The sequence below is a fragment of the Aquipseudomonas alcaligenes genome (assembly GCF_003205495.1).
GTDB classification, from domain to species: domain Bacteria; phylum Pseudomonadota; class Gammaproteobacteria; order Pseudomonadales; family Pseudomonadaceae; genus Aquipseudomonas; species Aquipseudomonas alcaligenes_B.
In genome coordinates this window covers 168,132-278,635 of record NZ_QJRX01000002.1, presented here as the reverse complement: position 1 = coordinate 278,635, position 110,504 = coordinate 168,132, and the positions used below count along the sequence as shown (strand labels likewise).

General features: G+C 66.7%; 110 protein-coding genes and 1 tRNA gene (1 of these 111 only partly in view). 38 read left to right on the top strand and 73 right to left on the bottom strand.

Translation table 11 applies throughout. The annotated features are described in order from the left end of the window. A protein-coding gene (locus DMO17_RS04010) for an amino acid ABC transporter substrate-binding protein (protein WP_110681021.1) crosses the window boundary here: on the bottom strand, positions 1–203 show its beginning. The gene continues 826 nt to the left of window position 1, outside the view; only the first 203 of its 1,029 coding nucleotides appear in the window; its start codon is at positions 201–203; its stop codon lies beyond the left edge, outside the window. Between the two features lie 392 nt (positions 204–595). Here DMO17_RS04010 and DMO17_RS04005 point away from each other — a divergent pair, with 392 nt between their 5' ends. From DMO17_RS04005 to rhlB, 4 genes are all read left to right on the top strand, one after another. Then, entirely contained in the window at positions 596–1,255 is a 660-nt protein-coding gene (locus DMO17_RS04005; protein WP_110681020.1) for an alpha/beta hydrolase, read from the top strand. 242 nt (positions 1,256–1,497) lie between these two features. Continuing rightward, entirely contained in the window at positions 1,498–2,436 is a 939-nt protein-coding gene (locus DMO17_RS04000; protein ID WP_110681019.1) for a GGDEF domain-containing protein, read from the top strand. Positions 2,437–2,532: 96 nt separating this feature from the next. After that, the gene (locus DMO17_RS03995) at positions 2,533–3,693 is read left to right on the top strand and encodes a dipeptidase (protein ID WP_110681018.1); all 1,161 of its coding nucleotides are present in this window, start codon (positions 2,533–2,535) and stop codon (positions 3,691–3,693) included. 92 nt (positions 3,694–3,785) lie between these two features. Further along, positions 3,786–5,195: an ATP-dependent RNA helicase RhlB gene (gene rhlB / locus DMO17_RS03990; RefSeq protein WP_110681017.1), complete on the top strand. Its 1,410-nt coding sequence runs from the start codon at positions 3,786–3,788 to the stop codon at positions 5,193–5,195. A 53-nt stretch (positions 5,196–5,248) separates the two neighbouring features. Here the strand turns inward: rhlB and DMO17_RS03985 are convergent, their stop codons facing one another. The 12 genes from DMO17_RS03985 to ffh form a co-directional block, all read right to left on the bottom strand. Continuing rightward, positions 5,249–5,551, bottom strand: coding sequence for a ribbon-helix-helix domain-containing protein (locus DMO17_RS03985; RefSeq protein WP_110681016.1), 303 nt, complete (start codon positions 5,549–5,551; stop codon positions 5,249–5,251). Between the two features lie 17 nt (positions 5,552–5,568). Next, positions 5,569–6,135, bottom strand: a complete 567-nt coding sequence (locus DMO17_RS03980) for a DJ-1/PfpI family protein (RefSeq protein ID WP_110681015.1) — start codon at positions 6,133–6,135, stop codon at positions 5,569–5,571. A 138-nt stretch (positions 6,136–6,273) separates the two neighbouring features. Continuing rightward, positions 6,274–7,683, bottom strand: coding sequence for a threonine synthase (thrC, locus tag DMO17_RS03975; protein ID WP_110681014.1), 1,410 nt, complete (start codon positions 7,681–7,683; stop codon positions 6,274–6,276). A 12-nt stretch (positions 7,684–7,695) separates the two neighbouring features. Next, positions 7,696–9,000, bottom strand: coding sequence for a homoserine dehydrogenase (locus tag DMO17_RS03970; protein ID WP_110681013.1), 1,305 nt, complete (start codon positions 8,998–9,000; stop codon positions 7,696–7,698). Between the two features lie 112 nt (positions 9,001–9,112). Beyond that, on the bottom strand, positions 9,113–9,841 hold the full coding sequence (locus tag DMO17_RS03965) for a disulfide isomerase DsbC N-terminal domain-containing protein (protein WP_110681012.1): 729 nt from the start codon (positions 9,839–9,841) through the stop codon (positions 9,113–9,115). Between the two features lie 105 nt (positions 9,842–9,946). Beyond that, positions 9,947–10,843, bottom strand: a complete 897-nt coding sequence (gene xerD / locus DMO17_RS03960; protein ID WP_110681011.1) for a site-specific tyrosine recombinase XerD — start codon at positions 10,841–10,843, stop codon at positions 9,947–9,949. 70 nt (positions 10,844–10,913) lie between these two features. Beyond that, positions 10,914–11,324 (bottom strand): acyl-CoA thioesterase, encoded by a 411-nt coding sequence (locus DMO17_RS03955; protein ID WP_110681010.1) that lies wholly within the window; start codon positions 11,322–11,324, stop codon positions 10,914–10,916. A gap of 150 nt (positions 11,325–11,474) precedes the next feature. Further along, a complete protein-coding gene (gene rplS / locus DMO17_RS03950) occupies positions 11,475–11,825 on the bottom strand; it encodes a 50S ribosomal protein L19 (RefSeq protein WP_043308640.1) in 351 nt (116 codons plus the stop codon). A gap of 39 nt (positions 11,826–11,864) precedes the next feature. Beyond that, positions 11,865–12,608, bottom strand: coding sequence for a tRNA (guanosine(37)-N1)-methyltransferase TrmD (trmD, locus tag DMO17_RS03945; RefSeq protein WP_110681009.1), 744 nt, complete (start codon positions 12,606–12,608; stop codon positions 11,865–11,867). A 10-nt stretch (positions 12,609–12,618) separates the two neighbouring features. Further along, positions 12,619–13,155 carry a ribosome maturation factor RimM gene (gene rimM, locus DMO17_RS03940; RefSeq protein ID WP_110681008.1) on the bottom strand — a complete coding sequence of 179 codons (537 nt, stop codon included), beginning with the start codon at positions 13,153–13,155 and terminating at the stop codon, positions 12,619–12,621. 5 nt (positions 13,156–13,160) lie between these two features. After that, on the bottom strand, positions 13,161–13,412 hold the full coding sequence (gene rpsP, locus DMO17_RS03935; RefSeq protein ID WP_110681007.1) for a 30S ribosomal protein S16: 252 nt from the start codon (positions 13,410–13,412) through the stop codon (positions 13,161–13,163). Positions 13,413–13,545: 133 nt separating this feature from the next. Then, entirely contained in the window at positions 13,546–14,919 is a 1,374-nt protein-coding gene (ffh, locus tag DMO17_RS03930; protein ID WP_110681006.1) for a signal recognition particle protein, read from the bottom strand. A 142-nt stretch (positions 14,920–15,061) separates the two neighbouring features. Here ffh and DMO17_RS03925 point away from each other — a divergent pair, with 142 nt between their 5' ends. Beyond that, entirely contained in the window at positions 15,062–15,862 is an 801-nt protein-coding gene (locus DMO17_RS03925; protein WP_110681005.1) for a cytochrome C assembly family protein, read from the top strand. A 10-nt stretch (positions 15,863–15,872) separates the two neighbouring features. Continuing rightward, positions 15,873–17,147 (top strand): HlyC/CorC family transporter, encoded by a 1,275-nt coding sequence (locus DMO17_RS03920; protein WP_110681004.1) that lies wholly within the window; start codon positions 15,873–15,875, stop codon positions 17,145–17,147. On the opposite strand, the gene DMO17_RS03915 is transcribed toward DMO17_RS03920, so the two are convergent. The 5 genes from DMO17_RS03915 to DMO17_RS03895 are packed head-to-tail and all read right to left on the bottom strand — an operon-like array spanning position 17,128 to position 20,417. Continuing rightward, complete coding sequence (locus tag DMO17_RS03915) at positions 17,128–17,859, bottom strand: SGNH/GDSL hydrolase family protein (protein ID WP_110681003.1); 732 nt, start codon at positions 17,857–17,859, stop codon at positions 17,128–17,130. The genes DMO17_RS03920 and DMO17_RS03915 overlap by 20 nt on opposite strands. Beyond that, positions 17,856–19,037 carry a formate-dependent phosphoribosylglycinamide formyltransferase gene (gene purT, locus DMO17_RS03910; protein WP_110681002.1) on the bottom strand — a complete coding sequence of 394 codons (1,182 nt, stop codon included), beginning with the start codon at positions 19,035–19,037 and terminating at the stop codon, positions 17,856–17,858. The genes DMO17_RS03915 and purT overlap by 4 nt, the downstream gene beginning before the upstream one ends. 32 nt (positions 19,038–19,069) lie before the next feature. After that, entirely contained in the window at positions 19,070–19,276 is a 207-nt protein-coding gene (locus DMO17_RS03905) for a DUF1289 domain-containing protein (RefSeq protein ID WP_061905205.1), read from the bottom strand. Further along, entirely contained in the window at positions 19,273–19,797 is a 525-nt protein-coding gene (locus DMO17_RS03900; protein WP_110681001.1) for a gamma carbonic anhydrase family protein, read from the bottom strand. Before DMO17_RS03900 ends, DMO17_RS03905 begins: the two co-directional genes overlap by 4 nt. A gap of 11 nt (positions 19,798–19,808) precedes the next feature. Continuing rightward, positions 19,809–20,417 carry a CoA pyrophosphatase gene (locus DMO17_RS03895; protein ID WP_021700314.1) on the bottom strand — a complete coding sequence of 203 codons (609 nt, stop codon included), beginning with the start codon at positions 20,415–20,417 and terminating at the stop codon, positions 19,809–19,811. A 146-nt stretch (positions 20,418–20,563) separates the two neighbouring features. On the opposite strand from DMO17_RS03895, the gene DMO17_RS03890 reads away from it, so the two are divergent. Together DMO17_RS03890 and DMO17_RS03885 are read left to right on the top strand one after the other, a co-directional pair. Then, positions 20,564–21,112, top strand: coding sequence for an NUDIX hydrolase (locus DMO17_RS03890; protein WP_110681000.1), 549 nt, complete (start codon positions 20,564–20,566; stop codon positions 21,110–21,112). Between the two features lie 45 nt (positions 21,113–21,157). Beyond that, positions 21,158–21,388 (top strand): DUF2789 family protein, encoded by a 231-nt coding sequence (locus DMO17_RS03885; protein WP_110680999.1) that lies wholly within the window; start codon positions 21,158–21,160, stop codon positions 21,386–21,388. On the opposite strand, the gene DMO17_RS03880 is transcribed toward DMO17_RS03885, so the two are convergent. After that, positions 21,315–22,268 carry a DUF6929 family protein gene (locus DMO17_RS03880; protein ID WP_110680998.1) on the bottom strand — a complete coding sequence of 318 codons (954 nt, stop codon included), beginning with the start codon at positions 22,266–22,268 and terminating at the stop codon, positions 21,315–21,317. The two genes, DMO17_RS03885 and DMO17_RS03880, sit on opposite strands and share 74 nt — an antisense overlap. Before the next feature lie 146 nt (positions 22,269–22,414). Here DMO17_RS03880 and DMO17_RS03875 point away from each other — a divergent pair, with 146 nt between their 5' ends. The 4 genes from DMO17_RS03875 to DMO17_RS03860 all read left to right on the top strand — a co-directional run bounded on the left by DMO17_RS03875 (position 22,415) and on the right by DMO17_RS03860 (position 25,345). Then, the gene (locus DMO17_RS03875; protein WP_110680997.1) at positions 22,415–22,918 is read left to right on the top strand and encodes a L,D-transpeptidase family protein; all 504 of its coding nucleotides are present in this window, start codon (positions 22,415–22,417) and stop codon (positions 22,916–22,918) included. 285 nt (positions 22,919–23,203) lie between these two features. Next, the gene (locus DMO17_RS03870) at positions 23,204–23,653 is read left to right on the top strand and encodes a MarR family winged helix-turn-helix transcriptional regulator (RefSeq protein WP_110680996.1); all 450 of its coding nucleotides are present in this window, start codon (positions 23,204–23,206) and stop codon (positions 23,651–23,653) included. A 178-nt stretch (positions 23,654–23,831) separates the two neighbouring features. After that, entirely contained in the window at positions 23,832–24,260 is a 429-nt protein-coding gene (locus DMO17_RS03865) for an organic hydroperoxide resistance protein (protein WP_110680995.1), read from the top strand. 65 nt (positions 24,261–24,325) lie between these two features. Next, positions 24,326–25,345 carry an alpha/beta hydrolase gene (locus DMO17_RS03860; RefSeq protein ID WP_110680994.1) on the top strand — a complete coding sequence of 340 codons (1,020 nt, stop codon included), beginning with the start codon at positions 24,326–24,328 and terminating at the stop codon, positions 25,343–25,345. A gap of 57 nt (positions 25,346–25,402) precedes the next feature. Here the strand turns inward: DMO17_RS03860 and DMO17_RS03855 are convergent, their stop codons facing one another. The 3 genes from DMO17_RS03855 to purL form a co-directional block, all read right to left on the bottom strand. Further along, positions 25,403–25,720, bottom strand: coding sequence for a YqfO family protein (locus DMO17_RS03855; RefSeq protein ID WP_110680993.1), 318 nt, complete (start codon positions 25,718–25,720; stop codon positions 25,403–25,405). Between the two features lie 174 nt (positions 25,721–25,894). Continuing rightward, a complete protein-coding gene (locus DMO17_RS03850) occupies positions 25,895–26,164 on the bottom strand; it encodes a CDGSH iron-sulfur domain-containing protein (RefSeq protein ID WP_110680992.1) in 270 nt (89 codons plus the stop codon). Between the two features lie 60 nt (positions 26,165–26,224). Then, the gene (gene purL / locus DMO17_RS03845; RefSeq protein ID WP_110680991.1) at positions 26,225–30,121 is read right to left on the bottom strand and encodes a phosphoribosylformylglycinamidine synthase; all 3,897 of its coding nucleotides are present in this window, start codon (positions 30,119–30,121) and stop codon (positions 26,225–26,227) included. Between the two features lie 146 nt (positions 30,122–30,267). Between purL and mltF the strand changes: the two genes are divergently transcribed. Further along, the gene (gene mltF / locus DMO17_RS03840; protein WP_110680990.1) at positions 30,268–31,743 is read left to right on the top strand and encodes a membrane-bound lytic murein transglycosylase MltF; all 1,476 of its coding nucleotides are present in this window, start codon (positions 30,268–30,270) and stop codon (positions 31,741–31,743) included. 68 nt (positions 31,744–31,811) lie between these two features. Here mltF and tadA read toward each other — a convergent pair whose 3' ends face one another. The 7 genes from tadA to DMO17_RS03805 form a co-directional block, all read right to left on the bottom strand. After that, entirely contained in the window at positions 31,812–32,297 is a 486-nt protein-coding gene (gene tadA / locus DMO17_RS03835) for a tRNA adenosine(34) deaminase TadA (RefSeq protein WP_110680989.1), read from the bottom strand. After that, complete coding sequence (locus DMO17_RS03830) at positions 32,297–33,667, bottom strand: multicopper oxidase family protein (RefSeq protein WP_110680988.1); 1,371 nt, start codon at positions 33,665–33,667, stop codon at positions 32,297–32,299. Before DMO17_RS03830 ends, tadA begins: the two co-directional genes overlap by 1 nt. Positions 33,668–33,783: 116 nt before the next feature. Continuing rightward, complete coding sequence (locus DMO17_RS03825) at positions 33,784–34,536, bottom strand: DUF2182 domain-containing protein (protein ID WP_110680987.1); 753 nt, start codon at positions 34,534–34,536, stop codon at positions 33,784–33,786. Then, complete coding sequence (locus DMO17_RS03820) at positions 34,517–35,155, bottom strand: DUF1326 domain-containing protein (protein ID WP_110680986.1); 639 nt, start codon at positions 35,153–35,155, stop codon at positions 34,517–34,519. Before DMO17_RS03820 ends, DMO17_RS03825 begins: the two co-directional genes overlap by 20 nt. Before the next feature lie 159 nt (positions 35,156–35,314). Further along, a complete protein-coding gene (gene guaA / locus DMO17_RS03815; RefSeq protein ID WP_110680985.1) occupies positions 35,315–36,895 on the bottom strand; it encodes a glutamine-hydrolyzing GMP synthase in 1,581 nt (526 codons plus the stop codon). Between the two features lie 75 nt (positions 36,896–36,970). After that, on the bottom strand, positions 36,971–38,440 hold the full coding sequence (gene guaB / locus DMO17_RS03810; protein ID WP_110680984.1) for an IMP dehydrogenase: 1,470 nt from the start codon (positions 38,438–38,440) through the stop codon (positions 36,971–36,973). A gap of 80 nt (positions 38,441–38,520) precedes the next feature. After that, on the bottom strand, positions 38,521–39,069 hold the full coding sequence (locus tag DMO17_RS03805; protein WP_110680983.1) for a sugar ABC transporter ATPase: 549 nt from the start codon (positions 39,067–39,069) through the stop codon (positions 38,521–38,523). An 85-nt stretch (positions 39,070–39,154) separates the two neighbouring features. On the opposite strand from DMO17_RS03805, the gene xseA reads away from it, so the two are divergent. The 6 genes from xseA to DMO17_RS03775 all read left to right on the top strand — a co-directional run bounded on the left by xseA (position 39,155) and on the right by DMO17_RS03775 (position 47,180). Next, on the top strand, positions 39,155–40,534 hold the full coding sequence (gene xseA / locus DMO17_RS03800) for an exodeoxyribonuclease VII large subunit (protein ID WP_110681371.1): 1,380 nt from the start codon (positions 39,155–39,157) through the stop codon (positions 40,532–40,534). A gap of 49 nt (positions 40,535–40,583) precedes the next feature. Further along, entirely contained in the window at positions 40,584–41,405 is an 822-nt protein-coding gene (locus tag DMO17_RS03795) for a M23 family metallopeptidase (RefSeq protein WP_110680982.1), read from the top strand. Between the two features lie 114 nt (positions 41,406–41,519). After that, a complete protein-coding gene (locus tag DMO17_RS03790; protein ID WP_110680981.1) occupies positions 41,520–43,199 on the top strand; it encodes a flagellinolysin in 1,680 nt (559 codons plus the stop codon). Between the two features lie 277 nt (positions 43,200–43,476). Next, positions 43,477–45,153 (top strand): 2-isopropylmalate synthase, encoded by a 1,677-nt coding sequence (leuA, locus tag DMO17_RS03785; protein ID WP_110680980.1) that lies wholly within the window; start codon positions 43,477–43,479, stop codon positions 45,151–45,153. Positions 45,154–45,300: 147 nt separating this feature from the next. Next, positions 45,301–46,344, top strand: a complete 1,044-nt coding sequence (locus DMO17_RS03780; RefSeq protein ID WP_110680979.1) for an NAD(P)-dependent alcohol dehydrogenase — start codon at positions 45,301–45,303, stop codon at positions 46,342–46,344. Positions 46,345–46,430: 86 nt separating this feature from the next. Continuing rightward, positions 46,431–47,180: a substrate-binding periplasmic protein gene (locus tag DMO17_RS03775; RefSeq protein ID WP_220034063.1), complete on the top strand. Its 750-nt coding sequence runs from the start codon at positions 46,431–46,433 to the stop codon at positions 47,178–47,180. 1 nt (position 47,181) lies between these two features. Here the strand turns inward: DMO17_RS03775 and DMO17_RS03770 are convergent, their stop codons facing one another. The 21 genes from DMO17_RS03770 to trmJ all read right to left on the bottom strand — a co-directional run bounded on the left by DMO17_RS03770 (position 47,182) and on the right by trmJ (position 65,740). Beyond that, the gene (locus tag DMO17_RS03770; RefSeq protein WP_181418727.1) at positions 47,182–47,973 is read right to left on the bottom strand and encodes an amidohydrolase; all 792 of its coding nucleotides are present in this window, start codon (positions 47,971–47,973) and stop codon (positions 47,182–47,184) included. Beyond that, positions 47,961–49,109, bottom strand: coding sequence for a pyridoxal phosphate-dependent aminotransferase (locus DMO17_RS03765; RefSeq protein ID WP_110680978.1), 1,149 nt, complete (start codon positions 49,107–49,109; stop codon positions 47,961–47,963). The genes DMO17_RS03770 and DMO17_RS03765 overlap by 13 nt, the downstream gene beginning before the upstream one ends. A 121-nt stretch (positions 49,110–49,230) precedes the next feature. After that, entirely contained in the window at positions 49,231–50,721 is a 1,491-nt protein-coding gene (der, locus tag DMO17_RS03760) for a ribosome biogenesis GTPase Der (protein ID WP_110680977.1), read from the bottom strand. 68 nt (positions 50,722–50,789) lie between these two features. Beyond that, a complete protein-coding gene (gene bamB / locus DMO17_RS03755; protein WP_110680976.1) occupies positions 50,790–51,941 on the bottom strand; it encodes an outer membrane protein assembly factor BamB in 1,152 nt (383 codons plus the stop codon). Further along, on the bottom strand, positions 51,934–52,569 hold the full coding sequence (locus tag DMO17_RS03750) for a YfgM family protein (protein ID WP_110681365.1): 636 nt from the start codon (positions 52,567–52,569) through the stop codon (positions 51,934–51,936). Before DMO17_RS03750 ends, bamB begins: the two co-directional genes overlap by 8 nt. A gap of 33 nt (positions 52,570–52,602) precedes the next feature. Next, positions 52,603–53,889: a histidine--tRNA ligase gene (gene hisS, locus DMO17_RS03745; RefSeq protein ID WP_110680975.1), complete on the bottom strand. Its 1,287-nt coding sequence runs from the start codon at positions 53,887–53,889 to the stop codon at positions 52,603–52,605. 12 nt (positions 53,890–53,901) lie between these two features. Next, a complete protein-coding gene (ispG, locus tag DMO17_RS03740) occupies positions 53,902–55,014 on the bottom strand; it encodes a flavodoxin-dependent (E)-4-hydroxy-3-methylbut-2-enyl-diphosphate synthase (RefSeq protein WP_076580592.1) in 1,113 nt (370 codons plus the stop codon). An 8-nt stretch (positions 55,015–55,022) separates the two neighbouring features. Further along, entirely contained in the window at positions 55,023–56,069 is a 1,047-nt protein-coding gene (locus DMO17_RS03735) for a RodZ domain-containing protein (RefSeq protein WP_110680974.1), read from the bottom strand. Next, positions 56,069–56,830: a type IV pilus biogenesis/stability protein PilW gene (gene pilW / locus DMO17_RS03730; protein WP_110680973.1), complete on the bottom strand. Its 762-nt coding sequence runs from the start codon at positions 56,828–56,830 to the stop codon at positions 56,069–56,071. Before pilW ends, DMO17_RS03735 begins: the two co-directional genes overlap by 1 nt. Before the next feature lie 14 nt (positions 56,831–56,844). Continuing rightward, entirely contained in the window at positions 56,845–57,987 is a 1,143-nt protein-coding gene (gene rlmN, locus DMO17_RS03725) for a dual-specificity RNA methyltransferase RlmN (protein WP_110680972.1), read from the bottom strand. A gap of 24 nt (positions 57,988–58,011) precedes the next feature. Further along, complete coding sequence (ndk, locus tag DMO17_RS03720) at positions 58,012–58,443, bottom strand: nucleoside-diphosphate kinase (RefSeq protein ID WP_110680971.1); 432 nt, start codon at positions 58,441–58,443, stop codon at positions 58,012–58,014. A gap of 98 nt (positions 58,444–58,541) precedes the next feature. After that, positions 58,542–58,742 carry a Fe-S cluster assembly protein IscX gene (gene iscX, locus DMO17_RS03715; protein WP_110680970.1) on the bottom strand — a complete coding sequence of 67 codons (201 nt, stop codon included), beginning with the start codon at positions 58,740–58,742 and terminating at the stop codon, positions 58,542–58,544. A gap of 14 nt (positions 58,743–58,756) precedes the next feature. Continuing rightward, entirely contained in the window at positions 58,757–59,098 is a 342-nt protein-coding gene (fdx, locus tag DMO17_RS03710) for an ISC system 2Fe-2S type ferredoxin (protein WP_110680969.1), read from the bottom strand. Then, complete coding sequence (hscA, locus tag DMO17_RS03705; protein WP_110680968.1) at positions 59,098–60,966, bottom strand: Fe-S protein assembly chaperone HscA; 1,869 nt, start codon at positions 60,964–60,966, stop codon at positions 59,098–59,100. Before hscA ends, fdx begins: the two co-directional genes overlap by 1 nt. 42 nt (positions 60,967–61,008) lie before the next feature. Beyond that, positions 61,009–61,530, bottom strand: a complete 522-nt coding sequence (gene hscB / locus DMO17_RS03700) for a co-chaperone HscB (protein ID WP_110680967.1) — start codon at positions 61,528–61,530, stop codon at positions 61,009–61,011. 11 nt (positions 61,531–61,541) lie between these two features. After that, complete coding sequence (gene iscA / locus DMO17_RS03695; RefSeq protein ID WP_110680966.1) at positions 61,542–61,865, bottom strand: iron-sulfur cluster assembly protein IscA; 324 nt, start codon at positions 61,863–61,865, stop codon at positions 61,542–61,544. Positions 61,866–61,880: 15 nt separating this feature from the next. Beyond that, positions 61,881–62,267, bottom strand: a complete 387-nt coding sequence (iscU, locus tag DMO17_RS03690; RefSeq protein WP_021700354.1) for a Fe-S cluster assembly scaffold IscU — start codon at positions 62,265–62,267, stop codon at positions 61,881–61,883. A gap of 48 nt (positions 62,268–62,315) precedes the next feature. Beyond that, positions 62,316–63,530 (bottom strand): IscS subfamily cysteine desulfurase, encoded by a 1,215-nt coding sequence (locus DMO17_RS03685; RefSeq protein ID WP_110680965.1) that lies wholly within the window; start codon positions 63,528–63,530, stop codon positions 62,316–62,318. Positions 63,531–63,562: 32 nt separating this feature from the next. Further along, the gene (gene iscR, locus DMO17_RS03680; protein ID WP_110680964.1) at positions 63,563–64,054 is read right to left on the bottom strand and encodes a Fe-S cluster assembly transcriptional regulator IscR; all 492 of its coding nucleotides are present in this window, start codon (positions 64,052–64,054) and stop codon (positions 63,563–63,565) included. 134 nt (positions 64,055–64,188) lie between these two features. Beyond that, complete coding sequence (gene cysE / locus DMO17_RS03675; protein WP_110680963.1) at positions 64,189–64,968, bottom strand: serine O-acetyltransferase; 780 nt, start codon at positions 64,966–64,968, stop codon at positions 64,189–64,191. Continuing rightward, a complete protein-coding gene (gene trmJ, locus DMO17_RS03670; protein ID WP_181418726.1) occupies positions 64,961–65,740 on the bottom strand; it encodes a tRNA (cytosine(32)/uridine(32)-2'-O)-methyltransferase TrmJ in 780 nt (259 codons plus the stop codon). The genes cysE and trmJ overlap by 8 nt, the downstream gene beginning before the upstream one ends. A gap of 148 nt (positions 65,741–65,888) precedes the next feature. Between trmJ and suhB the strand changes: the two genes are divergently transcribed. Then, a complete protein-coding gene (suhB, locus tag DMO17_RS03665) occupies positions 65,889–66,704 on the top strand; it encodes a type III secretion system regulator SuhB (protein ID WP_110680961.1) in 816 nt (271 codons plus the stop codon). 54 nt (positions 66,705–66,758) lie between these two features. Here suhB and DMO17_RS03660 read toward each other — a convergent pair whose 3' ends face one another. The 7 genes from DMO17_RS03660 to DMO17_RS03630 all read right to left on the bottom strand — a co-directional run bounded on the left by DMO17_RS03660 (position 66,759) and on the right by DMO17_RS03630 (position 73,715). After that, on the bottom strand, positions 66,759–67,307 hold the full coding sequence (locus DMO17_RS03660; protein ID WP_110680960.1) for a glycine zipper 2TM domain-containing protein: 549 nt from the start codon (positions 67,305–67,307) through the stop codon (positions 66,759–66,761). A gap of 175 nt (positions 67,308–67,482) precedes the next feature. Next, positions 67,483–68,391: a protein translocase subunit SecF gene (gene secF / locus DMO17_RS03655; RefSeq protein ID WP_110680959.1), complete on the bottom strand. Its 909-nt coding sequence runs from the start codon at positions 68,389–68,391 to the stop codon at positions 67,483–67,485. 13 nt (positions 68,392–68,404) lie between these two features. Then, entirely contained in the window at positions 68,405–70,273 is a 1,869-nt protein-coding gene (secD, locus tag DMO17_RS03650; RefSeq protein ID WP_110680958.1) for a protein translocase subunit SecD, read from the bottom strand. 60 nt (positions 70,274–70,333) lie between these two features. After that, the gene (yajC, locus tag DMO17_RS03645) at positions 70,334–70,675 is read right to left on the bottom strand and encodes a preprotein translocase subunit YajC (protein WP_110680957.1); all 342 of its coding nucleotides are present in this window, start codon (positions 70,673–70,675) and stop codon (positions 70,334–70,336) included. Between the two features lie 119 nt (positions 70,676–70,794). Next, complete coding sequence (tgt, locus tag DMO17_RS03640) at positions 70,795–71,913, bottom strand: tRNA guanosine(34) transglycosylase Tgt (protein ID WP_110681363.1); 1,119 nt, start codon at positions 71,911–71,913, stop codon at positions 70,795–70,797. A 5-nt stretch (positions 71,914–71,918) separates the two neighbouring features. Then, entirely contained in the window at positions 71,919–72,974 is a 1,056-nt protein-coding gene (queA, locus tag DMO17_RS03635) for a tRNA preQ1(34) S-adenosylmethionine ribosyltransferase-isomerase QueA (protein ID WP_110680956.1), read from the bottom strand. A 72-nt stretch (positions 72,975–73,046) separates the two neighbouring features. Then, a complete protein-coding gene (locus DMO17_RS03630) occupies positions 73,047–73,715 on the bottom strand; it encodes a substrate-binding periplasmic protein (RefSeq protein ID WP_258371196.1) in 669 nt (222 codons plus the stop codon). 288 nt (positions 73,716–74,003) lie between these two features. Between DMO17_RS03630 and DMO17_RS03625 the strand changes: the two genes are divergently transcribed. The 3 genes from DMO17_RS03625 to DMO17_RS03615 all read left to right on the top strand — a co-directional run bounded on the left by DMO17_RS03625 (position 74,004) and on the right by DMO17_RS03615 (position 75,157). After that, positions 74,004–74,088: transfer RNA gene (locus DMO17_RS03625), tRNA-Leu, on the top strand. 253 nt (positions 74,089–74,341) lie between these two features. Then, entirely contained in the window at positions 74,342–74,554 is a 213-nt protein-coding gene (locus tag DMO17_RS03620; protein WP_021700367.1) for a cold-shock protein, read from the top strand. Between the two features lie 108 nt (positions 74,555–74,662). Beyond that, complete coding sequence (locus tag DMO17_RS03615) at positions 74,663–75,157, top strand: RDD family protein (protein ID WP_110680954.1); 495 nt, start codon at positions 74,663–74,665, stop codon at positions 75,155–75,157. A 6-nt stretch (positions 75,158–75,163) separates the two neighbouring features. On the opposite strand, the gene DMO17_RS03610 is transcribed toward DMO17_RS03615, so the two are convergent. Together DMO17_RS03610 and DMO17_RS03605 are read right to left on the bottom strand one after the other, a co-directional pair. Continuing rightward, positions 75,164–76,087 carry a GIDE domain-containing protein gene (locus DMO17_RS03610; RefSeq protein ID WP_110680953.1) on the bottom strand — a complete coding sequence of 308 codons (924 nt, stop codon included), beginning with the start codon at positions 76,085–76,087 and terminating at the stop codon, positions 75,164–75,166. A 1-nt stretch (position 76,088) separates the two neighbouring features. Further along, positions 76,089–76,661, bottom strand: coding sequence for a LemA family protein (locus DMO17_RS03605; protein WP_110680952.1), 573 nt, complete (start codon positions 76,659–76,661; stop codon positions 76,089–76,091). Positions 76,662–76,831: 170 nt separating this feature from the next. Here DMO17_RS03605 and DMO17_RS03600 point away from each other — a divergent pair, with 170 nt between their 5' ends. The 7 genes from DMO17_RS03600 (at position 76,832) to DMO17_RS03570 (ending at position 88,264) form a co-directional block, all read left to right on the top strand. After that, positions 76,832–78,160: an imelysin family protein gene (locus tag DMO17_RS03600; protein ID WP_110680951.1), complete on the top strand. Its 1,329-nt coding sequence runs from the start codon at positions 76,832–76,834 to the stop codon at positions 78,158–78,160. Positions 78,161–78,364: 204 nt separating this feature from the next. After that, positions 78,365–79,777 (top strand): di-heme oxidoreductase family protein, encoded by a 1,413-nt coding sequence (locus DMO17_RS03595; RefSeq protein ID WP_110680950.1) that lies wholly within the window; start codon positions 78,365–78,367, stop codon positions 79,775–79,777. Positions 79,778–79,787: 10 nt separating this feature from the next. Next, positions 79,788–80,849, top strand: coding sequence for an imelysin family protein (locus DMO17_RS03590; RefSeq protein ID WP_110680949.1), 1,062 nt, complete (start codon positions 79,788–79,790; stop codon positions 80,847–80,849). Next, positions 80,850–81,944 (top strand): DUF1513 domain-containing protein, encoded by a 1,095-nt coding sequence (locus DMO17_RS03585; protein WP_110680948.1) that lies wholly within the window; start codon positions 80,850–80,852, stop codon positions 81,942–81,944. A 186-nt stretch (positions 81,945–82,130) separates the two neighbouring features. After that, the gene (locus tag DMO17_RS03580) at positions 82,131–83,756 is read left to right on the top strand and encodes a methyl-accepting chemotaxis protein (protein ID WP_110680947.1); all 1,626 of its coding nucleotides are present in this window, start codon (positions 82,131–82,133) and stop codon (positions 83,754–83,756) included. 212 nt (positions 83,757–83,968) lie between these two features. Next, positions 83,969–85,120 carry an efflux RND transporter periplasmic adaptor subunit gene (locus DMO17_RS03575; protein WP_110680946.1) on the top strand — a complete coding sequence of 384 codons (1,152 nt, stop codon included), beginning with the start codon at positions 83,969–83,971 and terminating at the stop codon, positions 85,118–85,120. A 90-nt stretch (positions 85,121–85,210) separates the two neighbouring features. Beyond that, entirely contained in the window at positions 85,211–88,264 is a 3,054-nt protein-coding gene (locus DMO17_RS03570; protein WP_110680945.1) for a multidrug efflux RND transporter permease subunit, read from the top strand. A gap of 51 nt (positions 88,265–88,315) precedes the next feature. Here the strand turns inward: DMO17_RS03570 and DMO17_RS03565 are convergent, their stop codons facing one another. From DMO17_RS03565 to DMO17_RS03540, 6 genes are all read right to left on the bottom strand, one after another. Then, positions 88,316–88,552, bottom strand: coding sequence for a hypothetical protein (locus tag DMO17_RS03565; RefSeq protein ID WP_110680944.1), 237 nt, complete (start codon positions 88,550–88,552; stop codon positions 88,316–88,318). A 137-nt stretch (positions 88,553–88,689) separates the two neighbouring features. After that, positions 88,690–89,382, bottom strand: a complete 693-nt coding sequence (locus tag DMO17_RS03560; RefSeq protein WP_110680943.1) for a lipopolysaccharide kinase InaA family protein — start codon at positions 89,380–89,382, stop codon at positions 88,690–88,692. Positions 89,383–89,532: 150 nt separating this feature from the next. After that, positions 89,533–91,173, bottom strand: a complete 1,641-nt coding sequence (gene groL / locus DMO17_RS03555) for a chaperonin GroEL (protein WP_110680942.1) — start codon at positions 91,171–91,173, stop codon at positions 89,533–89,535. Between the two features lie 46 nt (positions 91,174–91,219). After that, on the bottom strand, positions 91,220–91,513 hold the full coding sequence (locus DMO17_RS03550) for a co-chaperone GroES (RefSeq protein WP_021700385.1): 294 nt from the start codon (positions 91,511–91,513) through the stop codon (positions 91,220–91,222). A gap of 231 nt (positions 91,514–91,744) precedes the next feature. Beyond that, positions 91,745–92,194 carry an FxsA family protein gene (locus tag DMO17_RS03545; protein ID WP_110680941.1) on the bottom strand — a complete coding sequence of 150 codons (450 nt, stop codon included), beginning with the start codon at positions 92,192–92,194 and terminating at the stop codon, positions 91,745–91,747. A 65-nt stretch (positions 92,195–92,259) separates the two neighbouring features. Next, the gene (locus DMO17_RS03540) at positions 92,260–92,991 is read right to left on the bottom strand and encodes a HugZ family pyridoxamine 5'-phosphate oxidase (RefSeq protein WP_110680940.1); all 732 of its coding nucleotides are present in this window, start codon (positions 92,989–92,991) and stop codon (positions 92,260–92,262) included. 108 nt (positions 92,992–93,099) lie between these two features. On the opposite strand from DMO17_RS03540, the gene DMO17_RS03535 reads away from it, so the two are divergent. Then, positions 93,100–93,858, top strand: coding sequence for an SDR family oxidoreductase (locus tag DMO17_RS03535; RefSeq protein ID WP_110680939.1), 759 nt, complete (start codon positions 93,100–93,102; stop codon positions 93,856–93,858). 215 nt (positions 93,859–94,073) lie between these two features. Here the strand turns inward: DMO17_RS03535 and DMO17_RS03530 are convergent, their stop codons facing one another. From DMO17_RS03530 to DMO17_RS03510, 5 genes are all read right to left on the bottom strand, one after another. Beyond that, positions 94,074–94,961 (bottom strand): ChaN family lipoprotein, encoded by an 888-nt coding sequence (locus tag DMO17_RS03530; protein ID WP_110680938.1) that lies wholly within the window; start codon positions 94,959–94,961, stop codon positions 94,074–94,076. A gap of 88 nt (positions 94,962–95,049) precedes the next feature. Beyond that, on the bottom strand, positions 95,050–95,817 hold the full coding sequence (locus tag DMO17_RS03525; protein WP_110680937.1) for a heme ABC transporter ATP-binding protein: 768 nt from the start codon (positions 95,815–95,817) through the stop codon (positions 95,050–95,052). Further along, the gene (locus tag DMO17_RS03520) at positions 95,817–96,854 is read right to left on the bottom strand and encodes a FecCD family ABC transporter permease (RefSeq protein WP_110680936.1); all 1,038 of its coding nucleotides are present in this window, start codon (positions 96,852–96,854) and stop codon (positions 95,817–95,819) included. The genes DMO17_RS03525 and DMO17_RS03520 overlap by 1 nt, the downstream gene beginning before the upstream one ends. Next, positions 96,851–97,738 carry a heme/hemin ABC transporter substrate-binding protein gene (locus DMO17_RS03515; RefSeq protein ID WP_110680935.1) on the bottom strand — a complete coding sequence of 296 codons (888 nt, stop codon included), beginning with the start codon at positions 97,736–97,738 and terminating at the stop codon, positions 96,851–96,853. Before DMO17_RS03515 ends, DMO17_RS03520 begins: the two co-directional genes overlap by 4 nt. Position 97,739: 1 nt before the next feature. Then, entirely contained in the window at positions 97,740–98,807 is a 1,068-nt protein-coding gene (locus DMO17_RS03510; RefSeq protein WP_110680934.1) for a hemin-degrading factor, read from the bottom strand. Positions 98,808–99,008: 201 nt separating this feature from the next. Between DMO17_RS03510 and DMO17_RS03505 the strand changes: the two genes are divergently transcribed. Together DMO17_RS03505 and DMO17_RS03500 are read left to right on the top strand one after the other, a co-directional pair. Continuing rightward, entirely contained in the window at positions 99,009–101,309 is a 2,301-nt protein-coding gene (locus tag DMO17_RS03505) for a TonB-dependent hemoglobin/transferrin/lactoferrin family receptor (protein WP_110680933.1), read from the top strand. Positions 101,310–101,381: 72 nt separating this feature from the next. Then, positions 101,382–101,699, top strand: a complete 318-nt coding sequence (locus tag DMO17_RS03500) for a Rieske (2Fe-2S) protein (RefSeq protein WP_110680932.1) — start codon at positions 101,382–101,384, stop codon at positions 101,697–101,699. On the opposite strand, the gene DMO17_RS03495 is transcribed toward DMO17_RS03500, so the two are convergent. From DMO17_RS03495 to DMO17_RS03485, 3 genes are read right to left on the bottom strand one after another with little or no spacing between them, the layout of a single operon-like run. Next, entirely contained in the window at positions 101,696–102,214 is a 519-nt protein-coding gene (locus DMO17_RS03495) for a GNAT family N-acetyltransferase (protein WP_110680931.1), read from the bottom strand. The genes DMO17_RS03500 and DMO17_RS03495 overlap by 4 nt on opposite strands. Next, positions 102,214–102,918 (bottom strand): DNA/RNA nuclease SfsA, encoded by a 705-nt coding sequence (sfsA, locus tag DMO17_RS03490; RefSeq protein ID WP_110680930.1) that lies wholly within the window; start codon positions 102,916–102,918, stop codon positions 102,214–102,216. The genes DMO17_RS03495 and sfsA overlap by 1 nt, the downstream gene beginning before the upstream one ends. After that, positions 102,908–104,089 (bottom strand): pyridoxal phosphate-dependent aminotransferase, encoded by a 1,182-nt coding sequence (locus tag DMO17_RS03485; protein WP_110680929.1) that lies wholly within the window; start codon positions 104,087–104,089, stop codon positions 102,908–102,910. Before DMO17_RS03485 ends, sfsA begins: the two co-directional genes overlap by 11 nt. A gap of 196 nt (positions 104,090–104,285) precedes the next feature. Here DMO17_RS03485 and dksA point away from each other — a divergent pair, with 196 nt between their 5' ends. From dksA to DMO17_RS03460, 5 genes are all read left to right on the top strand, one after another. After that, the gene (gene dksA / locus DMO17_RS03480) at positions 104,286–104,729 is read left to right on the top strand and encodes an RNA polymerase-binding protein DksA (RefSeq protein ID WP_110680928.1); all 444 of its coding nucleotides are present in this window, start codon (positions 104,286–104,288) and stop codon (positions 104,727–104,729) included. 93 nt (positions 104,730–104,822) lie between these two features. After that, positions 104,823–105,710, top strand: a complete 888-nt coding sequence (gene gluQRS, locus DMO17_RS03475; RefSeq protein ID WP_110680927.1) for a tRNA glutamyl-Q(34) synthetase GluQRS — start codon at positions 104,823–104,825, stop codon at positions 105,708–105,710. Between the two features lie 58 nt (positions 105,711–105,768). Further along, positions 105,769–105,945 (top strand): hypothetical protein, encoded by a 177-nt coding sequence (locus DMO17_RS03470; RefSeq protein ID WP_110680926.1) that lies wholly within the window; start codon positions 105,769–105,771, stop codon positions 105,943–105,945. Continuing rightward, positions 105,929–108,883, top strand: a complete 2,955-nt coding sequence (locus tag DMO17_RS03465) for a sensor histidine kinase (RefSeq protein ID WP_110680925.1) — start codon at positions 105,929–105,931, stop codon at positions 108,881–108,883. The genes DMO17_RS03470 and DMO17_RS03465 overlap by 17 nt, the downstream gene beginning before the upstream one ends. A 65-nt stretch (positions 108,884–108,948) precedes the next feature. Further along, on the top strand, positions 108,949–110,364 hold the full coding sequence (locus DMO17_RS03460) for a sigma-54-dependent transcriptional regulator (RefSeq protein WP_110680924.1): 1,416 nt from the start codon (positions 108,949–108,951) through the stop codon (positions 110,362–110,364). Positions 110,365–110,504: the final 140 nt, after the last annotated feature.

Here is a 110,504-nt window from a genome sequence, read left to right as displayed (position 1 = left end):
GCACGGCAGACATCCACGTCGATGCCCATGTAGTTGCCCTTGGCATCGGCGTAGGAGAAACCGGGCAAGCCGTCGCTGATACCGCACTGCACGAAGCCTTTCTTCTGCACCGCATCCAGGGTCGCGCCGGCCTGAGCGAAGCCGCTCACGCCGAGCACCGCAGCCGTGGTCAATACCGCCAGGGTGGATTTCACCATCTTCATCAAAACCTCCAAGTGTTCTTGTTTGGTCGAGTCTCGGTCCTGCCGCCGTACCCTTGTGAGGCACGTTCGATCCCGCCACCATGGCGGGATCAACCGGGGTGCGAACCTGAAGTGAGTCTAGATGCCGATCCGCGGACCGGCGAATCACCCACTCCGCCCCGCAGGTCATACGGGATTGAGACGCAGCAGATCGTCCGGCTTTCCGCTCCAGAGGCGGCCCCCGCCGGACCCGTTCGCTACAGCAAGGGCCGTACCAGTTTCCTGACCGAACGGTTTTTAACGAGGGTCAATAGGCAAAGTTTTACCGACGCGACATCTTCTTAACTGATTCAACCGACAACAATTTCACGCCGCCCCCGGGGGAGGCGTCAGCGCACCAACCTGGAGCAAGCATGCACGAAGCCCTGATACTCGAACCCACCCTCGCCGCCGACTCCTGCGTCATCTGGTTACACGGCCTGGGCGCCGACCGTTACGACTTCGAGCCGGTGGCGCAGATGCTCCAGCAGACGCTGCCGGGCACCCGCTTCGTGCTGCCGCAGGCGCCGACCCGGCCGGTGACCATCAATGGCGGCTGGTCCATGCCCAGCTGGTACGACATCCTCGCCATGAGCCCGGCGCGGGCCATCGACAGGCCGCAGATGGAAGCCTCGGCACAGATGGTGATCGATCTCATCGAGGCGCAGCGCGACGGCGGCATCGACCCGGCGCGGATCATCCTGGCCGGTTTTTCCCAGGGCGGCGCGGTGGTCTTCCATACCGCCTTCCTGCGCTGGCAGGGACCGTTGGGCGGGCTGCTGGCGCTCTCCACCTACGCCCCGACCTTCGCCGAGAACCTGCAGCTGGACGCCGCCCGCCTGACCCTGCCGGTGCTCTGCCTGCACGGCAGCCAGGACGAGGTGGTGCCGCCCTTCATGGGCCGCGCCGCCCATGACGCACTGGCCGCCCATGGCGTGCCGGTGGCCTGGAATGAATACCCCATGGGCCACGAGGTGGTGCTGGAGGAAATCCAGGACATCGCCGCCTGGCTGCACCAGTGCCTGGCCGGCTGAGCCTGCGTCAAGGCATCGTCACCCTGCGCAACGGGCGCGCCAAGTGAAGCCTGCCCAGTCAGGCGAATGACGCTTCGGGCGGCGTCATTCGCCACCTTTGACCGCTGGTCGGGCAGGCCGGGGTCAAGGATTGCCTAGGCCTTATTCCTGGGAATAAGGTCAGAAATGGTGCTCGCCCCACGACAGGGAGTGTTAGCGATGCCAGCAAACAGACGCAGCCGGACAGGTTATTCATTGCACCGATGAAAAACGCCCACTGGCCGCAGGATCTGCAGCAGATCCGTCAATCGCGACTGTTCCAGAACGTCGCCGCCAGCAGCCTGCAAAAGCTGCTCGGGGAATTTCGTGCTTGCGAACTGGAAGCCGGCGAGATTCTCCTGTCACCGTTCAACCGCAACCAGCACCTCTACGTCCTGTTGGAAGGCGAGCTTAAGGTCTACCTCGGCTCCCTCGACAACCAGGCGGTGAGCACCCTGTCACCGGGCGACTGCGCCGGCGAGATCAGCTTCATCGACAACGACCGCCCCTCCGCCTATGTGGTGGCCACCCGCCCCTCGCTGATACTGCGTCTGCACCGCGAGTCGCTGGTCAAGCTGTTCGAGCAGTCGCCGGAGCTGATGCAGAACCTGCTGGAGCTGCTCTGCGACCGGGTACGCCAGGGCAATCGGATCATCCTCGACAGCGAGCAGAGCGCCAACCTCGACACCCTCACCGGCTGTTTCAATCGGCGCTGGCTGGAGCACGTGTACGAGCGCGAAAGCACTCGCTGCGCCTTCAATGGCCAGCCGCTGTGCATGCTCATGCTCGACGTCGATCACTTCAAGGCCTACAACGACCAGCACGGCCATCTGGCCGGCGACTATGCCCTGTGCCTGGTGGCGCACACCCTGCGCAACCAGCTGCGGCCCAAGGACAGCATGGTGCGCTATGGCGGCGAGGAATTCGTCATCCTCCTGCCGGAACTCAACGCCGAGGAGGCCCGCACCATCGGCGAGCGCCTGCGCCTGAGCCTGGAGCAGGTCACCTCGTTCTACTCGCCGGTGGGCGTCCTGCCCGGCCTCACCGTGTCCATCGGCATGGCCCAGATGCAGCCCAAGGATGGTCTGGAAGGCCTGATCGCGCGGGCCGATGCGGCGCTGTACAAGGCCAAGCAGCAGGGGCGCAACTGCCTGTTCGGCTGACCCGGCCAAATCCCCCGGCGAATCGGCCGCCTCATCGCCCTGCACTGCATCGGCTTGTTAGAGTCGCGGCATAACAACAATGAATGGATGCCCCTCATGCGCAAGCTGCTGCTCGCCCTGCTGCTCCTCGCCCCCGTCGGCGCCGGCGTCTTCTTCGCCCTGCCCGGCCTGCTCGACCGCCAGATGAACAGCGTGGCCAACCCCGCCCCCTACCCCTCCAGCGACAAGGCCGAGGAACTGCATCGGCGCCTGTTCGTCGCCGACCTGCACGACGACGCCCTGCTCTGGCAACGCGACCTGCTGCAGCGCCACGACTACGGCCACTCCGACCTGCCGCGCCTGCTCGAGGGCCACGTCGGCCTGCAGGTGTTCTCCACCGTGACCAAGACCCCGCGCGGCATCAACTACCAGAGCAACCCCAGCGATACCGACAACATCACCCTGTTGGCCATGGCCCAGCGCTGGCCGCGGGCGACCTGGGACAGCCTGCTGCAACGCGCCCTGTACCAGGCCGGCAAGCTGGAGCAGGCCGCCGCCGGCAGCGCGGGGCAACTGGTGCTGGTACGCAGCCGTGGCGACCTGCAGGCCTTCCTGCAGGCCTGGCAGCAGGACCCGCAGCGGGTCGCCGCCCTGCTCGCCACCGAGGGCCTGCACCCCATCGAGGGCCAACTGGAAAACCTCGACCGCCTGTACGACGCCGGTTTTCGCATCGCCGGCCTGACCCACTTCTTCGACAACGAGGTCGGCGGCTCGGCCCATGGCCTGGAGAAAGGCGGGCTGACCCCGCTGGGCCGCCAGGTCGTCGCGCGCCTGGAGGAGAAGCGCATGCTGATCGACCTGGCCCACGCATCCAAGGCGCTGATCGATGAAGTCCTGGCCGTCGCCAGGCGCCCGCTGCTGGTCTCCCACACCGGCGTGGCCGGCACCTGCCCGGGGCCGCGCAACCTCAGCGACGAACACCTCAAGCGCATCGCCGCCAGCGGCGGGGTGATCGGCATCGGCTACTGGGACGCCGCGGTCTGCGCGACCTCGGTCGACGCCATCGTCCGCGCCATCCGCTACACGGCGGACAAGGTCGGCGTGGCCCACGTGGCGCTGGGCTCGGACTTCAATGGCACGGTGCACACGCCCTTCGACAGCACCGGCCTGGCGCAGATCACCGAGGGCCTGCAGAAGGCCGGCTTCAGCGAGGCCGAGATCGCCGCCATCATGGGCGGCAACGTGCGCGACCTGCTGCTGGCCAGCCTGCCCGACTGAGCCCCGCGCGCAGCCCGCCCGGCTCTTCGCCGCGCGGGCTTCTTGCATTACACTGGCCGGCGTTCATTCCTTAACCAATACGAGACCGGCCCGTGCTCAAAGCACTCAAGAAAATCTTCAGCAAGGGCGATGCCGAGCAGCCCACCCCAACCAGCTCCACCCCCGCCAGCCAGCCGGCTGCCGCCCGCGAACCCCGCGCCGAACAGCCCAAGCCGGCGACCAAGCCGCGCGAGAAGAAGGCACGCAACGACAAGCCGCGCCAGGAGCGCCCGGCCAAACCGGTGGATACCTGGAAGCTGGAAGACTTCGTGGTCGAACCCGCCGAAGGCAAGACCCGCTTCCACGACTTCAAGCTGGCCCCCGAGCTGATGCACGCCATCCACGACCTGGGCTTTCCCTACTGCACCCCGATCCAGGCCCAGGTCCTCGGCCACACCCTCAAGGGCAAGGACGCCATCGGCCGCGCCCAGACCGGCACCGGCAAGACCGCCGCCTTCCTCATCTCGACCATCACCCAGCTGCTGCAGACCCCGCCGCCCAAGGAACGCTACATGGGCGAGCCGCGCGCACTGATCATCGCGCCAACCCGCGAGCTGGTGGTGCAGATCGCCAAGGACGCCCAGGCCCTGACCAAGTACACCGGCCTCAACGTGATGAGCTTCGTCGGCGGCATGGACTTCGACAAGCAGCTCAAGCAGCTGGAGTCGCGCTACTGCGACATCCTGGTGGCCACCCCGGGCCGCCTGCTGGACTTCAACCAGCGCGGCGAAGTGCACCTGGACATGGTCGAGGTGATGGTGCTGGACGAGGCCGACCGCATGCTCGACATGGGCTTCATCCCGCAGGTACGCCAGATCATCCGCCAGACCCCGATGAAGGGCGAGCGCCAGACCCTGCTGTTCTCCGCCACCTTCACCGAAGATGTGATGAACCTGGCCCGCCAGTGGACGGTCAACCCGGCGATCGTCGAGATCGAGCCGGAGAACGTCGCCAGCGACACCGTCGAGCAGCACGTCTACGCCGTATCCAGCAAGGACAAGTACAAGCTGCTGTACAACCTGGTGACGCAGAACGACTGGCAGCGGGTGATGGTGTTCGCCAACCGCCGCGACGAGGTACGGCGCATCGAGGAGAAGCTGGTGCGCGATGGTGTCAGCGCCGCACAGATGTCCGGCGACGTGCCGCAGCACAAGCGGATCAAGACCCTGGAAGGCTTCCGCGAGGGCAAGATCCGCGTGCTGGTGGCCACCGACGTGGCCGGCCGCGGCATCCACGTCGATGCCATCAGCCACGTGATCAACTTCACCCTGCCGGAAGTGCCGGACGACTACGTGCACCGCATCGGCCGCACCGGTCGCGCCGGTGCCAGCGGTACCTCGATCAGCTTCGCCGGCGAGGACGACGCCTTCGCCCTGCCACCGATCGAGGAACTGCTCGGGCGCAAGATCACCTGCGAGATGCCGCCGGAAGAACTGCTCAAGCCGGTGCCGCGCAAGCACTGATCGGCAGCCCAAGAAAAAGCCCGCTCGATGCGGGCTTTTTTGTGCGCGCCAGCCTAGCGCGACTGCACCAGACTGAGCACCTCGGCGCTGCGCTGCGGGCGCTGCGCCAGGAAGCGCGTGCAGCTGACGCGCAGGAAGGAAGCGAAGTTGACCACTTCGCCGCGGTAGTCCATGACCTCCTCATACAGCTTGGTGATCAGCTGGTTGGTGGTCATGCCGTCGACCTCGGCGATCTCGCGCAGGATGTCCCAGAACTGGTTCTCCAGGCGCAGGGTGGTGACCACCCCGCGGATGCGTAGGGAGCGCGAGCGCGACTCGTAGAGGATAGGATCGGCCTTCACATAGAGTTCGCACATCGCACCGCCCTCCTCGCTCAGCCCAGTACTTTCAGGAACGCCGCCAGCCAGGCCGGATGCGCCGGCCAGGCCGGAGCGGTGACCAGGTTGCCGTCGACGTGCACGCCATCCATCGGCACTTCCACATACTCGCCACCGGCCAGGCGTACTTCCGGCGCGCAGGCCGGGTAGGCGCTGCAGCCGCGGCCCTTGAGCACGTCGGCGGCGGCCAGCAGCTGGGCGCCGTGACAGACCGCGGCGATCGGCTTGGCGGCCTTGGCGAAGGCCTGCACCAGGGCGATCACCTCGGCGTTCAGGCGCAGGTACTCGGGGGCGCGGCCACCGGGGATCAGCAGGCCGTCGTAGTCCTCGGCGCGCACCTTGGCGAAGTCGAAGTTCAGCGCGAAGTTGTGCCCCGGCTTCTCGCTGTAGGTCTGGTCGCCCTCGAAGTCGTGAATCGCGGTACGCACGGTCTGCCCGGCGCTCTTGCCGGGGCACACCGCGTGCACGCTGTGGCCGACCATCTGCAGGGCCTGGAACGGCACCATGGTCTCGTAGTCTTCGGCGTAGTCGCCGACCAGCATCAGGATCTTCTTCGCCGCCATGGCAATGGCCTCCTCTGGGTGAATGTGGCGCCAGTCTGCGCCGCCTCGCCTCATTCAGGGTAACAGCTGGCTACTACAGCGCCCGCCAGAAACGAAAAGCCCCGCACTGGGCGGGGCTTTTCTGCACAGCCGGGCCGCTTAGAGCGGCTTGCCGCGATTGCCGTGGGCGGCGACGAACTGCTGCACGGTCTTCAGGTCGTTGGCCAGCACGGTGCAACGCTCCTCGCGCTGGAACAGGTCGGCCAGGTGCGGCGGCAGCGCCGGCACCGCGTCGATGCCGGCCTTCTCCACCGCTTCCGGGAACTTGACCGGATGCGCGGTGCCCAGGGTCACCATGGGGATGGACAGGCTGCGGCGGCATTCGCGCGCGGCGCGCACTCCGATGGCGGTGTGCGGGTCGAGCAGCTCGCCGCACTCGGCATACACCTCGGCGATGGTCTCGCAGGTCTGCTCGTCATTCACCGCCAGCGAGTCGAACAGCTTGCGCGCCTCGGTCCAGCGATCCTGCTCGACGCTGAAGCCGCCGCCCTGCTTGAAGGTGTCCATCAGGCTGGCGATGGCGGCGCCATTGCGGCCGTGCAGGTCGAACAGCAGGCGCTCGAAGTTGGAGGACACCATGATGTCCATCGACGGCGACAGGGTCGGATGCAGGGTGTCCTTGACGTACTGGTTGCCGCTCATGAAGCGGTGCAGGATGTCGTTGCGGTTGGTGGCGACGATCAGCTGACTGATCGGCAGGCCCATGTTGCGCGCCAGGTAGCCGGCGAAGATGTCGCCGAAGTTGCCGGTCGGCACCGAGAAGGCCACCGAGCGCAGCGGACCGCCCAGCTGCAGGGCCGCGTGGAAGTAGTAGACGATCTGGGCCATGATCCGCGCCCAGTTGATCGAGTTGACCGCCACCAGGCGGGTGCCCTTGAGGAAGCCCTGGTCGGCGAAGCTGGCCTTGACCATCTCCTGGCAGTCGTCGAAGTTGCCTTCGATGGCGATGTTGTGGATGTTCTCGCCGAGGATGGTGGTCATCTGCCGGCGCTGCACCTCGGACACGCGGTTGTGCGGGTGCATGATGAAGATGTCGACGTGCTCGCAGGCCTTGCAGCCCTCGATGGCGGCCGAGCCGGTATCACCGGAGGTAGCGCCCATGATCACCACGCGCTCGCCGCGCTTGCTCAGCACGTGGTCGAGCAGGCGGCCGAGCAGCTGCAGGGCGAAGTCCTTGAAGGCCAGGGTCGGGCCGTGGAACAGCTCCAGCACCCATTCGTTGCCGTTGAGCTGGCGCAGCGGCGCCACGGCGTTGTGGGCGAACACGCCGTAGGTCTCTTCGAGGATCTTCTTGAAGTCGGCGTCGGCGATGCTGCCGGCGACGAACGGGCGCATCACGCGGAAGGCCAGCTCGTGGTACGGCAGGCCAGCCCAGGAAGCGATCTCCTCCTGGGTGAAGCGCGGCAGGTTTTCCGGCACATAGAGGCCGCCGTCGCTGGCCAGGCCGGCGAGCAGGACGTCTTCGAAATTGAGGGCCGGGGCCTGGCCGCGGGTGCTGATATAACGCATGACTCTTCTACCTCAGACCAGTTGCTCGACGCGGATGCGCACCACTTTGCCGACCACATCGGCCAGCCCTTCGAGGGCGGCGATGGCGTCGTCGATGCGGGCTTCCTTGACGCGGTGGGTGACCAGGATCATCGGCACCAGACCGTCGTGCTCTTCGGCCTCTTTCTGCATGATCGATTCGATGTTGATGCCGCGCTCGGACAGGATGCTCGCCACCTGGGCCAGCACGCCCGGGTGGTCCTTGGCCTGGATGCGCAGGTAGTAGGCGCTCTCGCACTCGCCGATCGGCAGGATCGGGTGGTCGGACAGCGAATCCGGCTGGAAGGCCAGGTGCGGCACGCGGTTGGTCGGGTCGGCGGTCATCGCCCGCACCACGTCGACCAGGTCGGCGACCACGGAGGAAGCGGTCGGCTCCATGCCGGCACCGGCGCCATAGAACAGGGTGCTGCCGGCGGCATCGCCATTGACCATCACCGCGTTCATCACACCGTTGACGTTGGCGATCAGGCGATCGGCCGGGATCAGGGTCGGATGCACGCGCAGCTCGATACCGGCCTCGGTGCGACGGGCCACGCCGAGATGCTTGATGCGGTAGCCCAGAGCCTCGGCGTAGTTGACGTCGGCGCTGGTCAGCTGGCTGATGCCCTCGGTGTAGGCCTTGTCGAATTGCAGCGGGATACCGAAGGCAATGGAGGCGAGGATGGTCAGCTTGTGCGCGGCGTCGATGCCCTCGACGTCGAAGGTCGGGTCGGCCTCGGCATAGCCCAGGGCCTGGGCTTCCTTGAGTACATCGGCAAAGGCACGGCCTTTTTCGCGCATCTCGGTGAGGATGAAGTTGCCGGTGCCATTGATGATGCCGGCCAGCCAGTTGATGCGGTTGCCGGCCAGCCCCTCGCGGATCGCCTTGATCACCGGGATGCCGCCGGCCACGGCGGCTTCGAAGGCGACGATGACGCCCTTCTCGCGCGCCTTGGCGAAGATCTCGTTGCCATGCACGGCGATCAGCGCCTTGTTGGCGGTGACCACGTGCTTGCCGTTCTCGATGGCCTTGAGCACCAGCTCGTGTGCCAGGGTGTAGCCGCCGATCAGCTCGATGACCACGTCGATTTCCGGGTTGTTCGCCACGTCGAAGATGTCGGCGGTGATGGGGGTAGCGCCGGTTTCACACTTCGGGTTGGGGCGACGGGCGGCAATCTGTGCGACTTCGATTCCACGCCCGGCACGGCGGGCAATCTCCTCGGCGTTGCGTTTGAGTACGTTGAAGGTACCGCCACCGACGGTGCCCAGCCCACAGATGCCCACTTTCACCGGTTTCACGTTGTTTTCCCCATCTGCACTGCACGAAACGGCCGGGGCATGCCCCGGCCGCACAAAAGAGCCGCACTTTACGAAGCGCCAGCCCTCCAGGTCAATCGGCGCGACGGCCGGATCACTTGGCCTTGAGGGCGATCTCGGCCAGTTGCGGCGCCGGCTGGTAGCCCGGAATCAGCTCGCCGTTGCCGAGCACGATGGCCGGGGTGCCATTGACACCGATCATCTGGCCCAGCTCGTACTGTTTGGTCACCGGATTGGCGCAGCTGGCCGCCGGCAGTTCCTGACGGGCCTTGGCCTTGTTCATGGCGTCCTGGCGATCCTTGGCGCACCAGACGCTGACCAGGGTGTTGTAGCCATGGCTGCCGACGCCCTGGCGCGGGAAGGCCACGTAGCGCACCTCGATACCCCGACGATTGAGCTCGGGCACTTCGCTGTGCAGCTTCTGGCAGTAGCCGCAGTCGGTGTCGGTGAACACCGTGATGTGTGCCTTGGCCGGTTCCTTGGGCGAGAACACCACCATCTCGCTGGCGGGAATGGAGTTGATGGCCTTGGCCACACCCTTGCTTTCGGATTGACGGGTCAGGTTGACGGCTTCGGCGCCCTTGACCTGGTAGAGGTTGCCCTGCAGTACGAACTGGCCATCGGCGCTGGTGTAAAGCAGGCGGCCGCCCTTCAGGTGCACCTGATACAGGCCGCTCATCGGGCTCTCGGCGATGGCCTCGATGGGCATGTCGGGCTGCAGCTTGGTCAGGCTGGCGCGAATGGCCTGGTCGGGATCGGCGGCCAGGGCGACGGCAACCGAGAGACTGAGAACGGTACCGCTCAGAACACGAAAAACGGACATGAGGCACTCCTATGAACAGTGGCCCAAGCCTACCACAGCGGGTCCGCGCCGCCGACCGCAGACGCCGGGTGGGCGCCACGGGCGGATGGACTGCAGACGTAACGGTTAGCCGCGGGGGTGGTGGCGCGCATGCAGCTCCTGCAGGCGGGCGCGCGCGATATGGGTGTAGATCTGCGTGGTGGAAAGATCGCTGTGCCCCAGCAGCATCTGCACCACGCGCAGGTCGGCGCCGTGGTTGAGCAGGTGGGTGGCGAAGGCGTGACGCAGGGTATGCGGCGACAGCGGCTTGGCGATGCTGGCCATCCGGGCCTGGTGCTTGATGCGATGCCAGAAGGTCTGGCGGGTCATCTGCTCGCCGCGCAGACTGGGAAACAGCACGTCGCTGGGCTTGCCGTCGAGCAGGAAGGGCCGCGCCTCGCGCAGGTAGCGCTCGACCCAGGCGATGGCCTCCTCGCCCAGCGGCACCAGGCGCTCCTTGCTGCCCTTGCCGAACACCCGCAGCACACCCTGGCGCAGGTTGATCTGCTCCAGGGTCAGCGACACCAGCTCGGTCACCCGCAGGCCGCAGGCGTAGAGCACCTCGAGCATGGCGCGGTCGCGCAGGCCGATGGGATCGTCCAGCTCCGGCGCGGCCAGCAGCGCCTCCACGTCCGCCTCGGACAGCGACTTGGGCAGCGGCCGGCCGATCTGCGGCAACTCGACCTGCAGGGTCGGGTCCTCGACGATCAGGCCGTCGCGCAGCAGGTGCCGATAGAAACCACGCAACCCGGACAGCAGGCGCGCGGTGGAGCGGGCCTGGTAGCCCTGCTCGAGGCGCCAGGCCAGGTGATCGAGAATGGCCTCACGCCCGGCGCTGGCAAGCTCGATGCCGCGTTCCTGCAACCAGGCATGGAAATGCCCGAGGTCGCTGCGATAGGCCGCCCGCGTATGAGGCGACAGCCCCTTCTCCAGCCACAGGGCATCGAGGAAACGGTCGATCAGCGGGTGATCCAGCACGGGCATGGGCGTTCTCGCAAAAAAGGCGACCCAGTTTTCCACAAGCGGGGCTGCCCCGGAAGCGCCACCGCGGAGCTCAGGCGAAGCCCGGCAACACCGCCACCGGCTTCTTGTCCTCGCCAATGGCGACGAAGCTGAACACCCCGCTGATGGCCTTCTCGCGACCACCGCAGTACATCCCCTCGACATACACCTCCACCTCGACCTTGAGGCTGGTGTTGCCGACCTTGATCACCCGGCCGACCAGCTCGACGATAGAGCCGGCGGGGATCGCATGCTTGAAGTCGATGCGGTCGCTGGACACGGTCACCAGCGGCAGGCGGCAGAAGCGCGTGGCGGCGATGAAGGACACTTCGTCCATCCAGGCCAGCGCAGTGCCGCCGAACAGGGTGTTGTGGTGGTTGGTCGAGGGTGGAAAAACCGCCTTGGTCACACGGGTTTCCGACAGCTCGATACGGCGCTGGATTTCTTGCTCTCTCGGGGTCATGCCACTACTGCTCTGCTGAAAATGTGGCTGCCTGTGCTGCGCTGTTGTACTTGTCATGGCTCGGCAGAACTGCGGACCCACCGGTCGACGGGCCCAGAAACGAAAAAAGCAGCCCGGAGGCTGCTTTTTTCAGGTCGGAAGACCGTCCGATCAGGACAGTTTTTCCTTGATGCGCGCTGCCTTGCCGGACAGGTCGCGGAGGTAGTACAGCTTGGCCTTGCGCACGTCGCCGCGGCGCTTGACGCTGACGCTGTCGATCAGCGGGGAGTAGGTCTGGAAGGTACGCTCCACGCCCACGCCGTTGGAGATCTTGCGCACGGTGAAGGCGCTGTTCAGGCCACGGTTGCGCTTGCCGATCACCACGCCTTCGAAGGCCTGCAGACGGGAACGGTCGCCTTCCTTCACCTTCACCTGAACGATGATGGTGTCACCCGGGGCGAAAGCCGGGATTTCTTTGTTCATCTGCTCGGCTTCGAGCATCTGGATAATCTTGTTGGTCATGCTGTGCTCCTAAGACAGACGCGGTCTGCCATCGATACCTTAACTATCGTCCCGCTGGCGGATGTATTCCTCCAGCAGCTTCTTCTCTTCTCCAGAAAGCGAGCGGCTATCCAGAAGATCGGCTCGACGTTCCCAGGTCCGCCCGAGGGCTTGCTGCAGACGCCAGCGCCGGATGTGTTCGTGGTTGCCACTGAGCAACACATCAGGAACACGCTTGCCTTCGTACACCTCGGGTCGGGTGTAGTGCGGGCAATCGAGGAGGCCGTCGCTGAACGAGTCCTCCTCGGCGGAATCTGCATGCCCGAGCGCACCCGGGAGCAGCCGCGTAACAGCATCGATCAGCACCATCGCCGGAAGCTCACCGCCGGAGAGGACGTAATCGCCGATCGACCATTCCTCATCGACGTGCGTCTCGATGAAACGCTCGTCGATGCCTTCGTAGCGGCCGGCGATAAGAATCAGCGCCTGCTCGCTAGCCAGTTCACGCACGCCCTGCTGGTTCAGCTGGCGGCCTTGCGGCGACAGGTAGATGACCTTCGCCGCTCCACCGGCATCCACCTTGGCCGCGGCCAGGGCTTTCTCCAGGGGCTCGATCTTCATCACCATCCCCGGACCGCCGCCGAAGGGGCGGTCGTCCACCGTCTGGTGACGGTCGTCGGTGTAGTCACGCAGCTGCCGGCAGTTCAACTGCAGCAGCCCCTGCTTCACCGCACGACTGGTAATGCCGTACTGACTGATGGCGGCGAACATCTCCGGGAAGATGCTGATGACTTCAACGCGCATGGGCCGAGGCTCAGAAATCCGCGTCCCAGTCCACCCGCATCTCGCCGGCGGCCAGGTCGACCTGCTGCACGCACTGCTCGGTATAGGGGAGCAGACGCTCGCGGTCATCCAGACTGCCCGCACAGGGCTTGACCACCATCACATCATTGGCGCCGGTTTCCAGCAGGTGGTCGATGCGCCCGAGCAGTTGCCCTTGCAGGTCGATCACCTTCAGTCCTTCCAGCTGATGCCAGTAGAACTCGCCGTCCTCGAGGTCGGGTAGCTGCTCGCGGGGCACACAAATGTCGAAGCCCGCGTAGGTGCGTGCCACCTCGCGGTCATCGAGCCCCTTGAACTTGGCCACCAGGACTTTACCCTGGAGGCGGCCGCTGACCAGCTCCACCTGCTTGACTTCACCATCACGCTTGAGCGTCCAGGTGGGATAGTCGAGCAGGTTGTCAATCGGATCGGTGAAGGAATAGATCTTCACCTCACCACGCACGCCGTGCACCGAAGTAATCTTGCCGAGAACGACCAGGTCCTCGTCGGCGGTCGGCGTTGCGTTCATATCGCTTAGGCTGCGGCCTTGGCAGCTTCCTTCAGCAGCTGAGCAACGCGCTCAGACGGCTGGGCGCCCTGGCTCAGCCAGTAGGCAGCGCGCTCCTGGTCGACGGACAGCTTCACTTCGGCACCGGTAGCGACCGGATTGAAGAAGCCGATACGCTCGACGAAGCGACCATCGCGCGCATTGCGGCTGTTGGTCACGGTCAGGTGGTAGAAGGGGCGCTTCTTGGAGCCGCCACGAGCAAGACGGATGGTTACCATTGAACTTCGTTCCTGTAATCGGTGCTAACTTGAGGCACACACTTTGAGGGGCCAAGGCCCGAAAGGCCGCATATTCTAAGGATTATCCGGCCGTTTGCAAATCTCTTTTTCCGCCGCCCATCGGCGGCGGACATCACAGCTTGGGCAGGCCGCCCGGCATCATGCCGCCCAAGCCACGCATCATCTTGGCCATGCCGCCCTTGCTGGTGAATTTCTTCATCATCTTCTGCATCTGCTTGTGCTGCTTGATCAGCCGGCCGACGTCCTGCACCTGGGTGCCGGAGCCAAGGGCGATGCGGCGCTTGCGCGAACCGCTGATCAGCTCGGGGTCGCGGCGCTCGGCCGGGGTCATGGAGTTGATGATCGCCTCCATCTGCTTGAACTGCTTCTCCGCCGCGCCCTGCGCGCCGCTCATCTGCGACAGGTTGACCCCACCGATGGAAGGCAGCTTGTCCATCAGGCCGCCGAGGCCGCCCATGTTCTTCATCTGCTGCAGCTGGTCGCGGAAGTCTTCGAGGTCAAAGCCCTTGCCCTTCTTCAGCTTCTTGCTGAGCTTCTCGGCCTTCTCGCGATCGAGGGTCTGCTCGGCCTGCTCGATCAGGCTGAGCACGTCGCCCATGCCGAGGATGCGCGAGGCGATGCGGTCCGGGTGGAAGGGCTCCAGCGCCTCGCTCTTCTCGCCCATGCCGATGAACTTGATCGGCTTGCCGGTGATCTGGCGCACCGACAGCGCGGCACCGCCACGGGCGTCGCCATCGACCTTGGTCAGCACCACGCCGGTCAGCGGCAGCGCCTCGCCGAAGGCCTTGGCGGTGTTGGCGGCGTCCTGGCCGGTCATGGCGTCGACCACGAACAGGGTCTCGGCCGGTTTGATCGCCGCGTGCACGGCCTGGATCTCGGCCATCATCTCGGCATCGATGGCCAGGCGACCGGCGGTGTCGACGATCACCACGTCGATGAATTTCAGCCTGGCCTCGGCAATCGCCGCCTGGGCGATGGCCACCGGCTTCTGGCTGATGTCGGAGGGGAAGAAGGTCACGCCGATGTCGCCGGCCAGGGTCTCCAGCTGCTTGATCGCCGCCGGGCGGTAGACGTCCGCGGACACCACCATCACCGACTTCTTCTTACGTTCCTTGAGGAAGCGCGCCAGCTTGCCGGCGGTGGTGGTCTTACCGGCACCCTGCAGGCCGGCCATCAGCACCACGGCGGGCGGCGCGACGCTCAGGGCGAGGTCCTCGTTGGCCGCGCCCATCAGCTCTTCCAGCTCGGCACGGACGATCTTCACGAAGGCTTGGCCCGGGGTCAGGCTCTTCGACACCTCGGTGCCGACCGCACGCTCCTTGACCTTGTTGACGAAGTCCTTGACCACCGGCAGGGCCACGTCGGCCTCGAGCAGGGCCATGCGCACCTCGCGCAGGGTGTCCTTGATGTTGTCCTCGGTCAGCTTGGCCTTGCCGGTGACATGGCGCAGCGTCTGTGACAGGCGGTCGGTTAGGTTCTCGAACATGCGCGATCCTTTGAACGGGGGCTTGCAGCAGGCCGCGGAGTATAACCAAGAGCAGGTGCCGCCGACACCGCCGGCGGTCTTTCGTGGAACGCTTCTTGTGTGCCACACTCACGGCCTTTCGGGCCCTGCGTTACAAGGATTTATGCACCCTCTGCTGCCCAGCCTCGCCGCCGCCGGCCTGTACGCCGGCGCCACCCTCTACCAGGGATTGCGTCTCGCCCATCGCCAGGTGCCGGACAAGCGCCTGCTGGGCCTGCTCGGCGCGCTCGCCCTGATCGCCCACGCCCTGGCCCTGCACCTGCAGCTGCTGCCGGGCAGCGGCCTCAACCTGGACTTCTTCAACGCCGCCAGCCTGATCGCCTGCGCGGTGATCGCCCTGATCCTGCTGGGCACCACGCGCATCCCGGTGGAGAACCTGTTGCTCCTGCTGTTCCCGCTGGGCGCCCTGACCGCCCTGCTGGCCCAGTTCGCCCCGGTTGGCACCAGCCAGCCGATCGACGAGGAGGCCGGCATCCTTGCCCATATACTGCTGTCGATCCTGGCCTACGGCCTGCTGACCATCGCCATGTTCCAGGCCCTGCTGCTGTCGCTGCAGGACTATCAGCTCAAGCACAAGCACCCGTCGGGGCTGATCCGCAACTTCCCGCCGCTGCAGACCATGGAGAGCCTGCTGTTCGGCTTCCTCTGGGCCGGCTGGGTGACACTGTCGCTGTCGCTGCTGTCCGGCTGGCTGTTCTTCGAGGACCTGTTCGCCCAGCACCTGGTGCACAAGACCGTGCTGTCGTGCGTGGCCTGGGTGGTGTTCGCCGTGCTGCTGTGGGGCCGCCACCAGCTGGGCTGGCGCGGGCACAAGGCGATTCGCTGGACCCTGGCCGGCTTCTGCCTGCTGATGCTGGCCTACTTCGGCAGCAAGCTGGTCCGCGAATTCATCCTGCACATCTGAGGCGATCACCGTGGCCGAACTCCACCCTGGCTTCCTGCTGGGCCTGCTCGCCTTCCTGATCGTCTGCTCGGCGTTCTTCTCCAGCTCCGAGACCGGCATCATCAGCCTCAACCGCTACCGCCTGCGGCACAAGGCACGCGAGGGGCACCGCGGCGCCAAACGCGCCAGCGCCCTGCTGAGCCGCCCGGACCGCCTGCTCGGTACCATTCTGATCGGCAACAACTTCGTCAACATCCTCGCCTCGGCCATCGCCACCGTGCTGGCCATGCAGATCTGGGGCGAGGCCGGCATCGCCATCGCCACCGTGGCGCTGACCATCATCCTGCTGATCTTCGGCGAGATCACGCCCAAGACCCTGGCCGCGCTGCGCCCGGAAGCCATCGCCTACCCCGCCAGCCTGCCACTGCAGGTGCTGCTCAAGCTGTTCTATCCGCTGGTGGTGGCGCTCAACGCCATCAGCAACCTGCTGCTGCGCCTGTTCGGCATCGACCCCAGCAGCCGCAGCAGCGACAGCCTGACCACCGAGGAACTGCGCAGTGTGGTGCGCGAGTCCGCCCATGCCCTGCCGGAGAGCCGGCAGAACATGCTGCTCGGCGTGCTCGACCTGGAAACCGTGTCGGTCAACGACATCATGATCCCGCGCAACGAGATCATCGGCATCGACCTGGAACAACCGATCGAGCGCATCGTCGAGCTGCTGCAGAACACCCGCCACACCCGCCTGCCGGTGTACCGCCAGGACATCAACCAGATCGAGGGCATGGTGCACATGCGCCAGCTGGCGCGCCGCCTGGCCCATGACCAGATGACCCACGAGCTGCTGCTGCAGGTCTGTCAGCCGGCCTATTTCGTGCCGGAAAACACCCCGCTGGCCACTCAGCTGCTGAATTTCCAGAAGGAAAAGCGCCGCCTCGGCCTGGTGGTGGACGAGTACGGCGACATCCAGGGGCTGATCACCCTGGAGGACGTGCTGGAAGAAATCGTCGGCGACCTCAGCGGCCAGGATCAGCAGCAGCACGCCGATATCCAGCCTCAGGACGATGGCAGCCAGATCATCGACGGCAGCGCCAGCATCCGTGAGCTGAACAAGCTGCTCGGCTGGCACCTGCCCAGCGAGGGCCCGAAGACCCTCAACGGCCTGGTCACCGAGGCCCTGGAGAGCATTCCGGACAGCCCGGTGTGCCTGAAGATCGGCCCCTACCGCCTGGAAATCCTCGAATCCGGCGACAACCGGGTGAAGAGCGTGCGCATCTGGCAGGGCCGGCTCAATCGAGCGACGGCCTGAGCCGCTCGGCCAGGCCCTCGCCCCACACCCGGTAGCCCAGCGCCGACGGGTGATAGCCGTCGCGCGCCAGGTACTCCTCGGCGAACTCCAGCTCCAGCCGCGCATACTGCGCGCCTTCCTGCGCACTGATGCGGCGCAACTCGGCATCCAGCAAGGCCGCACGCAGCCCCAGCAGACGCCGCAGCAGCCAGGGCAAGGCGCTGAAGTGCTGGATCGGCGGCACGCCGGTGAACACCACCCGCTCCCCCTGCGCACTCAAAGCCCGACTGAGCGCACGCAGCGAGTCTTCCCAACGCGCCAGCGAACTCAGGTGGGTGGTGTCGTTGACGCCGAACACCAGCAGCACCAGGTCCGCCGGCTCGCGCAACGCCAGCGGCAGCAGACGCGTGCAGGCTTCACCGGCGGTGATGCCGTTCTCGCCGCAGGCGCGCCAGGCCACAGGGCGCTGCAGGCGCGTCGCCAGGGCCTGGGCCAGCTGGCCGGCCAGCGCCGCCTCCTGGGCCTCGACGCCGACGCCGGCGACCGTGGATTCGCCGATCAGCAGCAGGCGCAGCGGCGCACCGCCCAGCCCCGTGCCCGCCAGGCCGCTCTGCGCCCCGGCGGCGGGCGGCAGGCGCAACGCGGTGCGCCGGGTGTGCAGCGCCAGCGGCAAGGCCAGCGGCAATGAGGCGAGCGCCAGGCCCCACCACAGTCCGGCGCGCAGGCGGCTCACAGCTCGACCTTGACCGCCTCGGACGCGCGCACCGCCTTGGCCCGCGCCGCCTCGATGCTTTCGTCGCGGGCCAGGGTCACGCCCATGCGCCGCTGGCCGTCCACCTCCGGCTTGCCGAACAGACGCAGCGCGGTGTCCGGCTCGGCCAGGGCGGTACCGAGGTTAGCGAAGGCCACCTGCTGCGAGGTGCCTTCCACCAGGATCACCGAGGAGGCCGAGGGGCCGAACTGGCGGATCGCCGGGATCGGCAGGCCGAGAATGGCTCGCGCGTGCAGGGCGAACTCGGAGAGGTCCTGGGAGATCAGGGTGACCAAACCGGTGTCGTGCGGACGTGGCGAGACCTCGCTGAACCACACCTGGTCGCCCTTGATGAACAGCTCCACGCCGAACAGGCCACGGCCACCGAGGGCCTCGGTGACGGCGAGGGCCACCCGCTCGGACTCGGCCAAGGCCTTGGCGCTCATCGCCTGCGGCTGCCAGGACTCGTGGTAGTCGCCCCTGACCTGGCGATGGCCGACCGGCGCGCAGAACGAGGTGCCGCCGACGTGGCGCACGGTGAGCAGGGTGATCTCGTAGTCGAAATCGATAAAGCCTTCCACTATCACTCTACCCTTGCCGGCTCGCCCGCCTTCCTGGGCGTAGTCCCAGGCAGAACGCAGATCGGCGTCACTCTTCAGCACGCTCTGGCCCTTGCCGGAGGAGCTCATGATCGGCTTGACCACACAGGGGTAGCCGACCGCTTTCACCGCCTCGACATAGGCCTCGAAGGTGTCGGCGAAGTGGTAAGGCGAAGTCGGCAGGCCCAGCTCCTCGGCGGCCAGGCGGCGGATGCCCTCGCGGTTCATGGTCAGCTTGGCGGCGCGTGCGGTAGGCACCACGGTGAAGCCCTCGGCTTCCAGCTCGACCAGGGTGTCGGTGGCGATGGCCTCGATCTCCGGGACGATGTAGTGCGGCTGCTCGGCCTCGATCACCGCGCGCAGGGCCGCACCGTCGAGCATGCTGAGCACATGACTGCGGTGCGCCACCTGCATGGCCGGGGCATTGGCGTAGCGGTCGACGGCGATCACTTCGCAGCCCAGGCGCTGCAGCTCGATCACCACTTCCTTGCCCAGCTCGCCGGAGCCACAGAGCAGGACGCGGGTCGCGGTGGGCGACAAGGGGGTGCCGATACGGGGCATGCGGATGTCCTCGGAAAAGGGAGAAAGGGAACTCAGGGGCGCGCGGGCTGTTGCAGGAACTGCCCGGCGGCGCGGGTGCGCTCGACGCAGCGTTGCAGCACGTCGCGCCGCTCGTCGTTGCTCATGCGCCCCCACAGGGTGATCTCGGCCGCCGTGCGCTGGCAGCCGATGCAGATGTCCTGCTCGTCCAGCGCGCAGACGCTGACGCAGGGCGACTTGACCGGGCGTTCGTCGCTCACGCTTCGTCCTCGGCCAGGTCGCGCGCATAGCGCTGGGCATTGTGCACGTAATGGGCGGCGCTGCCTTCGAGCATCTTGCGCTGCTGCTCGGTGAGCTCGCGCACCACCTTGCCCGGGCTACCCATCACCAGGCTGCCGTCGGGGATCACCTTGCCTTCAGGGATCAGGCTGTTGGCGCCGATGATGCAGTATTTGCCGATCTTGGCGCCGTTGAGGATCACCGCGTTGATGCCGATCAGGCTGTAATCGTCCACCGTGCAGCCGTGCATCATCACGTTGTGGCCGACGGTGACGCCCTTGCCGAGGGTCAGCGGGAAACCCATGTCGGTGTGCATCACCGTGCCGTCCTGCACGTTGCTGTTCTCGCCGATATGGATCAGCTCGTTGTCGCCGCGCAACACGGCGCCGAACCAGACGCTGGCGCCCTTGTCCAGGCGCACCTTGCCGATCACCGCCGCAGTCGGCGCGATCCAGCTCTCGGAATGGGCCTCGACGCGTGCGTCACCCAGGCGGTACTTCATGGTGAATCCTCTCAGACCTTGATGACCCGGACCGACGGTTGCGGCGGCTGCGCCAGGTCGATGCCGGCGCCGAAGGCGACATTGACCAGTTCGACGATCATCACCGCCGTCAGGCCCCAGATCTTGTAGTTGTCGTAGTGATAACAGGGCACGTACCAGCTGCGCCCCTCGTAGTCGATGCGATGGGTGACCTCGCGCGGGGTCTCCAGGAAAAAGCGCAGCGGCACCGAGAACACCGAGGCGATCTCGTCGTCGTTGGCGCGGTACTCGACGTAGTCCGGCACCACGCCGACATAGGGCGTGACATGGATGCCGAAGCGCGACACCAGCGGGCTGAGCGGACCGACGATCTCCACCAGGCCGGGCGGCAGGCCCACCTCCTCCTCCGCCTCGCGCAGGGCGGTGAAGGCCAGGTCGGGGTCGGTGGCATCACGGCGGCCGCCGGGGAAGGCCACTTCGCCACCGTGGGTGGACAGGCCGCTGGCGCGCAGGGTCAGCACCAGCTCCGGGTCGTCACTGCGGGTCAGCGGCACCAGCACGGCCGCCTGCGGGTGCTGCCGGTCGGTCTCCAGGATGCGTGGACTGTGGCCACGCACGCGCTGCAGGAGCTCGTCGAGCATGATGATTCTCGGTTCTTCAGGGTTCTTTTCTTCTGCCCGGCATCATGGCACGAAGGCGCGGCCCGCCCAATACCCACCCTGCATCGACCGGCTTGCCGAGCTCGCCCTGCGGCGCCAACATGGGCAACGAATCAGGAGAGAGCGGCATGAAATTCTGCAGTCAGTGCGGTGGTCCGGTGGAGCAGCGCATTCCCCAGGGCGACACTCGCCTGCGCTTCGTCTGCCCGCAGTGCCAGACCGTCCACTACCAGAACCCGCGCATCGTCGCCGGCTGCCTGCCGGTGTGGGGCGAACAGGTGCTGCTGTGCCGCCGCGCCATCGAGCCACGGCGTGGCTTCTGGACGCTGCCGGCCGGCTTCATGGAGAACGGCGAGACCATGGCCGAGGCGGCCATGCGCGAGACCGACGAGGAAGCCTGCGCACGGGTGCGCGACCTGCACCTCTACACCCTGTTCGACCTGCCGCACATCAGCCAGCTGTACGTGTTCTTCCGCGCCGAACTGATCGACCTGGACTTCCGCGCCGGCGAGGAGAGCCTGGAGGTACAGCTGTTCCACGAGCACGAGGTGCCGTGGCAGGAACTGGCCTTCCCCACCGTCGGGCGTACCCTCAGGTGCTACTTCGCCGACCGCCGCGAGCAGCGCTATCCGATCCGCAACGAGGGCATCGCGCCACTGCGCCCGCACAGCCGATGAGGTCTATAGTCTTCCTGCACCCTTGACCGGCCAGCAGGAGGAACCATGGATACCAGCGAACACAGTCTCAGCGGCCTGTTCAAGCAGCTCGGCCTGCCGGCCGGCAAGGCCGAGATCGAAGCCTTCCTGCGCGAGCACCGTCTGGCCGAAGGCCAGGCCCTGGCCAGGGCCCCCTTCTGGAACAGGGCCCAGGCACAGTTTCTCAGCGAAGCGCTGGAGGAGGATTCGGACTGGGCGGAGCTGGCCGACGAACTGGCTCTGCTGCTGTCGCCGTGAGGCGCAGTTCGAGCAGGCTGGCGGCCAGCGCCGGATCGTCGGCATCGGTGACCATCAGCAGGCTGCCATCGGCCGCCAGGGCGATCCCCTCGACCTTCCAGCGCCCCTCCAGCTCGGCCAGACGCTGCAGCCGACCATCGGCCTCCACCAGGCCGATCAGCGAACCCAGGCAGGCACCGTCGTTGTAACTGTCGGAGGTGTTCTCCGCCGCCGCACTGAACAGCCAGCGCCCCTCGCCCAGCGCCGCACCGTCGGTGAATCCCAGCGCCACGCCGCCCAGCTCGCCGAGGTCGAGCACCTGGATGCCCGGCGGCTGTGGCAGCGGCCCCATGCCCAGCAGCCAGTCGCGCAGCGGCGCCCAGGCGTAGCGCAGCGCCGCATTCGGCGAGCCGCCCTGGTTGCCGCGCTGCAGCAGGAGGAATTCCTCGCCGAGGAGGAAGCCGCCCTCGATGTTCAGATCGGTGAAATGCCTGCGCAGCGGCAGGTACAGGGGGGCCAGGTCGATCTGTCGTGGCCGCGCGCCCTCCTCCAGGCCCAGCAGCACGCCACGCTGGCGCCGCGGGGTCGAACCCGAGCCCAGCGCCAGCAGCGCGCCCTGCGCATGGCCGGGAATGGCCGGCAGCAGGGCCAGGGTCTCCAGGTCCGGCTTGACCACCTTGCGCGCAGCCTGGTCCAGTGGCAGCTCGCCATCGAACAGAGGCTGCAGGCGGCCGTGCCCGCTGTCGACGCCGAACACCCCCAGCTGCAGCTCGTCGTCGGCCACCACGTAGAGGTGCTCGGCGACCCGCACCAGGGCACTGGCGGCACTGAGGTGGGTGCGACCGTGCGGATGCTCGGCGGGCGCCAGGGTCAGCTCACGCAGCAGCTTGGGTTGCGACATACAGGCCTCCTGGGGAGTCGAAATAAGCCCGAGCGGCGCTCCGTCCGGCTGGCGAGGATTGAACATACCCCTCGGCATAGGCAGACTCTCGCGCTATAACAACCTGAAGTATCAGGGCCAACACAGAAACACCTCGGAACATCGCAATGCGCTGGCTGCTCGCCCTATTCTGCTGCACCCTCATCGGCCTCGCCCAGGCCTCGACCGCGCCGACGCTCCGCGGCAAGGCCGTGGACAAGGTGCTGGTGGTCAAATCCGAGCGCAAGCTGCACCTGATGGGGCGCGGCGAGGTCCTCAAGTCCTACCGCATCTCCCTCGGCAAGCAGCCCACCGGCGCCAAGGTGCGTGAAGGCGACCTGCGCACTCCGGAAGGTTTCTACTGGATCGACTGGCGCAAGACCAGCGAGAAATTCAACCTGTCCATGCACATCTCCTACCCCAACGCCCGCGATGCCGCCAATGCGCGCAAGCAGGGCGTGCCCGCCGGCGGCATGATCATGATCCACGGCACCCCGCTGGACGATGAGTACCCCGAGTGGTTCTTCAGCACCCTGGACTGGACCGAAGGCTGTATCGCCATGCGCAACGCCGACATGCGCGAGGTGTGGGACCTGGTGCAAGACGGCACGCTGATCGAGATCCGCCCCTGACGTTTTGCTGCACGGTAATCAGGCGTGATTGGGAAAAGGCCCGGAAAGTGCCTGCCACTGAACGCCCGCAGGGCCAAGCGCAGCGGGTCCGCTCATCTACTCTGTGTAAACTCCGCGCCTTCGGCCCTTAACGCCTGGCCTGGCTCTAGCTCGCAAGATCCTGCCCCTGAATCCGGCTTGAACGAGGCGCCGCAAGGTGCCTTAATCATTTCCGCTGCGCAAAATTTGCTCAACGTTAATTTGCGCGATAAATTGTTGTGCAGATATCGAGCAGAGGTCCCCATCATGAAACAGCCGCAATCCTGTGCTGCCCTGCAGCTGGACAACCAGCTGTGCTTCGCCCTGCACTCCACCTCCCTGCTGATGACCAAGGCCTACAAGCCCATGCTGCAGGGCATCGGCCTGACCTACCCGCAGTACCTGGCCATGCTGGTGCTGTGGGAAGGCGACGGCATCACCGTGGGCGAGATCAGCGCGCGCCTGCTCACCGATCCCGGCTCCCTCACCCCCCTGCTCAAGCGCCTGGAAGCCGAAGGTCTGATCACCCGCACCCGCAGCAGCGCCGACGAGCGCGTGGTGGAGCTGCGCCTGACCGACAAGGGCCGCAACCTGCAGCAGGAGGCCGAGCGCTTCCCCGCCTGCATACTCGAAGCCAGCGGCATGACCCTGGAGCAGATCGGCGCCCTCAAGGAGCAGATAGTCGCCCTGCGCGACCAGCTGCAGAAGTCGGTCTGACCCCCGCTGCCGCCCACCGCGGGCGGCATGCCGCCTCGCTTATACCCAAATCGCCGCAGTTCTAGGCTGAATTCATCTAAAAATTATCTTGCACGCAAAATTAAATCGCACTAGATTCTGTATCACGCACTTACTTAGCGCGCAAAACTTTAGACAGCAAACAAACGGAGACATCGCCATGCAAACCATCAAAGCCCTCTACACCGCCACTGCCACCGCCACCGGCGGCCGCGACGGCCGCGCCGTTTCTTCCGACGGCTTCCTCGACGTCAAGCTGACCACTCCGCGCGAACTGGGCGGCGCCGGCGGCGAAGCCACCAACCCCGAGCAGCTGTTCGCCGCCGGCTACTCGGCCTGCTTCATCGGTGCCCTGAAGTTCGTCGCCAGCCAGAAGAAGCAGGCCTTCCCGGCCGACGCCTCGATCACCGGCAAGGTCGGCATCGGCCAGATCCCCGGCGGCTTCGGCCTTGAAGTGGAGCTGAACATCAGCCTGCCGGGCATCGACCGCGCCGTCGCCGAAGAGCTGGTCGCCGCCGCTCACCAGGTCTGCCCTTACTCCAACGCCACCCGCGGCAACATCGACGTGCGCCTGAACGTCGCCGTCTGAACCGAACCGGGCGGGCCTGCACGGCAGTGCCCGCCGCGATAACCCAAGCTACGAGGAACAGAATCATGAAAAACGTCAGCAAACTGCTTTCCGGCGCTGTTCTCGCAGCCGCCATCGGTAACGCCTTCGCCGCCGGCAGCCCCGGCGTGGAACACAACACCCAGGCCTTCCTCCAGGCCCTGGAAGCCGGCGGCGGCCAGCCGCTGGAAACCCTCAGCCCGCAGGATGCCCGCGCCGTGCTGGTCGGCGCCCAGGCCTCGGTCAAGGTCGATCTGTCCGGCGTGACCGTCAGCGAGAAGACCATCGAAGCTTCCGGCCAGTCGATCCCGCTGACCATCGTCCGCCCCGAAGGTGCGAAGGGCGAGCTGCCGGTGTTCATGTTCTTCCACGGCGGCGGCTGGGTGCTCGGCGACTACCCGACCCACGCCCGCCTGATCCGCGACCTGGTGGTGAACTCCGGCGCCGTGGCCGTCTACGTCGGCTACACGCCGTCGCCGGAAGCCAAGTATCCGACCGCCATCGACCAGGCCTTCGCCGCCACCCAGTGGGTCGGCGATCACGGCAAGGACATCGATGTGGACAGCTCGCGCCTGGCCGTGGCTGGCAACAGTGTCGGCGGCAATATGGCCGCAGTGGTCGCGCTCAAGGCGAAAGAAGCCGGCACGCCGAAACTGCGCTTCCAGCTGCTGCTGTGGCCGGTGACCGACGCCAGCTTCGATAACGCCTCGTACAACCAGTTCGCCGAGGGACACTTCCTCACCCGCAATATGATGAAGTGGTTCTGGGACAGCTACACCACCGATCCCAAGCAACGCGCCGAACGCTTCGCCTCGCCGCTGCGGGCCACCAGCGAGCAGCTCAAGGGCCTGCCGCCGACCCTGATCCAGACCGCCGAGTTCGACGTGCTGCGGGACGAGGGCGAGGCCTACGCACGCAAGCTGGATGCCGCCGGCGTCACCGTCACTGCGGTGCGCTACAACGGCATGATCCACGACTACGGCCTGCTCAACCCGCTGGCGCACATCCCGGCCGTGCAGGCCGCCCTGCGCCAGGCCGGCGCCGAGCTCAAGCAGCACCTGCAGTAAGCGTCAGGCGCAAACGAAGAAGCCCCGGCATGCCGGGGCTTCTTTTATTGAGGACTATCAGAATTGCAGGTCGGACAGCCGCCACACATCGAAGGCCGGCGTCTGGTAGGGATGGGCTTTCTTCATCGCCTTGACCACGTCGTGGATCAGCTCGTCGGCCACCACCAGCTCGACCTTCCACTCCGCCACCTCTTCCACCCGCCCAGGCTGGCCGATGAAGGGTTCGCTGCCCTGCAAGGGTCGGAACTGGCCCTTGCCCAGTACCTGCCAGCAGCAGCTGTCGTACTGACCGATGCGCCCGGCCCCGGCGGCGAAGACCGCGGTCTTCACCTCCTCGAGATGGCCTTCCGGCACGTAGAAACAGAACTTGTACATCCAGCCCCTCCCAGCATCGACGAATACAGCGACCCAAGGGCCGCACTGTCACAGCGATAATGGCATTCTGCCTCAGCGGTGGCACGTGGCCTAGTTCGCAACTCTGCATTGGAGTGCGTCGCCGGCAAATCGTCCATTGGCTCAATAGAGCCTTTGTGCATAAGCCGAAGCGAGTTAATCACCCTTGGCGAAACGTCGCCAGCGCGCCGCCAGCCCCTCGGTTGGCGGGCTGTGACTGCCGTCGCAATAGGGCAGGCGCCGCGACAGCCCGCAGCGGCACAGCAGGAGCAACTGTTGGCGCACGGGTTCGAGGCACAGGGCCTGGTCGCAACCGAGAGGGCAGTCGGGAAGCACGGGCGAGCGCCCGCAGCGGCACAGCAGATGGGTCTCGCCAGGGTTGACCTGGCGGACTTCGGGAAGCTTGGGATCTTGCGGGTCTGGCACACCCTCTCCCGCCCTGTCGGGCACCCTCCCCCATGGCTGGGAGAGGGGCAACGGCCGGTGTTAGTCGACCCAGACGCGCGCGTTGCGGAACATGCGCATCCAGCCGCCGTCCTCCTGCCACTCGTCCGGGCGCCAGGAGTTCTGCACGGCGCGGAATACCCGCTCAGGGTGCGGCATCATGATGGTCACACGGCCGTCGCGGCTGCACAGACCGGTGATGCCACGCGGCGAGCCGTTCGGGTTGGCCGGGTAGCTCTCGGTGACCTTGCCGTGGTTGTCGATGAAGCGCAGCGCCACGGTGCCGGACAGGTCGGCCTCCAGCAGCGCTTCCTCGCTCTCGAACTCGGCATGGCCTTCGCCATGGGCGATGGCGATCGGCATGCGCGAACCGGCCATGCCCTGTAGGAAGATCGACGCCGACTCCTGCACCTGGACCATGGCCACGCGCGCCTCGAACTGCTCCGAGCGGTTGCGCACGAAGTGCGGCCAGAACTCGGTACCGGGAATCAGCTCGTGCAGGTTGCTCATCATCTGGCAACCGTTGCACACGCCGAGGGCGAAGCTGTCCTTGCGCTCGAAGAAGGCCTGGAAGCCGTCACGGGCGCGGGCGTTGAACAGGATCGACTTGGCCCAGCCCTCGCCGGCGCCGAGCACGTCGCCGTAGGAGAAGCCGCCGCAGGCCACCAGGCCCTTGAACTCGTCCAGGCTGACGCGGCCGGCGAGGATGTCGCTCATGTGCACGTCAATTGCGGAGAACCCTGCGCGGTCGAAGGCCGCGGCCATCTCCACCTGGCCGTTGACGCCCTGCTCGCGGAGGATCGCCACCTGCGGACGCAGGCCCTTCTTGATGTAGGGCGCGGCGATGTCCTGGTTGACATCGAAGCTCAGCTTGGTCGACAGGCCCGGGTTGTCCTCGTCGAGGATCAGGTCGAATTCCTGGTCGGCGCACTCGGCGTTGTCGCGAAGGCGCTGGATCTGGTAGCTGGTCTCGGCCCACTGGCGCTGCAGCAGGCTGCGCTGGGCACCGAACACCGGCTCGCCGTTGAAACTGATGGCCACGTCGCTACCGTTGACCGGCTGGCCGATCACCGCCACGCAGTCACCGAGGCCGGCGGCACTGAACTGGGCGAGGATTTCCGGGGTGGCGTCCTGGCGCACCTGGATCACCGCGCCCAGCTCCTCGTTGAACAGCACGGCCGGCAGCTCGCTGGCGGAATCGGCCAGGGCATCGAGGAACAGGTTGAGGCCGCAGTGGCCGGCGAAGGCCATTTCCAGGGTGGTGGTCAGCAGGCCGCCATCGGAGCGGTCGTGGTAGGCCAGGATGTGGCCATCGGCGTTGAGGCCCTGGATCACCGCGAAGAAAGCCTTGAGGTCCTCGGCGTCGTCGACGTCCGGCACGGCCTGGCCGAGCTGGGCGAAGGTCTGCGCCAGGATCGAGCCGCCCATGCGGTTCTGCCCGCGGCCGAGGTCGATCAGGATCAGGTCGGTCTCGCCCTTGTCCAGGCGCAGCTGCGGGGTCAGGCTCTGACGCACGTCCTGTACCGGGGCGAAGCCGGAGATCACCAGCGACAGCGGCGAAGTGACGCTCTTGTCCTGGCCGTTGTCCTGCCAGCGGGTCTTCATGGACATGGAGTCCTTGCCCACCGGGATGGTGATGCCCAGCGCCGGGCACAGCTCCATGCCCACCGCCTTGACAGTGTCGTACAGGCGGGCATCCTCGCCCGGGTGGCCGGCGGCGGCCATCCAGTTGGCGGACAGTTTGATATCGGAAATCTTCTCGATGCGCGCAGCGGCCAGGTTGGTGATGGTCTCGCCGACCGCCATGCGGCCCGACGCAGGCGCATCCAGCAGGGCCAGCGGGGTGCGCTCGCCCATGGCCATGGCCTCGCCGGTATAGACGTCGAAGCTGGTGGCGGTCACCGCGCAGTCGGCCACCGGAACCTGCCAGGGGCCGACCATCTGGTCGCGGGCCACCAGGCCGGTGATGGTGCGGTCGCCGATGGTGATCAGGAAGCTCTTGCTGGCCACGGCCGGGTGGCGCAGCACGCGGCTCACCGCCTCGTCGATGCTCACGGCGGCGGCATCGAAGTCATCGCCCTGCTCCGCCTCGCGCTGCACACTGCGGTGCATGCGCGGCGGCTTGCCGAGCAGCACGTTGAGCGGCATGTCCACCGGCTTGTTGCCGAAGTGGCTGTCGGTGACGGTCAGGTGCGGCTCGGCGATGGCCTCGCCGACCACGGCGAAGGGGCAGCGCTCGCGCTCGCAGATGGCCTTGAAGCGCTCGAAGTCGGCGGCGTCCACGCTCATCACGTAGCGCTCCTGCGACTCGTTGCACCAGATTTCCAGCGGCGCCATGCCAGGCTCGTCGTTGGGCACCGCGCGCAGCTCGAAGCGACCGCCACGGCCGCCGTCGTTGATCAGCTCCGGCAGGGCGTTGGAGATACCGCCGGCGCCGACGTCGTGGATGAACTTGATCGGGTTGTCGGCACCCAGCTGCCAGCAGCGGTCGATGACTTCCTGGCAGCGCCGCTCCATTTCCGGGTTGTCGCGCTGCACCGAGGCGAAGTCCAGGTCGGCGGAGCTGGCGCCGGTGGCCATGGAGGAGGCGGCGCCGCCGCCCAGGCCGATCAGCATGGCCGGGCCACCGAGCACGATCAGCTTGGCGCCGACCGAGATCTCGCCCTTCTGCACATGCTCTTCGCGGATGTTGCCGAGGCCGCCGGCCAGCATGATCGGCTTGTGGTAGCCGCGTACTTCCTCGCCACGCGGGCTCTGCACGGCCTGCTCGAAGGTGCGGAAGTAGCCGTTCAGCGCCGGACGGCCGAATTCGTTGTTGAACGCGGCACCGCCGAGCGGGCCCTCGATCATGATGTCCAGCGCGGTGACGATGCGCTCGGGCTTGCCGTAGGGCTTCTCCCAGGGCTGCTCGAAACCGGGGATGTTCAGGTTGGACACGGTGAAGCCGGTCAGGCCGGCCTTGGGCTTGGCGCCGCGACCGGTGGCGCCTTCGTCGCGGATCTCGCCGCCGGAGCCGGTGGAAGCGCCGGGGAAGGGAGCGATGGCGGTCGGGTGGTTGTGGGTTTCCACCTTCATCAGGATGTGCACCGGCTCCTGGGTCGCGCCGTACTCGCGGGTGGCCGGGTTGGGGAAGAAGCGCCCGGCGGTGAAGCCCTCGATCACCGAGGCATTGTCCTTGTAGGCGGACAGCACGCCCTCGCGGTGCATCTCGTAGGTGTTCTTGATCATGCCGAACAGCGACTTGTCCTGGCTCTGGCCATCGATGTCCCAGCTGGCATTGAAGATCTTGTGACGGCAGTGCTCGGAGTTGGCCTGGGCGAACATCATCAGCTCGACGTCGTGCGGGTTGCGGCCCAGCTCGACGAAGCTCTTCACCAGATAATCGATCTCGTCCTCGGCCAGGGCCAGGCCCAGCTCGACGTTGGCCTGCTCCAGGGCGGCGCGGCCGCCGCCGAGCACGTCCACCGCGGTCAGCGGCTTGGGCTCGGCATGGCTGAACAGGCCGGCGGCCTCTTCCAGGGCGCCCAGCACAAGCTGGGTCATGCGGTCGTGCAGCACGGCGGCGACGGTCTGGCGGTCGGCGTCGCTCAGCTCGCCGCTGACGTAGTAGGCGATGCCGCGCTCCAGGCGCTCGATCTTGGCCAGGCCGCAGTTGCGGGCGATGTCGGTGGCCTTGCTCGACCAGGGCGAGATGGTGCCAAAACGCGGAATGACCAGGAACAGCTGGCCGGCGGGCTCCTGCACCGGCACGCTCGGACCGTACTTCAGCAGCCGGGCCAGCACCTGCTCTTCGGAGGCATCGAGCACGCCGGTCACTTCGGCGAAGTGCGCGAACTCGGCGTACAGCCCGGTCACGGCGGGGACCTTGGCGGTCAGTTGCGAAAGCAGTTTGCCGTGGCGGAAGGCGGAAAGAGCGGGCGCGCCGCGCAGGATCAACATCGTGAACAGCCTCTGGGAAGGGGTGTGCTTAGAGGCCGTGCATTCTAGCCTAAAGCGCCGCGCGACGGCACCCGTGGCGTGCGCTAGCAAAGCGGCGGAAATCTGTCGAGATATGGCGCCCTCCGGGCTTTGCGTATACTGCGCCGATGTTTGCACACACCGCGTTGCGCATCCGCTCGGCCGCCTGCTGTCTGGCGGCCTGCATCCTCCTGCTGCTCGCTGGCTGCGACGGGGCTTCCGAGACCCGCCAACCCAGCACCCTCGAGCGCGTACAGGAGGAGGGTGTGCTTCGCGTGGTCACCCGCAACAGCCCGACCACCTACTTCCAGGACCGCAGCGGCGAAACCGGCTTCGAGTACGAGCTGGCCAAGCGCTTCGCCGATAGCCTGGGCGTCGAGCTGAAGATCGAGACCGCCGACAACCTCGACGACCTGTTCGCCCGCCTCAACCAGCCGAACGGCCCGGTGCTGGCCGCGGCCGGCCTGGTGGCCAGCGACGGGCGCAAGGCCCAGGCCAACTTCACCCGCGCCTACCTGGACGTCACTCCGCAGATCATCTACCGCAACGGTCAGCGCCGCCCCAGCCGCCCCGAGGACCTGATCGGCCGGCGCATCCTGGTGCTCAAGGGCAGCAGCCATGCCGAGCAGCTGGCCGAGCTGAAGAAGACCCTGCCGGACCTGCAGTACGAGGAGTCCACCGACGTCGAGGTGGTCGACCTGCTGCGCATGGTCGACGAGGGCCAGGTCGACCTGACCCTGGTCGACTCCAACGAGCTGGCGATGAACCAGGTGTACTTCCCCAACGTACGGGTCGCCTTCGACCTGGGCGAAGCGCGCAGCCTGGGCTGGGCGGTAGCCGCCGGCACGGACGACAGTCTGCTGCGCGAGGCCGACCACTTCCTCGCCCTGGTCGAGGAGAACGGCAGCCTGCAGCGCCTCAAGGAGCGCTACTACGGCCACGTCGACGTGCTCGGCTACGTCGGCGCCTACACCTTCGCCAAGCACCTGCAGCAGCGCCTTCCACGCTATGAGCAACATTTCAGGCAGGCCGCCGAGAAGTACAAAGTGGACTGGCGCCTGCTGGCCGCCATCGGCTACCAGGAGTCACTGTGGACCCCGGACGCCACCTCCAAGACCGGCGTGCGCGGCCTGATGATGCTGACCCAGAACACCGCACAGGCCATGGGCGTGGTCAACCGCCTGGACCCGCGGCAGAGCATCGCCGGTGGTGCCAAGTACTTCGCCCTGGTGCACAGCGGCCTGACCGAGGACATGAGCGAGCCGGACCGCACCTGGTTCGCCCTGGCCGCCTACAACATCGGCATCGCCCACCTGGCGGACGCGCGCAAGCTGGCACAGGCCGAGGGCCTCAACCCGAACAAGTGGCTGGACGTGCAGAAGATGCTGCCGCGCCTGGCGCAGAAGCGCTGGTACAGCAAGACCCGCTATGGCTACGCGCGCGGCGGCGAGACCGTGCACTTCGTGCGCAACGTGCGGCGCTACTACGACATCCTCAACTGGGTGACCCAGCCGCAGCTGGAAGGCACCCGCGTGGCCGAGAGCGGCCTGCATGTGCCGGGGGTGAACAAGACCATTCCCAAGGAAGAGCCGACCCAGCTGTAGCCCGGATGCAATCCGGGAAAGGCTGTGACCTGCTTCGGTCCCGGGATAGGCAACGCCAGCCCCGAAGACTACCTGTCGCCGCTGCGCCGCGCCTTGAAGAAGGCGCTGAGCATCTCGCCGCATTCCTGCGCCAGCAGCCCGCCCTCGATCAGCACCCGATGGTTGAGAAAATCCTGGGTGAAGAACTGGCCCCGACTGACCGCCACCCCGGCCTTGGGCTCGGTGGTGCCGTAGACCACCCGACTGACGCGCGAATGCACGATCAGCCCGGCGCACATGCTGCAGGGCTCCAGGGTCACGTACAGGGTGCTGCCGGGCAGGCGGTAGTTCTGCACGGCGCTGGCGGCGGCGCGGATCGCCACCATCTCGGCGTGGGCACTGGGGTCACTGGTGGAGATCGGGCAGTTGAAGCCGCGGCCGATCACCTCGCCGTCCTGTACCAGCACGGCGCCCACCGGCACCTCGCCCCTTTGTGCCCCCTCGGCGGCCAGCGCCAGCGCCTCGCGCATGAAACGCTCATCCTGGCTGCGGTCGATGATCTTCGGTTGGCGCATCAGACCACCTCGATGGCGGCCATCAGGCCGGTTTCCATATGGTCGATCACATGGCAGTGGAACATCCACACCCCCGGATTATCGGCGACGAAGGCGATGCGCGCCGTCTCGTTCTTGCCCAGCAGGTAGGTATCGGTGAAGTACGGCACTAGGTCCTTGCGATCGGAATCCAGCACCTTGAAGCTCATGCCGTGCAGGTGGATGGGGTGCTGGTACTGGGCCATGTTGCGCAGCACGAAGACGTAGTGGCCACCGCGCTTGAGGCTGGCGATGGGCCGCTCGGCGCAGGTCTTGTCGTTGATGTCCCAGGCCTGGCCGTTGATCTGCCAGTACCTGTAGCTGCCGCCTTTGGCCACGTCGCCAGACAGCGCCGCCGCCCACTCGAAGTTGAAACGCAGGGTCTCGGCCCGGGACAGGTCCGGCTCGGCCAGCGGGTTGGCCGGCAAGGCCGGCGGCCAGTCGCCCGACGCCTCGGCGCTGGTCACACTCCTGATGGTCGCCAGGCGCAGCGGGCCGTTGCGCAGCGGCAGCTCGATGCCGGCGGCCGGCACCCTGAGCGCCAGGTCGAGGCGCATGCCCGGGCCCAGCCAGTAATCCTTGCCCAGCGGGCGCGGCGCCACGGGGTTGCCATCCAGCGCGTAGATGCGCGCCTCACCGCCCGGCAGGTTGAGGCGGTAGGTGATGGTGTTGTCGACGTTGATCAGGCGCAGGCGCACCACCTGGCCTGCCGGCAGCTCCAGGGTCGGGTTGGGCACGCCATTGACGGTCGACAGGCGCCCGCGGGTACCCTCGCGGGCGGCCTGGCGCGGCACCAGGAAGTCGCTGAAGGCGCCCTGCTCGTCCACGTGCCAGGTTTTCAGGCACAGCGTGCGCTCGTGGCGAAAGCCGCTCGGCTCGCGCTCCTCGACGATCAACGGCCCGACCAGACCACGACCCAGCTGCTCGGCGCTGGCGGTGTGCGGGTGGTACCAGTAGCTGCCGGCGTCCGGGCAGACGAAGTCGTAGTCGAAGTACTCGCCGGGCTTGACCGGCAGTTGCGAGACGTAGGGCACGCCGTCCATCTCCAGCGGCAGGCGGATGCCGTGCCAGTGGATGGTGGTCTCCACTTCCAGCCGGTTGACGAAGCGCACGCGCAGACGCTCGCCCTGGCGGCAGCGCAGCTCCAGGCCCGGGGCCTGGCCGCCGTAGGCCCAGGCCGGGGTCTGGTGCCCCGGCACCAGCTCCAGGTCCAGCGGCGCGGCGATCAGCTCGTAGTCATGGGTCGCCAGGTTCTGCGGGCGGCCCAGCCAGTAGCGCACGCCAGCGGCGCCGAGACCGGCCACGCCGAGGCCGACCAGGCCGGCGAGGACCTGTCTGCGGGTCAATTTCATCGATCACCTACGCGAGCGGCACAGGCGCCGATCCCGGCTCGGCGCCTGGAGCAAATGGGAAGCAGCCTCATTTTATTCGGCAGCCTCCGACAAAGTCGAACGCCGCGATGTCGCAGCTACCAGAACCACAGCGCCAGGGCGGCGGCAATCAGCAGCGCGGCGCTGCCGCGGCGCCAGCCGCCGCCCAGCGGCAGCAGCTTCTCCACCAGCACCAGCAGGCTGAGCAGTGCCATCCCCCACAGGCTCATAGCGCCGACCGCCAGCAGGATCAGCATCAGCGCCCAGCAGCAGCCCAGGCAGTACAGACCGTGGTGCAGGCCGGTCCGCCAGGCCCCAGCCAGGCCTGGGCGGGCATGGTGCTGGAGGAATTGCAGCGGACTCTGGCAATGCTGGAGGCAGGCCGCCTTGGCCTGGCTCAGCTGGTAGAGCCCGGCCAGCGCCAGGGCCGCGGCGCCCAACGCCGGCGGCAGGCGCAGGCTCATCGGGTCGAGTATTCCAGCACGCTCGCCGAGCGCCTGCACGACGCTCATGAGCAGGGCGAAGCCCGCCCAGATCGCTGCGTAGGCCAGGCAGAACAACCACAGCTTGGCCACCCGCTGGCGGTCGCGCAGCAGGCAACGGCGATAGAGCAGGATCATCGGCAGGGCCGCCGGCAGCATCATCGCCAGCATCATCGCCAGCCACATGGCGAAGGCCAGCAGGCCCTGCAGCGACAGCCAGTCGGTCGGCGGCATGTGCATCTCGCCCATGGCCGCCATGCGCGCCGCCTCGCGGGCCGTCCAGTACCAGCCGAGCGCGCCGAGCGACAGCACGCCGGCGGCCGCGACAGCGGCGCCCCAGTCGATGCGACTAGGCGCGAATGATGCCACTGGGCCCCATGTGCAGGTCGTAGAGCATGGCGTTGCTGCCGGCATAGTCCAGGGCGATAGCCCCAGTGGTGCGGAAGGTGGCACTGGCACAGTCGGCCTCAGCGAACTCGAAACCCTCCGGCAGCACCACCTTGGCCCGATGCATGGAGCCATCCATGGGGTTGCGGATCGGCTCGACCCGCCCGTCGATGGCGCCGGGCACACGGATGCTGGCGGTAAGCGCGGTGCGATCGGTGCGCACCTCGACCGGCACGAACTGCGGCGCATGCATGGTCACCACCGTGCTGGCGAAGATGGCGAAGAAGGCCGTCGGCTCCTGCTCCTGGCCACTGAGGATGGTCAGCAGGGCCTGGCGCTGCGCCTCGCTGGCCCGCTCGTCGATAAAGGCCTGGCACTGCCCCTGCCCCTCGTGGATCGGCCCAGGCCAGGCAAAGGTGCAGGCCACGTTCAAGTCATCCAGGGGAGTGTCGGCGAAGTGCCCCTCGACGATGTGAAAGCCCACCGCCGCCTCGCACTTGCCGTGGGTGGGCAAGGCATTGAACTGGCAGGGGCAACCAAAATCGCAGTTGCACAGGTCCACTCCGGGGCCGCGCAGACGCCAATCGACATAAGTGGCCATGAGCATTCCTCAGCAGCAGGGAATCCTAGTTTCAGCTTATGGCGCACCAGGTCCGGCATTAGACGGAATCGGCATCTGGCCCAAGCTGCTCAGCCACGCAGCGAATAATTGCGGGCAACAAAAAGGGCAGCTCGCGCTGCCCTTTTCGCCCCTGGCGGATCACTCCCACTCGATGGTCGCCGGCGGCTTGCTCGACACGTCGTAGGTGACCCGGGAGATGCCTTCGATCTCGTTGATGATGCGGTTGGAGACCTTCTCCAGCAGCTCGTAGGGCAGGTGCGCCCAACGCGCGGTCATGAAGTCGATGGTCTCCACGGCGCGCAGGGCCACGACCCAGGCGTAGCGCCGGCCGTCGCCGACCACGCCGACCGATTTCACCGGCTGGAACACCACGAAGGCCTGGCTGGTCTTGTGGTACCAGTCGAAGTTGCGCAGCTCCTCGATGAAGATGTGGTCGGCCAGACGCAGCAGGTCGGCGTACTCCTTCTTCACCTCGCCGAGGATGCGCACGCCCAGGCCCGGGCCCGGGAAGGGGTGGCGGTAGACCATGTCGTAGGGCAGGCCCAGCTCCAGGCCGATCTTGCGCACTTCGTCCTTGAACAGCTCGCGCAGCGGCTCGACCAGGGAGAACTGCATGTCCTCCGGCAGGCCGCCGACGTTATGGTGGCTCTTGATCACGTGGGCCTTGCCGGTCTTGGCGCCGGCCGACTCGATCACGTCCGGGTAGATGGTGCCCTGGGCGAGGAACTTCACGTCCTTGAGCTTGGTGGCTTCCTGGTCGAACACCTCGATGAAGGTGCGGCCGATGATCTTGCGCTTCTCTTCCGGGTCGCTGACGCCGGCCAGGCGGCCGAGGAACAGCTCTTCGGCGTTGGCGCGGATCACCTTGACGCCCATGTTCTCGGCGAACATGGCCATCACCTGGTCGCCTTCCTGGTGGCGCAGCAGACCGTTGTCGACGAACACGCAGGTCAGCTGGTCGCCGATGGCCTTGTGCAGCAGGGCCGCGACCACCGAGGAGTCGACGCCGCCGGACAGGCCCAGCAGCACCTTGGAAGAGCCGACCTGGGCACGCACGGTGGCGATGGCGTCTTCGACGATGTTGGCCGGGGTCCACAGGGCCGCGCAGCCGCAGATGTCGAGGATGAAGCGCGAGAGGATACGCCCGCCCTGCTTGGTGTGGGTCACTTCCGGGTGGAACTGCACGCCGTAGTAGGCGCGGCTGTCGTCAGCCATGGCGGCGATCGGGCAGCTCGGGGTGCTGGCGAGGATGTGGAAGCCGGCGGGCATGGCGGTGACCTTGTCGCCGTGGCTCATCCACACGTCGAGGCCGAGCACGCCGTCGGCGTCCACGTGGTCCTCGATGCCGTCGAGCAGGCGCGCCTTGCCGACCACGTCGACGCGGGCGTAGCCGAACTCGCGCAGGTCGGAGCCTTCCACCTTGCCGCCGAGCTGCTCGGCCATGGTCTGCATGCCGTAGCAGATGCCGAACAGCGGCACGCCCAGATCGAATACCGCCTGCGGCGCGCGCGGGCTGCCCGCCTCATGCACCGACTCCGGACCGCCGGCGAGGATGATGCCGCGCGGGGCGAAGGCGCGGATGGCGGCGTCGTCCATGTCGAACGGGTGGATCTCGCAGTACACGCCGATCTCGCGCACGCGGCGGGCGATCAGCTGGGTGTACTGGGAACCGAAATCCAGGATCAGGATGCGGTGGGCGTGAATGTCATGATGGGCCATGGCCGTCTCTCGTAGCGGAATTCACAAATGACACGGGGCTGATTAGTCAGCCCCGTGTCGATTCAATGCCGTGGATTAACCCACGCGGTAGTTCGGGGCTTCCTTGGTGATCTGCACATCGTGCACGTGCGACTCGGCCATGCCGGCGCCGGTGATGCGCACGAACTCCGGCTTGGTGCGCATCTCGTCGATGGTGGCGCAGCCGGTGTAGCCCATGGAGGCGCGCAGGCCACCCATCAGCTGGTGCACGATGGCGCTCATCGCGCCCTTGTACGGCACGCGGCCTTCGATGCCTTCCGGCACCAGCTTCTCGGCGCCGGCCGAGGAGTCCTGGAAGTAGCGGTCGGAGGAACCCTGGGCCTGGGCCATGGCGCCCAGCGAGCCCATGCCGCGGTAGGCCTTGTAGGAACGGCCCTGGAACAGCTCGACCTCGCCCGGGGCCTCTTCGGTACCGGCCAGCATGGAGCCGATCATCACGGCGGAGGCGCCGGCGACTATGGCCTTGGACAGGTCACCGGAGAAGCGGATGCCACCGTCGGCGATCAGCGGCACGCCGGTGCCGGCCAGGGCCGCAGCGACGTTGGCCACGGCGGAAATCTGCGGTACGCCGACGCCGGCGACGATGCGGGTGGTGCAGATCGAGCCCGGGCCGATGCCGACCTTGACGCCGTCGGCGCCGGCCTCGACCAGGGCCTTGGCGGCGTCACCGGTGGCGATATTGCCGCCGATCACCTGGACTTCCGGGAAGTTCTCCTTGACCCAGCGTACGCGGTCGATCACACCCTTGGAGTGGCCGTGGGCGGTGTCGACGATGATCACGTCGACGCCGGCGGCGACCAGCGCGCCGACGCGGTCGGCGGTATCGGCACCGGTGCCGACGGCGGCGCCGACGCGCAGGCGACCCTGGTCGTCCTTGCTGGCCAGCGGGTAGGCCTTGGCCTTCTCGATGTCCTTGACGGTCATCATGCCCTTGAGGGCGAAGGCGTCGTCGACGATCAGCACCTTCTCGATGCGGTGCTTGTGCAGCAGCTCGCGCACGGCTTCCTTGGTGGCGCCTTCCTTGACCGTGACCAGGCGCTCCTTCGGCGTCATCACGTCGCGCACCAGGGCGTCCAGGCGGTTCTCGAAGCGTACGTCGCGGGAGGTGACGATGCCGACCAGGTCGCCGTTGGAGAGCACCGGCACGCCGGAGATGTTGTGCTGGCGGGTCAGCTCGAACAGGTCGCGCACGGTGGCGTCGGCCTCGATGGTGATCGGGTCCTTGACCACGCCGGCCTCGAATTTCTTGACCTTGCGCACCTCGGCAGCCTGCTGCTCGATGGTCATGTTCTTGTGGATGATGCCGATGCCGCCTTCCTGGGCCATGGCGATGGCCAGGCGCGCTTCGGTGACGGTATCCATGGCTGCGGACAGCAGCGGGATATTCAGCTCGATGCCACGGGTCAGGCGGGTCTTCAGGCTGACGTCCTTGGGCAGGACTTCGGAATAACCGGGGATGAGCAGAACGTCGTCGAAGGTCAGTGCTTCTTGGCTGATGCGCAGCATGGCGGGGCTCCCGGGAGGGAAAAATAAGAAGCGCGGCATTATACCCAGCCACCGCCCTTCGCTCAATGGCGACTCGCCGCTCAGCCGTCCACCCGCACCAGGCGTACGGGAAAGCCCAGGCGCTCGGCAAACTGCTCCAGCAAGGCCGGCGAAAAGCACTCGGGCGGCCAGCCATTGAAGACGAAGGCCAGGTTGGAGAAGGCGCAGGGTTGCAGGAACAGGAAACCGTTGATGTCGTCTTCATGGCCGCACTCGGGGCAGGTGAAGTTGTCGCTCACCCCGGCCGACCACTCGTCCAGGCCCTCGAACAGCGCCACGCCGACTTCCTGGCGGCACTCCGGGCAGCCGGCCTCCTCGAGGAAGTCACGGGTCGGTGTGTAGATGCAGCGTTTGGTCACCACCTGCAGGCCGTTGCAGGGCTGGCCGAACGGCAGGCGCTCGGCATGCAGCAGGCGCCGCGCGCCTTCGTCGATGGCATGCCCCATGCCGTTGCCGAGGCGCCCGCAGGTGCTCTGCTGCGCTGCCACCAGGCGCTGGCCCGCAAGCCAGCGCAGCATCAGGCGCGCCCTGGCCTCGGCCTCGGGCAGGCTGGAAATCTTCGGTACCAGGATGCTCTGTATCGCACTCATGACTGCAAGGATGGCCGAAACGGCCGCGCAGTCTAATGCCCCGCGCGACTTTGGGCACGCCGGCCAACCCGCTATGATGCCGGCCATGATTACCGACCCGTTCCAGCGCCTGGGCCTCGATCGCGAGGCCCTCAGCGTCAGCCAGCTGAACAACCGCGCCCGCCTGCTGCTGGAGGACGTGTTCGCCCAGGTGTGGGTCGAAGGCGAGATTTCCAACCTGGCCAGGCCGGCCTCCGGCCACATCTATTTCACCCTCAAGGACAGCCAGGCCCAGGTGCGCTGCGCGCTGTTCCGGCAGAACGCCGCCCGCGTGCGCCAGGCCCTGCGCGAAGGCCTGGCGGTGAAGGTGCGCGGCAAGGTCTCGCTGTTCGAGGGGCGTGGCGACTACCAGCTGATCCTCGACAGCGTCGAGCCGGCCGGCGACGGCGCCCTGCGCCTGGCCTTCGAGGCGCTCAAGGAGAAACTGACCGCCGAAGGTCTGTTCGCCAGCGAGCGCAAGCGCGCCCTGCCCGCCCACCCGCAGCGTATCGGCATCGTCAGCTCGCCGACCGGCGCGGTGATTCGCGACATCATCAGCGTGTTCCGCCGCCGCGCACCGCAGGTGACGCTGACCCTGGTGCCCACCGCCGTGCAGGGCCGCGAGGCCACCGCGCAGATCGTCCGCGCCCTGCAGCTGGCCGACCGCGCCGGCTTCGACGCGATCATCCTGGCCCGTGGCGGCGGCTCGCTGGAGGACCTCTGGTGCTTCAACGAGGAGGCCGTGGCACGCGCCGTGGCGGCCTGCGCCACCCCCATCGTCAGCGCCGTCGGCCACGAGACCGACGTGTCGATCAGCGACTTCGTCGCCGACGTGCGCGCGCCGACGCCCTCGGCCGCCGCCGAGCTGCTGGCCCCGGACAGTTCCGACCTGCAGCGCCGCCTGGACAGCCTCAGCCGCCGCCTGGCCCTGACCCTGCAGACCCGCCTGAGCCGAGAGCAGCTGCGCCTGGACAGCCTGAGCCGACGCCTGCGCCACCCCGGCGAGCGCCTGCGCCAGCAGGCCCAGCGCCTGGACGACCTGGACATGCGCCTGCGCAGGGCATTTCAACAGCAGCTGCACAGCCGCCACGAACGCCTGGCGCGCCTGGATACCCGCCTGGCCGCGCAGCACCCGGGCCGCGCCCTGGCCCTGCTGCGCCAGCGCCTGGACAGCCTGGCCACCCGCCTGCCGCGCGCCATCGAGCTGCAACTGCGCCAGCAGCGCCAGCAGCTGGAAAATCTCGCGCAAACGCTGCATATCGTCAGCCCGCTGGCCACCCTCGGCCGCGGCTACAGCATCCTCCTCGACGAGCGCGGCCAGGCCGTGCGCGCCGCCAGCCAGACCCGCCCCGGGCAGCGCCTCAAGGCGCGCCTGGGAGAAGGCGAACTGGAAGTGCGGGTCGAGGACAACCACCTCACCCCGGTGACCCTGTCGCTGCTCGATTAACCCTCATGCGGGTGGATAGGCCTAACGCCATCCCCCCTACGGACACCCCATGCGCCTGCTCAGCCTGACCCTCCTCTGCTGCCTCGCCCTGCCCGTGCATGCCGAAGGCTTCCTCACCCGCCTGCTGCACAAGCCGGTGCCCGGCGGCGTGGCCGTGCTCGACCTGGGCGACGCCCCCAGCGCACCGCAGGCGCGCTACCAGGGCAAGCCGGTGCTGGTGGTGAAGGAAGAAGGCCGGCGCTGGATCGCCATCGTCGGCATCCCGTTGACGGTCAAGCCGGGCACGCAGCAGATCGAGGCGAACGGCCAGGCGCTGAGTTTCACAGTCGGCACCAAGTACTACCGCGAGCAGCGCATCACCCTGAAGAACCAGGAACAGGTCAACCCGAGCGCGAAGAATCTGGCGCGCATCGAGCGCGAGCTGGCCGAGCAGACCCGCGCCTACCAGCAGTTCAGCCCGCGCCAGCCGAGCAACCTGCTGTTCGACAAGCCGGTCGACGGCCCGCTGTCCTCGCCCTTCGGCCTGCGCCGCTTCTTCAACGGCGAGGAGCGCAACCCGCACTCCGGCCTGGACTTCGCCGTCGGTGCCGGCACGCCGATCAAGGCACCGGCGGCCGGCCGGGTGATCCTGGTCGGCGACTACTTCTTCAACGGCAAGACCGTATTCGTCGACCACGGCCAGGGCCTGATCAGCATGTTCTGCCACCTGTCCAAGGTCGATGTGCAACTGGGCCAGGAACTGCCGCGCGGTGGCCTGGTCGGCCGCGTCGGCGCCACCGGCCGCGCCACCGGCCCGCACCTGCACTGGAACGTCAGCCTCAACGACGCGCGGGTCGATCCGGCGATCTTCATCGGCGCATTCAAGCCCTGAGCAAGACACCGTTCGTCAGTTTTCCTCGCCATCCATTCAAGCTCCTCGGCAAACCGCCGACTTCACCGATGAGGCCGGAAACTCGCCCGGCCGACCTGCGTGTGAGCCGACTGGATGCTGACGGTCAATACCAACATCGCCTCGTCGTTCACGCGTCGCCAATTGGAAAGCAACACCAAGGGGCTCGACACCTCGCTGCAGCGCCTGTCCACGGGACAGCGCATCAATAGCGCGAAGGATGACGCCGCCGGATTGCAGATTTCCAACCGCCTCACCTCCCAGGTGCGCGGACTTAATGTGGCAACGCGTAACGCGAATGACGCCATTTCGCTGCTACAGGTAGCGGAAGGCGCCCTGCAGACTGTTTCCGACTCACTGCAGCGGGTTCGCTCGCTCGGCTTACAGGCAATGAACGGCTCCAACGGAGCAAGCGAGCGCAAGGCACTCAACCAGGAAGCCCAGCAGCTCCTTCAGGAAATCAACAGGCTCAACGAGACCACGACTTTCGCCGGCCGCAAGGTATTTGACCAAGGCGACTTCTCGGCCCTGGGCGATTTGGACAGACGGGCCATTCTCAACGGCCTGAAAGGTTATTGGCTGAACGAGGCCGAGCAACTGGTCCTCAATAGCTTCGGCATCCAGGGCGATGGCTCAACCCTCACCGTCAACCTGGATTTCACCGATGGTGCAGGCAATGTGCTGGCTTCTGTCTCGGGAACCGGCGGAGCCGGTGGCAAGGTCGACAACCAGTCCCTCAACATCGACCTGGCGGACTTTCTACCTGCCAACCTGCCCAATGGCGGCAGCGCCCCTTACTACAACGACCGCATCATCGCCCATGAAATGGTTCACGCCATCATGGGCCGCAGCATGAACTTCACGGCACTGCCGAACTGGTTCAAGGAGGGCGCTGCCGAAGCCATCCATGGTGCCGATGAGCGGCTGTCCGGCGATACCGCCGGCGGCACCAGCACTGCCGCAATCGTTGCCGCCTTCAACGCAGACGATGTCAGCGCCTCCGCCGGCTATTCCGGGGGCTATGCCGCGGTTCGCTACATGCATGATCGGATCAAGGCGGCAGGCGGGGAAGGCATCAAGGACATCATGCAGTACCTCAACCGGAACCCCGGCTCCACTCTCAATGCGGCGCTGGCCAATGCGAGTAACGGCGCCTTCACCGGAGAAGCCGACTTCGACACAAAATTCAACGCAGACGCGGCAACCTATGTCGCCTCACTGGACCTGACGAACGAAGACACTGGCGCCATAGGCGGCTTCGACGCTGATCGCCGCGAGGTGCGAACCGCCCAGAATGTACTCCCCAACCAAGGCGCTGGCAGCAAGCTGACCCGGGGGTTCAATGTCGATCTGCCAGAACTCTTCAACGCCGAGGGAGTGGGTGGCAACACACTGGTGAAATTCCAAATTGGCGCCAATGCCTACGAGACACTGGAGATTGGTTTCGGCTCGTTCAATGTGGACAGCATGGCGCTCAGCAATCTGGATTTGATCGACAATCCGGGCATCGCCGTACTCGATATAGACGACGCACTGGCCTATATCGACCGCCAGCGAGCCAACATGGGTGCAGTGCAAAATCGCCTGGAGTCGACCATCGCCAATCTGCAGAATATTGCGGAAAATGCAGCGGCCAGCCGCTCCCGCATCCTGGATACCGACTACGCTGCCGAGACCGCCAACCTCACCTCCAAGCAAATCATCCAGCAAGCCGCTCAGAGTGTCCTGGCCCAGGCCAACCAGCGCCCCCAGGCTGTACTGAACCTGCTGAGCTGATCGCCGGACAAGCAAAACGCAAAAAACCACGTCACACCGCAATAAGAAACCAGCATAAAGCATAGCGCGCGATTTTTATGCGTTTTCCTACCAAGCCTTGCCAGCTTTAACCTCTGGCAGTAGGGTTGTCAGCATGAAAACGGCCCATACCCTCATTCTTCTGCGTCAACACGCCTGCCAGCGCCTGGTCAGTCCGCGACTGCGTGGCTGAACCGCCTCCCCCGCCATTCGCCCTCTTTCGATTGACCCGGCCTGCTGCTGCCCAAGGATTTCCGCCATGACCATGCTCAAAGACCCGTCGAAGAAGTACCGCGCCTTCACCCCGATCCAGTTGCCGGACCGCACCTGGCCGGACAAGACCATCGACAAGGCGCCGATCTGGCTGTCCACCGACCTGCGCGACGGCAACCAGTCGCTGATCGAGCCGATGGATGCCGAGAAGAAGATGCGCTTCTTCAAGTGCCTGGTCGCCGTGGGCCTGAAGGAGATCGAAGTGGGCTTCCCGTCCGCCTCGCAGACCGACTTCGACTTCGTCCGCGAGCTGATCGAGGGCGGCCATATCCCCGATGACGTGACCATCCAGGTGCTGACCCAGGCCCGCGAGGACCTCATCACCCGCACCTTCGAGTCGCTCAGGGGCGCCAAGCGCGCCATCGTCCACTACTACAACGCCACCGCGCCGAGCTTCCGCCGCATCGTCTTCAACCAGGACAAGGCCGGCGTGATCGAGATCGCCACCCACGCCGCGCAGATCATCAAGCGCCTGGCCGCGGCGCAGCCGGAAACCCAGTGGGGCTTCGAGTACTCGCCGGAAGTGTTCAGCTCCACCGAGACCGACTTCGCCGTCGAGGTGTGCAACGCGGTGATCGGCGTGTTCCAGCCGACCCCGGCCAAGCGCCTGATCCTCAACCTGCCGGCCACCGTCGAGTGCGCCACGCCGAACCACTACGCCGACCAGATCGAGTGGTTCTGCCGCCATGTCGATAAGCGCGACAGCCTGATCATCAGCCTGCACACCCACAACGACCGCGGCACCGGCGTGGCCGCCTCGGAGCTGGCGCTGATGGCCGGCGCCGACCGCGTGGAAGGCTGCCTGTTCGGCAACGGCGAGCGCACCGGCAACCTCTGCCTGGTGACCATGGCGCTGAACATGTACACCCAGGGCATAGACCCGCAGCTGGACTTCTCCGACATCGATGCCGTGCGCAAGGTGGTCGAGGAGTGCAACCAGCTGCCGGTGCACCCGCGCCATCCGTACGTCGGCGACCTGGTCCACACCGCCTTCTCCGGCTCGCACCAGGACGCCATCCGCAAGGGCTTCGCCCAGCAGGACCCGCAAGGCATCTGGGAAGTGCCCTACCTGCCGATCGACCCGGCCGACATCGGCCGCGACTACGAGGCGGTGATCCGGGTGAACAGCCAGTCCGGCAAGGGCGGCATCACCTTCCTGCTCGAGCAGGAATACGGCATCAGCCTGCCGCGCCGCCTGCAGATCGAGTTCAGCCAGGTAGTGCAACGCGAGACCGACCGCCTCGGCCTGGAAATGACCGCCCAGCAGATCTACGGACTGCTGCAGAGCGAATACCTGCAAGCCGATGCGCCCTACGCGCTCAAGGGCCATCGCCTGCAGGAAGAGAACGGCATCTGCACCGTCGACGTCGACGTCACTTTCGACGGCGAGGCGCGACGCAAGCACGGCAGCGGCAAGGGCCCGCTGGAGGCGCTGGTCGCCGCCCTGCCGCAGAACATCGAGATCATGGACTACCACGAGCACGCCATCAGCGCCGGCACCAACGCCCAGGCCGTGGCCTACATCGAGGTCCGCCTCAACGGTGGCCGCCCGCTGCACGGCATCGGCATCGACGAGAACCTCACCACCGCGACCTTCCGCGCCCTGTTCAGTGCGCTCAACCGCGCCCTGGCCCAGGAGGCCGACAAGGCCGCCGCGGCCTGATCGGCCAGCAGCAGCGAGCAAGGGGGGGCTAGGCCCCCTTTTTGCTGTCCGCATCTTTGGGCATGCAGTCGGCAGGATTGGGCAAGCGCCTGACTCACCATTGGCCTAGCCTCTCCCTCGGCTCATCGCATCGCCCAGGAGGCCACCATGCACAAGACCCTCGCCTACGCCGCCCAGGCCCCACACACCCCGCTGGCTCCCTTCGAGATCCAGCGCCGAGCCGTCGGCCCGGATGACGTGGCCATCGACATCCTCTACTGCGGCGTCTGCCATTCGGACCTGCACACCGCGCGCAACGAATGGCACAACACCCGCTACCCCTCGGTGCCGGGCCACGAGATCGTCGGCAGGGTCACGGCCGTCGGCAGCCAGGTCTCCAGGTTCAAGGTCGGCGACGTCGCCGGCGTCGGCTGCATGGTCGACAGCTGCCGGCACTGCGCCTCCTGCCACGACAGCCTCGAGCAGTATTGCGAGAGCGGTTTCACCGGCACCTACAACGGCCCGGTGTTCGGCGGCGAGAACACCTTCGGCGGCTACTCCCAGCACATAGTGGTCGACCAGCGCTTCGTCCTGCGCATCAGCCATACCGACAACCTGGCGGCCGTCGCCCCGCTGCTGTGCGCCGGCATCACCACCTACTCGCCGCTGCGCCAGTGGCAGGTCGGCCCGGGTCAGAAGGTCGGCATCGTCGGCCTTGGCGGCCTCGGCCACATGGGGGTGAAGATTGCCGCGGCCATGGGCGCCCGCGTGGTGCTGTTCACCACCTCGCCGAACAAGCGCGAAGACGCCCTGCGCCTGGGCGCCAGCGAAGTGGTGGTGTCGAAGAATGCCGAGGAGATGGCGGCCCACGCCAATAGCTTCGACTTCATCCTCAACACCGTGGCCGCGCCACACGACCTCAACCCCTTCCTCAACCTGCTCAAGCGCGACGCCACCCTGTGCCTGGTCGGCGCCCCGGACTCACCGCACCCGCCGGCGGACGTGTTCGGCCTGATCTTCAAGCGCCGCCGCATCGCCGGCTCGCTGATCGGTGGCATCGCCGAGACCCAGGAGATGCTCGACTTCTGCGCCGCGCACAAGATCGTCGCGGACATCGAGATGATCCCCATGCAGGCGATCAACCAGGCCTACGAGCGCATGCTGAAAAGCGATGTGAAGTATCGCTTCGTCATCGATATGGCTTCACTCTGAGTGAACGCACGACCGCCCTGCCCGGCGGTCGTGCTGCCACGGCGAGACGCTCTAGACTGGAAAAGAACCCGTCAAGGAGCGATGCCATGTTCTCGCCGCTGCGCAGTCTGCTGTTTGTCCTGACGCTGGCCTGCACGGGGCCCGTTCTGGCGGAAGACGTAGTGATGGCCTTCGGCGAGAAGATTCCGCCCTACTGCTTTCCGGAAAGCGACAGCGGCATCGAACTGGACGTCATCGGCGAGGCCCTTGCCTATCGCGGCCACCGCCTGAAACCACGCTACTACCCGCTGGCTCGCGTGCCCCTGGCCTTTCGCCAGGGTGAAGTGCAGGCGGCGATGACCGACCTCGGCCAGGATCTGAGCGCCCAGGGCGCCCACTATGGCGAGCCGGCCGTGCTCTATCGCAATGTGCTGATCACCCTGCAGGGACGCCGCCTGCAGGTAGAAAAGCCCGAAGACCTGCAGGGACTGAGCATCGTCGCCTTCCAGGGCGCCGCCAGGCGCTATCCAGAGTGGCTGAGCGCCAGCCAGGCCGTCGGGCTGTACTTCGAGCAGAACAATCAGGAGCTGCAGGTGCTGGGCCTGAACAAGGGCCGCTACGACGTGGTGCTGAGCGACCAGCGCATCTACCAGTATTTCGAGCAACTGCTCGAACGCACCACCCTGTTCAAGGCCAAGGCGGTGGAGTTTCACCCCTTCGTCAAGGAAGACCCGCAGGACTACCGTCCGCTGTTTCGCTCAGCGAAGATCCGCGACGACTTCAACGCCGGCCTGCGCCACCTCAAGGCCAGCGGCCGCTATCAGGCCATCTACGACAGCTACCTGAAGCAGCCCTGACTTACCGCAGCTCGAAGGCATCCGCATCCAGGTAGGCCGGAAAGCGCTCGCGATAGGCCGCCAGCTCGGCGGCCGACAGGCGCACGCGGAACACGCCGGCGGCAGCGCCCGGCGCCAGCAGGGTCTCGCCCTGGAAATCCAGCACCTGGGAATCGCCTGAGTAGGCATGGCCCTTGCCATCCGTGCCGATGCGATTGACCGCCGCCACGTAGCACAGGTTCTCGATGGCCCGCGCCGGCAGCAGGCGGTTCCAGTGGTGGCGGCGGGCGCCCGGCCAGTTGGCGGTATAGAGCAGCAGGTCGGTGTCCTGCGGATCGCGGCTCCACACCGGGAAACGCAGGTCGTAGCAGATCAGCGGGCGCACCTGCCAACCCTTCACGTCCAGCAGCACCTGCTCGCCACCGGCGGCGTAATGCTTGTGCTCGCCAGCCATGCGGAACAGGTGGCGCTTGTCGTAGTGCGCCAGCGACCCATCCGGGCGTGCCCACAGCAGGCGGTTGCGGTAGCTGCCGTCGGCGGCCTGGATGATCAGGCTGCCGGTCACTACCGCGCCGATACGCGCGGCCTGCTCGCGCAGCCACTGCGTGGTCGGGCCGTCTTCTGGCTCGGCCAGCTCGGCCGAGTGCATGGAGAAGCCGGTGCTGAACATCTCCGGCAACACCACCAGGTCGGCGCCACGGGCCTGGTCGAGCAGCGGCTCGAAGCGCGCGCGGTTGGCGGCGGGGTCGTGCCAGTCCAGTTCGCTCTGGATCAGCGCCAGTTCGAGGTCGGGCAACAGGCTCAGATCGCGCATAGTTTTTCCGCTGCCAGGCGCAGCGTCTCCTCGCGTTTGGCGAAACAGAAGCGCACCAGGCGCATGTCGGCCGGGGCCTGCTGGTAGAACACCGACACCGGGATGGCCGCCACGCCGTGCTCGCGGGTCAGCCACTCGGCCATGGCCACGTCGTCCAGGTCCGGGCGGATCGCCGAGTAGTCGGCCAGCTGGAAATAGGTGCCGGGCGCGCGGGTGAAGCGAAAACGCGAGCCGGCCAGCAGGTCGCAGAACAGGTCGCGCTTGGCCTGGTAGAAGGCCGGCAGCTCCTCCACATGTTGCGGGCATGCAGCCATGAAGTCGGCCAGGCCGTGCTGCAGCGGGGTCACGCCGCAGAAGTTGACGTACTGGTGGATCTTGCGCAGTTCGGCGGTCAACACCGGCGGCGCCACCACGTAGCCGGTCTTCCAGCCGGTGACGTGGTAGGTCTTGCCGAACGAGCTGACCACGAAGGCACGGGCGTACAGCTCCTCGTGGGCCAGCACGCTGGCGTGGCGGGCGCCGTCGAAGATCAGGTGCTCGTAGACCTCGTCGCTGATCACATGGATATCGCGGCCACGGATCAGCGCGGCCAGCCGATCGAGGTCGTCACGGCTGAGCAGCGCGCCGCTGGGGTTGTGCGGCGAGTTGAGGAAGATCAGGCGGGTACGCGGGGTGATGGCATCGGCCAGGCGCTGCCAGTCCACGGCGAAGTCCGGCAGGGCCAGCGGCACGTGCACGCAGCGACCGCCGGCCAGTTCCACCGAGGGCTCGTAGCTGTCGTAACAGGGATCGAGAACGATGGCCTCGTCGCCCGGATGGATCAGCGCCTGCACGGCACAGAAGATCGCCTCGGTGGCGCCGGGGGTGATGGTGATCTCGCTGTCGGCATCGCGCTGCACGCCGTAGCTGCGCGCGATCTTGGCCGCCACCTGCTGGCGCAGGGCCGGCAGGCCGGTCATCGGGCTGTACTGGTTGCGCCCCTCCAGCACATGGCGGGCCACGGCCTCGCGCAGGGCCTGTGGACCATCGAAATCGGGAAAACCCTGCGACAGGTTGATGGCGCCGACTTCCGCGGCGAGCTGGGACATGCGGGTGAAGATGGTGGTGCCGACATTGGGCAGCTTGCTGGCGAGCATCGGGACTTCCTGCTGGCATGGTGCGAGCCGCGAGGATAGCCGATGGCCGCCCCGGGATGCAGCAGCAGCACCAACGAAAAAGGCGCAGAAACTGCGCCTTTCAAGTAACCCGCCGGGAGAGTCAGCGCTTCTTGTCCTTGCGCTTCTTCTCGGCCTTCTTGTGGTGGCTCATCAGGCGCTTCTTGCGGTTCACCTGGCGCTCGGTGAGCTTGTTCTTCTTGCCCTCGTAGGGGTTCTCGCCGCCCTTGTACTCGATGCGGATCGGCGTGCCGACCAGCTTGAGCACACGGCGGTAGGTGTTTTCCAGGTAGCGGGTGTAGGTCTTGGGTACCGAGTCGACCTGGTTGCCGTGGATCACGATCAGCGGCGGGTTGGCGCCGCCCAGGTGGGCGTAACGCAGCTTGATGCGACGGCCGTTGACGGTCGGTGGCTGGTGCTCCTGCACGCAGTCTTCGAGGATCTGCGTCAGGCGGTTGGTCGGCCAGCGGGTGACGGCAGCCTTGAAGGCGGTCTGCACCGACTTGTACAGGTGGCCGACGCCGGTGCCGTGCTTGGCGGAGATGAAGTGGATATCCGCCCAGTCGACGAACATCAGCCGGCGCTCCAGCTCGGTCTTCACGTAATCCTTCTCGCCCTGCTCCATGCCGTCCCACTTGTTCAGGGCGATGACCAGCGCGCGGCCGGTCTCCAGCACGAAGCCGAGCAGGTTGAGGTCGTGTTCGACCACGCCCTCGCGGGCGTCCATCACGAAGATCACCACGTTGGCGTCCTGGATGGCCTGCAGGGTCTTGACCACCGAGAACTTCTCGACGGCCTCGAAGATCTTGCCGCGGCGACGCACACCGGCGGTGTCGATCAGGGTGTACTTCTCGTCGTCGCGCTCGAAGGGGATATAGATGCTGTCGCGGGTGGTGCCGGCCTGGTCATAGACGATCACCCGCTCCTCGCCGAGCATGCGGTTGACCAGGGTCGACTTGCCCACGTTGGGGCGGCCGATGATGGCGATCTTGATGCCGTCCTTCTCGCTCGGACCGGGGATGCGCTTGGCCTCCTGGCCCTCGGCGACCACTTCCTCGGCGTCGCCCTCCTCGCCTTCGAGCGCCTCTTCACCAGCGTTGTCCTTGGGGAAGATGCCCAGCGCAGCTTCCAGCATTTGGCTGATGCCACGGCCATGGGCGGCGGCGATCGGCAGGGCGTCGCCCAGGCCCAGCGGGCTGAACTCGGCGCGGGCGATGTCCGGGTCGACGGTGTCGACCTTGTTGGCAATCAGGAAGCTGCGCTTGTTCCGCTTGCGCAGGTGCTCGGCGATCATCTGGTCGGCGGCGGTCATGCCGGCGCGCGAGTCGACCATGAACAGCACGGCATCGGCTTCCTCGATGGCCTGCAGCGACTGCTCGGCCATCTTCGCATCGATGCCTTCCTCGTCGCCGGAGATGCCGCCGGTATCGATGACGATATAGGTGCGCCCCTGCCACTTGGCCTCGCCGTACTGGCGATCGCGGGTCAGCCCCGCGTACTCGGCGACGATGGCGTCGCGGGTCTTGGTCAGGCGGTTGAACAGCGTCGACTTGCCGACATTGGGGCGGCCCACCAGGGCGATTACCGGAACCATCGGCTCCTCCTCAGAAAACACAAAGGCCGCTGCCGTCGAACGGCAGCGGCCGGGCTTTGCAACTCAGCTTAGCGGATGGTCAGGCCGACCAGCTTGCCGCTGTTGCCGTAGGCGTAGATCCAGTCGCCGATCACCAGCGGACGGGCACGCAGGCCGTCGCCGTCGATCTTCTTGCGGCCGACGAAGTGGCCGTCCACCTGGCTCAGCAGATGCAGGTAGCCTTCCAGGTCGCCGACCGCCACATAGCTGGAGAACACCTCCGGCGACGACAGCTGGCGACGCTGCAGGGCATCGTTGTTCCACAGGGCGGAATTGGAGCGCTCGTCGACTCCTTCCACGGCGCCGTTGGCCAGGCTCACGTAGACGGTACCGAAGCCCTGGGCCAGGCCCACGTAGCTGGAGGCATCGCGGTTCCACAGCGGGCGACCGCTCTCCACGTCGATGGCCGCCACCTTGCCCTGGTAGGTCACCACGTACAGGGTGCCGCCGGAGAGCAGCAGGTTGCCGTCGATGTCGACCACGCGCTCCAGTTCGGAACGGCCCTGCGGCACGGCCACGCGCTGCTCCCACACCGGGATGCCGCGGCTGGCGTCGAGAGCCAAGACCTTGCCGCTGGACAGGCCGGCGACCACCAGGCGGTTGGTCAGCACCGGGCTGCTGGTGCCACGCAGGGTCAGCACGGCCGGGCTGTTCTCGTAGATCCAGCGCTGCTCGCCGGTGCTGGCGTCGAGGGCGATCAGGCGGTCGTCCTGGGTCTGCACCGCGACGATGTCGCCATTGGTGGCCGGCGCCGACAGCACTTCGCTGGTGACGCGGGCACGCCACTTCTCCTCGCCATTGCTGGCGTCGAGAGCGACCACTTCACCTTTCAGGGTGCCGACCAGCACCAGGCCGTAGCCGGCGCCGACGCCGCCGGAGATCGGCAGGTCCAGGTCGACTTCCCAGAACTTGTCGCCGGTCAGGCGATCCAGGGCCACCACCTCGCCGTCCGCGGCGGCGGCGAACAGGCGCTCGCCGTCGGCGGCCGGGGTCAGCTGGTTGTACAGTTCGCCCTGGCCGTTACCGATGGAGCGGCTCCACTGGGCATCCAGGCGCACTTCTTCCTGGATGTCGGGCAGCTCGGCCGGCGGCAGTTCCTTCTTGCTGTTGCTGCTGCAACCCACGGCCATCACGGCCAGGGCCAGCACTGCGGCATTCTTCCAGCGCATCACGTCAGGCATCCCCTTTCGCCAGGTCGTCGAGTTTCATCTGCAGGCCGCCGACGGCGGCATCCTCGGCCAGGGCACCCTTGGCCTTCTGGTAGGCCGCGTGGGCCTCGTCGTGGCGACCGAGCTGCACCAGCAGGTCGCCCTTGAGTTCTTCGCGGCTGGCCAGCCAGGCCTTGCCGGCCTCGCCTTCGAGCAGCTTGAGGCCTTCCTCGGCCTTGCCCTGAGCGGCCAGCACGCGGGCCAGGCGCTGACGGGCCAGTTCGCCGAGGGTGGCGTCGGCAGGCTTGTCCACCAGCGGCTTGAGCTCGGCCACGGCATCGTCGAACTTGCCGCTGTCCACCGCCACCTTGGCGACGAACAGGCTGCCGTACTGGGCATAGCTGGAACCGGCGTAGTCCTGCTTGAGCTTGCCGGCCAGCTCGGCGACCTTGGCGACATCCGGCTCGCCGGAGGGCGTCAGGCTGCTCTCCAGCAGCTGCTGATAGAGCATGCCGGCGCCGTGCGCCTGGTTGGTCTGGTACTGCTGCCAGGCCTGCCAGCCGAATACCAGGGCCAGGGCCAGGGCACCACCGGTCAGCAGGGGCTTACCGTTGCGCTGCCACCAGTCCTTGATCTGCGCAATCTGTTCTTCTTCGGTCATGCTCACCCCGATAACTCCTTATTCGCTCTGTTCTCAGGCCTGCAGGCAGGCAGCGAGATGCTGCGCCAGCGCATCCCAGGCAATGTTCTGTTGTTCGGTATCGTCGCGCAGGGGTTTGCAACCTACCACGCGGGCGGCCAGTTCGTCCTCACCCAGGATCAGGGCGAAGCGCGCGCCGCTCTTGTCGGCCTTCTTGAACTGGCTCTTGAAGCTGCCACCACCGGCGTTGACCAGCAGGCGCAGGCCCGGGATGGCATCGCGCAGGCGTTCGGCCAGGCCCAGGCCGGCCAGCTCGGCTGCCTCGCCGAAGGCACACAGGTAGACGTCCGCCGGGCTGTGCAGCTCGGCCGGCAGCAGTTCCAGGGTCTCCAGCAGCAGCACCAGGCGCTCGACGCCCATGGCGAAGCCCACGCCCGGGGTCGGCTTGCCGCCCAGCTGGCTGACCAGGCCGTCGTAGCGGCCGCCGGCGCACACCGTACCTTGGGCGCCGAGCTTGTCGGTGACCCACTCGAACACGGTGCGGTTGTAGTAGTCGAGGCCGCGCACCAGCTTGTGGTTGATCTCGTAGCGGATGCCCACGGCATCCAGGCGCGCCTTGACACCTTCGAAGTGCAGGCGCGACTCCTCGTCGAGGTAGTCGGCCAGGGTCGGCGCATCGGCCAGCAGGGCCTGGGTCTGGGCGTTCTTGCTGTCGAGGATGCGCAGCGGGTTGGTGGTCAGACGGCGCTGGCTGTCCTCATCGAGCTGCGCGAAGCGCTCGTTGAGATAGGCCACCAGGGCGTCGCGATAGGCCGCGCGGGCCTCGCTGGAACCCAGGCTGTTGAGCTGCAGGGTCACCGCATCGGCCAGGCCGAGGCGCTGCCACAGGCGCCAGGTCAGCACGATCAGCTCGGCGTCGACGTCCGGGCCGGGCAGGTTGAAGGCTTCCACGCCGATCTGGTGGAACTGGCGGTAACGCCCCTTCTGCGGCTTCTCGTAGCGGAACATCGGGCCGGCGTACCACAGCTTCTGCACCTGACCACCGCCGGACAGGCCATGCTCGAGTACGGCGCGCACGCAGCCGGCGGTACCTTCCGGACGCAGGGTCAGCGACTCCTCGTTGCGATCGAGGAAGGTGTACATCTCCTTGTCCACCACGTCGGTGCCTTCGCCGATACCACGGGCGAACAGCTCGGTGAACTCGAGGATGGGCAGGCGGATTTCCTTGTAGCCGTAGCCGTCGAGCAGGCTGGCCAGGGTGCCTTCCAGATAGCGCCAGGCCGGGGTCTGCTCCGGCAGGATGTCGTTCATGCCACGGATGGCTTGCAGGGACTTGCTCACGAATATTCCTTGTCAGCCGCGGGCGATCACGGCCGCGTCGGCCTCGGCCTTCTCGGCCGCCTTGCGGCGGATCAGCTTCTCCAGCTCATCCACCAGATTGTCGTTGGTCAGCTTCGAGGCCGGGGCGCCGTCGATGTACACCAGGTTGTTCGGCGTGCCGCCGGTGAGGCCGATATGCGCCTCCTTGGCCTCGCCCGGGCCGTTGACCACGCAGCCGATCACGGCGACGTCGAGCGGCACCAGAAGGTCCTCGACCCGCTGCTCCAGCTCGTTCATGGTCTTGACCACGTCGAAGTTCTGCCGCGAGCAGCTCGGGCAGGCGATGAAGTTGATGCCGCGCGAGCGCAGGCGCAGGGACTTGAGGATGTCGTAACCGACCTTGATCTCCTCCACCGGATCGGCGGCCAGGGAGATGCGGATGGTGTCGCCGATGCCCTCGGCCAACAGCATGCCCAGGCCCACCGCCGACTTCACGGTGCCGGAACGCAGGCCACCGGCCTCGGTGATGCCCAGGTGCAGCGGCTGCTCGATCTGCTTGGCCAGCAGGCGATAGGCCGCGACGGCCATGAACACGTCGGAAGCCTTCACGCTGACCTTGAAGTCCGGGAAGTTCAGGCGGTCCAGATGCTCGACATGGCGCAGCGCGGATTCCACCAGCGCCTCGGGCGTCGGCTCGCCGTACTTCTTCTGCAGGTCCTTCTCCAGGGAGCCGGCGTTGACCCCGATGCGGATCGGGATGCCCTTGTCACGGGCGGCCTCGACCACCGCCCTGACCCGGTCCTCGCGGCCGATATTGCCCGGGTTGATGCGCAGGCAGTCGACGCCCAGCTCGGCCACGCGCAGGGCGATCTGGTAGTCGAAATGGATGTCGGCAACCAGCGGCACGCGCACCTGCTGCTTGATCCTGCCGAAGGCCTCGGCCGCCTCCATGGAGGGCACCGAGACGCGCACGATGTCGGCGCCGGCATCTTCCAGGCGACGGATCTGGCCGACGGTGGCCTCGACGTCACAGGTCTCGGTGTTGGTCATGCTCTGCACCGCGATCGGCGCATCGCCACCGACCGGTACCGAGCCGACCCAGATCTTGCGGGACGGGCGACGCTTGATGGGGGATTCGCAATGCATGGTCTGGCTCACTGCCCAAGCTTGAGGCGGGCGGTCTCGCCGTGGATGTGGGGGGCGACGTCGACCGCCTGGCCATTGACCAGTACCACGGCGCCACGGGCATAACCCAGGCGCAGCTCCAGCGGCGCCTTGCCGGCCAGCTCGACGCTGTCGCCGCGGCGCTTGAGGGCGCTGAGCAGGACCTTGCCATCGGCGTCGGTCAGCTGGGTCCAGCAATCGGCGGTGAACTGCAGGTTGACCAGGGCCTGGCCGGCTGCGGCAGTCACGGGGGCGGCAGGTGCCGGTGTGCTCGGCGCCTCGGCCGACGGAACAGGCTCGCTGACCGGGGCGGGCTCGACGGCTACCGGCGCGCTGGCCTGCGGGGCGCTCGGCGGCACCTCGGCGACCACTGGCGGTTGCACCTCACCCGGGGCGACCGGGGACGATTGGGTCGCTGCAGCGGCCGGCGTCTCGCCGGCCGGGGGCTGGTCGGCGGGGACCGGCGCTACCACCGGCGGCAGCTCGGCCAGCGGCACCTGGGCCTGCGCTTCGACCACGGCCTGGTCTTCCGGCTCGTCCAGCGGATGGATCTCGGTGGTACCGTCGGCGGCCTCGACCTCCACATGCTCGATGCTGCCGTTGGCGACTTCGCCACCCAGGCGGGCCGTCTCGCCCTGCCACCAGAAGAAGCCGACACCGGCCAGCGCGACCAAGGCTACCACGCTGAAGAACTTGACCAGGCTCTGCGACACCCGGGCCGGCTCCTCGATGCGCGCCAGGCTGGCGACACTGCTGCCACTGGCATCGGTGCCGGTGTACTGGTCGAACTCGCTGACCAGGCGGCTGGGATCCAGGCCCATCAGCTTGGCATAGGCACGCACGTAGCCACGGGCGAAGGTATGCCCGGGCAGCAGCTCGAAAGCACCGGCCTCGAGGTTGCGCAGCGCCTGCGCGGTCAGGTTCAGTTGCACGGCAACGTCGCCGAGCGCCAGGTTCTTGCTTTCGCGCACCTTGCGCAGCGTCTCGCCAGGGTTGACCCGGTGCGCGGCAACAACTTCAGGATGCGAGGCTTTCATCACTGCTCCGACAGGTATTGCTGATATTCCGGGGTACCCGGATAGAAACGCTTCAGCTGCAGGCCGAGGCTGGCCGCCTGGTCGCGGTCATCGAACACCTTGGCCAGGCGAATGCCCAGCAGCAGGCTCTGCGGCGTCTGCCGAGCCTGATCGCTAAAGTTCTTGTAATAGCCGCGCGCCGGTACGTACTGGCCATCCTCGAAAGACAGCTGGGCCATGTTCAGCAGGGCGATCGGGCGATTGCTGTTCATCCGCAGGGCCCGCTCGAAATACTGCTTGGCCTGCTCGCGCTGGCCCATCTGCAGGGAAGTCAGGCCGAGGTTCTCGAACACCCGCGAACGCTCCGGATAGAGGGTGTCCTGGGACGCGATGGTGAACTGCTCCAGGGCTTCCGGATAGCGCTTCTGCTCGTAGAGGAAGCCACCATAGTTGTTGTGCAGGCGTGCCTCGCCCTTGCTCAGGGAGATCGACTTGCGGAAATGCTGGTCGGCCAGCTTGGGCTCCATTTCCTGCTGGAACACCAGCCCCAGGATACCGTGCGCGTCGGCGCTGGAAGAGTCCAGTTCCAGGGCCTTCTTCAGCGGTTCCTTGGCCTTCTCGGTAGAGCCCTGCTGCAGGTGCCCGAGACCGAGCTGGATATAGGCATCGCGTGCCGCGTCCCGCCCCTGGTCGGACTTCAGCGGGTCCGTCTGCCCACCGATCCTGACACACCCTGCCAACAGGCAGACAAGAGACAGATAGAGCGCAGTGCGCAAGGTCATGGAGTTCCTCCCCTTCAATTTCGGTTGGCGGTGCGGGGCTCTTCGGCCTCGCTACCCAGCTGACGTACGGCAATATAACGCTCGCTGCGACGGGTGCGGTCCTGCACCTGGCCGACCAGCTGCCCGCAGGCGGCGTCGATGTCGTCACCACGGGTGGTGCGCACGGTGACGTTGAAGCCGGCCTTGTGCAACAGGTCCTGGAAGCGACGGATGGCGTTGTTGCTCGGCCGTTCGTAACCGGAGAAGGGGAAGGGATTAAACGGAATCAGATTGATCTTGCAAGGAAAATCCTTGAGAAGTGCGATCATCTGCGCAGCGTGTTCCGGCTGGTCGTTGACGTCCTTGAGCAAGGTGTACTCGACGGTCAGGTAGCGCTTCTCGCCCAGGCCGTCGATGTAGCGGCGGCAGGCCGGCAGCAGCACGTCCAACGGATATTTCTTGTTGAGCGGCACCAGCTGGTTGCGCAGCTCGTCGTTCGGTGCGTGCAGCGACAGGGCCAGGGACACGTCGGTGACGGTCGCCAGCTTGTCGATCATCGGCACCACGCCGGAGGTGGACAGGGTCACCTTGCGCTTGGAGATGCCGTAGCCGAGGTCGTCCATCATGATCTGCATGGCCGGCACGACATTGTCGAAATTCAGCAGGGGCTCGCCCATGCCCATCATCACCACGTTGGTGATGGCTCGGTCGATCTTGGCCGGTACGGTGCCGAAGGATTTGTTGGCGATCCACACCTGACCGATGATTTCCGCGGCAGTCAGGTCGCTGTTGAAGCCCTGCTTGCCGGTGGAACAGAAACTGCAATCCAGCGCACAGCCGGCCTGCGAGGACACACAGAGGGTGCCGCGGCCGCCTTGCGGGATGTACACGGTCTCGACGCAGCTGCCGGACGCCACGCGCACCACCCACTTGCGGGTGCCGTCGGCGGAGATGTCCTGGCTGACGATCTCGGGACCGCGAATCTCGGCGCAGGCCTTGAGCTTTTCGCGCAGGGCCTTGCCGAGATTGCTCATGGCGTCGAAATCTTCGACGCCGAAGTGGTGAATCCATTTCATGACCTGACCGGCGCGGAAGCGCTTTTCCCCGATGCTCTCGAAGAAGCTTTCCAGCTCGGGCTGGGTCAGCCCCAGCAGGTTGGTCTTGGCTACATCAGTCATGGATTCACCCTCGCTGGTTCGCGCTTAGCGAATGCGAGCGCACACCTCGGTGGCGGAGAAGAAGTAAGCGATCTCGCGAGCGGCGGAAGCCTCGGAGTCGGAACCGTGCACGGCGTTTTCGTCGATGGAAACGGCGAAATCAGCGCGGATGGTGCCCGGAGCGGCTTCTTTCGGGTTGGTGGCGCCCATCAGCTCACGGTTCTTGGCAACGGCGTTCTCGCCTTCCAGAACCTGGACGATGACCGGACCGGAGGTCATGAAGGCGACCAGATCCTTGAAGAAGCCACGCTCGCTGTGCTCGGCGTAGAAACCGGCAGCTTCGCGCTCGGACAGCTGGACCATCTTGGAAGCGACGACGCGCAGGCCGGCCTTCTCGAAACGGGTGGTGATTTCACCGATGACGTTCTTGGCAACGGCATCCGGCTTGATGATGGAGAAAGTACGTTGAACAGCCATTTGAAGCTCCAGAGTTAAAGCGAAAAATTAAACCCGCGAATTATACGCGGGTTAGGGGGAAATGCGTAGGGCCGCGCCCTGAGGCGATGCTGCGGCGCTCAGTCGAGCTCTTCGATCCAGGCCGCCTGAATGGCCTCCAGCACCTTCTCGCCGCCACGCTGCGGATCGTCGACGAAGTCCGGCAGGGCCAGCACCCAGCGATGCAGGTCGACGAAGTTGACGTAGCGCGGATCGACCTCCGGTTTACTCTCGGCCAGCTCGATGGCGATATCCAGCACATCGGTCCATTTCAGGCTCATGACGGCTCCTCGAATCAGTGCGGCACTTCGGCGGCGTGGTTGAGCGAGTATTTCGGGATCTCGACGGTCAGGTCCTCGGTCCCGACCTTGGCCTGGCAGGCCAGGCGCGATTGCGCCTCCAGGCCCCAGGCGCGATCGAGGAAGTCCTCTTCCAGCTCGTCCGCCTCTTCCAGCGAATCGAAGCCCTCGCGGATGATGCAGTGGCAGGTGGTGCAGGCGCAGACGCCGCCACAGGCACTTTCCATCTCGATGTGATTGGCATGCGCCAGCTCGAGAATGGACGTCCCCGGCTCGGCCTCGACGACCATGCCTTCGGGGCAGAATTTCTCGTGTGGCAGAAAAATGACCTGCGGCATCAGTTGTCCTCGATTTCGTTGAGCTTGCGCCCGGACAGCGCCGCCTTGACGGTGGCGTCCATGCGCCGGGCGGCAAAGGCATCGGTGATCTGCGCCAGGCGCTTGGCCTGCTGCTCGATAGCGTGGGTGTCGTTGCCGGCCGCCTGTTCGCGCAGCTCGTCCATGGCGGCGAGGATGGCGATGCGCTCTTCCTCGCTGAGCAGCCGCTCGCCATCGGCATCCAGCGCCGACTGCACGGCCTCGAGCAGGCGCTCGGCCTCGACCTGCTGCTCGCGCAGGGCGCGGGCGACCTTGTCCCCCCCGGCGTTCTGGAAGGAGTCCTGCAGCATGCGGGCGATCTCGCCGTCGGTCAGGCCATAGGACGGCTTGACCTGGATGCTCGCCTCCACGCCGGAGCCCAGCTCGCGGGCAGCGACGCTGAGCAGGCCATCGGCATCGACCTGGAAGGTCACGCGGATCTTCGCCGCACCGGCGACCATCGGCGGAATCCCGCGCAACTCGAAGCGCGCCAGCGAGCGGCAGTCCTTGACCAGCTCGCGCTCGCCCTGCAGGACGTGGATGACCATGGCGGTCTGGCCATCCTTGTAGGTGGTGAAGTCCTGGGCTCGCGCCACCGGGATGGTGGTGTTGCGCGGCACCACCTTCTCCATCAGCCCCCCCATGGTCTCCAGCCCCAGGGACAGCGGGATCACGTCGAGCAGCAGCAACTCGTCGCCGGCGCCACGCTGGTTGCCAGCCAGGGTATCGGCCTGGATGGCGGCGCCGATGGCAACCACTTGATCCGGGTCGATGTCGGTCAGCGGTGCGCGACCGAACAGCTCGCCCACCGCCGCGCGCACACGCGGCACCCGGGTGGAGCCGCCGACCATGACCACCGCCTCGACCTCTTCGAGCTCGATGCCAACATCGCGCACCGCGCGGCGACAGGCCTTGAGACTGCGTGCGATCAGCGGCTCGACCAGCGCCTCGAAACGGGCGCGACTCAGCTCGCCGGACCAGCCGCCATGACGCACCTTGACCGCAGCACTGCTCGTCAGGGCTTCCTTGGCGGCACAGGCGGCCTGCAACAGGCTGCGCTGCATGGAGGGATCGAGGTCACTGGACAGGCCGGCCTGCTCGATGATCCAGCCGGCGATGGCGTGGTCGAAGTCGTCGCCACCCAGGGCGCTGTCGCCGCCGGTGGCCAGAACCTCGAACACGCCACGGGTCAGGCGCAGGATGGAGATGTCGAAGGTACCGCCACCCAGGTCATAGATGGCCACCACCCCCTCGGCGCCCTTGTCCAGGCCATAGGCTACGGCGGCAGCGGTCGGCTCGTTGAGCAGGCGCAGCACATTGAGGCCGGCCAGGCGCGCAGCATCCTTGGTGGCCTGGCGCTGGGCATCGTCGAAATAGGCCGGCACCGTGATCACCGCACCAACCAGCTCGCCACCGAGGCTGGCCTCGGCACGCTGGCGCAGCACCTTGAGGATATCGGCGGAGACCTCCACCGGACTCTTGGCGCCCTGCACGGTGTCGATGAACGGCATGTGCGACTCGCCCTCGACGAAACGATAGGGCAGCTGGTCGCCAAGCTGCTTGATGTCCGCCACGCCACGCCCCATCAGGCGCTTGACCGACATCACGGTATTGAAGGGGTCCTGCGCGGCGGCGGCCTTGGCCGACTGGCCGACCTCGACCCGCTCGGCGTGGTAACGCACCGCCGACGGCAGAATCACCTGCCCCTCGGCGTCGGCCAATGGCGCGGCGAGACCGCTGCGCACGGCAGCGACCAGCGAGTTGGTGGTACCCAGGTCGATACCCACCGCCAGGCGGCGCTGGTGGGGTTGCGGGCTCTGCCCGGGCTCGGCGATCTGCAGTAGGGCCATGGTGTTCCGATCATCAGGCGTGCAGCACGGGCTGCAGCGCGGTTAGTCGTCGAGGCGCTCTTCGAGGTCGCGCACTTCGTGGGCCAGCTTGTCGAGGAACTGCATGCGCCGCACCAGGCGTTCCGCCTCGTCGCGGCGCGCGGCATCGTCCCAGCAGGCGGCGAAGCCCGCATCCAGCTCGTCCTGAGCCAGTTTCAGGCGCTTCTTGAACGCCGCCACGCCGGCCAGGTCGGCGCTGTCCTGCAGGTCCTCCAGCTCCTCGCGCCAGCGCATCTGCTGCAGGAGGAACTCGGGGTCCTGCACCGTCACTTCCAGCGGCAGCTCGCGGCCGCGCAGGGCCAGCAGATAGAGGGCGCGCCGCGGCGCACTCTTCAGGGTCTGGTAGGCCTCGTTGAGGCGCGCCGACTGCTCCAGCGCCAGGCGCTGCTCGCGCTCGCCGGCATCGGCGAAGCGATCCGGGTGCACGGCCTTGGCCAACTCGCGATAGCGCGCCGACAGCTGCGCCTGATCCAGGCGGAACGTCGGCTGCAGCTCGAATAGCGCGAAATGACAGGGACTGCCCACAACAACCCGCCTTAGACGTTGAAGCTCTCGCCGCAGCCGCATTCGCCGCGCACGTTGGGGTTGTTGAACTTGAAGCCTTCGTTGAGGCCCTCGCGGACGAAGTCCAGCTCGGTACCGTCGAGGTAGGTGAGGCTCTTCGGATCGATGATCACCTTGACGCCGAAGCTCTCGAACACCTGATCCTCGTTCGCCACCTCGTCGACGAACTCCAGCACATAGGCCAGGCCCGAACAGCCGGTGGTACGCACGCCGAGGCGGATACCCTCACCCTTGCCGCGCCCGTCGAGGGAACGCTGCACGTGGCGGGCGGCGGCTTCAGTCATGGTGATGGCCATAGCGACTCCTCGAAATCAGAGCAGACCTTTCTTCTGCTTGTAGTCACGCACGGCCGCCTTGATGGCGTCCTCGGCGAGCACGGAGCAGTGAATCTTCACCGGCGGCAGGGCCAGCTCCTCGGCCAGCTGGGTGTTCTTGATGGTTTCGGCTTCGTCCAGGGTCTTGCCCTTCATCCACTCGGTGGCGAGGGAGCTGGAGGCGATGGCCGAGCCGCAGCCGTAGGTCTTGAACTTGGCGTCTTCGATCACGCCCTGCTCGTTGACCTTGATCTGCAGGCGCATCACGTCGCCGCAGGCCGGGGCGCCGACCATGCCGGTACCGACATTGGGGTCCTCGGCGTCGAGCTTGCCGACGTTGCGCGGGTTCTCGTAGTGGTCGATGACCTTTTCACTGTATGCCATGCTGCAATTCCTCTCTCATCAGGTGCCGCTCTACAGGCGACTCGAAAATCAGTGTGCCTGCCATTCGACCTTGGAAAGGTCGACACCTTCTTTGAACATGTCCCACAGCGGCGACAGCTCGCGCAGCTTGTCGACGGCTTCGCGAATCTTCGACGCGGCATAGTCGACTTCTTCCTCGGTGGTGAAGCGGCCGAAGGTGAAGCGGATCGAGCTGTGTGCCAGTTCGTCGTTGCGACCCAGGGCGCGCAGCACGTAGGAGGGCTCCAGCGAAGCGGAGGTACAGGCGGAACCGGAGGAGACCGCCAGGTCCTTGAGCGCCATGATCAGCGACTCGCCTTCCACGTAGTTGAAGCTCAGATTCAGGTTGTGCGGCACGCGCTGGGTCAGGCTGCCGTTCACGTACAGCTCCTCCATGCCCTCGACCTGCTTGTAGAAGCGGTCGCGCAGGGCGAGGATGCGCTGGTTCTCCTGCGCCATCTCCTGCTTGGCGATATGGAAAGCCTCGCCCATGCCGACGATCTGGTGGGTGGCCAGGGTGCCGGAGCGCATGCCGCGCTCGTGGCCGCCGCCATGGATCATGGCTTCCAGACGCACGCGCGGCTTGCGACGCACATAAAGGGCGCCGATGCCCTTGGGGCCATAGGTCTTGTGCGCGGAGAAGGACATCAGGTCGACCTTCATCTTCTCCAGGTCGATCTCCACCTTGCCGGTGGACTGGGCGGCATCGACATGCAACAGCACGCCGCGCGAACGGGTCAGCTCGCCGATGGCGGCGATGTCGTTGATGGTGCCGATCTCGTTGTTGACGTGCATGACCGACACCAGGATGGTGTCCTCGCGCAGCGCCGCCTCGACCATGGCCGGGGTGATCAGGCCGTCTTCGCCCGGCTCGATGTAGGTCACCTCGAAGCCTTCGCGCTCCAATTGGCGGCAGGTGTCCAGCACCGCCTTGTGCTCGATCTTCGAGGTGATGATGTGCTTGCCCTTGCTGCCATAGAAGTGCGCGACACCCTTGATGCCCAGGTTGTCGGACTCGGTGGCGCCGGAGGTCCAGACGATCTCGCGCGGGTCGGCATTGACCAGCTCGGCGACCTGGCGACGGGCATTCTCCACCGCTTCCTCGGCCTTCCAGCCGAACACGTGGGAGCGCGATGCCGGGTTGCCAAAGTTGCCATCCACCAGCAGGCACTCGCTCATCTTCTGCGCCACGCGCGGGTCGACCGGAGTGGTGGCGGAGTAGTCGAGGTAAATCGGCAATCTCATCAGGTATCTCCTATATCAGGCAGGCGCCCTGCTCACTCGATGGCGGACGCTTCGATCTTGTCCAGCTGCGGCATCCTGCCGTTGCAGCGGCGCAGGTCCTGGCGCTGGGCGACTTCCTGCACTTCGCGCCGGGTCACCAGGTCAGCCAGGCTGATGCCGCTGAGGAATTCGTGAATCTGCTGACTGAGGTCGCACCACAGGTGGTGGGTCAGACAGGTATCGCCGGAGTGGCAATCGCCCATGCCCTGGCAGCGGGTCGCATCGACCGACTCGTTGACCGCATCGATGACCTGGGCCACCTGGATCACCCGCATGTCGCGCGACAACTGGTAACCACCACCCGGACCGCGCACGCTGCTGACCAGGTTGCCACGGCGCAGCTTGGCGAACAGCTGCTCCAGGTAAGACAGGGAAATGCCCTGCCGCTCGGAGATGTCGGCAAGCGACACAGGCCCGTTCTGCGCATGCAGCGCCAGATCGAGCATGGCTGTGACGGCGTAACGGCCTTTGGTGGTCAGACGCATGGCACTCGCACCACGGTTTAGCTGAGTTGCGGCAAGTATCGCCTTTTCCGACTATTTAGGTCAACTATAAGACCAATTAAAACAGTCGGGTATAGCGACAACTCGGGGCGCGAATGATAGCAGACTACGCGTTCTCAGGCAGCCGGCTTGTCGCCCTGCTCCTTGCACACGTCGGCGAAGTCCTCGTCGCGCAGTGCTGGCAGCTCCTTGGCACAGTAGTCGCTACCTAGCGCCTTGAGCGCCGAGCACATGCCCTCCAGGCGACCATCCACCGCATGCAGATGATCGAGCAGCTGACCGATGGCGCGCGCCACCGGGTCCGGCATGTCCTGGCTGACACCGTAGGCATCGAAGCCCAGCTTCTCGGCCATGGCCTGGCGCTTGGCCTCCTGCTCATCGTCGCTCTTGACGATGATCCGCCCCGGAATGCCGACCACGGTGGCCCCCGGCGGCACCGCCTTGGTCACCACCGCATTGGAGCCGACCTTGGCACCGGCACCGACGGTGAAGGGGCCGAGCACCTTGGCACCGGCACCGACCACCACGCCGTCTTCCAGGGTCGGATGGCGCTTGCCCTTGTTCCAGCTGGTGCCGCCCAGGGTCACGCCCTGGTAGAGGGTGACGTCGTCGCCGATCTCGGCGGTCTCGCCGATGACGATGCCCATGCCGTGATCGATGAAGAAGCGCCGACCGATCTTCGCCCCCGGATGGATCTCGATGCCGGTCAGCCAGCGCCCGAAGTTGGAGACCAGGCGCGCCAGCCACTTCCAGCCACGCACCCACAGGCCATGGGCGACCCGGTGCAGCCAGACGGCATGCAGGCCCGGGTAGCAGGTCACCACCTCGAAGGCGTTGCGCGCCGCCGGATCACGATGGAAAACACTCTGGATATCTTCGCGCACACGCTCAAACATCGTCTTTGCTCCGCTTGTGGGACTCGCCACGCACCGCCTTCTGGGTTTCCGTGAGGACGCCGCGCAGGATGTTCATTTCCAGCTTGCTGATACCGGCGCGCCCGTACAGGCGGCGCAGGCGGGACATCAGGTGGCGCGGATTGGCCGGATCGAGGAAGCCGATCTCCACCAGCGTACTCTCCAGATGGCCGTAGAACAGCTCCAGCTCATCGGTGGTGACCGGCTGAGTATTGAGCATCGCCGTGGTTTCCAGCTTGTTCATCTTGGTCGGCTGCCCCTGGGCGGCCAGCCAGGCCATGCGCACCTCGTAGGCCAGCACCTGCACCGCGGCCGCCAGATTCAGCGAGCTGAACTCCGGGTTGGACGGGATGTGCACATGGAACTGGCAGCGCTGCAGCTCCTCGTTGGTCAGGCCGGCGTACTCGCGACCGAACACCAGGGCCACCTCGCCCCCCATCTCGACATGCTGCAGCGAAGTGGTCGCGCATTCGCGCGGATCGAGCAGCGGCCAGGGAATGCGCCGATCGCGCGCACTGGTACCGAGTGCCACGCTGCAGCCCGCCAGGGCCTCCTCGAGGGTCTCGACCACCACGGCATTGTCGAGGATGTCGGTGGCACCGGAGGCACGCGCCACCGCCTCGCTGCTGGGGAAATCCTCGGGATCGACCAGCACCAGGCGCGACAGGCCCATATTCTTCATGGCCCGCGCGGCCCCACCGATGTTGCCGGGATGGCTGGTATTGACCAGCACCACGCGAATGTTCTGCAGCACCTGACAGCTCCAAGGAGAACGCAAAGGGCCATGAATGTTACAGAAGCCCCCGAGCCAATGCCATGCACCGCAACGAGCCGGCTGCACAGGAAAAGCTAGTCTGCTAGAATGGCCGGCTTTCTTCTTTAACGACCCAGGTGAACCTTCCATGCAGCCCATGCTGAATATCGCGCTGCGCGCTGCGCGCAGTGCCGGCGAACTGATCATCCGCTCCATCGAACGCCTGGACGTCATCTCGGTCAACGAGAAGGATGCCCACGACTACGTCAGCGAAGTCGACCGCGCCGCCGAGCAGACCATCATCCAGGCGCTGCAGAAGGCCTACCCGAACCACGGCTTCCTCGGCGAGGAAAGCGGTAGCATCGCCGGCAGCGGCGAAGGTGCCGACTACCAGTGGATCATCGATCCGCTGGACGGCACCACCAACTTCCTGCGCGGCGTCCCGCACTTCGCCGTCAGCATCGCCTGCAAGTACCGTGGCCGCCTGGAGCACGCCGTGGTCCTCGACCCGGTACGCCAGGAGGAATTCACCGCCAGCCGCGGCCGCGGCGCCGCGATCAACGGTCGCCGCCTGCGCGTGAGCAACCGCAAGAGTCTGGACGGCGCCCTGCTGGGCACCGGCTTCCCGTTCCGCGCCGAACAGGTGGACAACCTGGACAACTACCTGGGCATGTTCCGCAGCCTGGTCGGGCAGACCGCCGGCATCCGCCGTGCCGGCGCCGCCAGCCTGGACCTGGCCTACGTCGCCGCCGGTCGCTACGACGCCTTCTGGGAGTTCGGCCTGTCCGAGTGGGATATGGCCGCCGGCGCCCTGCTGATCCAGGAAGCGGGCGGCCTGGTCAGCGATTTCAGCGGCGGCCACGATTTCCTCGAGAAGGGTCAGATCGTCGCCGGCAACACCAAATGCTTCAAGGCCGTGCTCACCGCCATCCAGCCGCACCTGGCGCCCTCGATGAAACGCTGATCGCCAGCCAATAAAAAAACCGCCCCGAGGGGCGGTTTTTTTATTCTCGAACCGTTACTGCACGGCTTGGGATTGCTGCACCAGCACCAGCTGCCCTTCCTTGTTAACCGGAATCTGCGCACCCGGATCGCGATCCATGCGCACCTGGCCGATCTTGCCATCCAGCTGGTACTTCACGTCGTAGCCGACTACCTTCTCGCTGGTATCGACCACCGTGCTGCAGCGGGTTTCCGTGGCAGTGTAGGTATCGCGCTCCTGCATGCCCTCCTGCACCTTGTTGCCGGCATAGCCACCACCGACGGCGCCTGCCACGGTGGCGATCTTCTTGCCGCTACCGCCACCGATCTGGTTGCCCAGCAGGCCACCGGCCACGGCGCCGATCACGGTACCGGCGATCTGGTGCTGGTCCTTGACCGGTGCCTGGCGGGTCACGGCCACATCCTTGCACACCTCGCGCGGTGTCTTGATGGTTTCCTTGACCGGCTGAACGGCCAGCACTTCGGCATACTGCGGGCCGCTGACCAGGCTATAGGTCGCCACGGCACCACCGGCAGTAACACCCACCGCGCCCAGCACCGCACCCACGATCATCGACTTGTTCATCTGGCCCTCCTCAGGCTCTGACCGAGCGTTATTTTCGCCCTCTTCCATGCCTTGGATGGGCGCCCGACAGATGAGTTCCTCAGGCGCCCCGCCAACACCGACAAATGGGAGCCCCTTCACACCCCGGAAACGACAAGGCCCGGCATATGCCGGGCCTTGCGGGGTGACAACAGGATCAGGGGCGATCATCCACCTCTTCCGCCTCCACCGGCGGAATCAGATCGTCACGCGTCAGCTTCAACCAGACCAGCAGAGTACTGGCGATGTACACCGAGGAGTAGGTACCGGCGGTGACGCCGATGAACAACGCCAGGGAGAAGCCCCACAGGTTCTCGCCACCGAACACCATCAGCGCGATGATCGCCAGCAGGGTGGAAATCGAGGTCGCCAGGGTACGCAGCAGGGTCTGGGTGGTGGAAATGTTGATGTTCTCGATCAGATCGGCCTTGCGCAGCACACGGAAGTTCTCGCGGATACGGTCGAACACCACGATGGTGTCGTTCAGCGAGTAACCGATCAGCGCCAGCACCGCGGCCAGCACAGTCAGGTCGAAGGGGATCTGGAAGAAGGAGAACACGCCGAGGGTGACGATCACGTCGTGGATCAACGAGACGATGGCACCGAAGCCGAACTTCCACTGGAAGCGGAAGGCCACGTAGAGCAGGATGCCGCCGAGAGCCAGCAGCATGCCCAGGCCGCCCTGGTCGCGCAGCTCCTCGCCTACCGCGGGGCCGACGAACTCGACCCGCTTGACGCTGAACTGCTCGGCACTGACCTTGTCCAGGTCCGCCGCCAGCCTGTTGCCCAGCTGCGGATCGTCGCCCTGCAGGCGCACCACCACATCGGTGGTGGCACCGAAGTGCTGCACCACGGCATCGCCGTAGCCGGCTTCGGCCAGCTGCCCGCGCACCTTGGCCAGATCGGCTGGCTGCTCGTAGGTCAGCTCGATCAGCGCACCGCCGGTGAAGTCCAGGCCGAAGTTGAGGCCCTTGATCGCCAGGCTGCCGAGCGACACCAGGGTCAGCAGTACGGTCACGGCAAACGCCAGGTGGCGAATGCCCATGAAGTTGATTACACGTTTCATCGCAGGCCGCCCCTTAGATCCACAGCTTCTTGAAATCACGGCCACCGAAGATCAGGTTGACCATGGCACGGGTCACGAAGATGGCCGTGAACATCGAGGTGATGATGCCGAGCGACATGGTCACGGCGAAGCCCTTGACCGGCCCGGTGCCCATGGCGAACAGGATGCCACCGACCAGCAGGGTGGTCAGGTTGCCGTCGAGAATCGCCGAGAAGGCGCGATCGAAGCCCTCGTGAATGGCACGCTGCACCGACAGGCCGTTGGCGATCTCTTCGCGGATACGCGAGAAGATCAGCACGTTGGCGTCCACCGCCATGCCCATGGTCAGCACGATACCGGCGATGCCCGGCAGAGTCAGGGTCGCCCCCAGCACCGACATCAGCGCCAGCAGCAGGACCATGTTGAAGCCCAGGGCCACAGTCGCCAGCACGCCGAAGAAGCGGTAGATGGCGATGATGAACAGCGATACGAAGATCATGCCCCAGATCGACGCATCGATACCCTTGGCGATGTTGTCGGCACCCAGGCTCGGGCCGATGGTGCGTTCCTCGGCGAAGTACATCGGCGCCGCCAGGCCACCGGCGCGCAGCAGCAGGGCCAGCTCGGAAGACTCGCCCTGGCCGTCCAGGCCAGTGATGCGGAAGCTGCTGCCCAGCGCCGACTGGATGGTCGCCAGGCTGATGATCTTCTTCTCTTCCTTGAAGGCCTGAACCGCGACTTCCTTCTCGACGCCGTCGACCACCTGCTTGACGTAGCGGGTCAGCGGCTTCTGCTCGATGAAGATCACCGCCATGCTGCGCCCGACGTTGTTGCGGGTGGCACGGTTCATCAGGTCGCCACCGTGGCCATCCAGACGGATGTTCACCTGCGGACGGCCGTTCTCGTCGTAGCTGGCCTGGGCATCGGTGACCTGGTCACCGGTGATGATCAGGCTGCGCTCCAGATCCACCGGCGGGCGGCCGGCTTCGCGGAACTCGAAGGACTCGGTGGAGGCGCGCGCCGCGTCCGGTTCGGCCTGCAGGCGGAACTCCAGGTTGGCGGTCTTGCCGAGGATACGCTTGGCCTCGGCGGTGTCCTGCACGCCCGGCAGCTCGACCACGATGCGGTTGGCGCCCTGGCGCTGGACCAGCGGCTCGGCCACGCCCAGCTCGTTGACCCGGTTGCGCACGGTGGTCAGGTTCTGCTTGATCGAGTATTCGCGGATTTCCGCGCGCTTGGCCTCGGTCAGCGCCAGACGCAGCACCTGCAACTCGTTGCGCGAGGCAGTGGTCAGATCGAAATCGCTGAAACTCTTGCGCACCAGCTCCTGGGCCTTGTCCAGCGCCTCGCCATCGGCGAAGCCCAGCTGGATGGCGCCGTCCTGCTGCGGCAGGCTGCGATAGCGCACGCGCTCCTTGCGCAGCAGGCTCTTGATCTCGCTCTCGTAGACCTTCAGGCGAGCGTCCATGGCCTTGTCCATGTCCACTTCCAGCAGGAAGTGCACCCCACCGGACAGGTCCAGGCCCAGCTTCATCGGGCCAGCACCCAGGCTGCGCAGCCATTCGGGCGTGGTCGGCGCCAGGTTGAGGGCCACCACGTAGTCGTCACCGAGCAGCTTGCGCACCAGCTCCTTGGCCGGCAGCTGGTCTTCCTGCTTGCTCAGGCGCAGCAGTGCACCCTTGCCCTGCTTGCTCAGAGTTGCCGACTTGACCGCGATACCGGCATCGCTCAGCGCTTTGCCGATGCGATCGAGGTCGGCCTGGCCGACCTCCAGCGCCGTACTGGCACCGCTGATCTGGATCGCCGGATCGTCCGGATATAGATTGGGTGCGGAGTAGATGAAACCGACCACCAGCACAGCCAGGATCAGCAGGTACTTCCACAGGGGGAACTTATTGAGCATGACGCCGCCCGTTATGACACGGGGCGCCTGATGCGCCCCGTAGTGGTGAACGAAGAATCGTTAGATGGCTTTCAGGGTGCCCTTCGGCAGGGTCGCCGCGATGGCCTGCTTCTGGAACTTCAGTTCGACGTTGTCGGAAACCTCGATCACCACGAAATCGTCGGTCACCTTGGTGACCTTGCCGGCGATACCGCCGCTGGTGACCACTTCATCGCCTTTCTGCAGGCTGCCGAGCAGGTTCTTGTGCTCCTTGGCGCGCTTGGCCTGGGGACGCCAGATCATCAGATAGAAGATGACCAGGAAGCCGATCAGGAACACCCACTCGAAGCCACTGCCGGCGGGGCCGGCGGCGGCGGCCGGAGCGGCGGCATCGGCATAGGCGGCGGGAATCAGAAAGCTCATGGCAAACTCCTATTGCAAGGTCTGGAAACTGTTGTGGTCGGCGCCCGCACGATGCGCGGGCGCTGGCAGGAACTGGAGCACCTCCGAGATGGGGTGCGTCCCGGCCTATTTCAATCCCGTCAGGGCTCCAGCGGCGGCGTCGGCAGGCCGCGCCGGGCGTAGAAGGCATCGACAAAGGCGGCCAATGTACCCTGTTGAATTGCCTCGCGCAAACTAGCCATCAGGCGCTGGTAATGGCGCAAGTTGTGGATGGTATTGAGCATGCTGCCCAGCATTTCGCCGCACTTGTCCAGGTGATGCAGGTAGGCGCGGGAGAAGTGTTTGCAGGTGTAACAGTCGCAGCTCGGGTCCAGCGGCGAGTCGTCGTGCTTGTGCACGGCATTGCGGATCTTGATCACCCCGGTATCGATGAACAGGTGGCCGTTGCGCGCGTTGCGGGTCGGCATCACGCAGTCGAACATGTCCACGCCGCGGCGCACGCCCTCGACCAGGTCCTCCGGCTTGCCCACGCCCATCAGGTAGCGCGGCTTGTCGGTGGGCAGATGCGGCGGCAGGAAGTCCAGCACACGGATCATCTCTTCCTTCGGCTCGCCGACCGACAGGCCGCCGATGGCCAGGCCGTCGAAACCGATCTCCAGCAGCCCCTCCAGCGAGCGCAGGCGCAGTTCCTCGTGCATGCCGCCCTGAACGATGCCGAACAGCGCCGAGGGGTTGCCCTCGTGGGCGTTCTTCGAGCGTTTGGCCCAGCGCAGCGACAGCTCCATGGAGCGCTTGGCGGTGTCGAAGTCGGCCGGATAGGGAGTGCACTCGTCGAAGATCATCACGATGTCCGAGCCCAGCTCGCGCTGCACCTGCATGGACTCCTCGGGACCCATGAACACCTTGGCGCCGTCCACCGGCGAGGAGAAATACACGCCCTCCTCCTTGATCTTGCGCATGGCGCCCAGGCTGAACACCTGGAAGCCGCCGGAGTCGGTGAGGATCGGCCCCTGCCACTGCATGAAGTCGTGCAGGTCGCCGTGCCTTTTGATCACCTCGGTGCCCGGACGCAGCCACAGGTGGAAGGTGTTGCCGAGGATGATCTGCGCACCGATGCCCTCGATGTCGCGCGGCAGCATGCCCTTGACCGTGCCATAGGTGCCGACCGGCATGAAGGCCGGGGTCTCCACCACGCCGCGCGGGAAGGTCAGGCGGCCGCGGCGGGCACGGCCGTCAGTGGCCAGCAGCTCGAAGGACATATGGCTCATGGGGTCTCCTCGGGACCGCGCGGGTCGGGATTGCGGGTGATGAACATGGCATCGCCGTAGCTGAAGAAGCGGTAGCGCTGCTCCACGGCCGCCGCATAGGCGGCCATGGTCTCCGGGTAGCCGGCGAAGGCCGAGACCAGCATCAGCAGGGTCGACTCCGGCAGGTGGAAGTTGGTGACCAGGGCATCGACCACATGGAAGCGCTTGCCCGGGTAGAGAAAGATATCCGTATCGCCGCTGAAGGCCCTCAGCTCGCCATCGCGCGCGGCGCTTTCCAGCGAGCGCACGCTGGTGGTGCCGACGGCGATCACCCGGCCACCACGGGCGCGGCAGGCGACCACCGCATCGACCACGGCCTGGCTGACCTGCAGCCATTCCTGATGCATGTGATGGTCCTCGATACGCTCCACCCGTACCGGCTGGAAGGTACCGGCGCCGACATGCAGGGTGACGAAGGCGGTGTCGATGCCCTTGGCGCGGATCGCCGCCAGCAGCGCCTCGTCGAAATGCAGGCCGGCCGTCGGCGCGGCCACGGCGCCGGCCTTGGCCTTGTCGGAATAGACGGTCTGGTAGCGCTCGCGGTCGGCGGCCTCGTCGGGGCGATCGATATAGGGTGGCAGCGGCATGTGGCCGACGCGATCCAGCAGCGGCAGCACCGGCTCGCCGAAGCGCAGCTCGAACAGCGCGTCGTGACGGGCCAGCATCTCGGCCTCGCCACCACCTTCTATATGGATCAGCGAACCCGGCTTGGGCGACTTGCTCGAACGCACATGGGCCAGCACGCGATGCTCGTCGAGCAGGCGCTCGATGAGGATCTCCAGCTTGCCGCCGGAGGCCTTCTGGCCGAACAGGCGCGCGGGGATCACCCGGGTGTCGTTGAACACCATCAGGTCGCCGGGACGCAGGTATTCCAGCAGGTCGGCGAACTGCCGATGGGCGAGCGCCCCCGTCGGGCCATCGAGCACCAGCAGGCGGCTGGCACGCCGTTCGGCCAGAGGGTGGCGGGCGATCAGGGAATCGGGAAGGTCGAAATGGAAGTCGGCAACACGCATGGCTGGTACATCTCCGGGGGGCGCCAAGCTTACCGGAAAGCCCCTCGCACGGCCACGCGCCGGCCGTCGCGACTAAGGCTGCGGGGGGGAGTAAGTGGCCATGATGCGCTGCAGGCTGCCATCCCGGCGCATGGCCGCAATGGCGGCATTCAGCGCCGGCAGCAGCTCGGCACGCGAACGATGCAGGCGAATGCGCAGCTCGGAACTGTTGATCACCGGCCCCTCCTCCAACCGCTCCTTGCCCGCCTGCAACTCGGGATGCGCATGGCGCAGATAGGCCAGCTCCAACCGGTCGATGATGCCGGCCTGGCTGCGCCCCTGCGCCACCTTGTGCAGCAAAGCGATGGCATCGGGACTGTCGTGACGGCGAAAATACTCGCTGCCGGCGTAGCCATAGCCGCGCACGGTCGCAATGGTCTTGCCGCGCAGGTCCTCGAGCCGGGCAAACCCGAAAGCCCGGCCCGGGGCGAAGACCAGCACCTCCTCGACCTCAAGCACCGGCTCCGTCCACAGCGTTACCGCGACCTGTTCGGGTGCCGAGCGCCAGCCCTTGCTGACGCAGCATTCGAGTTGCACCCGGCCCTCGCGGAACATCTTCTGGGCGCGCAGCGGCGGGGCCGGACGCGCGGCCTGCAGATCGACCGCCAGCCGCTCATCCAGCGCCTCCATGAAGTCGCTGAACACGCCGCTGACCTGCCCCTCACGCACTATCCAGTAAGGCGCCCAGCTTTCGTTGGTCACGGCATAGGTCAAGGTATCAGCCGACACAGCCCACGGCAGCGCGCAGATCAGACCGACCAGCCCACGGCGAACGACTCCACGCACCCGAATTTCCCCCATCGATACCCCGCCTGCCCGAGCATAGCCGACAACCCTCGTGAAAGGGCTACCGCAGCCCCCTCAGCCCCCTGAATCAAAGCCACCGCATGCGGAAACCCGGAGAGCCCGGATGGCTCTCGGAGCGCCTGTCTCGCTGCCTCGGCGCGATTGACCACCCCAGGACGCCTCCCTATACTGCGCGCCCATCGTGCCTCGGTGGCGGAATCGGTAGACGCGGCGGATTCAAAATCCGTTTTCGAAAGAAGTGAGAGTTCGAGTCTCTCCCGGGGCACCACGTTTTTCTCCCTCCCAAATTGCCTGCAAAGCCTCTGGAATCGCCTGTTCCGGGGGGGTTGGCAAATCAGATTGAGTTAGCGTAGAGTGGGTCAACTGTGTTTGCATGGGTCGCCTTGAATCGTGACCTGGTGCAGTAGATCCTAGATCCGCTACATCCCGCTCGACTTCTCTTACTCTCTGCAACCAGTTCCAGCCCTCTCGCGCACAACGCAAGAGGCTGTCATCAACTCTAGTTTCAAGGAAATAAGACAATGTCGAATCGTCAAACCGGCACCGTCAAATGGTTCAACGACGAGAAGGGCTTCGGCTTCATCACCCCCGAGAGCGGTCCGGATCTGTTCGTGCACTTCCGCGCTATCGAAGGTTCGGGCTTCCGTAGCCTGAAAGAAGGCCAGAAGGTCACCTTCGAAGCCGTGCAAGGCCAGAAAGGCATGCAAGCCGACAAGGTCCAGGTTCTGGGCTAATCGCTGCTGCTAAGAAAGAGCCCCTGATGGCAACATCAGGGGCTTTTTTGTGCCCGTCGCACGCACCCCGTACAATCGCGCGCAGTCTCTATCCGCCGCGAGCCATCCATGCCCAAGCACCTGCTGCGCCCCCAGGGCGACTTTCCTTCCGCCGGCCCGATCCGTCGCTTCGCCGCGATCTTCTATGACTTCCTGCTGTGCATCGCCCTGCTGATGGTGGTCACCCTGCTGTACAAAGGGGTGCAGATGGCCATCTATGGCGAGGAGCGGCTGCGCCAGATGTCCGATGCCGGTGCCCTGGACGGCGACCCCCTGCTGTCCACCCTGCTGGTGATGAGCCTGTTCGGCTTCTTCGCCAAGTTCTGGACCCACAATGGCCAGACCCTCGGCATGCAGGTCTGGGGCCTGCGCATCCAGAATGCCGACGGCACGGCCATCAGCCTGTGGCAGGCGCTGCTGCGCTTCGTGGTGGCGATCGGCTCCTGGCTGTTCTGCGGCCTGGGCTTCCTCTGGGTACTGTGGGACAAGGACAAGCGCAGCTGGCACGACATCTACTCGGAGAGTCGCGTCGTGCAGCTGCCGAAGAACATCCACAAAAAGTAACCGGCCTCAGCCGGCGGCCAGCCCCGGCAGCAGCACGTTGCCGACCAGCCAGGCAGTAGCCAGCGCGCCGGCCAGGCAGAGCAGCGCGCCGCCGGCGGCCTGCCAGTAGAAGCCGCGCGCCAGCACGTCCTCGCCATGGCTGGAGAGGATGAAGGGATAGGATTCGCCCGGCTTGCGCAGCTGGTGGTGCACCGGCACCTCGCCACGCCCCAGTTGCCGACGCTGCGCCTCGGCGCGCGCCGACTCGCGCATGCGCTCCCACTCACGCTGATCGAGCTGACCGTCGCCATTGCTGTCGAAGCGCTGCAGCAGGCCGGCGAAATCACTCTTCCACTCGCGCACCACGGCCCCCTGGGCCAGGGTCAGGTCGAACGCCTCGGCACCGCCCTGGGTACGGAAGTCGCCGATGGCGTAGAGCGGCTGGCCGGCGTGCAGACGCTCCTCGGTGTAGCGGTACTGGCCATCGCCCATCAGCAGCATGCCGAGCAGGCCCAGCCCGGAACCCTCGCTGCCGCCCAGCGGGCGACGCTCGCTGCCATGCCAGACCTGGCGCGTGGCAGGCCGCACCTCGGCGCCCCGCGGATTGACCAGGCACTCGCCGGTGGCATCCCTGAGCCGCAGCCAGGCCTCGCTGGAGCCGCTCTCCACCACCCGCCAGCGGCGCTGCTTGCCGCTGCGCTCGTACTCCTCGATCTTGAAGCGCCACCACAGGCACGGCGTGCCGGTCAGCGGCGCACGTACCTCGCCTTCGTCCAACGCATGCAGCACGCCATACAGCTCGACATAGCCCTGGGCCGCGGAGCGGATCTTCGAGGTCGGCGTGTTGAGCAGGAAGCGCGCCTCGGACAGGCGCTTGATGCACCACCAGCCGCCGCCGACGCAGGCGCCGACGCTGAAGGCCATGCTGATGGCCAGGCCGCCGACATCCATCTCAGTTGAACAGCGACTTGAGGTCGACGTCGGCCTTCTCTTCCTCGCTGAACTGCAGCAGCTCGGCCGCCTGGAAGGCGAACAGCCGCGCCAGGATCACATCGGGGAACTGCTCGATGCGCACGTTGTTCAGGTTGACCGCCTCGTTGTACAGCTCGCGGCGATCGGCGATGGCGTTCTCCAGGCCGGAGATGCGCTGCTGCAGATGCTGGAAACTCTCGTTGGCCTTCAGCTCCGGGTAGTTCTCGGCCAGGGCGAACAACTGGCCGAGGCCGGCGCGCAAGGTGCTCTCGGCCTTGCCCAGGGCGCCCACGTCATGCTGCTCGCGGGCGCTGGCCACGGCGCTGCGCGCCGCGATCACCCGTTCCAGGGTGGTGCGCTCGTGCTGCATGTACTGCTTGCAGGTCTCCACCAGCTTGGGCAATTCGTCGTGGCGCTGCTTGAGCAGCACGTCGATGTTCGACCAGGCCTTGCTCACCCCGTGCTTGAGGCGCACCAGGCCGTTGTAGAGGACCACCGCCCAGGCGGCGAGAAGAAACAGCACGACGAGTACAGCGACGGCGGTGAGACTCATGGGCAACGCTCCTTGTGAACTGCCGGCATTCTAGCGACAGCGAGGCGGGCGTCCATAGAAGTCGCGATCACGAAAGTGCTTTACACAAAATGCAAATCTTTCGCATTATTGTGCGGTTTTCCAGTGCATTCGCACGGCCTTCCCAACACCAAGAAGCTAAGGACTCCGCCATGACTCGCATGCCCCTGGCCACCGCCAGCCTGCTGGCCCTCGCCATTTCCCTCGCCGGCTGCGGCGACGACAAGCAGGAAGCCGCCGCTCCCCAGGCCAGCGCCCCGGCCGCCGCCAGCAGCGCTCCGGCCAAGGTCGAGGAAGCCGCCGCCAAGGCCGTGGTCAGCCACTATGCCGACCTCGCCCTCGCCGTGTTCAGCGACGCCGCCAGCACCGGCAAGCAGCTGCAGAGCGCCATCGACGCCCTGTTGGCCAACCCCGGCGAAGACACCCTGAAGGCCGCCAGGCAGGCCTGGCTGGCCGCCCGCGTGCCCTACATGCAGACCGAAGTGTTCCGTTTCGGCAACGCCGTGGTCGATGACTGGGAAGGCCAGCTCAATGCCTGGCCGCTGGACGAGGGCCTAATCGACTACGTGGCCAAGGACTACCAGCACGCCCTGGGCAACCCCGGTGCCAGCGCCAACATCATCGCCAACACCAGCATCCAGGTCGGCGAAGACCAGATCGACGTCAGCGAAATCACTGGCGAGAAGCTGGCCGAGCTGAACGAACTGGGCGGCTCCGAAGCCAACGTCGCCACCGGCTACCACGCCATCGAGTTCCTCCTCTGGGGCCAGGACCTCAACGGTACCAACCCGGGCGCCGGCGCGCGTCCGGCCAGCGACTTCCTGGTCGGCGAAGGTGCCACCGGCGGCAACAACGAGCGCCGTCGTGCCTACCTGAAAGGCGCCACCGACCTGCTGGTCGCCGACCTCGACAGCATGGTCGTGCAGTGGCAGGCCGGCAACGCCGACAACTACCGCGCCAAGCTGGAGGCCGAGCCGGCCGAGAGCGGCCTGCGCAAGATGCTGTTCGGCATGGGCAGCCTGTCCCTCGGCGAGCTGGCCGGCGAGCGCATGAAGGTCGCCCTGGAAGCCGGCTCCACCGAGGACGAGCACGACTGCTTCAGCGACAACACCCACAACTCGCACTTCTATAACGGCAAGGGTATCCGCAACGTCTACCTCGGCGAGTACAAGAAGGTCGACGGCACCGTGCTGAGCGGCCCGAGCCTGTCCGCCCTAGTGGCCAAGCTGGACGCCCAGGCCGACGCCACCCTGAAGGCCGACCTGGAAGCCAGCGAAGCCAGGCTGCAGGCCCTGGTCGACAGCGCCGAGAAGAACAACGTGCACTTCGACCAGCTGATCGCCGCCGACAACGCCGCCGGCCAGCAGCTGGTGCGCGACGCCATCGCCGCCCTGGTCAAGCAGACCGCCGCCATCGAGAAGGCCTCCGCCGCTCTGGGCATCAGCGATCTGAACCCGGACACCGCCGATCACCAGTTCTGATACCCGCAGAGCTGTCCAGGACGGATGCGCCCACAAGGCGCATCCGTTTTTTATTGGTGTCGGCGCCAGGCACGCGCGGGAAATGCTCCCGACGGCTTGGCGTGGCCGCGACAATCCGCCCCTTTCGCAAATGCTAATTCCTCTTATTCGAACTCCATTAGCCTGCTAAGATTGCCCGCCTGATCGACTGCCGGGTGAGTTCCGATGTCCTCCACGCTGCGCCTCTGCCTATTGCCGCTGGCCTTCGCCCTGGCGGCCTGCGAGCGCACGCCGGCGCCGGCCGAGCCCGGCGAAGCCCTGTCGGGCGGCGCCACCACGGTGCGCCAGAGCGACCACAACGCCTTCTCCCTGCCCTCGGCCAACCTGGCCCCTTCGCGCCGCCTCGACTTCGCCGTGGGCAACAGCTTCTTCCGCAATCCCTGGGTGATCGCGCCCTCCACCACCACCGCGCGAGACGGCCTGGGCCCGCTGTTCAACACCAACGCCTGCCAGAACTGCCATATCAAGGACGGCCGTGGCCATCCGCCGGCGGCCGACGCCGTCAGCGCCGTGTCCATGCTGGTGCGCCTGTCGATCCCCGGTGACGACTCGCCGGCCCACACCGAGCTGCGCCGGCGTCTGGGCGTGGTGCCCGAGCCGGTCTACGGCGGGCAGCTGCAGGACATGGGCAATCCCGGCCATGCTCCCGAAGGCCGGGTACGGGTGAGCTACGAGAGCGTGCCGGTGCGCTTCGCCGATGGCACGCGGGTCGAGCTGCGCAAGCCGCGCCTGCAGATCGACCGCCTGGGCTATGGCGAGCTGCGCCCGGATACCCTGTTCTCCGCGCGGGTGGCGCCGCCGATGATCGGCCTGGGCCTGCTCGAGGCGATTCCCGAAGCAGCGATCCTGGCCAATGCCGACCCCGATGACCGCGACGGCGACGGTATCCGCGGCGTGCCCAACCGGGTCTGGGACGATGCCCGCGGCGCCACGGTGCTCGGCCGCTTCGGCTGGAAGGCCGGCCAGCCCAACCTCAACCAGCAGAACGCCCACGCCTTCTCCGGCGACCTCGGCCTGACCACCACCCTGCTGCCGCGCGACGACTGCAGTCCGGCGCAGGTCGACTGCCGCGCCACGGCGCCTGGCGGCAGCCCGGAGGTGAGCGACAACATTCTCGCCAGCGTGCTGTTCTACAGCCGCAACCTGGCTGTGCCGGCCCGCCGCGGCGTGGACCGGCTGGACGTGCGTCGCGGCAAGCAGCTGTTCATGGATGCCGGCTGCGCCCAGTGCCACACCCCGAGCTTCGTCACCGCCGCCGACGCCGCCGAGCCGGAGCTGGCCCGGCAGACCATCCGCCCCTACACCGACCTGCTGTTGCACGACATGGGCGAGGGCCTGGCCGACGACCGCCCCGAGTTCCTCGCCAGCGGCCGCCAGTGGCGCACCGCGCCGCTGTGGGGCATCGGCCTGACCGAGGCGGTCAACGGCCACACCCAGTTCCTCCACGACGGCCGCGCGCGCAACCTACTGGAAGCCATCCTCTGGCACGGCGGCGAAGCGCAGCGCGCCAGACAGGCCGTACTCGAATTCGATGCCGGCGAGCGCGACGCGCTGCTGGCCTTCCTCAATTCCCTGTAAGGAGTCCGGCATGATCCGTTCGCCCCTCGCCATCGCCCTGCTCGCCCTCGGCCTCACCGCCTGCGGCCCGCAGGACCCGCAACAGCAGGCCAGCGCCGCCCTGGTCGACGGCGTGCTGCTACCGGCCTACAGCGCCTGGCACCAGTCCAACCGGCAACTGGCCGAGAGCGCCGCGGCCTTCTGCGCCGGCAGCCAGGACCTCGGTGCCACCCAGCAGGCCTTCCTCGCCGATGTCGCCAGCTGGGCCGCCCTGCAGCCGCTGCTGGTCGGCCCGCTGACCGAAGGCAACCGCGCCTGGCAGGTACAGTTCTGGCCGGACAAGAAGAACCTGGTGCAGCGCCAGGTCGAGGCCCTGCTCAACAGCAAGCCACAGCTGACCCGGGCCGACCTGGACCAGGCCAGCGTGGTGGTACAGGGCCTGAGCGCCTACGAGTACGTGCTCTTCGATGCCGCCATCGACCTTGCCGACGCCGCCCAGAAAGCGCGCTACTGCCCGCTGCTGGTGAGCATCGGCGCGCACCAGCAGCAGCTGTCCGGCGACATACTCGCCCAGTGGCAGGGCGATGCCGGCATGGCCAGCCAGCTGCGCGAATTCCCCAACCCCCGTTATGCCGAATCGCAGGAGGCGCTGGCGGAACTGCTGCGCGCCCAGGTCAACGCCCTCGACGGCATGAAGAAGAAGCTCGGCGCCGCCCTCGGCCGGCAGAGCAAGGGCCTGCCGCAGCCCTACCAGGCTGAGTTCTGGCGCAGCAACGCCAGCCTGGCCAGCCTCGCCGCCAGCCTGGCCAGTGCCGAGCGCGTCTGGCTGGGGGCCAACAACGACGGCATGCGCACGCTGCTCGGCGGCGAACAGGCCGAGCTGGCCACCCGCCTCGACCAGCAGTACGCCGCCACCCGCCAGCAGCTGGCCACCCTGCAGCGCCCGCTCGGCGAGCTGCTGAGCGAGGAGGCCGGCCGCGCCGAGCTGAACGCCTTCTACGACAGCCTCAACGCCCTGCACCGCCTGCACGAGAGCGAGCTGGCCAAGCTGCTCGGCATCCAGCTGGGCTTCAATGCCCACGATGGTGACTGAATGCAGCGCAGAACCTTTCTCGGTCTCGGCGGCCTGGGCCTGGCCGCCGCCGCCTTCGGCGGCTGGAAGCTGATCGGCCACGGCCCGCAGCCGCTGCTGCTGTCGGCCCGCGACGATGGCGACGGCCAGCACTATGCGGTCGGCTACCGGCTGGACGGCAGCAAGGCCTTCGTCACCCGCGTGGCCGAGCGCTGCCACGACGTGGTGCCGCACCCCACCCTGCCGCTGGCGGTGTTCGTCGGCCGCCGCCCGAGCCGCGAAAGCTACCTGATCGACACCCGCGACGGCCGCCTGCTGCAGACCCTGGCCTCGCCCGCCGACCGCCACTTCTACGGCCACGGCCTGTTCCACCACAGCGGTGAGTGGTTCTACAGCACCGAGAACGACACCACCGAGCCCGGCCGTGGCGTGCTCGGCGTGTATCGCCTGCAGGACAACCAGCTGCAGCGCGTTGGCGAACACTCGAGCCACGGCGTCGGACCGCACCAGCTGCTCTGGCTGCCCGGCGGCGAAAGCCTGGTGGTGGCCAACGGCGGCATCCGCACCGAGGCCGACAGCCGAGCCATGATGAACCTCGACGCCATGGAGCCGAGCCTGGTGCTGATGCACCGCGACGGCAGCCTGATCAGCAAGGAGCAGTTGCCGCAGCGGATGAACAGCGTGCGCCACCTGGCGGTGGCCGCTGACGGCACCATCGTCTCCGGCCAGCAGTACGAGGGCGACCCGCAGGACAGCGTGCCGCTGCTGGCGATCAAGCGCCCCGGCCAGGCCTTCCAGGCCTTCCCCCTGGGCGAAGCGCAGCGCGCGGCAATGAACCAGTACACCGCCAGCCTGGCCATCCACGACGAGCTGCGCCTGCTGGCGCTGACCGCGCCGCGCGGCAACCGCTTCTTCATCTGGCACCTGGACAGCAGCGAGCTGCTGCTCGACACCCCGCTGCCGGACTGCGCAGGGGTCGGTGCGGTGGCCGACGGATTCGTGGTCACCTCCGGGCAGGGCCGCTGCCGCCTGTACCGCTGCCGCGGCGAGCGCATCACCGCCGAGCCGCTGCAGCTACCAGCCGGACTCTGGGACAACCACCTGCGCCTGGCCTGAAAGCACCGCTGCAGAGAGGAAAATACCGGCCAATGGCTTAAGGCCAGTAGTCCGCTGCCGACCTATACTGCAACAGGCAGCATCAGCCGCTGTCACCGGCCTGTCATTGCCGGCAGATAGGGATATCCGCAATTCCGCCGCCCACTCGTGTGGCGGAGGGTTACTACCCGCCAAGAGGTCCTCCCCATGTTTCTGCAAAAATCCCTGCGTGCGCAGATCCTCGTCCTGCTCGGCGGCAGCCTGGCCCTGATCCTGATCACCGCCCTGGCCTGCTTCAGCTTCCTTTCCGGCGGCCTGCAGGCCTATCGCGGCCTGCTCGAGGGACCGCTGGAAGCCTCCCGGCTGATCGACTCGGCCAACGTCGAATTCAAGATCCAGGTGCAGGAGTGGAAGAACGTCCTGCTGCGCGGCCAGGACAGCGACAACCTGAACAAGTACTGGAGCCAGTTCGAGGCCCAGGAACGCAAGGTGCAGGACATCCTCGGCCAGCTGGCACAGGTGGCCGGGGCCGATACCGCACTGAAGAGCCAGGTCGAGCGCCTGCGCAGCGAGCACCAGACCCTCGGCACCAACTACCGCAAGGGCCGCGATGCCTTCGTCGCCGCCGGCGGCGATGCCAAGGCCGGCGATGCCGCGGTAAAGGGCATCGACCGCGCCGCCAGCGAACAGATGAGTGTGCTGGTCGACCAGCTGCATGCGCTGAGCCTGGAGCAGGCCAAACAGATCAACGCCGGCGCCGAACGCACCATTCTGCTCGGCACCCTGGTCATGCTGGCCGCCAGCGTGGTGATCGCCCTGTTCAGCCTGTGGCTGGTCAACCGCCACCTGATCATCCCGATCCGCCATCTGATCAACCATGTCGACCAGCTCAGCCACGGCCGCTTCGGCCAGCGCGTCGAGGTTGCCCGCAAGGACGAGCTGGGCATGCTGGCCCGTGCCGCCAATACCCTGCGCGACTTCCTCGCCAGTACCACCGAGAGCCTGCGCCTGAGCAGCGGCAACCTGGACAGTGCCAGCGGCGAGCTGAACCAGATCGCCTCGCGCATGACCCTGGGCATCAACGAGCAGTTCGAGCGTACCGATCAGGTCGCCACCGCCATGCACGAGATGTCCGCCACCGCCCAGGAAGTGGCGCGCCACGCCGCCGAGGCCGCGCATGCCGCCGACGACGCCGACAGCTCGGCGCGCCAGGGCGGCAAGGTGATGGCGTCGACCATCCAGACCATCACCGGCATGCGCGGCGAGATCGCCAACACCGCCGAGGTGATCCGTCGCCTGGAGGCCGACAGCGGGCGCATCGGCAAGGTGCTGGAGGTGATCCGCGGCATCGCCGAGCAGACCAACCTGCTCGCCCTCAACGCCGCCATCGAGGCCGCCCGTGCCGGCGAGCAGGGCCGCGGCTTCGCCGTGGTGGCCGACGAGGTGCGCCACCTGGCCCAGCGCACCGCCGAGTCCACCGCCGAGATCAACCAGATCATCGATACCGTGCAGACCGGCGCACTGAACGCCGTGCGCGCCATCGAGAGCGGGCAGAGCCGCAGCGAGGAAGGCGTGACCCAGGTGACCGAAGCGGGTGCCATGCTCGAGCGCATCACCGGCGCGGTGGAGGCGATCCGCGACATGAACCGGCAGATCGCCACCGCCGCCGAGGAGCAGACCTCGGTGGCCGAGGACATCTCGCGCAACCTTACCGAGATCACCGCCATCGCCAGCGCCAACCAGGAAAACGTCGAGCGCACCCAGGCCGCCAGCCACACCCTGCGCAGCCTGTCCGGCGAACTGAATGAAGTGACCCAGCGCCTGGGCGCATGAGGCAAGACGCCCAGGCGCAAGTCCGGGGCATCGGCGACACAGAATGGTCGCGAAAATGCGGCCATCTGTGCGGTTTGCGCGACAAACCGTTGCGCGATAATGCGCCGGCAACCTTTTGCAAATGGGTTTTTTTGACTTGACCGTCAAGCGGCACTAACGTGCCCGCTTCGCCTATTCCCAGGCCACTCCCTGACCTGCCAAGGAACCGGAATATGTTGCTCCGCCGCATGCTCATCATGCTGGGCGTCGTACTCGTCGTGGTGCTCGCCCTCGCCGCCTACAAAGGCTTCTCCATCTATCAGCAGATCCAGATGTTCTCGGCGCCGCAGCCGGCTATCAGCGTGTCCGCCGCCCGCGCCGAGACCCTGAACTGGCAGAGCCGCCTGCCGGCGATCGGCACGCTCAAGGCCTTTCAGGGCGTGGACCTGACCGCCGAGGTGCAAGGCACGGTCAAGGAAGTGCTGTTCCAGTCCGGCGAGAAGGTTGCCCTCGGCCAGCCGCTGCTGCAGCTGGACAGCGAAGTCGAGCGCGCCATCCTCGCCACCGCCGAGGCGGTGCGCGCCCTGGCCCGCGTCGAATACCAGCGCGGGCAGGACCTGATCAAGCGTCAGGCCATCTCCAAGAGCGAGTTCGACCGTCTCAATGCCGAGCTGCTCAAGGCCGAGGCCAGCGTCACCCAGCTCAAGGCCGAGCTGGACAAGAAACGCATCCTCGCGCCCTTCGCCGGCACCATCGGCATCCGCCAGGTGGACGTCGGTGACTACCTGAGCCCCGGCACCTCTTTCGCCACCCTGCAGGATCTGTCCAGGCTGTACGTCGACTTCTTCCTGCCGGAGCAGGCCTACCCGCAGCTGGCCATCGGCCAGCGCGTGAGCCTGTCCGTGGCGGCCTACCCCGGCGAGGTGTTCGAGGGCGAGATCAGCGCGCTCAACCCCAAGGTCGAGGAAACCACCCGCAACGTGCAGGTCCGCGCCATGCTGGCCAATCCGGACAGCAAACTGCTGCCGGGCATGTTCGCCAACCTGGACGTGCTGCTACCCGGCGACAAGCCGCAGGTGGTGGTGCCGGAAACCGCGATCACCTACACCCTGTACGGCAATTCGGTGTACGTGATCGGCGAGAAGAAGGACGACCAGGGCCAGGTGGTGAAAGACGACCAGGGCCAGCCCCAGCTGGTGGTGGAACGCCGCTTCGTAGAGACCGGCGAGCGCCGCGATGGCCAGGTTCTGATCCGCAAGGGCCTGCAGGCCGGCGAGCAGGTGGTCACCGCCGGCCAGCTCAAGCTGGACAACGGCGCCCACGTCAAGGTGATCGACGACCAGGCCCTGGAGCGCCAGAGCGCCCCGGCACCAGCCGCCCCGTAAGAGTCCCGGCGCCGGCCGGCTCCCCCGGGGCAGGCCAGGCGCGTGACCCGCAGTTTCACCGGCCGCCCCGCGGCAGCCAAGGAATTCGTTATGGCTTTTACAGATCCTTTCATCCGTCGCCCGGTGCTGGCCACCGTGGTCAGCCTGCTGATCATCCTGCTGGGCATGCAGGCCTTCGGCAAGCTGGTGATCCGCCAGTACCCGCAGATGGAGAACGCCCTGATCACGGTGACCACCGCCTACCCCGGGGCCAACGCCGAGACCATCCAGGGCTACATCACCCAGCCGCTGCAGCAGAGCCTGGCCAGTGCCGAGGGCATCGACTACATGACCTCGTCGAGCCAGCAGAACCTCTCGGTAATCTCCATCTATGCGCGTATCGGCGCCGACACCGACCGCCTGTTCACCGAGCTGCTGGCCAAGGCCAACGAGGTGAAGAACCAGCTGCCGCAGGACGCCGAGGACCCGGTGCTGTCCAAGGAGGCAGCCGATGCCTCGGCGCTGATGTACGTCAGCTTCTACAGCGACGAGCTGAGCAATCCGCAGATCACCGACTACCTCTCGCGGGTGATCCAGCCCAAGCTGGCCACCCTGCCCGGCATGGCCGAGGCCGAGATCCTCGGCAACCAGGTGTTCGCCATGCGCCTGTGGCTGGACCCGGTGAAGATGGCTGCCTATGGCATCACCGCCGGCGACGTCACCGATGCCGTGCGCCGCTACAACTTCCTCGCCGCCGCCGGCGAGGTGAAGGGCCAGTACGTGGTCACCAGCATCAATGCCACCACCGACCTCAAGTCGGCCGAGGCCTTCGCCGCCATTCCGGTGAAGACCGACGGCGACAGCCGCGTGCTGGTGCGCGACATCGCCCGGGTGGAGATGGGCGCGGCCAACTACGACTCGATCAGCTCCTTCGACGGCATCCCGTCGGTGTACATCGCCATCAAGGGCACGCCCAGCGCCAACCCGCTGGACGTGATCCAGCATGTGCGCGCGATCCTGCCTGAACTGGAGGCGCAACTGCCGCCGAATCTGAAAGTCTCGATCGCCTATGACGCCACCGAGTTCATCCGCGCTTCCATCGAGGAAGTAGTGAAGACCCTGGGCGAGGCGGTGCTGATCGTCATCGTCGTGGTCTTCCTGTTCCTCGGCGCGCTCCGCTCGGTGCTGATCCCGGTGATCACCATCCCGCTGTCGATGATCGGCGTGCTGTTCTTCATGCAGCTGATGGGCTACTCGATCAACCTGCTGACCCTGCTGGCCATGGTGCTGGCCATCGGCCTGGTGGTGGACGACGCCATCGTGGTGGTGGAAAACATCCATCGCCATATCGAGGAGGGCAAGACGCCCTTCGACGCCGCCATCGAAGGGGCCCGCGAGATCGCCGTGCCGGTGATCTCGATGACCATCACCCTGGCCGCGGTGTACGCGCCCATCGGCTTCCTCGAGGGCCTGACCGGCGCCCTGTTCAAGGAGTTCGCCCTGACCCTGGCCGGCGCGGTGATCATCTCCGGCGTGGTGGCGCTGACCCTGTCGCCGATGATGTGCTCCAAGCTGCTGCGCCACGAGGAAAACCCCTCGGGCCTGGCGCACAAGCTGGACCTGATCTTCGACAGGCTCAAGCGCCGCTACCAGGCGGCCCTGCACGGCACCCTCAACACCCGCCCGGTGGTGCTGGTGTTCGCCGTGATCGTGCTGTGCCTGATCCCGGTGCTGCTGATGTTCAGCAAGAACGAGCTGGCGCCGGAGGAGGACCAGGGCATCGTGTTCCTGTTCGCCAACGCGCCGCAGCCGACCAACCTGAACTACGTGAACGCCTACACCGACCAGTTCGTGAAGATCTTCAAGGAGTTCCCCGAGTACTACTCGTCCTTCCAGATCAACGGCTTCGATGGCGTGCAGTCGGGCATCGGCGGCTTCCTGCTCCAGCCCTGGGACGAGCGCGAGCGCACCCAGATGGAGCTGTTGCCGATCGTCCAGGGGCGCCTCAACGACATCCCCGGCCTGCAGATCTTCGGCTTCAACCTGCCGTCGCTGCCGGGCACCGGCCAGGGCCTGCCGTTCCAGTTCGTGGTCAACACGCCGAACGACTACGAGTCGCTGCTGCAGGTGGCCGACCGCATCAAGGCGCGGGCCATGGAGTCGGGGCAGTTCGCTTTCCTCAACGTCGACCTGGCCTTCGACAAGCCCGAGGTGGTGGTCGACATCGACCGCGAGAAGGCGGCGCAGATGGGCGTGTCCATGCAGGACCTGGGCGCCACCCTGGCCACCCTGCTTGGCGAAGGCGAGATCAACCGCTTCACCATCGACGGGCGCAGCTACAAGGTGATCGCCCAGGTCGAACGCGCCTATCGCGACAACCCGGGCTGGCTGGGCAGTTATTACGTGAAGAGCGAGAGCGGGCAGATGGTGCCGCTGGCCACCCTGATCAAGGTCAGCGACCGTGCGCGGCCAACCAAGCTCAAGCAGTTCCAGCAGCTCAACTCGGCGATCATCGAGGGCGTGCCGATCGTCAGCATGGGCGAGGCGGTGGAGACCATCACCCGCATCGCCCGCGAGGAGGCGCCACGCGGCTACTCCTTCGACTACGCCGGCGCCTCGCGCCAGTACATCCAGGAAGGCAGCGCGCTGTATGTCACCTTCGCCCTGGCCCTGGCGATCATCTTCCTGGTGCTGGCCGCGCAGTTCGAGAGCTTCCGCGACCCGCTGGTGATCCTGGTCACCGTGCCGCTGTCGATCTGCGGTGCGCTGATCCCGATCTTCCTCGGCTTCTCCAGCATGAACATCTACACCCAGGTGGGCCTGGTGACGCTGATCGGCCTGATCAGCAAGCACGGCATCCTGATCGTCGAGTTCGCCAACCAGCTGCGCCACGACAAGGGCCTGTCGATCCGCGCGGCCATCGAGGAGGCCGCGGCGATCCGCCTGCGCCCGGTGCTGATGACCACAGCCGCCATGGTGTTCGGCATGGTGCCGCTGATCCTGGCCAGCGGCGCCGGCGCGGTGAGCCGCTTCGACATCGGCCTGGTGATCGCCACTGGCATGTCAATCGGCACCCTGTTCACCCTGTTCGTGTTGCCCTGCGTCTATACCCTGCTGGCCAGCCCGGACAAGGCGCCGGCGCCGGCAAGCGCGGCGGCCCACTGAGGGCGGACAACAAAAAGCCCCGCCTAGGCGGGGCTTTTTTATTGGCGCCTGTTACTGCGCGCCTTTCATCGCGTGGCTCAGGCCGAAGATCAACAGCACCAGGTTGTCGCTGTCCGCGCTGACGGGCCGATCGACCGCATGGCGGGAGGAAACGGCCGGACACCGCTGGTCGGCACAGCTGACCAGGTCCACGACCTGCGGCGCCGGTTCCTGCCAGGCGGCAGCGGCCAGGGCCGTGACACTCAGGGCACCGACGAGGAACAATCCTCGGGCAATTTCTAACTTCATCTCGATAACCCCTTGAAAGTGCTGCCAAACGCCTAAATGAACACTAGCCTAGCCAGGACACCATGGCCGCTCCGGCTGACCAACGGCAATGGGCACGGCCGAACTTAGTCTGACAAAGGCCCATGACAGTTCCGCGACTAGCCCAATCCCGGCAGGGAATATCCGTACTGTTGCCGGTAACCCTGCAGCAACTGCTGCCACTCCTGGTCATTCCACGGCGAATGGCGGCGTAGCTGACGCAGATCGTGCCGCACCAGGCGGCGGCGATTGAGACGGCGCCGACTCTTCTCCAGATCGAGCAGGGCCACCTCGACCTCCATGCCGACCACCCGTACGAACACATGCTTGGCATACAGGCAGCCATGCTGCCAGCGTCCCTGGTGCATACGCGCCAGCGTCGCGCCAACGGCCTGTAGCAGGCGCTGCTGCAGGGCCTGGTCATAGCGCTCGCGAGCGCCATTGGCATAGAAGCTGTCGATATCCTCGAAGCCCTCCAGCGCCTCGGTCACCAGCAGGCCGCGCCAGCCCTCCTGCGGACAATGCGTGGCGCCACAGTAGACCAGGCGCGGTACGCGCACCCCCAGACGGCCGAGGGCCAGCAATGCATCGCGCTCGCGCAGCACGGTCGGCCGGCCGAACGGGTGGAGAGGGCTACGGTAGAGATGGCCGGTCTGCCGCTTGGCATACCACAACCCCTGCTCGGCGCTGACCCGCTGTACGCCACTGGCACCACCACGGCGCTGATTGGGCGTCTCTACCCATTCGCCCTGCAGCTGCCACCAGCGATCGAAAGCGCTGCCATCGGGCAGCGAAGACTGACTCGGATTCATTTCTTGTTATTAGGCCCCTGTGAAACAAGGCGTAACAAAAACATCATTTGCCCCGCATCGCAAGCAACGGCGACGCCCGGTTGGCCGCCCCCATGAAAAAGCCCCGCACAAGGCGGGGCTCTTTCGTTACAGCCAGGGCTGACGGTCGGCTTACATCATGCCGCCCATGCCACCCATGCCGCCCATGTCCGGCATGGCCGGAGCGGCTTTGTCTTCGACGATGTCGGCGACCATGGCTTCGGTGGTGATCATCAGACCGCCGATGGAGGCCGCAGCCTGCAGGGCGGAACGGGTGACCTTGGCCGGGTCCAGGATGCCCATCTCGATCATGTCGCCGTAGGTGTCGGTAGCGGCGTTGAAGCCGAAGTTGCCGGAACCGTTCTTCACCTTGTCGACCACCACGCTCGGCTCGCCGCCGGCGTTGGAAACGATCTGGCGCAGCGGAGCCTCGACGGCGCGACGCAGCAGGGCGATACCGACGTTCTGGTCTTCGTTGTCGCCTTTCAGGCCTTCGATGGCCTGCAGGGCACGCACCAGAGCCACGCCGCCGCCAGGTACCACGCCTTCTTCGACGGCAGCACGGGTGGCGTGCAGGGCGTCTTCGACACGGGCCTTCTTCTCTTTCATCTCGACTTCGGTGGCCGCGCCGACCTTGATCACGGCAACACCGCCGGCCAGCTTGGCCAGACGCTCTTGCAGCTTCTCCTTGTCGTAGTCGGAGGTGGTTTCCTCGACCTGCTTGCGGATCTGCGCCACGCGGGCTTCGATGTCGGCCTGAGCGCCGGCACCGTCGATGATGGTGGTGTTTTCCTTGTTCAGCACGACGCGCTTGGCGTTACCCAGGTGCTCCAGGGTGGCGCCTTCCAGCGACAGGCCGACTTCCTCGGAAATCACGGTACCGCCGGTCAGGATGGCGATGTCCTGCAGCATGGCCTTACGGCGGTCGCCGAAGCCCGGAGCCTTGACGGCAGCCACTTTGACGATGCCGCGCATGTTGTTGACCACCAGGGTGGCCAGGGCTTCGCCTTCCACGTCCTCGGCCACGATCAGCAGCGGACGGCCGGACTTGGCCACGGCTTCCAGCACCGGCAGCAGTTCGCGGATGTTGGAGATCTTCTTGTCGACCAGCAGCAGCAGCGGGCCTTCCAGCTCGGCCACCATGGTGTCCGGCTTGTTGATGAAGTACGGCGACAGGTAGCCACGGTCGAACTGCATGCCTTCTACGACGGACAGTTCGTTTTCCAGGCCGGAGCCCTCTTCAACGGTGATCACGCCTTCCTTGCCAACCTTCTCCATGGCTTCGGCGATGATGTCGCCGATGGAGTTGTCGGAGTTGGCGGAGATGGTGCCGACCTGGGCGATGGCCTTGGTGTCGGTGCACGGCTTGGCCAGGTCCTTCAGCTGGGCAACGATGGCCGCGGTGGCCTTGTCGATGCCGCGCTTCAGGTCCATCGGGTTCATGCCGGCGGCAACCGACTTCAGGCCTTCGTTGACGATGGCCTGGGCGAGTACGGTGGCGGTGGTGGTGCCGTCACCGGCAGCGTCGTTGGCCTTGGACGCAACGTCCTTGACCAGCTGGGCGCCCATGTTCTCGAACTTGTCTTTCAGCTCGATTTCCTTGGCCACGGACACGCCGTCCTTGGTGATCAGCGGAGCACCGAAGCTGCGGTCCAGCACCACGTTGCGGCCTTTCGGGCCGAGGGTGGCTTTCACGGCGTCGGCCAGGACGTTGACGCCAACCAGCATTTTCTTGCGAGCGGAATCGCCGAATTTGACTTCTTTAGCAGCCATTTTGCTTGTTCCTCAATTCTGTACGTTAGGACGGAGATGCGTCGGATCAGGCTTCGATGACGGCGAGGATTTCGTGCTCGCCCATCACCAGCAGGTCTTCGCCGTCGACCTTGACGGTGTTGCTGCCGCTGTACGGACCGAACACCACCTTGTCACCGACCTTGACGGCCAGCGGGCGAACTTCGCCGTTGTCCAGGACTTTGCCGGTACCGACGGCGACGACTTCACCCTGGTTCGGCTTCTCGGCGGCCGAGCCCGGCAGCACGATGCCGCCAGCGGTTTTGGTCTCTTCTTCGCTGCGACGGATGACGACGCGGTCATGCAGAGGACGAAGCTTCATTGTCGATCTCTCCTGATAGTGGTTTCACTGGCCGACGAATGCGCCGGCGGGTTAGGCAAAACCGGCTTGGGGCCGGACGCGGCACGCCAGGGGCGCACCGCGAAAGACTGTTCTGCCGCCGCAATGCGACAGAAACCTTGCGGTGATCGCTAGATAGGGGCGCTCAAGGGCATTTCAAGGGCGGCGGGTGAAATTTTTTATGCCTCACCGCCGCCCGGCATGCAGTACCACTCAATCGCGGCGCTGGTATTCGCCTTCGATGACCTGCGGGCGGGTCTGGCCGCTGCGCGCGGCCGGGTCATCGAAGAACGCACGCTGGCGCAGCGCCTGCTCCTGGGCGCGGCGCTGCAACTTGCCGATCAGCAGGCGACGGGTGAAGGGAATCAGGCAGAGCAGGCCGAACACATCGCTGATGAAGCCCGGCAGCAGGAGCAGACCGCCACCGACGGCGATCAGCAACCCTTCGAACATCTCCTGTTCGGGCATCTCGCCGCGCGCCAGCTTCTCGCGGGCCCGCCAGGCGGTGGCCACGCCGGCCACGCGCAGCAGCACACTGCCGAGGATGGCGGTACCGATCACCAGCAACAGGGTGGGCAGCACGCCGATGGCGCTGCCGACCTGAATCAGCACGGCCAGTTCGAGGATGGGGAGCAGCAGGAACAGAAACAGAAAAGCGCGCATCGCGAGGGGTCCTTGGCGGAAGAACGGCTTCCGATGGGAGAGAAGTATGGGGCCGGCGGCTTAATTCAAGCTGACACCTGCCCGGCGGTCGGCCAGGCATCGGCGCGGGCCAGCAATACCAAGGCCTGGCGCACGGCGCCGGGGTTGTTACAGGATGTTGGGAAGGCCAGCCAGTACAGGCCCTTGCCGATGCGCAGGTGGAAACCTTCGCTGTCGATGCCAACCAGCTGCGCCGCCTCGTGCGTGGGCAACCCGGCCAATTGCACGTAGTGGGCGATGGCGTCGGCGTGATCGGCGTTCATGTGCTCGAGCATGCCGCGCTCGGCCTCGCCGGCATGCGGGTTGGCCAGCTCGACGTCCTGCAGCCAGTGGATCGCGCCGAAGCCGCCGATGAAGCGCCAGCGCACCGGCTGCAGCACCCAGAAGTCGAAGTCGTGGGTGCTGTGGTAGTCCTGCGCATCGGGGAAGTAACGGTAATAACGCTCGGCGGCGGCCGCGATGGCGGCCGGTTCGTCGAGCTGCCGCGCCTCGGCCAGCAGGGTCAGGCGCCCGGCGGCCTGCACGTCCTCGGCGCCGCGCTCGCCGACCAGCAGCGAACACCTGGCATCCTGCTGCAGATTGTGGGTGTGCTGGGCGATGCGGCTGATCAGGATCAGCGGCCGGCCCTGGGCATCCAGGCAATAGGGCACCACCGATCCGAAAGGGAAGCCCGGCATGCTCTTGGAATGGGTGGAAAGCACCCCGCGGTATTCCTTGAGCAGCATTTCTCGGGCATGCTTGCCGGCTGTCACGCTCAATTTATGACTCCTCGCAGAGAATCCGTCGGAAACGAAACGGACAAGCGCCCGGCATAGCCCGCTACCGCGCCAGCGAGGCCACCTGTAAGACCTTAGAGGGGTAGTGTTATGGAACTCAAAGACAAAGTCATCATCATCACCGGCGGCTGCCAGGGCCTGGGCCGCGCCATGGGCGAATACCTGGCCGCCAAGGGCGCCAAGCTGGCCCTGGTCGACCTCAACCAGGAGAAGCTGGATGACGCCGTGGCCGCCTGCAAGGCCGCCGGTGGCGACGCCCGCGCCTACCTGTGCAACGTGGCCAACGAAGAGCAGGTGACCCACATGGTCGCCCAGGTGGCCGAGGACTTCGGCGCCATCAACGGCCTGGTCAACAACGCCGGCATCCTGCGCGACGGCCTGACCATCAAGGTCAAGGACGGCGAACTGAGCAAGATGAGCCTGGCCCAGTGGCAGTCGGTGATCGACGTCAACCTGACCGGCGTGTTCCTCTGCACCCGCGAAGTGGCGGCCAAGATGATCGAGCTGAAGAACACCGGCGCCATCGTCAACATCTCCTCCATCTCCCGCGCCGGCAACATCGGCCAGGCCAACTACTCCGCGGCCAAGGCCGGCGTCGCCGCCGACACCGTGGTCTGGGCCAAGGAACTGGCACGTTACGGCATCCGCGTGGCGGGCGTCGCTCCGGGTTTCATCGAGACCGAGATGACCGCCAGCATGAAGCCGGAAGCCCTGGAGAAGATGACCTCCGGCATCCCGCTGCGGCGCATGGGCAAGCCGGCCGAGATCGCCCACTCGGTGGCCTACATCATGGAGAACGACTACTACACCGGTCGGATCCTGGAGCTCGACGGCGGCCTGCGCCTGTAACACCGTTTCGACTTGCTGCGCGTCGGCCGGGCTGCGTTGAAACGGTCGGGGCGAGCAGTCTCGGGCTGCTCATTTACAGCTCGTAAACTCCGCGCCCTCACCCAGTTTCGCCTTGCCCGGCTCTAGCTCGCAGAGTCGAGCCTTAGCATCGCAAACAAAAAGCCCCGCAATGCGGGGCTTTTTGTTGTGTGCTGGCCCTGCATGGATGAGCGGCCCTACTTCTTGCGCAACTTGGCGCAGTGATCCTCCGGCGCATTGGCGGCGGTGTACCAGGCGTAATCGGCGCTGTCGGCAGCCGGCTGCTTGCCGACTTCGGCGAGGATCAGCACCAGGTTGCCTTCGCCGGCACCGAGATCGGCCAGGTGCAGCGGCACGCCGAGGTCCTTGCGCACATGGAAGGCACCGGCCAGCAGCATGGCCGGCTGCGGCGCGGCGAGCAGGCGCTCGGCCATGCGCCGGTCGCGCTGCTGCTGCACGGCAAGCATGGCCGGGATCTGGCTGTCCGGCAGCAGGCCGCAATGCGACTCGCGAATGTCTGCCTGCAGCTGTTCCTGCACGGCCGGCGCGGTGGAGGCCGTGCCCTGCAAGGTCGGACGCGCCCGATAGATCTGCATGATCTCGGCCCGGTCCATGTTGGCCGCCAGCAGCGGATAGGGCTGGCGCAACTGGTACTGCACCAGCGCGCCGTACAGCCCCCAGTCCCAGCCGGGCTGCCAGGCCAGCGCGGTGAAGGTATCCCGCGGAGCACGGCCGGCGCGCACGTCGGCCTGCACCTGCTCGACCCTGGCCTGCTGGTCGGGGTTGAGCATCTCCAGCAGCAGGCTACCCTGCGGCCGCTGGGCGGCCAACTCGCGCGACAGCCACAGCTGCAGGGCGTGGTGATCGGGGTTGTCGTGCTGTTCGCCGACCAGCACCCGCGGCGCCTTGGCCAGGCGCTCGACCAGTTGCTGCGGGGTGATGACCTGGCCGCTGGCCAGCTCGACGATCTGCCCCAGCTGGGCATGGTCTCGCCCCTCGGGCGCGATGGGCGCTGGCGGCGGCAGCACACCACGCGATTGGCAGGCAGCCATCAGGGGAATGAGGCAGAGCAGCAGGATGCGCATGGTGAGTCCTCGTTGGTTCGGTTACTGATATCAGCCGTAGCCCGGATGCAATCCGGGGCAGCCCATCCCGCATTGCATCCGGGCCACCTCAGCGCGCGATGATCAGCGGATGCCCCCGCTCCGGGTGGCGCTGGATCAGCACATCGAGGCCGAACACCTGGCGCAGCGGCTCGGCCTGCAGCACCTCGTCCGGCGTGCCGTAACCGTGTGGCCGCCCGCGCTGCAGCAGGAGGATACGGTCACAGTAGCGCGCCGCCAGGTTGAGGTCGTGGAGGATGACCAGCACCGCCGCGCCCTGGCTGGCGAAATCGCGCACGGCCTGCAGGGTGGTGTGCTGGTGCAGCGGGTCGAGCGCCGAGGTCGGCTCGTCGAGCAGCAACACCTGCCCTTCCCCGCCCGGCCACAGCTGTGCCAGCACCCGCGCCAGGTGCACGCGCTGGCGCTCGCCGCCAGACAGCGCCAGGTAGCTGCGCCCACGCAGGTGCTCGGCGTCTGCGGCACGCAGCGCCGCCTCGACGATTTCGCCATCGCGTACGCGGCCGCTGGCATGCGGCAGGCGCCCCATGCCGACCACGTCGAGCACCGGGAAGGCGAAATTCAGGGTCGAACTCTGCGGCAGTACCGCCAGGCGCCGCGAGCGCTCCTGGCCGGACCAGGCATCCAGCGCGCGCCCGTCCAGGGTCACGCTGCCGGCGGCGGCCTCCAGCTCGCCACTCAGGGCACCGAGCAGCGTGCTCTTGCCTGCCCCGTTGGGGCCGAGCACGCCGAGCACCTGGCCCGGCTGCAGGTGCAGGTCGATATCGGCCAGCACGGTGCAGGGCCCGCGCCGGACGCTGAGATTATCGGCACGCAGCATCAGGCTCGCCCCCGCACCAGCAGATAAAGGAAGAAGGGCCCGCCGAGCAGCGCCGTGATGATGCCGATCGGCAGCTCGGCCGGCGCCAGCACCAGGCGTGCGGCGAGGTCAGCCAGCAGCAGCAGGCTGGCCCCGGCCAGCAGGGAGGCCGGCAGCAGCACGCGGTGATCCGGCCCGACCAGCAGGCGCATCAGGTGCGGCACCACCAGGCCGATGAAACCGATCAGGCCGGCAGCCGCCACGGCAGCACCGACGCCGAGTGCAGTGCACAGCACCAGCTCCAGCTTGATCCGTTCGACGTTGAAGCCCAGGTGGCGCGCCTCCGATTCCCCCAGCAGCAGGGCATTGAGCGCGTCGGCGCGGCGTGGCAGCCACAACGCCACGCCGAGGGTCACCAGCAACAACGGCCACAGCCTTGGGTAGCTGGCACCGTTGAGGCTGCCGAGGTTCCAGAACGTCAGGCTGCGCAGGGTGGCATCGTCGGCCAGGTAGGTGAACAGGCCGACGCCGGCACCAGACATGGCGGTCATCGCCACGCCGGCCAGCAGCATGGTGGCGACATGGGTCTGCCCGTCGCGGCGACCAAAACGATAGACGATCGCCGTGACCAGCAGGCCGCCAGCGAAGGCGCAGATCGACAGCAGGTAGGGCGACCAGGCTGCTGGCAGGCCGCCAATCAGGCTACCGCCGACGATGGCGATGGCCGCCCCCAGCGCCGCGCCGCCGGCCACGCCGACCAGGCCGGGGTCGGCCAGCGGGTTGCGGAACAGGCCCTGCATGGCCACGCCGGACAAGGCCAGCACCGCGCCCACGCAGAGGCCGAGCAGGCTGCGCGGCAGGCGGATCTGACCAAGGATCAGCTCGGCCTGCTGCAGCTCGGCGCTGCCGACCGGCAGACCGAGCAGGCGCAGTGCGGCCAGCAGGGTATCGCCCAGCGGCAGGCTCACCGGCCCCAGGGCCAGCGACAGCCAGAACGCGAGTAGGAGCAGCGCGCCCAGCGCCAGCAGCAAGGGGCGGGGTCGGAAAACAGGATTCATCGGTCGAGTTCGGCCGTCAGTGCTTGCGCGGAAGGATAAAAGGCCGCCGACAGCTCGGCCAGCCCCTCGGGCAGACGCGGGCCCAGGCCACCGACCAGCAGGGTCGGGTCGAGGGCCTGCAGACGGCCGTCGCGCACCGCGCTGGTCTGCTGCAGCAGCGGATTATGCTTGAGCAGCGCCTGGCGCGCCTCCTCGCCGTGCAGACTGCGGTCGGCGAAGATCAGCACCTGCGGGTCCAGCGCCAGCAGCGCCTCGTTGGAGAGCGCCTTGTAGCCCTGGTGCGCCACCGGGCTCTCGCCACCGGCCTGCTCGATCAGCCACACCGCCAGGCTGCCCTGGCCGGCCGCCATGAGGTTGCTGCCGGCGTGCCCGAGCAGCATCACCACCCGCGGTGGCGCCTGCCTACGCCGGGCCTCTGCCACCCACTGCGCCTGGTCTTGCAGCTGTTGGCGGTAGGCGGCCATCTGCTCGCGCGCCTGCGCGGGCACGCCGAGCAACTCGCCCAGGCGCAGGACGTTGCGCTCCAGGTTCGCGAGGTCAGGCTTGGCCGACAGGCTCTCCACCCGCACCCCGGCCGCCGCGATCTGCGCCACCACCGGCGGCGGGCCCATTTCCTCGCTGCCGATCAGGATATCCGGGCGCAGCGACAGCACGCCTTCGGCGGACAGCGCACGCTGGTAGCCGACACTCGGCAACTGACGCAACGACTGCGGGTGCAGGCTGGTGGTGTCGACACCGACCAGCCTGCCCTCACCCCCGAGGCGCACCACCCACTCGCTGAGCGAGCCACCCGAGCTGACCCAGCGCTGCGGCAACTCGGCGGCCGCGGCGGCATGGCTGAACAGCAGGCTGCTGCACAGCAGAACGCAGTTGGCGAGGCGCATCTCAGGCCTCCAGGGCAACGGCGGTTTCGGCCAGGTCACGCCATTCGGCCAGCTCCGGGATACCCGGCTTGCGCGCGCCGAACAGCTGTACCACCAGCTCGCCGGCGGCATCGAACGCCTCGTAGCTGGTAATGATGCCGTCGTAGCTGGGCTTGCGTACGCGCCACAGCTCGACCACGCCCGGGGTCTTCAGGTGCAGGTTGAACTCCGGGTCGAGCACGTTGAACCAGTCGCCCATCCAGCGCAGGTTGCTCACGGTGCCGGAGTGGATCTGGATGCAGTGCGGGTTGCCGACGAACACCATGATCGGCACTTCACGCGCCCCGGCTTCTTCCAGCAGCTTGGGCAGCTCGGCGGTGGCCAGCGGCTCGGCCCAGTCGCGACCGGCCAGGCGCAGGGCCTGGGTGCGCGCCACGTCATGGCGCTTGAGCATGGCGAAGAAGTGATGGGTGTCCTTCAGCTGCGCCCAGTCGGCGCGCAGGGCGTCGGCATCCACTTCGGCATCGGCACGCGGGGCCTTGGCCTCCGGCAGCGGCTGCAGGTCCAGCTCGGCGCTCTGCACCTCGGCACGGAAACGCTCGACCAGCGGCGCCCAGGCCGCCTCTTCGCTTCGCTCGGTCAGGTAGACCTTGTGCACGGCCGTGCCCTGCCGGTCGAACACCTGGATGCTGCGCTGCAGGCCGCGCTCGGTCTGCTCGGCGATGGCGAACACACTGGCCCACTGGCTCATGAACAGGCGCAGGTCGATATCGGCGGACACCACCAGGCCCATGGCGCCGTTGGCGCTGACCGAGACCTCGCGGTAATGGCCCTTGCGCTCGTGCACACAGTGCTCGTTACGCGTCAGCGCCATGATGTAGCCCAGCTCGCCCAGGGCCGGCAGCAACGTGGCCCAGTCGGTGCGCAGGCGCACGGCATCCACGCCGAGGCGGCTGGCGGTCAGCTCGGCCTCGCTGACGCCGAGCCTGGCGGCAGCCTCGCGGGCACGCAGCCCGGGTTGTGCGGCACGCAGGCGCTGCCAGTCCTGGTAAAGATGGCTGGCATTGGAAAGGGTGATCGGCATGGTCATGGTGCTACCTCTTGGCGCTGTTTGGCGAGCACGCCCCCTACCCCCATGGATACGGCGGCTCGTTCGAGTCGACGCAGGCTACACCAACAACAATCATTTTCCAATGCTTGTGAGAATTGTTTGCATTTGAAGAAAGCAATCCAGTAACGTGCTGCCCGCCAAATCCACCGGCCACCAAGAGCCACTTGCGGGAGTCATGCCATGCCCACCCCACCCTTTGCCCTGCGCCCCTGGCTGGCGCTGTTGCTGCTCAGCCCGTCGCTGGCGTTCGCACAGACCAGCACCGACAGCGCCACGCTCGACACCACCCTGGTCACCGGCAATGCCGTGCAGGAAGAGCTGCCCACCACCACCCGCACCGACGCCAAGACCCTAGACGAGCGCCAGATCCGCAGCTTCGATGATCTCGGCAAGCGCGCAGAGCCCGGCGTGAACTACAGCCGCACCAGCGAGAGCATCAACATCCGCGGCCTGGACCGCGACCGCGTGCTGACCACGCTCGACGGCATCCGCGTGCCGTGGCTGACCGACGGCGCGCGCAGCCAGGGCCCGACCGGCGGTGCCCAGGGCGGCCTGGATTCGATCGACTTCAACGGCCTGTCCGCAGTGGATATCGTCCGCGGCGCCAACTCCAGCCTGGTCGGCTCCGGCGCCCTGGGCGGCGCCGTGCAGCTGTTCACCCTCAACCCGGAAGACCTGCTGTCCGAGGGCAAGGACTTCGGCAGTCTGGTCAAGAGCGACTACGACAGCGCCGACCACAGCTGGGGCCTCAACGGCGCCCTGGCCGGCCGCTACCAGGACACCGCGTGGCTGCTGCAGGCCGGCCAGCGCCAGGGCCATGAGCTGGAAAGCGGCGGCGATGCCAACAGCTACGGCACCAGTCGCAGCGAAGCCAACCCGGCCGATACCGAACAGCAGAGCCTGCTGGTCAAGCTGCAGCAGCGCTTCGACGGCGGCCACAAGGTCGGCTTCACCGCCGAGCTGTTCGAGCGGCAGAACGACATCGACAGCCGCACCAACCAGGGCAGCACCTACCTGATCGGTGAAAACAGCACCGAGGAACACAACAAGCGCCAGCGCCTTTCGGTCGACTACGCCTTCCAGGCCGAGGACGACCAGGGCCTGATCGACAGCGCCAACGTCATCGCCTACTGGCAGAAGCTGCGCCGCCACGACGACCAGAACGGCGTGCGCGCCGCCGACAGCCGCGCCGCCGTGCCGGACTTCCTGTTCTTCGGCCTGCCGGGCAACCCCTACAAGTACCCGAGCGGCAACTTCGGCCGCGACAACCAGATCGAGAAGGAGCTATACGGCGTCTCCGGCAATCTCGGCAAGACCTTCGATATCGCCGGGCTGCCGAACAGGCTGACCCTGGGCGGCGAGCTCTACCAGATCAACACCGAGCAGGTCTCCGAGGGCTACGACAACTGCCCAGGCTTCAGTATCTCGCCCAGCCATCCGATGTACATGGGCCCGGCCGCCTGTGACTTCCTGCACACCAACCAGGCCGACATGCCCAAGGCCGAAGGCACCCAGTGGGCGCTCTACGCCACCGACGAAATCAGCTTCGCCGATGGCCGTGTGAAGCTGACCCCGGGCCTGCGCTACGACCACTACCGGCAGGACCCGAAAGCCACCGGCGACTTCGCCAACAACGTGAACCCGGCCAACGACCAGACCCTGCAGGCCAGCAGCGACCACAAGCTGTCCGCCAGCCTGCTGGCGACCTGGCAGGTGGCCGACGAAGCCATGCTGTATGCCCAGTGGGCCCAGGGCTTCAAGGCGCCGGACGCCACCCAGCTGTACATGAACTACGGCGCCGAAGGCAGCTACCTGCGCCTGGGCAACGCCGACCTCAAGCCGGAGGAAAGCAACGGCTACGAGATCGGCGCGCAGCTGGGCAACGACAAGCTCGGCGGCTCGCTCAGCCTGTTCGACAACCACTACAAGAACTTCATCGACGATGACGTGGCGATGAGCGCCGCCGAACTGGCAGCCATTGGCCTCAGCGCCGCCGACTACCCGATGGGCGTGACCCGCACCGAAAACCGCGCCCGCGTGCAGATCTACGGCGCTGAGGTGGCCGCGCACTGGGAGTTCGTGCCGCACTGGAAGCTCTGGGGTTCCGTGGCCTGGGCCAACGGCGAAGACCTGGAAACCAATCAGCGCCTGAGTTCGGTGGCGCCGATCACCAGTCTGCTCGGCCTGAGCTATGCCCGTGACCAGTACGGCGCTGACCTGATGCTGCGCGCCGCCGCGGCCCGCGACAAGGTGGAGAACGCAGGCGACTTCGAGGCCCCGGGCTACGGCGTGGTCGACATGACCGGCTGGTGGCAGCCCGCCGAGCTGAAAGGCGTGAAATTCCAGGCTGGTCTGTTCAACGCCCTCGACAAGCAGTACTGGAATGCGCTGAACGTGCCCACCGGCACCCTGGCGCAGCCGGACGACTACTACAGCGAGGTCGGCCGCAACTTCCGCGTTTCCGCCTCCTGGCAGTACTGAGTGCCACTTCGCGCAGGGATGCGCGCCCCCACGCCCATGCGGGATAATCCCCGCTCCGGCGTGGAGATGCTCATGATTCATCTATGCGCCCCGGATGAGCTGGTCGAAGGCCAGAGCCGGGGCTTTGTCGTTGCAGGGCGCAAGGTGCTGGCGGTACGCCGCGACGGCCGCGCCTATGCCTACCTGAACCGCTGCCCGCATCGCGGCCTGACATTGGAATGGCGCGCCGACGACTTCCTCGACGCCAGCGGCAGCCTGCTGCAATGCGCCCATCACGGCGCGCTGTTCCTGATCGAAAGCGGCGAGTGCGTCACCGGCCCCTGCGCCGGCCAGGCGCTGGAAAAGATCGCCTGCCACGAGGATGCGGCGGGGCTGTGGCTGACGCTCTAGGCGCGCGTGTCGAACCAGTACCAGTAAAGCGCCACCTCATGGGCCAGCGCGGGGTCGGCACGATAGACCAGGCGGTCGGCACCACCGAGGACGAAGCCATGGCGCTGGTACAGGCGACAGGCCGGCACATTGGTGCTCTGCGTCTCCAGGCGCACACCGGCCAAACCGCTCTGCCGCGCCCAGGCTTTCGCGAAGTCGAGCAGCGCGGTGGCCACCCCCCGCCCACGCCAGGCCCGCGCGACCAGTAGCTGATCGAGCGAGGCCAGGTCGTTCCAGGCATCGCTCAGCGCCAGCATGCCGACCAGCTCATCACCCTCGCGCGCGGCAAAATACTGGGCCCCGTCCATGTCTTCCAGGTCGCCGATATAGCGCTTGAGATAAGGCTCGACCGCGCGCACACGGAGCAACCAGTCGCCCTGTTCGAAGCCCAGGTCGTACACCTCACGCACCTCGAACTCGTTCTCGGCCGCGTCGAATGCCTGCGCCTGCCTGGCGTCCAACGGCAGAATGCGCATCAGTCCTCCAGCGCCAGGCGCCGGGCCAGACGCAGTTCGTCGGGAGCGAGCTGCACGCCGTAAGCCAGCATCTCCACCCCCGCCGCCCGCGCTTCCTGCCAGGCAGCCGCATAGATCGGATCGATCTCCCGCGCCACCCGCACCGCCTCGATGCCGGACAGGTTCACGCAGTACAGCAGCACCGCGCGCACGCCCTGCCGCGCCAGTGTCGCCAGCTCGCGCAGGTGCTTGCTGCCACGCTCGGTCACTGCATCGGGGAAGGCCGCCACGGCCGAGTCGGCATAGCCCAGCGTTACGCTCTTGACCTCGACATAGGCCGGCCCGCCGGCGAACTCCAGGCGGAAATCGGCCCGGCTGTTCTCCGCGCCATAGCGCACCTCGCGGCGCAGCTCGGAGAAGCCGGCCAGCTCGGCGATCACCCCGGCATACAGCGCCTCCTCCACCAGCGCATTGGCGCGTCCGGTGTTGAAGCAGGCCAGGCGCCCGTGTGGCGTCTCGCCCAGCTCCCAGGTGCCGCGCAGCTTGCGTTTCGGGTCGTCGTTGCGGCTGAACCAGACCCGCCCGCCCGGATTCAGGCAGTTGAGCATGGAGCCGGTGTTGGGACAGTGGATGGTCAGCGGCCCGCTCACCGTCTCGATATCGGCGAAGAAGCGCTTGTAGCGCCGCACCAGCCGCCCCTCCTCCAGCGCCGGCTCAAAGCGCATCGGGATTCCAGGTCTTGAGGCCGCGGGCGATGCGCTCGACCGCCTGCTGCAGGCGCTCGACGCTCTGCGTGTAGGCGAAGCGCACATGGTGCCCGGCCAGGTGGCGACCGAAATCCAGGCCCGGGGTGAAGGCCACGTGCTCGGTCTCGATGAAGTGCCGGCAGAAGGCAAAGGCGTCGCCGCCGAAGGCGGAGATGTCGGCATATAAATAGAAGGCGCCTTCGGGCTCCACGGCGATGCGGAAGCCCAGCTCGCGCAGGGCCGGCAACAGATAGTCGCGGCGACGCTGGAACTCGTGGCGACGCTCCTCGAAGATCGCCAGGCTCTCAGGCGTGAAGCAGGCCAGCGCGGCGTACTGGGCCATGCTCGGCGCACTGATGTAGAGGTTCTGCGCCAGTTTTTCCAGCTCCGGCACCGCGTTCTCCGGCGCCACCAGCCAGCCCAGGCGCCAGCCGGTCATGCCGAAGTACTTGGAGAAGCTGTTGAGCACGAAGGCCTCGTCGTCCACCTCCAGCACGCTGGCCGCGTCGCAGCCATAGGTCAGGCCGTGGTAGATCTCGTCGACCACCAGATGGCCACCGTGCTGTTTCAGGCTGCTCGCCAGCGCCGCCAGCTCGTCGCGGTGCAGCAGGGTCCCGGTGGGGTTGGCCGGTGAGGCGACCAGGGCGCCGACGCTGTCGCCATCCCAGTGCCGTTCGACCAGCTGCGGAGTCAGCTGGTAGCGGCTCTCCGGGCCGACCGGCACCAGCTGCGCGGCGCCCTCGACCAGGCGCAGGAAGTGGCGGTTGCAGGGGTAGCCGGGGTCGGCCAGCAGCCAGTGCTTGCCGGGGTCGACCAGCAGGCTGGCGGCGAGCAACAGGGCGCCGGAGCCGCCGGGGGTGATCAGGATGCGCTCGGGGTCGAGCGACACGCCGTAGCGCTGGGCATAGAAGCCGGCCAACGCCTCGCGCAGCTGCGGAATGCCGCGCGCCGCGGTGTAGCGGGTGTACCCGGCGGCCAGCGCGGCCTGCCCGGCGGCGACGATCGGCGCGGCGGTGCTGAAGTCCGGCTCGCCGATCTCCAGGTGGATCACGTCATGGCCGGCGGCCTGCAGCTCGTTGGCACGGGCCAGCAGGGCCATGACGTGGAAGGGTTCGATGGCGCGGCTGCGCGCACTGAAGGACTGGGCCATTGGCCTTCCTTTATTGGGGAAAAGGAGGGATTCTAACCAACTGTCCCGTAACCCTGTAACAGGCGGGACAACCGGGAGTAGCATCGCCGGAATCGATCTGGTAAGTTCGCCCGCTTGCAGCCGCAGGCCCGGAGTACGTGCCGGCAAAGGAACAGATCCTGCGCAATGGATCAGAGAGAGTGAGAGGCGGTCATCCATGCCCACCAAAGCAAAACAGAACAACAGCCAGCTGATTCGCGGCTTCGAGCCCTATAAAGAGAAGAAGGGCGAGGAGTACATGAGCGATGCGATGCGCGCTCACTTCACCGATATCCTCAACAAGTGGAAGCTGGAGCTGATGCAGGAAGTGGATCGCACCGTGCACCACATGCAGGACGAAGCCGCCAACTTCCCCGATCCGGCCGACCGCGCCAGCCAGGAAGAGGAATTCAGCCTGGAACTGCGCGCCCGCGACCGCGAGCGCAAGCTGATCAAGAAGATCGACGAGACCCTGCAGCTGATCGAGGACAACGAGTACGGCTGGTGCGATTCCTGCGGCGTGGAAATCGGCATTCGCCGCCTGGAAGCCCGCCCCACCGCGACCCTGTGCATCGACTGCAAGACCCTCGCGGAAATCAAGGAAAAGCAGCTCGGCTCCTGATCGGGAAGCAGAGCCAGACAACGGGGCGCCTTGGCGCCCCGTTTGCTTTTGCGGGACTGGCATTCGCCGACACCAGCCGATAGCCTCCCCCTCATGAACGACTCCCCCTACATCGGGCGTTTCGCCCCCACCCCCAGCGGCTACCTGCACTTCGGCTCGCTGGTGGCCGCCCTCGCCTCCTACCTCGATGCCCGCAGTGTCGGCGGCCGCTGGCTGCTGCGCATGGAGGACCTCGACCCGCCGCGCGAGATGCCCGGCGCCCAGGATGCCATCCTGCGCAGCCTGGAAACCTACGGCTTCGAATGGGACGGCGCACTGGTACGCCAGAGCGAGCGCCACGCCGAGTACGCCGCACTGATCCGTCGCCTGTTCGACCAGGGCCTGGCCTACGCCTGCACCTGCTCGCGCAAGCAGCTGGAAGGCTCGGGCGGCATCTATCCCGGCACCTGCCGCAACGCCGGCCATCCCGATCACGATGCCGCCATCCGCCTGCGCGTGCCCGAATTGGAATACCGTTTCACCGACCGGGTGCAGGGCGAGTTCCGCCAGCACCTGGGCCGCGAGGTCGGCGACTTCGTCATCCGCCGCCGCGACGGCCTGTATGCCTACCAGCTGGCCGTGGTGCTGGACGACGCCTGGCAGGGCGTCAGCGACGTGGTGCGCGGTGCCGACCTGCTCGACTCCACGCCGCGCCAGCTGTACCTGCAGGAGCTGCTCGGCCTGCCCCAGCCGCGCTACCTGCATGTGCCGCTGATCATCCAGCCGGACGGCCACAAGCTGGGCAAGAGCTACCGCTCGCCGCCGCTGCCGGCCGATCAGGCGCCGCCGCTGCTGGTGCGCGCCCTGCGCGCCCTCGGCCAGCAGCCACCGGCCGAACTGGCCGGCGCCACGCCGCGCGCAGTGCTGGCCTGGGGCATCGCCCACTGGGACGCCGCGCGCATCCCGTGCAGCCGCACCCTGGCCGAAGCGCAGTTGCGCTGACGCTTTCGCGGCGCGACCGGCTCCCGTACCATCCGGCCATCGCGCTTGGACCCGACCTATGTATATCTACCGACTGGTACTGATCCTGGTGGTGGGCATCTACCTGTTCTCCCCCGCCATCATGGACTGGTGGATCGACCCCCAGGGTGCCTGGTACAGGCCCTACCTGCTGTGGCTGATCCTCATCGTCGTCACCCTGATCCTGCAGAGCCAGCGCGATGCCGACGAGCTTTGACCTCAGCCAGCTGATCCTGATCAGCGCCGCCTACCTGCTGTTGCTGTTCGGCGTGGCCTGGACCAGCGAGAAGGGCCTGATCCCACGCTGGGTGATCCGCCACCCGCTGACCTACACCCTGTCGCTGGGCGTCTACGCCAGTGCCTGGGCCTTCTACGGCACGGTGGGCCTGGCCTACCAGTACGGCTTCGGCTTCCTCGCCAGCTACCTGGGGGTGACCGGCGCCTTCCTCCTGGCGCCGGTGCTGCTCTACCCTATCCTGCGCGTCACCCGCACCTATCAGCTGTCGTCGCTGGCCGACCTGTTCGCCTTCCGCTTTCGCAGCACCTGGGCCGGCGTGCTCACCACCCTGTTCATGCTGGTCGGCCTGCTGCCGCTGCTGGCCCTGCAGATCCAGGCGGTGGCCGACTCCATCGGCATCCTCACCCGCGAGCCGCTGCAGGACCGCTTCGCCCTCGGCTTCTGCGCCCTGATCACCCTGTTCACCATCCTCTTCGGCGCCCGCCATATCGCCACCCGCGAGAAGCACGAGGGCCTGGTGTTCGCCATCGCCTTCGAATCGGTGGTCAAGCTGATCGCCTTGGGCGGCATCGGCCTCTACGCCTTGTATGGCGTGTTCGGCGGCCCGGCCGAGCTGGAGCAGTGGCTGCTGCAGAACCAGCAGGCCCTGGCCACCCTGCACACGCCGCTGCAGGAAGGCCCCTGGCGCACCCTGCTGCTGGTGTTCTTCGCCTCGGCCATCGTCATGCCGCACATGTACCACATGACCTTCACCGAGAACCTCAACCCCCGCGCCATCGTCAGCGCCAGCTGGGGCCTGCCGCTGCTCCTGCTGCTGATGAGCCTGTCGGTGCCGCTGATCCTCTGGGCCAGCCTGAAGATCGGCGCCACCACCAACCCGGAATACTTCACCCTGGGCCTGGGCCTGGCCGTCGGCGACCGCAGCCTGGCCCTGCTCGCCTATGTCGGCGGCCTGTCCGCCTCCAGCGGCCTGATCATCGTCAGCACCCTGGCGCTGTCGGGCATGGCGCTCAACCACCTGGTGCTGCCGGTCTACCAGCCGCCGGCCGAAGGCAACATCTACCGCTGGCTGAAGTGGACGCGCCGCGGCCTGATCCTCGCCATCATCGCCGCCGCCTATGGCTTCTACCTGTTGCTGGGCGCCGAGCAGGACCTGGCCAACCTCGGCATCGTCGCCTTCGTCGCTACCCTGCAGTTCCTCCCCGGCGTGCTCTCGGTGCTGTACTGGCCGACCGCCAACCGCCGCGGCTTCATCGCCGGCCTGCTCACCGGCATCGCCGCCTGGACGGTGAGCATGCTGCTGCCGCTGGTGAGCAACCTGCAGGGCGTGCACCTGCCGCTGCTGGACATCGTCTACGTGCTCGACGAGAACAGCTGGCACCTGGCCGCCGTCGGCTCGCTGGCGGCCAACGTGCTGGTGTTCACCCTGGTGTCGCTGTTCACAGAAGCCAGCGATGAAGAAAAAAGCGCCGCCGAGGCCTGCACCGTGGACAACGTGCGCCGCCCGCAGCGCCGCGAGCTGGTGGCCGGCTCGCCGCAGGAATTCGCCGCCGAGCTGGCCAAGCCGCTGGGCGCGGTGACCGCACAGAAGGAAGTGGAGCGCGCCCTGCGCGACCTGCACCTGCCCTTCGACGAGCGCCGCCCCTACGCCCTGCGCCGTCTGCGCGACCGCATCGAGGCCAATCTGTCCGGCCTGATGGGCCCCAGCGTGGCCCAGGACATGGTGGAAACCTTCCTGCCCTACAAGGCCGGCAGCGAGGCCTATGTCAGCGAAGACATCCACTTCATCGAGAGTCGCCTGGAGGATTACCAGTCGCGCCTCACCGGCCTGGCCGCCGAACTGGATGCCCTGCGCCGCTTCCACCGCCAGACCCTGCAGGAACTGCCGATGGGCGTATGTTCGCTGGCCAAGGACCAGGAAGTGCTGATGTGGAACCGCGCCATGGAGGAACTCACCGGCATCAGCGCGCAGCAGGTGGTCGGCTCGCGCCTGCTCAGCCTGGAGCACCCCTGGCGCGAGCTGCTGCAGGACTTCATCGCCCAGGACGAGGAGCACCTGCACAAGCAGCACCTGCAACTGGACGGCGAGGTGCGCTGGCTCAACCTGCACAAGGCGGCCATCGACGAGCCGCTGGCGCCGGGCAACAGCGGCCTGGTGCTGCTGGTCGAGGACGTCACCGAGACCCGCGTGCTGGAGGACCAGCTGGTGCACTCCGAGCGCCTGGCCAGCATCGGCCGCCTGGCCGCAGGGGTGGCCCACGAGATCGGCAATCCGGTCACCGGCATCGCCTGCCTGGCGCAGAACCTGCGCGAGGAGCGCGAGGGCGACGAGGAACTCGGCGAGATCAGCAGCCAGATCCTCGACCAGACCAAGCGCATCTCGCGCATCGTCCAGTCGCTGATGAACTTCGCCCACGCCGGCCAGCAGCAGCGCGCCGAATACCCGGTGAGCCTGGCCGAAGTGGCACAGGACGCCATCGGCCTGCTGTCGCTGAACCGCCATGGCACCGAAGTGCAGTTCTACAACCTGTGCGATCCCGAGCACCTGGCCAAGGGCGACCCGCAGCGCCTGGCCCAGGTGCTGATCAACCTGCTGTCCAACGCCCGCGATGCCTCGCCCGCCGGCGGCGCCATCCGCGTGCGCAGCGAGGCCGAGGAGCAGAGCGTGGTGTTGATCGTCGAGGACGAGGGCACGGGCATTCCGCAGGCGATCATGGACCGCCTGTTCGAACCCTTCTTCACCACCAAGGACCCCGGCAAGGGCACCGGTTTGGGGCTCGCGCTGGTCTATTCGATCGTGGAAGAGCATTATGGGCAGATCACCATCGACAGCCCGGCCGATCCCGAGCGCCAGCGCGGAACCCGTTTCCGCGTAACCCTGCCGCGCTATGTCGAAGCGACGTCCACAGCGACCTGAGTAGTGACCTAGAACCGCCGAGGGGCCACGAGCCCGGCGGATTCGGAGACCGTCGAGAGAACACAATGCCGCATATCCTCATCGTCGAAGACGAAACCATCATCCGCTCCGCCCTGCGCCGCCTGCTGGAACGCAACCAGTACCAGGTCAGCGAGGCCGGCTCGGTTCAGGAGGCCCAGGAGCGCTACAGCATTCCGACCTTCGACCTGGTGGTCAGCGACCTGCGCCTGCCCGGCGCCCCCGGCACCGAGCTGATCAAGCTGGCCGACGGCACCCCGGTACTGATCATGACCAGCTATGCCAGCCTGCGCTCGGCGGTGGACTCGATGAAGATGGGTGCGGTGGACTACATCGCCAAGCCCTTCGATCACGACGAGATGCTCCAGGCCGTGGCGCGTATCCTGCGCGATCACCAGGAGGCCAAGCGCAACCCGCCAAGCGAGGCGCCCAGCAAGTCCGCCGGCAAGGGCAACGGCGCCGCCGCCGAGGGCGAGATCGGCATCATCGGCTCCTGCGCCGCCATGCAGGACCTCTACGGCAAGATCCGCAAGGTCGCTCCCACCGATTCCAACGTACTGATCCAGGGCGAGTCCGGCACCGGCAAGGAGCTGGTCGCGCGTGCGCTGCACAACCTCTCGCGTCGCGCCAAGGCACCGCTGATCTCGGTGAACTGCGCTGCCATCCCCGAGACGCTGATCGAATCCGAACTGTTCGGCCACGAGAAAGGTGCCTTCACCGGCGCCAGCGCCGGCCGCGCCGGCCTGGTCGAAGCGGCCGACGGCGGCACCCTGTTCCTCGACGAGATCGGCGAGCTGCCGCTGGAGGCGCAGGCCCGCCTGCTGCGCGTGCTGCAGGAAGGCGAGATCCGTCGGGTCGGCTCGGTGCAGTCACAGAAGGTCGATGTGCGCCTGATCGCCGCTACCCACCGCGACCTCAAGACGCTGGCCAAGACCGGCCAGTTCCGCGAGGACCTCTACTACCGCCTGCATGTCATCGCCCTCAAGCTGCCGCCACTGCGCGAGCGCGGCGCCGACGTCAACGAGATCGCCCGCGCCTTCCTCGTCCGCCAGTGCCAGCGCATGGGCCGCGAGGACCTGCGCTTCGCCAACGACGCCGAGCAGGCGATCCGCCACTACCCCTGGCCGGGCAACGTGCGCGAGCTGGAGAATGCCATCGAGCGCGCGGTGATCCTCTGCGAGGGCGCGGAAATTTCCGCCGAGCTGCTGGGCATCGACATCGAGCTGGACGACCTGGAGGACGGCGACTTCAGCGAACAGCCACAGCAGACCGCGGCCAACCACGAACCGACCGAGGACCTGTCGCTGGAGGACTACTTCCAGCACTTCGTACTGGAGCACCAGGATCACATGACCGAGACCGAACTGGCGCGCAAGCTCGGCATCAGCCGCAAGTGCCTGTGGGAGCGCCGTCAGCGCCTGGGCATTCCGCGGCGCAAGTCGGGCGCGGCGACCGGCTCCTGAGCGGGACAACGGTGACAGGCCTCGCCGCAAAAGGTTCCGCGCCTGTTACCCCGCACAAATATCGCGTAACAAAAGCCGGGTTCATCGGTAACGGGAACCCGGCTTTTTTCTGCCCGCCGCCTGCACCATAAAATCATAAA

Bases quoted from the DNA above. Each gene is read 5' to 3' on its own strand.
- DMO17_RS04005 (WP_110681020.1), top strand. From the start codon at position 596: ATGCACGAAGCCCTGATACTCGAACCCACCCTCGCCGCCGACTCCTGC.
- DMO17_RS04000 (WP_110681019.1), top strand. From the start codon at position 1,498: ATGAAAAACGCCCACTGGCCGCAGGATCTGCAGCAGATCCGTCAATCG.
- DMO17_RS03995 (WP_110681018.1), top strand. From the start codon at position 2,533: ATGCGCAAGCTGCTGCTCGCCCTGCTGCTCCTCGCCCCCGTCGGCGCC.
- DMO17_RS03985 (WP_110681016.1), bottom strand. From the start codon at position 5,551: ATGTGCGAACTCTATGTGAAGGCCGATCCTATCCTCTACGAGTCGCGC.
- DMO17_RS03980 (WP_110681015.1), bottom strand. From the start codon at position 6,135: ATGGCGGCGAAGAAGATCCTGATGCTGGTCGGCGACTACGCCGAAGAC.
- thrC (WP_110681014.1), bottom strand. From the start codon at position 7,683: ATGCGTTATATCAGCACCCGCGGCCAGGCCCCGGCCCTCAATTTCGAA.
- DMO17_RS03965 (WP_110681012.1), bottom strand. From the start codon at position 9,841: ATGTCCGTTTTTCGTGTTCTGAGCGGTACCGTTCTCAGTCTCTCGGTT.
- xerD (WP_110681011.1), bottom strand. From the start codon at position 10,843: ATGCCCGTGCTGGATCACCCGCTGATCGACCGTTTCCTCGATGCCCTG.
- DMO17_RS03955 (WP_110681010.1), bottom strand. From the start codon at position 11,324: ATGACCCCGAGAGAGCAAGAAATCCAGCGCCGTATCGAGCTGTCGGAA.
- rplS (WP_043308640.1), bottom strand. From the start codon at position 11,825: ATGACCAACAAGATTATCCAGATGCTCGAAGCCGAGCAGATGAACAAA.
- trmD (WP_110681009.1), bottom strand. From the start codon at position 12,608: ATGCGCGTTGAAGTCATCAGCATCTTCCCGGAGATGTTCGCCGCCATC.
- rimM (WP_110681008.1), bottom strand. From the start codon at position 13,155: ATGAACGCAACGCCGACCGCCGACGAGGACCTGGTCGTTCTCGGCAAG.
- rpsP (WP_110681007.1), bottom strand. From the start codon at position 13,412: ATGGTAACCATCCGTCTTGCTCGTGGCGGCTCCAAGAAGCGCCCCTTC.
- ffh (WP_110681006.1), bottom strand. From the start codon at position 14,919: ATGTTCGAGAACCTAACCGACCGCCTGTCACAGACGCTGCGCCATGTC.
- DMO17_RS03925 (WP_110681005.1), top strand. From the start codon at position 15,062: ATGCACCCTCTGCTGCCCAGCCTCGCCGCCGCCGGCCTGTACGCCGGC.
- purT (WP_110681002.1), bottom strand. From the start codon at position 19,037: ATGCCCCGTATCGGCACCCCCTTGTCGCCCACCGCGACCCGCGTCCTG.
- DMO17_RS03900 (WP_110681001.1), bottom strand. From the start codon at position 19,797: ATGAAGTACCGCCTGGGTGACGCACGCGTCGAGGCCCATTCCGAGAGC.
- DMO17_RS03895 (WP_021700314.1), bottom strand. From the start codon at position 20,417: ATGCTCGACGAGCTCCTGCAGCGCGTGCGTGGCCACAGTCCACGCATC.
- DMO17_RS03890 (WP_110681000.1), top strand. From the start codon at position 20,564: ATGAAATTCTGCAGTCAGTGCGGTGGTCCGGTGGAGCAGCGCATTCCC.
- DMO17_RS03885 (WP_110680999.1), top strand. From the start codon at position 21,158: ATGGATACCAGCGAACACAGTCTCAGCGGCCTGTTCAAGCAGCTCGGC.
- DMO17_RS03880 (WP_110680998.1), bottom strand. From the start codon at position 22,268: ATGTCGCAACCCAAGCTGCTGCGTGAGCTGACCCTGGCGCCCGCCGAG.
- DMO17_RS03875 (WP_110680997.1), top strand. From the start codon at position 22,415: ATGCGCTGGCTGCTCGCCCTATTCTGCTGCACCCTCATCGGCCTCGCC.
- DMO17_RS03870 (WP_110680996.1), top strand. From the start codon at position 23,204: ATGAAACAGCCGCAATCCTGTGCTGCCCTGCAGCTGGACAACCAGCTG.
- DMO17_RS03865 (WP_110680995.1), top strand. From the start codon at position 23,832: ATGCAAACCATCAAAGCCCTCTACACCGCCACTGCCACCGCCACCGGC.
- DMO17_RS03860 (WP_110680994.1), top strand. From the start codon at position 24,326: ATGAAAAACGTCAGCAAACTGCTTTCCGGCGCTGTTCTCGCAGCCGCC.
- DMO17_RS03855 (WP_110680993.1), bottom strand. From the start codon at position 25,720: ATGTACAAGTTCTGTTTCTACGTGCCGGAAGGCCATCTCGAGGAGGTG.
- purL (WP_110680991.1), bottom strand. From the start codon at position 30,121: ATGTTGATCCTGCGCGGCGCGCCCGCTCTTTCCGCCTTCCGCCACGGC.
- mltF (WP_110680990.1), top strand. From the start codon at position 30,268: ATGTTTGCACACACCGCGTTGCGCATCCGCTCGGCCGCCTGCTGTCTG.
- tadA (WP_110680989.1), bottom strand. From the start codon at position 32,297: ATGCGCCAACCGAAGATCATCGACCGCAGCCAGGATGAGCGTTTCATG.
- DMO17_RS03830 (WP_110680988.1), bottom strand. From the start codon at position 33,667: ATGAAATTGACCCGCAGACAGGTCCTCGCCGGCCTGGTCGGCCTCGGC.
- DMO17_RS03820 (WP_110680986.1), bottom strand. From the start codon at position 35,155: ATGGCCACTTATGTCGATTGGCGTCTGCGCGGCCCCGGAGTGGACCTG.
- guaA (WP_110680985.1), bottom strand. From the start codon at position 36,895: ATGGCCCATCATGACATTCACGCCCACCGCATCCTGATCCTGGATTTC.
- guaB (WP_110680984.1), bottom strand. From the start codon at position 38,440: ATGCTGCGCATCAGCCAAGAAGCACTGACCTTCGACGACGTTCTGCTC.
- DMO17_RS03805 (WP_110680983.1), bottom strand. From the start codon at position 39,069: ATGAGTGCGATACAGAGCATCCTGGTACCGAAGATTTCCAGCCTGCCC.
- xseA (WP_110681371.1), top strand. From the start codon at position 39,155: ATGATTACCGACCCGTTCCAGCGCCTGGGCCTCGATCGCGAGGCCCTC.
- DMO17_RS03795 (WP_110680982.1), top strand. From the start codon at position 40,584: ATGCGCCTGCTCAGCCTGACCCTCCTCTGCTGCCTCGCCCTGCCCGTG.
- DMO17_RS03790 (WP_110680981.1), top strand. From the start codon at position 41,520: ATGCTGACGGTCAATACCAACATCGCCTCGTCGTTCACGCGTCGCCAA.
- leuA (WP_110680980.1), top strand. From the start codon at position 43,477: ATGACCATGCTCAAAGACCCGTCGAAGAAGTACCGCGCCTTCACCCCG.
- DMO17_RS03780 (WP_110680979.1), top strand. From the start codon at position 45,301: ATGCACAAGACCCTCGCCTACGCCGCCCAGGCCCCACACACCCCGCTG.
- DMO17_RS03775 (WP_220034063.1), top strand. From the start codon at position 46,431: ATGTTCTCGCCGCTGCGCAGTCTGCTGTTTGTCCTGACGCTGGCCTGC.
- DMO17_RS03770 (WP_181418727.1), bottom strand. From the start codon at position 47,973: ATGCGCGATCTGAGCCTGTTGCCCGACCTCGAACTGGCGCTGATCCAG.
- DMO17_RS03765 (WP_110680978.1), bottom strand. From the start codon at position 49,109: ATGCTCGCCAGCAAGCTGCCCAATGTCGGCACCACCATCTTCACCCGC.
- der (WP_110680977.1), bottom strand. From the start codon at position 50,721: ATGGTTCCGGTAATCGCCCTGGTGGGCCGCCCCAATGTCGGCAAGTCG.
- bamB (WP_110680976.1), bottom strand. From the start codon at position 51,941: ATGCCTGACGTGATGCGCTGGAAGAATGCCGCAGTGCTGGCCCTGGCC.
- DMO17_RS03750 (WP_110681365.1), bottom strand. From the start codon at position 52,569: ATGACCGAAGAAGAACAGATTGCGCAGATCAAGGACTGGTGGCAGCGC.
- ispG (WP_076580592.1), bottom strand. From the start codon at position 55,014: ATGCATTGCGAATCCCCCATCAAGCGTCGCCCGTCCCGCAAGATCTGG.
- DMO17_RS03735 (WP_110680974.1), bottom strand. From the start codon at position 56,069: ATGAAAGCCTCGCATCCTGAAGTTGTTGCCGCGCACCGGGTCAACCCT.
- pilW (WP_110680973.1), bottom strand. From the start codon at position 56,830: ATGACCTTGCGCACTGCGCTCTATCTGTCTCTTGTCTGCCTGTTGGCA.
- rlmN (WP_110680972.1), bottom strand. From the start codon at position 57,987: ATGACTGATGTAGCCAAGACCAACCTGCTGGGGCTGACCCAGCCCGAG.
- ndk (WP_110680971.1), bottom strand. From the start codon at position 58,443: ATGGCTGTTCAACGTACTTTCTCCATCATCAAGCCGGATGCCGTTGCC.
- iscX (WP_110680970.1), bottom strand. From the start codon at position 58,742: ATGAGCCTGAAATGGACCGATGTGCTGGATATCGCCATCGAGCTGGCC.
- fdx (WP_110680969.1), bottom strand. From the start codon at position 59,098: ATGCCGCAGGTCATTTTTCTGCCACACGAGAAATTCTGCCCCGAAGGC.
- hscA (WP_110680968.1), bottom strand. From the start codon at position 60,966: ATGGCCCTACTGCAGATCGCCGAGCCCGGGCAGAGCCCGCAACCCCAC.
- iscA (WP_110680966.1), bottom strand. From the start codon at position 61,865: ATGGCCATCACCATGACTGAAGCCGCCGCCCGCCACGTGCAGCGTTCC.
- iscU (WP_021700354.1), bottom strand. From the start codon at position 62,267: ATGGCATACAGTGAAAAGGTCATCGACCACTACGAGAACCCGCGCAAC.
- DMO17_RS03685 (WP_110680965.1), bottom strand. From the start codon at position 63,530: ATGAGATTGCCGATTTACCTCGACTACTCCGCCACCACTCCGGTCGAC.
- iscR (WP_110680964.1), bottom strand. From the start codon at position 64,054: ATGCGTCTGACCACCAAAGGCCGTTACGCCGTCACAGCCATGCTCGAT.
- cysE (WP_110680963.1), bottom strand. From the start codon at position 64,968: ATGTTTGAGCGTGTGCGCGAAGATATCCAGAGTGTTTTCCATCGTGAT.
- suhB (WP_110680961.1), top strand. From the start codon at position 65,889: ATGCAGCCCATGCTGAATATCGCGCTGCGCGCTGCGCGCAGTGCCGGC.
- DMO17_RS03660 (WP_110680960.1), bottom strand. From the start codon at position 67,307: ATGAACAAGTCGATGATCGTGGGTGCGGTGCTGGGCGCGGTGGGTGTT.
- secF (WP_110680959.1), bottom strand. From the start codon at position 68,391: ATGAAACGTGTAATCAACTTCATGGGCATTCGCCACCTGGCGTTTGCC.
- secD (WP_110680958.1), bottom strand. From the start codon at position 70,273: ATGCTCAATAAGTTCCCCCTGTGGAAGTACCTGCTGATCCTGGCTGTG.
- yajC (WP_110680957.1), bottom strand. From the start codon at position 70,675: ATGAGCTTTCTGATTCCCGCCGCCTATGCCGATGCCGCCGCTCCGGCC.
- tgt (WP_110681363.1), bottom strand. From the start codon at position 71,913: ATGTCCTTCGAGCTGCTGGCCACTGACGGCCGTGCCCGCCGCGGCCGC.
- queA (WP_110680956.1), bottom strand. From the start codon at position 72,974: ATGCGTGTTGCCGACTTCCATTTCGACCTTCCCGATTCCCTGATCGCC.
- DMO17_RS03620 (WP_021700367.1), top strand. From the start codon at position 74,342: ATGTCGAATCGTCAAACCGGCACCGTCAAATGGTTCAACGACGAGAAG.
- DMO17_RS03615 (WP_110680954.1), top strand. From the start codon at position 74,663: ATGCCCAAGCACCTGCTGCGCCCCCAGGGCGACTTTCCTTCCGCCGGC.
- DMO17_RS03610 (WP_110680953.1), bottom strand. From the start codon at position 76,087: ATGGATGTCGGCGGCCTGGCCATCAGCATGGCCTTCAGCGTCGGCGCC.
- DMO17_RS03605 (WP_110680952.1), bottom strand. From the start codon at position 76,661: ATGAGTCTCACCGCCGTCGCTGTACTCGTCGTGCTGTTTCTTCTCGCC.
- DMO17_RS03600 (WP_110680951.1), top strand. From the start codon at position 76,832: ATGACTCGCATGCCCCTGGCCACCGCCAGCCTGCTGGCCCTCGCCATT.
- DMO17_RS03595 (WP_110680950.1), top strand. From the start codon at position 78,365: ATGTCCTCCACGCTGCGCCTCTGCCTATTGCCGCTGGCCTTCGCCCTG.
- DMO17_RS03590 (WP_110680949.1), top strand. From the start codon at position 79,788: ATGATCCGTTCGCCCCTCGCCATCGCCCTGCTCGCCCTCGGCCTCACC.
- DMO17_RS03585 (WP_110680948.1), top strand. From the start codon at position 80,850: ATGCAGCGCAGAACCTTTCTCGGTCTCGGCGGCCTGGGCCTGGCCGCC.
- DMO17_RS03580 (WP_110680947.1), top strand. From the start codon at position 82,131: ATGTTTCTGCAAAAATCCCTGCGTGCGCAGATCCTCGTCCTGCTCGGC.
- DMO17_RS03575 (WP_110680946.1), top strand. From the start codon at position 83,969: ATGTTGCTCCGCCGCATGCTCATCATGCTGGGCGTCGTACTCGTCGTG.
- DMO17_RS03570 (WP_110680945.1), top strand. From the start codon at position 85,211: ATGGCTTTTACAGATCCTTTCATCCGTCGCCCGGTGCTGGCCACCGTG.
- DMO17_RS03565 (WP_110680944.1), bottom strand. From the start codon at position 88,552: ATGAAGTTAGAAATTGCCCGAGGATTGTTCCTCGTCGGTGCCCTGAGT.
- DMO17_RS03560 (WP_110680943.1), bottom strand. From the start codon at position 89,382: ATGAATCCGAGTCAGTCTTCGCTGCCCGATGGCAGCGCTTTCGATCGC.
- groL (WP_110680942.1), bottom strand. From the start codon at position 91,173: ATGGCTGCTAAAGAAGTCAAATTCGGCGATTCCGCTCGCAAGAAAATG.
- DMO17_RS03550 (WP_021700385.1), bottom strand. From the start codon at position 91,513: ATGAAGCTTCGTCCTCTGCATGACCGCGTCGTCATCCGTCGCAGCGAA.
- DMO17_RS03545 (WP_110680941.1), bottom strand. From the start codon at position 92,194: ATGCGCGCTTTTCTGTTTCTGTTCCTGCTGCTCCCCATCCTCGAACTG.
- DMO17_RS03535 (WP_110680939.1), top strand. From the start codon at position 93,100: ATGGAACTCAAAGACAAAGTCATCATCATCACCGGCGGCTGCCAGGGC.
- DMO17_RS03530 (WP_110680938.1), bottom strand. From the start codon at position 94,961: ATGCGCATCCTGCTGCTCTGCCTCATTCCCCTGATGGCTGCCTGCCAA.
- DMO17_RS03525 (WP_110680937.1), bottom strand. From the start codon at position 95,817: ATGCTGCGTGCCGATAATCTCAGCGTCCGGCGCGGGCCCTGCACCGTG.
- DMO17_RS03520 (WP_110680936.1), bottom strand. From the start codon at position 96,854: ATGAATCCTGTTTTCCGACCCCGCCCCTTGCTGCTGGCGCTGGGCGCG.
- DMO17_RS03515 (WP_110680935.1), bottom strand. From the start codon at position 97,738: ATGCGCCTCGCCAACTGCGTTCTGCTGTGCAGCAGCCTGCTGTTCAGC.
- DMO17_RS03510 (WP_110680934.1), bottom strand. From the start codon at position 98,807: ATGACCATGCCGATCACCCTTTCCAATGCCAGCCATCTTTACCAGGAC.
- DMO17_RS03505 (WP_110680933.1), top strand. From the start codon at position 99,009: ATGCCCACCCCACCCTTTGCCCTGCGCCCCTGGCTGGCGCTGTTGCTG.
- DMO17_RS03500 (WP_110680932.1), top strand. From the start codon at position 101,382: ATGATTCATCTATGCGCCCCGGATGAGCTGGTCGAAGGCCAGAGCCGG.
- DMO17_RS03495 (WP_110680931.1), bottom strand. From the start codon at position 102,214: ATGCGCATTCTGCCGTTGGACGCCAGGCAGGCGCAGGCATTCGACGCG.
- sfsA (WP_110680930.1), bottom strand. From the start codon at position 102,918: ATGCGCTTTGAGCCGGCGCTGGAGGAGGGGCGGCTGGTGCGGCGCTAC.
- DMO17_RS03485 (WP_110680929.1), bottom strand. From the start codon at position 104,089: ATGGCCCAGTCCTTCAGTGCGCGCAGCCGCGCCATCGAACCCTTCCAC.
- dksA (WP_110680928.1), top strand. From the start codon at position 104,286: ATGCCCACCAAAGCAAAACAGAACAACAGCCAGCTGATTCGCGGCTTC.
- gluQRS (WP_110680927.1), top strand. From the start codon at position 104,823: ATGAACGACTCCCCCTACATCGGGCGTTTCGCCCCCACCCCCAGCGGC.
- DMO17_RS03470 (WP_110680926.1), top strand. From the start codon at position 105,769: ATGTATATCTACCGACTGGTACTGATCCTGGTGGTGGGCATCTACCTG.
- DMO17_RS03465 (WP_110680925.1), top strand. From the start codon at position 105,929: ATGCCGACGAGCTTTGACCTCAGCCAGCTGATCCTGATCAGCGCCGCC.
- DMO17_RS03460 (WP_110680924.1), top strand. From the start codon at position 108,949: ATGCCGCATATCCTCATCGTCGAAGACGAAACCATCATCCGCTCCGCC.